This is a genomic window from Weissella sagaensis (genome assembly GCF_010306265.1).
Lineage (GTDB): Bacteria > Bacillota > Bacilli > Lactobacillales > Lactobacillaceae > Weissella > Weissella sagaensis.
This window is the reverse complement of the sequence record NZ_BLKA01000002.1, coordinates 230686-317434: the sequence shown is the minus strand read 5'-3', so window position 1 is coordinate 317434 and position 86749 is coordinate 230686. Positions and strand designations below refer to the sequence as shown.

Sequence of the window (86749 nt, the reverse complement as noted above, 5' to 3'; positions counted from 1 at the left end):
TTGAAGAGAGAGTTTGCCTTTCAAACAACTTTTTCCAATTTTGAGGACTTGGTAATCCGAACCTCAAATTACATCAGTTGGTTTAATTCCGACAGAATTAGAACGAGTGTTTAGAAAAAGATGTGCCATTTATTGACATAGGAGCAATCTGTATTCTATGTTTTGGCATCGCCATTTATATGTTGTCACTTACCGTTCATTATATTCCACTTTACATTGCTTACGCCATTTGGAGCGGCTTAGGCATTATTTTGGTGACCGTAGTTAGTGTCGTATTTTTTAAACAAAGTGTTGACATCCCCACATTAATTGGCATTTTCTTAATTGTTGCTGGTGTCGTTGTTGTTAACTTATTCGGCAAGTCGCATTAAAAAGTAAGGTTGCTTTTGATTTAGAAATAATATTTTTTAAGAATTTATAATAGTGTTATATTGCTAGTAGAGTTTTTGGATATCCTTAAGTAAAAAAATGGGAGATTGTGCAATGAATATCAATGTTTATGTAGCCAGTGCTTTCAGTAAAGATGGTGCGGGTGGTAATAAAGCAGGGGTTGTTTTTATGAATCAACCGATGATGTCTTCTCAAAAAAATAAGTTGCTAGGAAACTAGGGTATGCAGAAACTGCCTTTGTTTCTGAATCTAGAATAGCTGATTTTAAATTAGAATATTTTACCCCTAAAGAAGAGGTAGACTTGTGTGGGCATGCAACTATTGCAACTTTTGTTATATTAATGCACCTAAATAAGTTAACTAAAGAGCAATATCATATTGAAACTAATAGTGGTATTTTAGTGATTAATGTTAAAGATTCAGTGATTTTTATGCAACAGAATAAACCTGCCTTTTATGAAGAATTGTTGCCAGAAGAATTAGCCGAATGTTTTAACGTTGATTCTATTGATAGAAAATACCCGATTCAAATTGTTTCAACAGGATTGAAAGATATCTTAGTACCTATAAAATCAGAACAAACATTGCATAAATTACAACCAAACTTCGATAAAATTAAAGATATTAGTGAGAAATATGATGTCATTGGTATGCATTTGTATACAGTACAAGAGGATCGTATTGTATGCCGAAATTATGCACCATTATATGATATTGATGAAGAGTCAGCGACAGGAACATCAAGTTGTGCTGTAGCTGGTTACTTATATACGCATAATTATTTACAACAAGATATGTACGTGTTTAATCAAGGGTATTCTTTGCATTCACCTTCAGAAATATTCGTACAATTACACCATGACCAAGAAAGTAATATTACAGGTATCTTTGCTGGTGGTAGAGGTTATTATTGCGAAACAAAACAGTTACTTGTTTAGGATTGGTGAACTTGAACGTTAATCTTTAACACTAGCCAAAATAAGAAGTGGCGTTATGCCTTGTTTTTCATGGTTACCAAGGATTTTGAGGTTAGGAGAAAATTAATGAAAGCTGCTATTATAAAAGAATATGGTGATGCAACTCAATTTGAAGTTACTGAAATAGATAAACCTGTCCTAAAAAAGGATGAGGTATTAGTTAAAAATGTTGCAAGTAGTATAAATCCAATTGATTACAAAGCTCGTCAGGGTTTACTTCAATCAATGTTTCATTGGCAGTTTCCTGTAGTCTTAGGATGGGACGTTGCAGGGGAAATTGTTGCGGTAGGTGACAAAGTCACGGAGTTTAAAATTGGAGATAAAGTATTTGCCCGGCCAGATATTGATCCTATTGGGCGGAATGGCTCATATGCAGAATATACTGCTGTAAAAGATGATAAATTAGCGCTAAAGCCTGAAAATATTAGTTTTGAAGAAGCTGCTGCAGTTCCACTAGCAGGTTTAACAGCTTTACAAATGTTAAGACAACTTAATTTAGAAGCTGGCCAAAAAATACTTATCCAAGGTGGTGCAGGTGGCGTAGGCATTTTTGCAATACAACTAGCAAAAATTTTTGGTGCTTTTGTTGCTACTACTGCTAGTGAAAACAATACTGAATTTGTGAAGTCATTAGGAGCAGATTTAGTGATAGATTATCATAAAAATTCAATCACTGAGGTACTATCTGATTATGATGCTGTTTTAGACACAGTTAATGACATAGCGAATGGTATTAGTATTCTTAAAACTGGCGGTAGTTTCGTAACAATTTCTGGTACGTTGACTGAAGATCAAAAAGAAAGGTCAGATAAGCATATAATGACCGGCTGGTTACAGCCAAATGGCGAAGACTTAAATTTTTTGGGCACACAAATCAAAAATAATAATTTAAAGGTTGTAATTGATAGCATATATCCTCTTACAACTCAGGGAATACAATCTGCACAAAAGCGTAGTGAAACACATCATGCTCGCGGAAAAGTTATTGTTAAGATAAAATAATGCACCTAGGTCGTGGTGTAGGAGAAAAATTGATGATTGAAACTATTTTGGTGACTATTGTTGGCATTGAGGCAATAGGTATTATGTTTTTAGAGATTTTTGGGTCACCTAAACAACAGGCTAATGCGTTTGAATTAGATGAATCTTTTGTAAAAAAGCCTGAAGTCAAAACATTATTAGCCAATCAAGGAATATATAATGGCCTTTTTGGTGCATTGATTATTGGAACACGAGTACTTTTAAATGGCCCACAGCTAACACTAATGTTGGAATTAGAAATGTTGTTTGTGGTTTTAGTAGCAATTTATGGTAGTTTAACCGCTGCTAAAAAAATAATTTTTATACAAGGATTACCTGCTTTTTTAGCTCTTATTTTTTTGATTTTGTAGGCTGCGTTCAGATTAGAATCGAGTCTGTAGATAATGCCTCAAATTAGTAGTATGTCTGCATTTGTTATAGAAACGTTTGAGAAAATATAATGGTTACTAACTAAAATTAAGCCCGCTAGGTTATGTTTAATTGCATAATTTGGTGGGCTTGTTTTCATGTTTCAATAAGATAATAAATAAAAAGCAAGAAAACATCGCTATATCAACGATTTTCTTGCTTTTATGTGTTTGATAAAATTAGCTAAATACAATGTCTAAAATACTCAGTGTTGAATGACATTAAAAACTTTCAACGAGGATCATTATTACATGTATGTGTATGCAGGGGTCTTTTATTTTAATGACAGAGGATGCGATTGTCTTAATCTTTTGAATATGGTAATTAGAGTAGGGCGAACGACAAAGAAAAATACAGGAATGGCAACAAAAAAGGTTTTCATCCAATTGCCTAAATAGCCAGGTAAAAATTGTGGGTATAGTTGACGATGTATTTCTGTAAACCAAACCATCATAATTGAAACATTGAATGTAATGACAAGCGTAGGCACGCTAATATGTCTTGGAATACTATTGGTTATAATAGTTGGAAAATAGTTATGTACCTTCAAAACAAGTGGTAAAGTAACGTATGTACGTAAGGCATATATAAATATAACGATTAAAGGATATATAATGAAAACTTTTTCAAGCATTTGTTCCGAAAAGCCATAACGAATGATGGTGTTATAACTAGCCATTATTGCAACCATAATACTGATAAAAGCCCAAGACATAGTATTGGGGTGATGTAACATTCTTTTTAATAAAAATTTGATAGATTCCATTTATTGCTCCTATAGCTTTTAACGTGGTTCTTCTGCACGTATATGTATGCCACCAGTATGGTGGCTTTTATTTTGATTGATAACCATCAGTTTACAAAGCTAGTATTTTTAGCCTTCCAATCTTCAAGTTTTATGCCAACCCAGAAACTGTAAATTCCAAGTGTTATGATGATTAAGAATAGCCACTTAATCCAATTTCCAAATAAAGCGACAGCTGATCCACTGAATTGCATACGGTGTCCATCAATAACAGTATGATTAATTTTCCAGCCATAGACCATGACTAACGACCAAGGATACAAAATTCCAATGGATAGTGTAGTTACTAAGAAACCTAAAATTGTCCATCCAATTAAAGCTAGTAGACCGCCATCAAAAAATGATGCTCTACCAAATTTTCTTTCTGGTCCCATATTGATTCTCCTGACTAGCTTTTTACGTGGATCACTATTGCACGTTATATAATCATCAATAATAGATGCTATATATTATAGGTATAATGTTCTTTGATAACAGAATTAACAATGACCGGTTTTTATGGTTAGTAATTTTTATCAATAAATTATTTGATATCTGTAGATTTTAATAATATTTTTATTACTTTAGCAATTTTAGTCATAGCAACATTTTTTGTTGCCTCTGTAAATAACTATAAATTAGAAAATAAGATTCGCAAATGGATTGATAAGTATTCTGCTTCTGACCAGAACGTTTGGGATTTATTTTGGGAAGATGTTACAAATACTTATTTAGTATTGGCTTTTAGTGAAACAGGTCGTCAAACACTGTATATTTGACGAATCATTTCTGCATGGACCATGAGTTGATGTATTTATATATTCTGTTTTTCTACTCTTAGATTTTGTTCTGGATTTTTCATTTTTATTTCTTCTTCATGCCACTTTAACGGGTGGATTTTTACTTACTAATCTTCAGCTGGTTCGTCATCCAGGCTACTTTTATTAATAGCATTACCAGAATCGTCATATTGATCATCGTCAGAGTAATAATAATCATCATCTTCTTCTGAAGGGGATGACTGGTCTATATCATTATCTGATACCATGGAATCGTGAGTACCTTGCTTATAAGCCCATTCAGTTTGTAGCTCACCAGATGTTTCTTGTTCATCAGGCGTTGCATATAAAGCATCTTCAATTGACATACCTTTGTTTTGAACTAACCATTGAGCAGGGCTCACACCATATTTATTTAAAAATGCAGTTAATGCTGTGTTTGAAGTAGGCTGACCTTCAGCGAAACCAGAATCAGTTGTGTCATCAGTTATCACTGATGAGCTTGCTTGTGGTTGAGAAGAATTAGAATTGATAGAACTTGAATCAGTATTTTGGCTTGATGATTTTGAACTAGAATTTTTCTTCATATTATGTTTTTTAGTTTTATTTGATCTGGAACTAGATGATTTGACATTTTTATGAGTTTCAGTAACTTTTTCGTTATTATTATGATTAATAGCAATGCCCGTGCCCCCACCAATTAGCAATAATACTGCTAAACCAATTACATAATACTTCCCACGCTTCATTTTGCCCATACTCCTTAGCTTTTAACGTGAATCCTTTCTGCACGTATATGTATGATGCCACCAGCTAAACTGACAGTAACTAAAGAAATTACACCCATTTTGATTATTATTCCTAAAACTCCTACAACATTTAACATGGTTCAGGTTTGCACGTAAATAGAAGGTATTAGTGTCTAATTTTTATTAATTTCAGATGTAATCTCTGAAATATCTCACCATAAATGTCTTTCAACTGTTCTTTTATTTTCTAAAAAGTAGGGGATAGTGTACAAAACATGATGTCATAGTGATTTGGTGACCAACCATTAAAACAATGAGCGTTCAGAGTGCGACTGATAACTTTTTTATTTGCTTCAGCTCTTTATTAAAATTTCTTTCATCATACTGGTACCATGATATGCGACCAATATAATGTTTTTCTATTATGATTAATTTCATGTGTTAAGTCTAATACAGTGATTGTATCTTGGTTGATAATCAAAACATTTCAGTTTAAATATAAGCTCGCATGTAATAAGGGAACAGGCCTGATACTTTAACGCAGTCATATCCTAAATTTTTTTCTAATTAAGTTGCCTTGGATTTCTTCAATACTAAATTGACTATCAAACATCCATTATTGATCCTTTCGTGGGTACTTAGAAAGGACTGCCTTAATAATGGCCCAGTCTTCATCACTTATAGGGACACCACCAGCATTGATTGCTTCGTCACGTTTACTGTCATCAACAGCGTATTGTTGTAAGTCGATTGATTTTTTGGCGGATGTGTTACTTGATTCCTCTTCATTTTTAGTTACACTATCCTCACCAACTAACTGGCTTAAAGTAACCCCGTATATATTTGCTAATTGACGAGCAACATCCATTCGTGGTTTAGCAGCACCACGTTCCCATGTAGAAACTGTTGTTTTAGCTACCTTTAAAAGGTTTGCTAGCTCTTGTTGTGTATACCCTTGTTTTTTACGCAATTCTTTTAAATTTTTAGAAACATTTATTTCACTCATCCCTAATACCTCTTTTTAAAAGTGATATAAACGTTTACTTTTCACTTATTTTATACAATAATGTTACCGTTTAATGATAAAAACTACAACATAAACGTACAAAAATGTTAATTATACGCTTTAATCGTACTGCACTGTATATATAGCGTGGAAAAGATACATTGGCTTAACTTAGAGCAGGAATGCAGTTGTCGCAAAAGGAAACGACCATAGCACTAAATATCAGTACTGATTCCTGTCATAAGTGGGGAAATTGGGAGTTAATTTCTACCCAAGTGGTTTGAAACCAGCTCAAATGATTTTGGATCACAAGGACTAGATTATTGAGGAGATGAAGTCTAAAGTACTGTTTGCTGATGCAGTAAACACTGGAAAGCAATCAATTTTAGTTGGTGACTTAGCCAAGTTAATTTCACAAAGGATTAATTAATAAAATACTTATTAGCGGTCGACCTAAATTTGACCCGAAAGAGTTAGATAAGTTAATTGGGGGCTGGAAAGTCACAGGTAGAGTGATTTAGGAAGAATGAAATATGTATTGAGAAAACGTAAGATTGATGTTTCAATTTTTTTGTGTCGCTTTTGAGACTTTCTTATTACCATTTTTCGCAGTAATGTCTCATCTGTCGATTCTGATAGACCCGTTGATATTGATTTTATAAACAAGTCCGATGCTGATTTAATTCAAGAACATTTCTTAGACCGAGCAATTGATGCGATTTATACTAAGTCAAATGTTGCGAATTTTAATGATGATGTATTTGGTAATGCATCAGGTACAACATTAGAGTTTAAATTACAATCAATGAGCAATACAGCTAACATGAAAGAACGTAAGTTTAAGTTAGCCTTTGCGATTGGTGCAACATTGCCACTTGATATGACTGGTGAGCTTGCTAAGAATTTTAAAGTAACGTTTAAGATGAAGCTGCTACTGCAAAGACAATGTTAGATGTTGTTGATAATAAGACCGCTATTTCTGCGATTTCAACAGTTGATGACCCTGATGCCGTTATAAGGCACGAGATGAGGAGCAACGCAACAATGCGAACAACGTCTATAAGACTCTAGGGGATGTTAGTGAGAATGATTTTAAAGGTGGTGATAAGTAGTGAAAGCTGTTGACGAAAAGCGCCACATGTTAGAAACCTTGAAACAAGATTATGATATTAATGTCGGCCTTGAACGGGCAGCAGATAAGCATATTAAACGAATTAGCGCTGAATTAAGCGCTTTTTTTGTTGCCCATCAAAAAGATGATCATATCGACACATCAATCTTACGTAAATTGCCCACAATTCATGATTTAACGCAGTTAAGAAAGTTAGCTAAGGAATTATCCAAGATTAATGAAATCAACGTTAAAAAGCGAAAAATGATGTATTTGAGTATGGGTACAACTGATATGGAATTGTACATGCAAGCATTAATGGGGTTAATGATGTTACCAATGGCTAATAATGCTTTTCAACTCATGGAAAAGACATTGTTAAATGAGTTTCGCGACGAGTATCAACGCCAATCAGATGATTTGGGTATTGATAAGCCAGAGAATAATCCAATCACAGATGCAGAATTACAAGATGTATCAGAATGGTTTACATCAACAGGCGGACTTATTATAACTGATGATGAATCTGTCAGAATGTTGGATTATTTTGGTATTGAGGCATCTGCTCATGATGGGTACACTATTTCACTTCGTCCAAATACTAATAGAGCAGCAGTTTATGAGGAGCTTTATCACGCAAAGCAATATCGAGATGGTATAATTGTGGATACAGGAGAGTCTAGATTAAAAGCTGAAATAATGACTCAACATTATTTGTTAGATAATGCAAAAAAATTGAAACTTTCCGACTATGAAATAATGTCGACAGAAAAGGCACTTAAGGATTGGGAGGCAGATTTAAATGAGTTTTACAATAAAAACGGTATTTCCAATCGCTGGGAATACGATAATTGAGCTTAACGATATGCCAACTATTTCGTTGGGGCAATTTGTTACTATTGATGACATAAACGCTAAAGTTGTTGGCATACCGATGTTGCCATCTGGAAAATATGCAATTGAGGTTGATAAACCAATTAATATCGGACAAAAATTATACTTATAAAAATTACTAAAACGCTTAGTTATTGCAACTAGGCGTTTTTATTATGCCCAAAACGTGCTTATGGCTTAAAACTGTGCAAGGAAATATAGGCGACGGCCTTAAAACGGAGGTGAAAACATGGCTGATGAGAATACTGGCACACAAAATGCGAACGAAGGACAATCGCAAAACCAAAATAAGCCTGGAGATAATCGTGAAGTAACGTTTACTGAAGAGCAGCAAGCGCATATTGATTCATTAGTGGCTGATCGCTTATCTCGTGCAGATAAAGCTAATGATCAAAAATTGCAACAAGCCTTGGCAGATGCACGCACTAAGTGGGATGAAGAACAAAAAGAAGCAGCTGACATTGCCAATACGTCTGATAAGCAACGTAAGGAACATGAACAAGAAAAAGCCAATGACATAACACAAGCAGTGACTGATAAATAATTTTGAAAGATCTAACTAAACTTAAATAAAATTAAGCCCACTGAGCTATGCTAAATTGCATAACTTGGTGGGCTTTTTTTCATGTTTCAGATAAGATAGTATAATAGATATTAGAATAAAAAATGCAAGGTTAAACTTAATCAAGTTCTTTTATAAAAAAACTTAGTTAAGATTTTTGTTAAGATTAATTTTTAAAACGTTGATATAAAGGGGTTTACAAGAGATATGCCAGAGCTACCAGAAGTAGAAACTGTCCGTCGTGGACTTACAAATTTAGTTGCCGGACGAACTGTACAAAGCACAGAGGTTAGATGGGAAAAGACTGTTGGTGGTCTTACTGCAGCAGAATTTAATGATGCATTGCGTAATCAAAAAATCATAAAAATTGATCGACGTGGTAAATATTTATTATTCCGTTTTACAAATGATATCACAATGGTTTCACATTTAAGAATGGAAGGTTCTTACTATACGGTGCCAACCGGGACACAGCCTGGTAAGCATGATTTAGTCACTTTTCACTTAGATGAGGGCATAGATTTGTTTTATCGTGATACCCGTAAGTTTGGTCGTATGAATGTTGTACCGAATGATAAGGTAATGACTGTTGCTGGATTAGCAACAATCGGTCCTGAACCAACTGAAGAGACGTTAACTCTTGACTATATGATTAGTGAATTTGGTAAGTCAAAAATGCATGTAAAACCATTCTTACTAAATCAAAACCATATTGCTGGTTTAGGTAATATTTATGTTGATGAAACGCTTTGGCAATCAAAAATTCATCCCCTAACATCCGCTAATAAAATAACAACTGAAGAGTTAGCGATTTTACGGGAAAATATTATTCATGAACTAGCCCGGGCAACTGAACACCATGGAACAACTGTACATAGTTTTACTAATGTATTTGGTAATGCTGGTGAATTCCAAAATGAACTACAAGTATACGGTCGCGCTGGTCAACCTTGTTTACGTTGTGGCGAACCGTTGCTTAAAACAAAAGTAGCGCAACGTGGTACAACTTATTGTCCAGTTTGCCAGGTAGAAAGGTTAAAATAATGTTTAAGCTAGGGTTAACGGGTGGTATTGCAACTGGGAAATCAACAATTTCAGATTACTTAATTTCTAAAAATATCCCTGTATTGGATGCTGATAAGTTTGCCCGACTAGTGGTAGAACCAGGTACGCCAGGGCTATCTGAAGTTGTTGCATATTTTGGTGATGCCATTTTACAAGATGATCATACACTTAACCGTAAAGCACTCGGTCAAATTGTGTTTAGCGACGCACAAGCGCGAGAAAAATTAAATGCCATCACGCATCCACGTATTCAGAAAATGATGACAGATCAATTAGCACTACTAGCGGCACAAAACACGCCGTTAGTGGTGCTAGATATTCCATTATTGTTAGAAAATCATAATATTGCTGGCGCTGATGCAGTCATGCTAGTAACCATACCAAAACAAATTCAATTAGAACGGTTAATGGCGCGTAATCAATTAACACTAACCGAAGCAGAGGATCGTGTTGCTGCACAAATGCCATTATCCGAAAAGGAAAAACTAGCAGATTATATTATTGATAATTCAGGGTCAGTTGCTGATACATACAAACAAGTTGACCAGGTTATAGAACAAATCTTATTTTAATATTCAGAAAGGAGTAATAGATTCATGGCAGATTTTTCAAATCAACAACGCTATCGCTTAATTTATGATGACTTAATTGACATGACGTCTGTACGGTCATTGACTAAGGTATATTTACCCATTATTGGTCGAGATGCTTATACACTATATTTGGCATGGGCAACAATGGGGGAAACAGCACAACCCAAGCACCGCCATGTTGATATACTAGATCAACTTGCAATGAATCAACATTCTTTTCTTACTGCACGACAAAAATTAGAAGCAATGGGGTTAGTCAAAACCTTTAAACAGACGACAAATTTTGCGACACAGTGGGCTTATCAAATATTTCCACCTTTGACAACTCGTGCCTTCTTATCTGACGTATTACTATCGAGCTTATTAGCCCATTATTTGGGGGATGAATTATTTAATGATCTAGTTAGTGAAGAGAAAGTTAATAATACTAATATTCCTGGGGATGATGTTTCTACCACATTTTTTGATTTAGTTGGACAAGAAAGTTTTATTAAACGTAATCATGCGCCGTTAGCGGAAACGAATGAAAAAAATACTTTATCATCGAATATTCGAAAAGCGACGAAATCTTTAGACATTAATCTATTGAGTGATATGTTGCAGTCATATAATATTAAACAAAATGTACTCCAAAAAAATGAAGTTGACTTAATGATTTATAAATCATTATATGGATTAACTGATTTGGAACTTGTTCGCGTTATACAAGCGACAACAACGCCAACTCAGCAAATTAATTTGCCAGCTATTAAAAAATATTTAGAAAATAATTTTAAGCAGTCTCAAATTTCACAGGTTCGTACAGCTAAAATTGAGACGACTGAACCCGCAAAAGCGTCATCTTCAGTTAATAATGCTGATGATCCTGCAAGTAAAATCGTACAAATTGCACAAACAACTTCTCCTTTAAGTTTTTTGAAAAATTTACGCCAAAAGAAAAATGGCTTTGTCGCGGATAATGAAATTAAAGCCTTGTCTGATATTGTACAAATGAAGCTTGTCACACCAGAAGTATTAAATATTATTTTGTATGAACTAACAGTTATTGAGAAAAGAACAACCTTAAATAAAACGATTTTACAGACACTAGTCAATGATTGGCTACAAAACGGGGTTACAGATGCAGTAAGTGCACTTCAATACTTACAACGCCGTAATAAAAGGCAACAAACACGCACAACACAGTCGTCAAATAAGAAATGGTCAAACACTAATAAAAATTCAAAGCAAGAAACGCGTCCAGATTGGGAAAATCAACATGGAACATCTGTTTCACAATCAGATGCGAAATCAGCACGGGCGGCACTTGAAGCTATTAGAGCACGTCGTAACAAAAATAACCCAAAGGAGACATAAGAAACGATGAGTGATCAAAATTTTAAAAGTCATGACTCACAAACTTCTGATACACCGATGAATATGGGGCAAGCGCTACGTGATTTTATGGATAAAAAACAATTAAATGGTCGATTTCAAACTTTAAAGAGGGCTGTTTACCAAGATTCGGAAATCCGTCAATTTTTTAATGAATATAAAAATAGTCTGTCAAAGGATATTGTAGAACGCGATTTTGCTGTTTTGTACGAGTTTTATTCTCAGCAACATAAAGCTAAAAAGGGGCAAAAAATAGTTCATCAAGGTTATGTCCCTGCTTTAAAAGTTGTTGAAAATCGTATTGTGATTATTTATGAACCCGACGAAGCAACGCAACTAGCACAACGTATGAGTATGCAAGCCAATTTGGTCAAATCCATTGGGATGCCTAAACTAATTAAAAGGGCCCGTTTGGATGATTTTTCCGATGAAGATTCTGATCGTTTGGCTGCACTTACGGGAACATTAAGTTTCATTGATGCCTACATTAAAAGGCCAGACGATTTCCATCGTGGCATGTATCTTCACGGAGCGTATGGCATTGGCAAAACGCATTTAATGGGTGCCATGGCTAATGAATTAGCCCAAGAGGGTATTCCAGTTACACTTATTCATTTACCAAGTTTTGTGGTAGAAGTACGTAGTGCTATTGGAACTGATGAACAACCGCAAGACAAAATTAATGCGATTAAACAAGTACCAATTCTCGTTATTGATGATATTGGGGCAGAATCATTAACAGCATGGGTTCGTGATGATATTTTAGGTGTTATTTTGGAATATCGTATGCAAAATGAATTGACAACCTTTTTTACATCGAATTTCTCAATGAAACAATTAGAAAAAGAACATTTTACAATCACTAAAGACGGGGCTGAACCCGTAAAAGCAGAACGTTTAATGCAACGCATTAGATATTTATCAAAAGAAGTGCAAATGGCTGGCGATAATCGTCGGGAGCTTGATTAATGAACACAAAAAAAATTAACCACTTTTTTTTAAAGTTACTAGTTTTACTAATATTGATGCTTACCAGCTTTGTTGTCTTACGTCATAATGCAAGTTGGTATCAAGATAGTATCGGTGAAGTGACATCAGTCAAGCAAGTATCTTCTAAGACGCTTCAAGATCAATATGGCAATAAAGTAACGCAACATCACCAAAAAGTGTCTGTTAAACTGTTAAATACCCAAAATAAAGGTAAAACAGTTTCATTTATTAATAGTTATGACGATGCCCAAGCTATTACACAACCATTAAATAAACATGATCAGATTTTTTTAGCTAAATCCGAAAAAGCTTGGGGCCTTAAAAATTTTAAACGTGATAGTTTTTGGATTCCTATTTTAATTATGGTAATGGGGCTTTTGATTATATCAATGGGTAAAGCTGGTAGTTTCATGATATTGTCACTTATAATCAATGTCATCTTATTTATTGGAACAATTTATTTGAACTTCGTAACCAAAGAGGCAAATATTTTTTGGCTATTTATTCTATTTAGTATTGTTGCATCAATGTTAACGCTAATCTTTGTTATGGGCATCAAGAGTCGGTTAACCTGGACTGTTTTGTTAACCGTCATAACATCCACAACTGCTGCAATGTTAATTGGCTTATTGGTCTTTAATGTCACTAACGGGAAAGGCTTGCACTTTGAATTAATGTCTTTTATCACGCAATTGCCACAGCCAATGTTTCTATCAATGACATTAGTAGGTGTCTTAGGAGCTGTCATGGATGAAGCCACTGATATGATAGCAACTTTGTTTAGTTTGGAACGTGAGCACCCAGAAATTGGTATTAAAGAGCTTTTAATTACTGGTCGTCATGTTGGACAAGAAATTTTTGGAGCTTTAAGTAATACGCTGTTCTTAATTTTCATTGCTGAACAAATTCCAATGGCCATTTTATATTTAAGAAATGGTAATAATTGGGGGTTCACTTATACAATGAATTTATCGTTAGGCATGGTACAAACGTTGATTAGCGCAATTGGTATTGTGTTAACTGTGCCAGCTGGTATTTTTTGGGTATGGATTTTACATAAGTGGCGACAAAAGAAAATGGGGGCAAAAATATAAGCATGAGTGTTTTATTGATGTTATCAATTATTCTATTTGTCTTAATGTTAGTTGTAGGTGGTGTAAAAGGTATTGGTGCCTTTATTAGTTTATGGATTAGTTTTGCAATCTTGGTTGTCATGATGCTTTTAATCAGCTTTCAATTCAATCCTTTTTGGGTACTCTTAATTGGGGGAAGTTGCTTATTGACTGTCACTGTTTTAAGTGCTGGTGCTGATGAACGAACCACAACGATTGCACTATTAGCAAGTTTTTTAGTAATGATTATGTTATTAGTTGTTATTTTACCAACTGAACATCTTGTAATTGCCCAAGGGTTTGCTGAAGAAAATTCAGAAGATTTAGAAGGATTATCTTTAGCAATTAATATTGATTTTGGTACATTGGGGATTGTGGCAGCTTTATTAGCAACATTAGGCGCCATTGCAGAAGCATCTGTTGCCATTACAACAGGGGTCGGCGAATTATTAAATGAACGTCCAAATATTAGTAATAAGGATTTAATTGATGTCAGTCAAGTACTAGGAAAACAGATTATTGGAACGGCTGTTAATACTGTATTGTTTGGATTTTTAGCGGATTTTTTAAGTTTGGCCGTATTGTTTGGTAAGTTGCAATACACTTTTGGTGAGATTATTAATGCTAAACTATTTACATCTTCAATGTTGTCATTATTATATGCATTATTAGGTGTTTTACTAACATTACCCGTCACAATTGGCATTTTTTTACTTTATCAAAAACGGCAAAAACACCATACTAGTGGGGAAAAGCTATGATTTATGAGAAAGTCATGTTATGATAAAAGTAAATATGTCATTATCGGGATATGATTGTATCCTGTAAGAAAGTAACCAGAGGTATAGCGTATGAGTAGTGTGCTTGTGATTGAAGATGAAGAAAACTTAGCTCGTTTTGTTGAGCTAGAGTTACAGCATGAAGGGTATGAAACCCATGTTGAAGATAATGGACGTGGTGGTTTAGATGCCGCTTTAGCAAGTGATTATGATTTAATTTTACTTGATTTAATGTTACCAGAACTAAGTGGTTTAGAAGTTGCACGTCGTTTGCGTGAAGAAAAAAACACACCAATTATTATGATGACCGCTCGTGATTCCGTTATTGATCGTGTATCAGGTTTGGACTATGGTGCTGATGATTATGTTGTAAAACCTTTTGCAATCGAAGAATTATTAGCCCGTGTTCGAGCATTGTTACGTCGTATTGATATTGAAACAGAAGAACACAGCACGCATCAAAGTGTTGTGCGATATCGTGATTTGACTGTTGAAAAAGAAAATCGTATTGCTCGTCGTGGTAACGAAATTATCAACTTAACCAAGCGTGAATATGAATTACTTTTGATTTTGATGGAAAACATCAACGTTGTACAATCTCGTGAGGAACTACTAAAAAAGGTTTGGGGATACGATTCTGAAATTGAAACAAATGTTGTGGATGTTTATATTCGTTATCTTCGTAATAAGATTGATCAACCTGATTCACGAGCATCTTATATTCAAACGGTTCGCGGTACTGGATACGTTATGCGTCAGTAATTTGGAGGAAAATTAATGGGTAGATCATCATCCATTATTGAGAAAACACCACAACAAAAGGGGCTTTCCTTAAAATGGAAATGGGCCCTTGGTTCTGTTGTTGGTGTTTTTTTAATATTTATTATATTTACATGGTTTGTCATGCAAGCATTTGCAACGCAAATGATGTCAACAGAAAGACATCAGGTAACTAGTTCATTGAATGCCGTTACAAATCGTTTGCAAAATATTAATGCCTCACAATTGTTACCAACTAAAATTGATCAAGTATTACAACCGGATAGTAAAGATTTTAATGACGTGGTCAACGATCCGGTATTGCAACAAGTCGCTCGTAAAGACTATACGATTCGTGTGTATGATCAAAAGCATAACCAAGTTTATCCAGTTGGAGACCAACCAACCCCGTTCCATGAAACGAACAAACGAATTGTTCGTGTTGAACGAATAAAAGGTACTAAAATGTTAGTTGGTCATCAGGAGCTTCGTGATGCGAATCATAAAATTATTGGTCATGTTGTTATTGAGAATCATTTGACAGCCTATCATAAGACATTTAATCGTGTTTATTCAATTATTACAATTTTGATTATCTTAGGAATATTTTTAATTGCACTTTGGGGTTATTGGCTCGCTGGTTTCTTTCTACGGCCAATGGATAGCATTAAAAAAACAGTTGATACAATTAATCGTGACCCACAAGCCCAAGTCCGCGTTAGTACAGACGGCCGTAAACCAGATGAATTAACCGACTTATCTAATTTATTAAATGATATGCTTGATAAAATGCAACGGTTTATCCTACAACAACATCAATTCGTTGAAGATGTTTCTCACGAGCTTCGGACACCAGTTGCCATCGTAAAAGGACATATGGAATTGTTGAACCGTTGGGGAAAAGATGATCCAAAAATTTTAGATGAGTCAATTAGTGCATCCTTACAAGAAATTAGTCGTATGGAAGGTTTAGTTTCTGAAATGTTAGACTTAACCAGAGCTGATCAAGTTGAATTGACTTTCCGTGAAGGTGATACTGATGCTAAAGAATTAATAAACGGTATCTATACTAATTTTAAGATGATTCATCCAGATTTTACTTTTAGAATTGATGATGATTTAAAGGGTCCAACTATTGTTAATATGAATCGTGATCATTTAGAACAAATTTTAATCATTTTATCTGACAATGCTGTTAAATATAGTCAAGAACGTCGTGAAATTCATTTTGCTGCCTCACGTTCAGGTAAATTAGTTGAATTAGCAGTGCAAGATTTTGGTGAAGGAATTAGTCCTGAAGATGCGAGTCGGGTCTTTGATAGATTTTACCGTGTTGATAAAGCACGTTCTCGTAAACAAGGAGGCAATGGCTTAGGCCTAAGTATTGCTCAAAAGTTAGTTGAAGGTTATGGTGGTAAAATTCAATTAGAATCTGCTATCGGGCAGGGTTCTATTTTTAGAATTACGTTGCCTATTAAAAATCAAGATAAAAATAAGTAGAAGAGCAGGCGAGTTATTAACCTGCTTTTCTACTGTAAAGGAATAATATGATTATAAAACACGTTATTTTGCATGTACTAGATAAAAATAGTGGTAATTTAATTGCATCTCAGGATGAATTAGATCTTAATCAACCTAGTTTGCATGAATACATTGAAAAATTAATTGAAAAGTTTAAAAATAGTGATTATAAAACAGGACAATTAACGGATAATGATGACATTACCAATAAAATTTCTGATGTTAATAATCAATCGTTTGCCACAAAAGCAACGATTTTAGCAGAAGAATTATTCGACGTCATTGCGCCAAGTGAAACGATTCCAGCTGGTGACTTATTAGTTATAGAATTTTCAGAGGGTGCTGACGATTTTTTCAGCATTTTAAAATTAAATTTTACGCCACGCTACACACATGCAGTAGAATACCAAGATGAAAAGCTTGTTAATAACCTTGTGTTAAACCAAGCTGTCTTACCCGCAGCAACTCAAAAGGTTGATGAAGGAATCATCATTAATTTAATGAGTGGCATTTATATGTTAATCGAAAAAAAATATCTAATTGACGGTCATCGAACAAATTATTTTTCTGAAAACTTTTTAAAAATTCATCCTGAAAATTCAACTAAAGATAACATTCAAGTTATCAAACAAGCTGTCAAATCAGTTGCTAATAAATTCGATATGCCTGAACATGAAGTCTTAGCTGAAACACAAAATACTATTTTTGATACTGTTCAAGATGATGGCGAAATTAAAACTTCAGCAATAGCTGAATCCGTTTTTAAAGGCAATATATCTGCACAGCAAGCGTATCAACAAATTATGGATACCAAAAAATTAGAACCTGATATTAATGTTCCCAATACCGAACGCATTGAGAAAAAATATCGTTTACAACGATTTAAATTAGATTCAGGAATTGAAATTTCAATTCCAATGGATATCTATCAAGATAAAAGTAAAGTAGAATTTATTAATAAACCGGATGGCACGATGTCGCTCATTATTAAAGATATTGAGTCGATAATTAATAAATTTAATTCATAAAATAGATGTCGTTTTAATCACAATAAAAATTCTAAATATATCATACATTTCATGATATAATTGTTATTTGAAATAAGAGAATACGAAAATGAATAGGTAGGAAAAAATACTTCATGAAAATTAAAGGTTTAACCCCGATACTATTAATTGTATTAGTTGTTTTGTTTGTTACAGGACATGCTGACTTCTTAAAAGGGCCACTAACAGACTTTATGCACTGGTCTGAGACAGCAATTGGTGGTATCAATGCCGTTGGTTGGTCAATTATTATTTTGACATTGGTTGTCCGTTTGATTTTGTTACCAATGATGATACACCAGCAACGTAACGCAACAATTCAACAAGAAAAAATGCGTTTATTACAACCACAATTAAAAAAGGTTCAAGAAGCACAAAAAAGTGCACAATCTCAAGAAGAACAAATGTTAGCATCACAAGCAATGATGACAATATATCGTGAAAATAATGTATCATTGCTTGGTGGTATGAACTTTGCGACACTAATCATTCAATGGCCGATTTTCATGGGTCTGTACGCTGCTATTAAAAACTCAAATGAAATTGCGCACGCAACATTTTTTGGTATTAATTTAGCCTCACATGCGCCAATTTTAGCCATTGCTACGGCGATCGCTTATGGTATTCAGGCATATCTATCACTAATTGGTATTCCTGCTGAACAAAAGAAGCAAATGCAAATGATGATGTATGTTATGCCAATTATGATGCTATTTATGACATGGGTAACCAATGCTGGTATTGCATTGTACTTCTTTGCAGGTGCACTGGTTATGATTCTTCAAACACTAATTATAATTGTTTGGCGTCCACGCTTGAAGGCCCAAGTTAATGCTACTTTTGAAGTCAAAGATGTCGTTGATGATGCATTAGCTGGTAAAATTCAAGCAAAGCCTTCCGGTCGTTTTGCAGAAGCAATGCAGGCCGCTCAAGAACAACAACAGCAACAAAACGGTAGCCGTAAAGATATTACGACTACAACCCAAGAACATAATAGTTCAAAGGGTGGTCGTAATGCGGGTAAACAAAACCGTAAATAGGTATAATAAAAAAGGTATTGATAATCACAATCATTTACATGATTGGTTATCAATACCTTTTTTATTAGGTGCTAAATGCTAGCTTGATGTGCACTAGTCATATTATTAGCAATTTGAACCATTTGATCAATTGATTCATGTGCTCCAGTTGCAATCCATCGAATAGCTAAAGCCAGCATACCAGAAGCAATAAAGTCTGAAACGTAATCAATAGAGCGATTAACAGTTGCTGCATTTTGGATGCCTTTAGCGTATAACCCATGTAAGATATCACGTAAAGGTGGGTAGAATTGTTCGCGTAAGCCGGCATTTAGTAGAACAGCAATTGCAATACCATTTGCTTTAATAAAGCCAAAGAAGGCACGTGAAATAGCTTCTGCATTTAAGGGAAGTTCATCGGCTTCTTTTTCAAAGTCTTGCGTTAACTGCATAACAATAGCTTGGATGACAGCTTCTTTTGTACCAAAGTGGCGATAGAAAGCCATCCGTGACACGCCTGCCTTGCGAGTGATTTCAGTAACTGCAAGTTGGTCATAAGATTGGCTTTGCAACAAGGTCAGCGTTGCATCTATTATTTGATCATCAGTTTGTTGACGAATACTTTCTGTTAACATGTTTTTCATATTTTTATTTTACGACATTATCAAGAATGTAAGTAAAAAAAGCAGATAAAATGAAGGTTCAATTTACCTGCTTTAGAAAAACTTTTAAAACGCTAATAAAACGTTAATTTTATAAATGTCGTTGGTCCTTATAATTTAATAATTCTGAAGATAAAATATAGGGCACATTTGCTAAATCATCTGCTGATTTAGCACCAACTAATGCGTATAATTTTTTTAATTGTCGTTGCCAATTTAAAATTTCGTCAACCAATCCCTCAGGACCAGCTTGGAGGACAGTATGTAGAAAATGACCCGCCACACCGACTGCTTTTGCACCCATAATTTGGGCTTTTAAAATATCCAAGGGATCTTGAACACCCCCCGTAGCGAAAATAATAGGGGCTTTCGTTAAGGATTGTGCCTCTAATAAACTTTCCGCTGTTGTTTGGCCCCAATCATATAGAAAATCAAAACTTTTATGTTGTTCACGATTACGTCTATCTTCAATAACTGCAAAATTAGTGCCAGAACGGCCCCCGATATTAACGTATTCAGCACCCATATTATATAAAGTTTGAATGGTTTCAGCACTCATACCAAAACCAACTTCTTTAATGATGACAGGCACATTAACAGTTTGGATAATATCAGCAATATTATCTAACCAAATAAATTCTGCATCACCTTCAGGCATCACAATTTCTTGTGGGACATTTAAATGAACTTCTAAAGCATTAGCTCCAATCATATCAACAACTTGCTGTGCAGCTTTAGCATGATGTCCAGCACCAATATTTGCCATAATAAAGCCATCAGGGTTAGTTTGACGAGCGACTGTAAAACTTTCAATAGCATCACTATCTTTTAGTGCCACACTCTGCGAACCAACTGCCATGGCGATACCAGTTTGACGAGCAACCTGAGCAAGTTGCTGATTGATCTTACCTGTTCGATTACTACCACCAGTCATCGCTTCGATATAAAACGGTGTTGTAAAATTAAACTTTTCATCTCTCACAGCAAGAGAAACATCAGCAATGTTTATTTCAGGTAAACTATTATGAATGAGACGAACTTGTTTTAACGATGATACTGGTTGCTGTTGTCGATACTCAGCTTCAGATAATGCCAAGTGTTCATCTTTTCGATGTGCGTGTGCTGATTCCATATTGCTTATTCTCCTAAAGTTGCGATATGCAAGGGTAGTGGGATAATACCAGAGCGTTGCCAGGCCTTTTGTAATTTTTCTTTATTTTCATTATGAGTTGTAATTGCGATAACGTTATCACCACCACCAGCCCCTGAAATTTTTGCTGGTATATGTAAGGCATTGGCTATATTAAGGGCATTCGTTAAGCTGTCTGTTAAATAATTAATTGCCACTGCATTCGTGTAATTAGTAATGTTAATAGCATTTAAAAGGATACTTTGAGATACCATTTCAAAGTCGTTATTTTCAAGACCCGAAATAAATTTATCAATGAGCGGCTTTGTTGTTAGGACAAGTTCTTCTTTTGCGGTTGCTATTTTTTCAGATGACATAACATGATTCAATATCGCTTGTGTGTCAGCGGGTGTTTTTGTCCAACCAATTGCAATTTGCCAATCATCAGGCCATGGCAAAATTTTGATATCCAAACCAGGCCAATCACGTTGCATAATCGTTGCATAATCTGTGCCATTAGTTAATAGTTGTTTCACAAAGGCATCATCAAATTTACGATAAGACAAAACATCTCCATAAGTTGCCACAGCAACATCAGCCATTGATCCTTTAGAAAATTGCGGTAGGGTGAGCATAACAATGGCACCTAATTTAAATTGTTCTTGCTTTGACAATTTTAAATTAAATACTTTATTAAATGCTTTTATAAGCGCAATCACTACTGCGGCAGATGATCCTAATCCTAATTTTTTACCTTGAAAAGTTAAATCACTTGTAATATTAAGTTTTAATCCTTTATAAACAGCAATATTTTTAAAATAATATTGATATAAAACAGCTATCGTTCTTTTTACTAATTGCCAATTATCCATGGTAAGTGATTTTTGTAAGTGTTCAAAAGGTATTTTTAAGTTGCCGAGTTGGTCACTTGTGATATCTACCACTCGTGTATCATTTGCTTCAGCTGTTACGGTAACATACTTATCAACTGCAAAGGCGACTGCACTTTGGAAAGGGAATGTTATCGCATATTCACCAATTAAAAATAATTTACCAGGCGCTTGTGCCGTCACTAACATATGGAGTCTCCTGCATTGATTTGAATTCCCGGTCCTGGGTGCGCATTAATAACTTGATTATCTGAAACAATTGCTAACAGCGCTTCTTTAATGACCTCAGTATCAGCAGGATTAGAAATTAATTTGACATTTGGTCCGGCATCCATTGTGGCATAAACAGGAATTCCTTTTTGTCGTAATTCTTGAGCCATCAAAATAACTTCCCAACTTTTATCAGTTAAATAGTTAAATGGGGGAACGGCTGTCATATTAGTTGCATGCATTTGAAGCGCATTAGCTTCTGCTATTTGGCCAATAGTCATTAAATCATGCTCATGAATTGCAGTTATCATTTGATTGACTTGTTCATTAGCTGTTTTCACCCATAAATCGTAAAAAGGGGAAGTTGTCATAGCATGTTGCATGCCGGCACGAGAACCAACTTCTTTTTGTTGATCATTAATAACAACCGTCATCAACTGAATTGGCCAATCTGCATCAGCTAGTAATGGAGAACCTACTGATGTTAAATCATTGCCTGGTGTCCACTGCGCGAAGCCACCAAAAATTGATCGGGTTGCCGAACCCGATCCTTGACGGGCTAGACGCGAAAGTTCTGTTAAAGTTAAATCTAACCCAGCTGCTTTACTAGCAGCACCAGCTAAGGCTGCAAATGCTGAAGCTGATGATGCTAAGCCAGCTGCCGTTGGCACATGATTAGTTGAAATGACTGATGCATAACTAGCAATACCTGCTTGTTGTCGCACAATGTTAAGGAAACGACTAACTTTTTGCAGGGCATGTCCAGTTATAATTTCATTATCTAAGATAAATTTATCAGCTGTTAAACTTTCATCAAACCAAACAGTTGTATCTGTATAAAATTCATCAAGCGTCAAAGATATTGATGTCGTCGTAGGTGTTATGATAGCAGTATCTGCTTTACCCCAATATTTTAATAATGCGATATTTGTATGCGCACGTGCTGTAAAATGCATCTTAAAAACTCCTAATGCTAAAAATGATTAATGACTATACGTTTGTGTCCAAACCTCATGCGCACCGGCAGCTTCTAACGCGGTTAAAACATTAGTTGTTTGCTCGGCATTTTGAGTTAGTGCAATCATTGTGCCACCAACACCACCACCAGTAAGTTTAGCGCCTAACGCACCAGCATTGCGAGCTGCTGAAATTAACTCATCCAATTTAGGATGAGAAATACCCAAAGCTTCTAAATGCTTTTGTGCTTTATTCATAAATTGCCCTAATTTAAGGACGTTATTCTCCGAAATAGCAATACGAGTATTTTTAACAATTTCCCCAATTTTATCAATATGGTGCTGTGTCGTTTTAGGTTCATTAAAAAGATGTTCACGCACAACTGCCACGGCCATTCCTGTTTGTCCTTGAATACCTGTGTCGGCAATGATAAGTGTTGCATCTAGTGATACATTTATTTTTTGGGGTTGTTCGCCTTTAACAAACCAAATTGCTTGGTCATTAGCAACCGTTGCAGTGTCTAGACCTGAAGGTGACCCATGAGTAATTGATTCTTCAATACTTGCCCAACGTTGTAATTCTGATTTTGAAAGAGGCTTATTGAAAAAATCAAACAAACCACGAACAATTGCAATAGCTGTTGCTGCGGATGAACCCATACCACGTTCTTGTGGAATGTTAGAAGTAATGGTCATCGTAAAAGGCAAATCTGCTGCATCAAAGTACCGTAATAATCTGATGATCAGCTGACGAATACCTTCATAAACTTCTGCCATTGCTTCTAATGAACCGCGATAGGATTGAGACAAGATTACCTGTCCTGCTTCGCGTGGTTCTATTTTGACAGTCATTGCCAAATCCGGTAAGGGAAGTGCAATGGCTGGTTGGCCATAAACGACCGCATGTTCGCCAAGTAAAATAACTTTGGCATGGCTTACGCCGATTCCTGGTTTTTTCACTTTGAAATTACCAATCCATTCTATTTTTATTGTAGCTTTTTTAATCATATCAAATTCATAGGCTAATTACATCATATAATTATAAGCTTAAATATATGTATCCCTTTTAATTTTACACGATTCTTAACAAAGTATATTAGAATATGCTTTATATGATTGTGACATAATCCAATAGCAGATTACATAAATATAGCTGTATAAATATGCTATAATTTACCTAAGATTATAAGAGAAAGTCGTGGTGCGTTTCGATGCTAAATAAAGACATCTATGCAGTTGTTGATCTAGAAACAACTCGTACAACGAGCGAATCAGGTCGCATCATTCAAATTGCGATTGCGTTCGTACAAAACAAAAAAATTATTAATCAATTTTCAACTTTAATAAATCCAAGGGAAATTATTCCACGAAATATTGTGCAGTTGACAGGTATCACACAAAATATGGTAGAAGGGGCGCCATTGTTTTCAGATATTGCTGAATCAATTCATACCATGTTGTCAGGAACCATTTTTGTCGCGCACAATGTCAATTTTGATTTACCATTCTTAAATGCCGAATTTAAAAGAGCAGGGTTGCGTGAATTAGACTTGGTAGCTTTAGATACTGTTACCTTAAGTCAAATTGTGTGGCCAACAGCGCCAGGCTTTCGCTTAGTAGATTTGACAACTTATTTATCCTTAACTCATGGGCGGCCTCATCAAGCAGATAGTGACGCTTTAGCAACAGCTGCTTTATTAATTAAAATCATCACTCGGCTAGAATCATTACCGATAGTGACCTTACAATCTTTAGTAGATTTACCTTTGGTATTACCAAAGGATTCTAAAGAATTGTTTGAAAAAGCACTGTTAAAAGCAAAGTCATTACGTCAACCGTTATCAAAACACTTACAAGTAATAGATGGGCTAGCAATTCATCGTTTCAGTGATCCTGAGCCATTAAGTAACACAAAAAATATGTCTTATCCGGCTAAACGTGCAGCTAAACAACAACTGTATGGCGAAACTTTAACGTACCGTGAGCAACAAGCTAAATTGATGAATGCCATAAAGAAACACTATACAAAGCCAACGTTTTCAACAGTGCCAGGAGAATCTGCTTTTGTTGCAGAAGCACCAACTGGTATGGGCAAAACACTCGGCTTTTTGTTACCTTTTGCTTATTTAGCTAATGATTCAGACAAACAAGTTATTATTACGGAACCAACTATTACCTTGCAAACACAGGTTACTGAAACGATTAATACGACATTACATGATATTTTACCTTTTGAAGTTCGGGCAGTTAGTCTAAAAGGACGGCGTCAATATTTGAATTTGCAAAGTTTTAAACGCTCATTGCAAATTGATGAAGGGACTACATCATTACAGTTTATTAAAGCACAAATTTTAGTGTGGTTAACCGAAACAGTTCGTGGTGATTTTGATGAGTTGCATTTAATGAATGCACAACAAAAATTTATCGCAAAGCTATCACAAAATGCTAATAATCCGACAGGCTCACCATTCTATGGTTACGAATTTTTTGAAAGACAACATGTTTTAGCAAAACAAGCGCAATTTTTAGTCGTTAACCATAATTATTTAGCAGAATATGCAAGTGAATTAGGTGATCAAAAAAATAAGCCTTATTTAGTAATTGATGAAGCGCAAAACTTACCTTCAGCTGTTTTAGATCAAAGTCGCCATCAGCTACCAATTCAAACATGGCTAGCTCGAGTGCAAACAGCAATCAATTTAATTCTACAAGACACTAAACCAGCTATTGGTGATATTTTGCACCGTATTATTGGTGGTGAACGATTAAAAAATCATTTATTGCAATCTTTAGAAATCATCTCAAATGAAATTCCGCAATTACAAGTTGCTTTATACCGACGTTTTTTATTAAATAAAAAAATGCCAGCAACACAGGGCCAATACGAAATTGCTTTGGCCAATAATGATTTTGCTCAGTTTTGGGTTGATCAAGCAAATCATGTCACTAGTATCCATAAAGAAGTATTGCATTTAGAAGATTCATTACAAATTTTATTAGGACAATTTAGTGATTCTAAAATTGCATTTTCACTAGGAGAAAGACAACAATTAGCTGATTTTAGGCGTTTATTAGATAGTATTAGTCAATATGAAAAACAATTGACAATTTTCCAACAAGACTTGGTTGATTTTCCGAAGGCCAGTATTTTTTGGTTAACTGATGCGCCAAATCATGATAGTAGTAATTTAAAGTTAAGTGGTGGATTATTACATACATTAAATTATTTTGAAGAAAAAGTTTATCCTCATTTCATGCCACCAACAATTATCGGTGCAACTTTATTTACATCAACGAAATCAGGTTATTTATATGATCGATTAAATATAGATAAAGAAACAGCAACGGTACGTCATTATCCTGATATTTTTGATTTTGAAAAGCAGGCTAGACTTTTGATGGTTAAAAATGCACCAGCACCAACAGATAAGCATTTTGTAAACTATTTAGCAAATCAATTAGTCAACGTCACAACAGCTGTAAATAAAAATACACTAGTTTTGTTTAATTCTTTGGAAATGATTCAACAAGTGTACAATCAAATGCAAGCTAACCCAAAACTACAGCAAAGTAAGTTAACAATTTTGGCGCAAGGCGTAACTGGGACGCGTGGTAAAATTAGGAAACGTATGCAGTCCGAAAAAAATATTGTGGTGTTAGGCGCTGCCAGTTTCTGGGAAGGCATTGACTTACCAGGTGACCAATTACGATTACTTGTTATTGCACGATTACCATTTGACCGTCCAGATACAGTGCTACAAAAAGCAGAGGAAGCGGTTTTAACTGCTCAAGGTAAGCAACCATTTTACCAAAGTACCTTACCTAAAGCAGTTCTTAGATTAAGGCAAGGTATTGGTCGTTTAATAAGAACACCAGAAGATTATGGTGCCATTATTATTTATGATGTTCGTATTTTAACGAAGGCATATGGTAAAACATTACGCAAAATGTTACCAACAAATCTACCGCAAAAAGAACTAACTGATGATAAAATCGTCCCAACTTTACAGAATTTTTTTGCAGAAGAACATAAACATCTTTAATAAGGAACAAAAATTTGGTAAAGTAATAAGTGGTTTGTTTTTATAGTGGGTAAAGAGTATTTATTATAAAGGAGCTTAGTGACATGGAGATGCGTATGCGATCAACAATTCACGGATATCGTGGTAAGCGGCTTCGACACTGGTTACTTGGTATCTTAATATTTTTAGTCATCATTTTGATTGGTATATCAATTTTAGAAAAAGCGCAAAGCCCTATTGATACTGCCAAAGAGCGCATAACAAAAGTTGCTAAGCAATCGAATAAGTTATCCTCTGTATCAAAATTTTATCGTATTTCACGGCAAAACACATATTATAGTGCAATCGGTGAAAATAAAAAGCACGAACAAGTTGGTGTTATTGCTCGTGGAAAATCAAATAAACTAACAACTATAAATATGGCCGATGGTTTGTCAGAAAAAGACGTTCGAAAATTAGTAGATAAACAATTTAATCCACAAAAAGTAACTAGTATTGGTTTAGCAATATACGAAAAAGTGCCAGTTTGGCAAGTTACTTTTATTGACAAAGATGACAATTTAAACTTTATCACATACCAATTTTCAAATGGTAAACAAGTACAGACTATTCGTCATTTATAAAATATTTATTAACCATAAAGGAGCTCAAAATAATGGAAACAATTCGCATTGAAGACGCGAAAAATTATGTTGGCCAAGAAGTCCGTTTAGGTGCATGGCTAAGAAATAAACGTGGATCAGGTAAGATGCAATTCTTGCAATTACGTGATGGTACGGCTTTCTTCCAAGGTGTTGTTGTTAAAGCTAATGTTGGTGAAGATATTTTTTCTAAAGCAAAGGCTCTTACACAAGAAACAAGCATGTATTTAATTGGGACAATTGTTGCTGATGAGCGCTCACCATTTGGTTACGAGATGCAAATCAAAGATTTAACAGTTGTTGGTGAATCAGAGGGATACCCAATTACACCAAAAGAACATGGAACAGAGTTCTTAATGGATCATCGTCATTTATATTTACGTCACATTCAGCCATTTGCTGTACTACGTATCCGTAATACTTTGATTGCTGCGACATACGAATTCTTTAATAAAGAAGGGTTTATTAAAATTGATTCACCATTAATGACAGGTTCAGCACCTGAAGGAACAACCGAATTGTTCCACACTGAATATTTTGACGAAGATGCATACCTTTCACAAACAGGTCAATTATATGCCGAAGCTGGTGCCATGGCTTTCGGACGGGTTTTCACTTTTGGGCCAACTTTCCGTGCCGAAAAGTCAAAGACACGTCGTCACCTAACAGAATTTTGGATGATTGAACCTGAAATGGCTTGGATGACTCAAGAAGATTCATTAAAAGTTCAAGAACGTTACATTGCTTACTTAATTCAAGCTGTCTTGGACCGTAATGAATATGAATTGGATCTATTAGGTCGTGATAAAGATCTATTAAAGTCATATACACAATTACCATATCCACGTGTCTCATATGATGATGCTATTAAGTTATTGCAAGATAATGACTTTGATGTGCAATGGGGGGTTGATTTTGGTTCACCTGAGGAAACTTTCTTAGCAAACCATTTTGCAAAGCCGGTATTTATTACTAATTTCCCTAAGGCCATTAAAGCCTTTTATATGAAACGCCATCCTGATCGTGATGACGTTGTTATTTCTGCTGACTTGTTAGCACCTGAGGGTTATGGTGAAATCATTGGTGGCTCTGAGCGTGATACTGATTATGATTATCTAGAGAAGCGCATTAAAGAGCAAGGTCTTGATCTTAATGAATACTCATGGTACCTAGATTTACGTAAGTATGGTTCTGTACCTCATTCTGGATTTGGACTTGGACTAGAACGTGCTGTAACTTGGATCACTGGCGAAGAGCATATTCGTGAAGCAATACCGTTTCCACGCACAATGAACAGACTATGGCCATAAGCTGAATACAAATACTATTAAACCGCTACAAACTCTGTTATGGCAATGTTTGTAGCGGTTTTTATTTGTTCTGTAATGTACGATAATATTCGACAAAATACGCTAAAATTCCCACAATTTTCCCACAAAAAAGTAACCAAGTTTTTACTATATTTTATCTAAAAATTTAGTTGGTTGATAACTTTATTATGCCTAACAACCAAATTAGTGATTTTTATTTTAGGTATAATAACAAGGGAACATGTAGAAGACTTTAGTAATTATTTTATACAATGGGACTTAAAATAAAAAATTATCAAAAGTCCATCATAAATTCAATATCTATAGTTGTTTAACTAAAAATAACGTGTGTTACTAGTATGAGCTATAACTCATCATTCGAATCACCATTTCTTAACATAATGATATATGGTATGCTAGATGGTATTATTTTAATAAGGGTTGTTAATCAACAAACTATTCATTTACCAATATTAGTCGGTATTAATTGTTACTACTATTGGTAATTTATTTAAAAATACGTAATGAAAATTAACAAATCAAGGTTTTCCATTTGGATAATCTTATTATTTTATGAACAAATTTAAGTATTATATTGAAAAGGTGTCAAAAAATGGAAATTGATCAAAACAATTTGATGTCGTTTTTAAAGTCAGGTCAAACAACGTTGAATAATTTTTTATTACAACATTATCGTGAAATCGGCCTGAACAATGATGAATTATTAGTATATATTCAAACCAAAATGGGCGCTGATCATGGTGATTTAGAACCTAGCACAGAACAAATTGGTCAAGTATTAGGTTGGTCAGCTAAAAAGGTATTTTCTCATTTAGAAGAAATGCGCAAGAAAGGCTTAGTTAAATTTAATAGTCGTCATGCTAATGATGGTAGGGTTACTACTGAACTAGATTTTATGCCCCTTTACGTTGCCTTATTTAAGATTAAAGTGAATCAAGAAAGTACAAACGATCGTATTGATAAACAGGGATTACCCGCAACTGAAGAGGGTCAAATTAAGCGGGCAGACATTTATAATTTAATTGAGCAAGAATTTGGACGTCCATTAAGCCAAATTGAAATGGAGACAATTAAAAACTGGTTTGATATTGACCATTTTAAGCCACTATTTATTAAAGCTGCTGTCCAAGAAGCTGTTTTGAATGGTGCCTTAAACCTAAGATATATTGAAACTATTTTGGTATCATGGCAGAAAAAAAATTATCATTCATTAAATGATATTACGAATGAAAAAAATAAACATCAGCAGTACAAACAATTACAGTCAGACGAAGCAATTGATATCCCGCTTGACATCGATATATTTAATGTTGATTGGAATAAATTCAAATAAAAAACGAGACAACCAAATTTTTAGTTGTCTCGTTTTTATTAACTATTGTGATACTGACTCACTTGGCTGCTCGTTTTCACCTGAACTTGATGAAGGCGTGCTGTCACTTGAGGTTGTTTCTGAATTCTCATCACTGCTAGTTGATGAGGAGGTTGGTTCACTAGATTCTGATGAACTCTCCGGTTGTTCTGAGGTTGATGATGAGGCTGGTTCTTCAGCCTCAGATGAACTACTTGATGGTTCTTGAACGACTGATGAAGATGAACTACTGCTTCTTCTAGGCGTTGTAGGTGTTCGTCTTACAGGTTGACTAATTACCTTCTCTGCTGAAGTATTAGCACCAACGACTGAATACTCTTTAATACCATTAATCGTTGTACTCTTAACACTATTTGGCATTTCCCAATCAGTGCCATCGGCATTAGCATTTGACATAATATAATCCATCAGCGCCTTGTATACACGTAATGGGATAAATTGTTGTTCACCTGCAGCTAGAGAATGACCGGGTTCATTAGGTTGATCGTAACCAGTCCAAACAGAGATTGCTGCTTGCTTTGTATACCCAGTAAACCAAGCATCCGATGCAGACCCATCCGGCATATTTAATTTATCATCATAGGCTGTCACACCAGTTTTACCAGCTTGTGCATAATCAGAAGTATTAATTATCTTAGCATATGAATCAGTAATAACTGACTTCATCATGTTAGTTAGCATAAATGCTGTTGAGCCTTTCATTGCCTGTTTACCAGAATCTTTAAATTCCTTAACGGCGCCACTTTGATCTGTAATTTTAGAAATATACTGTGGCTCATAATAAGTCCCACCATTATCAAAGGCTGAAAAAGCTGCTGCTTCCTGTTCACTAGATACATTGATACCAATTGCACTAGAAGCAACTAGTTCGTCACTTTTAATGGGAATTCCCAAGCCATTTAAGAATTTAGCCGAATTATCATAGCCGACTTCTTGTAATGTTTTAATTGCCGGAATATTTCGTGATAGAGCAAGTGCTTTACGCATCGTAATATTACCTTGATATTGACGATCAGCATTATAAACCGGTATGTTTGAACCTGGATACACGTATGGTGCATCATTTAATGAATGATTAGTTGACCAATCTAAGTTTTCAACTGCTGGACCATAATCAACTAATGGTTTAGCAGTTGAACCAGAAGAACGACCAGTATTTGTTGCACGATTAGTTCCTTGCAAAGAACTTTGCTTACGACCACCAATTTGTGCAATAACTTGTCCGTTATTAGGGTCAGTAACCGTCAAACCAACTTGCATCATATCATCAGTCCATTGTACATAATCATTAGTATTCGTTACATCATATGCACGTTGTTGTACCTTAGAATCCAAATTAGTTTGTACAACTAAACCATCTTTATTCAAATCATAACCAAGATCTGTTAATTTATTACGAACCGAAGTGATATAAGCATCATCCACTTTATTATCTTCAGTATCTAATGAAGCGTGTTCTTTAGCTAAACCATCTGTGATAGGTGTATTGCGATATTCTTTCGCTTCAGTTTGAGAAATCACACCATTATTTGCCATAGCCGTTAATACTTCATTGCGGCGATTAGTTGCACCCTTTGGATTAGAATAGGGATCATATCCAGAAGGGGACTGTGGCAAACCAGCTAAGAAAGCTATTTGTGGTACGGTTAAGTCAGAAAGATCTTTATTAAAGTAATAATCAGCAGCAGTCTTCATACCATAAACACCGTTACCCATATAAACTTTATTCATATATAAGGTTAAAATTTGATTCTTTGAATATTGCTTTTCAAGTTTTAGAGCTAGCCACGCTTCTTGCGCTTTACGCTTCAATGTTTGATCACTAGACTTCGTTGAAAAAGCCGTCAACTTAATCAATTGTTGGGTTAGGGTAGACCCACCTTGTAATCCCAAAGATGAACCAGTGACGTTCGCAAAAGCGGCACCAAGAATTCGACGAGGATCTACACCATGGTGCTTATAGAAACGTCGGTCTTCAATTGAAACGATTGCCATACGCATCTGTTTAGGAATCTCACTTTGACGCGCACTTTCACGTTTTGAACCAGTCGAATAAAAAACATTACCATCACGATCTAAAAACTTAGTTTGTGATGTACCCACTAACGCCGCATTCGTAACTTTTGGGGCAGATGATGCATAATAAGCAAATAATCCAGCACCACTCAAACCACCAACAACAGCTAAAATGATTAAACCTAAAATGGTGTACTTTGCAATACGTTTAAATTTAGAATTAGTCTTCTCATTATTTGTTTTCTTAGGTTGAGACGGCCGTTTATTATTATTCGTGTTCTGCTGTCCTCGCGAAACACGTGACATTTTCTCTGTCATATTAAATTATCTCCTTCTTTTTTACATTCTATGAGTAATTTATCAACTGCTTGTAAATAGGGAGTAGTTGGATTATATTGTTGTTCAACTAATGCACCAAATTTAGCAATCTCTTCATAGGGAATAGATTTCCGACCGGTTTCTCTATTATCCCAATATTCAAAAATTAATTTTGCCCATACAACGTAAGTTTCTTGCAAAACGGTAAATCTAATAATCATAAAAGCTAATCCATTTTGTTTAACAATTGCCTTTAGATGTTTAACTTGGTGCTCATGAATATTATTTAAAGGAAACGATCGTTTGTGGGTTGTCTCCTTAGCATCAAAGTCAATATAATAGCCTTTATAGATACCATTATAATCTGTTGTTGAAGCTTGCCGAAAATAAGCTTCGGTAATTTTCGCTGCTGCACGAGCAGGGTAGCTAACATTTACTATTTGGACTGGTGTTGGTTTTTTATGAATAACCGCCTGACCCATTGCCAAATAATATTTATTCGCTTCATTAATATCATGTTCTAATGACATTCCCCGATTGCTCTGTGAAGCACCATAGCTTACAATTGGTTTTTGAAATGCTTTTTGATTAAAAGAATGTCCATTCGGATAATTGAAAGCCATTATGAACTCCTATAATTAAACTTTATCTTTGTTATTATACCAAATGTAGCAGGATAGTAACAGGTTCAATGAATTTAATAGCCATCGTCAGATAAAAGGAGGCAAGAGATGAATCGTATATGGATAACTGGATTTCGTGACTACGAATTAGGAATATTTAATAACAAAGATTCAAAATTAACTGTCATCAATTATGCATTAAATAAGATTTTGACTAACGCTATCAATGACGGTTGTGAGTGGCTAATTACAGGTGGCCAGCTTGGCATTGAGCAATGGGCGGTTGAACAAGCTCTACAATTAAAAGAAACAACCTTTCCTGAATTTAAAATTGCGATGATGACACCCTTTATTGATTTTGGGAAAAATTGGAAAGAAACTAAGCAATTAAAGTTGAATGCTTTAAAAGAGGGCGTTGATTTTAATAGTTCTGTATTTAATACCCCTTATAAAAACCCGCAACAACTCAAAGACTATCAAAATTTTATGCTAGCACATACTGAACATTCTGTTATTTTTTATGATACGGAAGTGCCTAATTCACGGGCGAAATTTGAATATAATGCAATGCAAAATCATGCAAACAATCATGAATATCCTGTTCGTTTAATTGATTTTGAGCGTTTACAAGAATATGCTGATGAATATCAATTAGAAAATTATGACTATTAATCATCACAAAAATCATTTATTTATACAAGTAATTTTGTCATCTAGTTGAAAAGCTGTTAAACTAGTATTAGAAGAAAACTAAGGAGTGCAAGTGATGGAAAACGTGCAACATACTCGGGAAGAAATTCTAAACAAGGATTTTAAAAAGACACGCATTGGTACTGGTTATGATATTACAGATGTTGATGCTTATTTAGATGAAATTATTTCTGATTACCAAGCTTTTCAGAATAATATTGGTGAATTGACGAATCAAAATCAAAAGTTAAAGGATCAAGTTGCCGAATTAACAAAGCAAGTTTCAGCAACACCAACTTCTGAACCGAAAGCATCGCCTGCACCTGCTGTGAATACTAATATGGATATTTTGAAGCGACTATCTAACTTAGAACGTCGTGTATTTGGTAAAGCTTCATCTGAGCAATTTAAAAAGCCACAAGAAAAAGCTGATGATCAACCAGATGAACAAGCACATGATATTGAAGATGTAATTATTTCAGAAAGCACTACACAATCTACAGATTAAGTGTATAATGGATATTTGTGATGTATTGGTGGGTAATTGCGTGCAGCTTATGTTGCATGAGGAAAGTCCATGCTCGCACTAACTGTGATGTTAGTAGTGTTCGTGCTAGCTGAAAAAATAAGGCTAGGCAATTCTTGTAATTGACGGCCAGTGAAATTATCTACGGGCACTGCCTATGATTTTAGTAGCTGTTAAGGTGCCACAGTGACGAACCATCAAAGAAATGCGATGGGTGGAACGCGGTAAACCCCACGAGCGGGCAACCCAAACTTTGGTAGGGGCGTTTGATCTAGCGAAACGAAGCGATGGTCGAGGAAACAGAAATGTTTGAGATAGATGATTACCACCAAATAGATTTTGCCAATTTTTATTTGGAACAAAACATGGCTTACAGCCAATACATTAGGTAGCCGGCGTCCTTGTGGCGTCGGTTTTATTTTGCCCAAAATTTCAAACTACTTTATAATAAAACGTATAAACTTAGAAAGAGAACTAAACATGAAAAATTTTAAATTAATGGCAACAATGGGTGCCGGTATGGAAGCTTTAGTCGCTCGTGAATTAAAAGAAATGGGATATGCTACCCAAACAGAAAATGGTCGTGTATTTTTTGACGGCACTGTTGAAGATATTTATCGTGCTAACTTATGGTTGCGTGTAGCTGACCGTATTAAAATAGTTGTACAAGAGTTTGATGCCAAAACCTTTGACCAATTATTTGAACAAACTAAAGCTTTCCCTTGGGAAGATTTACTACCTTATGATGCTGTTTTCCCAGTTAACGGGCGCTCAAAGAATTCTATTTTACACTCTGTTCCAACGGTACAGGCAATTACTAAAAAAGCAATCGTGAAACGCTTATCTGAAGCATATCATACACATAGTTATCTACCTGAGACTGGTCAACGCTACGTTTTAGAAACTGCTATTGATAAGAACCACGTTATGATTACTTTAGATACAACTGGTGATTCTTTATTTAAACGTGGTTATCGTACTGAAAAAGGGGGCGCACCATTAAAGGAAACAATGGCTGCAGCCCTAGTTAAATTAGCACACTGGTTTACTGATAATCCTTTCGTTGATCCAACAACTGGTTCAGGAACTATTGCAATTGAAGCTGCACTAATTGGTCGAAATATTGCACCTGGATTAAATCGTGAATTCGACATTACTGATTGGGATTGGTTTGACAAAAATATTGGCCAAACGTTAAAGGCACAAGCTCGCAGTATGATCAATTTTGAGGAATCATTAGATATTACTGGTTATGATATTGATGAAAACATGATTGAAATTGCTAAAAATAATGCCCAGGCTGCTGGTGTTGGTGACGATATTACCTTTAAGCAATTAGCCGCTGCTGACTGGTCCACTGACAAAATTAATGGTGTCTTGATTGCTAATCCTCCATATGGAGAACGTCTAGGTGATGAGACCGCTGCCCGTCAGTTATATAGTCAAATGGGTTATATTTATAATAATATGCCAACTTGGTCAAAGTATATTTTGACCTCAGATGAAGAATTTGAAACTGCATTTGGTAAAAAAGCCACTAAGAAACGTAAATTATATAACGGTGCACTAAAAGTTGACTTATATCAATACTGGGGTAAAAAAATTCGTCATTAATTATTACACGTAGATTAAGAGGAGATATGATATGAATCCGTTACTTTCGGGTATGAATGATAAACAAGCTGAAGCAGTTATTACAACAGAAGGCCCACTTCTAATAATGGCTGGTGCGGGTTCAGGAAAAACACGTGTGTTAACCCATCGCGTTGCGCACTTGATTAAGGACCTAAATGTTATGCCATGGCGAATTTTGGCAATTACATTTACTAATAAAGCTGCCCGTGAAATGAAAGAACGTATCAGCCAATTAATTGACGAAAATGAAGCTGATGCTGTTTGGGTATCTACATTTCATGCTTTAGCTGTTAGAATTCTTCGTCGTGATATTGATAAATTGGGTTACAAAAAAGATTTTTCAATCATTGATGCCAGCGCCCAACGCACATTAGTAAAAAGAATTTTAAAAGATCAAAATGTTGATATTGAAAAATTTACACCACGTTCAGTATTAGGTGCTATTTCCAATGCGAAAAATGCTATGGAAAGGCCCGAAAATTATTTAAAACGTGCATCAGGTCCTTTTGAGGAAATTGTTGGTAAAACATATAAAGAATATCAACATCGCTTAGCACTTGCACAATCTCTTGATTTTGATGATTTGATTATGTTAACAATTGAATTGCTACATAAAGATCAAGAAGTTTTATCTTATTACCAAGAAAAATTCCTTTATGTTCACGTTGACGAATATCAAGACACTAACGATGCGCAATATGAATTAGTGACCTTACTTTCAGCAAAACATCGTAATTTAGCAGTTGTTGGTGATTCAGATCAATCAATTTATGGTTGGCGTGGTGCTAATATGCAGATTATTTTGAACTTTAGTAAAGAATATCCTGATGCAAAAACCGTTATGCTTGAGCAAAATTATCGTTCAACACAAACTATTTTAGATGCTGCTAATAGCGTTATTCGAAATAATGATGAGCGTATCGTTAAAAAATTATGGACTGATAATGGTGACGGTGATAAAATCACTTATTATCGTGGCCAATCTGATCGTGCTGAAGCACTTTTTGTAATTAAAGAGATTAAAAAAGCATGTCATGATAATAAATTTGATTATCGTGATTTTGCTATTCTATACCGAACCAATGCACAATCACGTGGTGTTGAAGAGGCTTTAGTTAAAGCTAATATGCCCTATACAGTAGTTGGTGGTTCAAAATTTTATGATCGTAAAGAAATCCGCGATGTACTTGCTTATTTAGCGTTGGTTACAAATTCTGCAGATAATGAAAACTTTTTACGTATTGTTAATGAGCCTAAACGTGGCATCGGCCAAACTTCATTAGAAAAGTTACGTCGTTTTGCATTAGAAAAGGATTGGACATTATTGGATAGTGCTGCTAACGCATTGCTGATTCCAGGACTACCGGCACGTGCTGCAAATAAATTAGTTGCGTTTGCCAATATGATTGAAACCTTTAGAAAGCAAATGCAATTTGATTTAAGCATTACAGATTTGACCAAGGCTATTCTAGATAAATCTGGTTATGAAGAACAGTTAAAAAAGGTTGCAACGCCAGAAAATGAAGGCCGTCTAGAAAATCTAGCGGAATTTTTATCAGTTACTGCAGAATTTGATAAAAACTATCAACCAACTGAAGAAAGCATTTCTAAATATGTTGATTTCTTAGGTGAGTTAGCCTTAGTATCTGATTTAGACAGTGTTGATGAAAACACTAATAATCAAGTTACATTAATGACATTACATGCTGCTAAGGGGCTAGAATTCCCAGTTGTCTTTTTGATTGGTATGGAAGAAAATATTTTCCCATTATCAAGAGCAGCAGCTGACGATGATCAATTAGAAGAGGAACGACGTTTAGCTTATGTTGGTATTACGCGTGCTAAAGAAAGGCTCTATCTAACAAACGCTTATTCTCGTTTACTATATGGACGCACAACTAATAATCCAGCATCAAGATTTATTGATGAAATTGACGGCAAGCTTATTAATGAAGTATCCAGTGGTACTGGGTTACAAATAAATGAGCATGATTTCCCATTTAATCACCGTGTCACACCTGCACAAGGGGTAACATTTAGTGGACGTAGTCGTCAAACAGCAGCCCATACAGTCAGTCAAGCAAAACCAAGTACTATTAGTACTGGTGCTGAAAAAAAAGATTGGGTTATTGGTGACGCTGTAGCGCATAAAAAATGGGGCATTGGCCATGTTGTCAAAATAAGTGGTGATGGTGAAGATAAAGAATTAGATATTGCGTTTCCTAATCAAGGAATTAAACGTTTATTAGCGGCATTTGCACCCATTAATAAAGTTGAAAAATAGATAGGAGATTGGGTTGTGACAGAGGTAACATTGACAGACGTAAATGAAGCAGCTAAGCAAATTGATACACTACAAAATCAGTTGCAACAATGGGCTAAAGAGTATTATGAAAATGATGCACCTACTGTTGAAGATGCTGAGTATGATCAAGCCTATAAACGTTTAGAAGACTTAGAAGCTGCTTTCCCAGAATTAATTCTGGCAGACTCTATTACCCAACAAGTTGGTGGACAACAAGTAAAGTCGGAATTACCAAAAGTAGCACATGAAGTGCCAATGTTGTCATTGGGTGATGTTTTTTCCTTCGATGAATTAAATAATTGGATGACGAACACCCAAAAATCATTTACTGAAGCTTTATCCTATAATGCTGAATTGAAAATTGACGGTCTTGCAATTAGTTTGATTTATGAGAATGGTAAATTAGTACAAGCTTCTACTCGTGGCGATGGTAATGTTGGGGAAGATGTTACCAAAAACATTAAACAAATTAATGGCATTCCAAGTCAATTAAATGAGCCCATTTCTATTGAAGTTCGAGGCGAAGTTTACATGCCTAAAGCAGCATTTGTTTCTTTAAATGACAGTCGTGAGCGTGATGGGTTGCCAACATTTGCCAATCCAAGAAATGCTGCTGCTGGTTCATTACGACAATTAAATCCTAAAATTACAAAACAAAGAGGCTTATCAGCATTCTTTTATCAAGCAGTAGATGCGACCAGCATTTTGGACGTGACAAGTCAATCCGCTTTATTAGAACGATTAAATGGACTGGGATTACCAACTAATTCAACTAACACTGTCATAACCACCTTGGCTGACGTTGAATCATATATTATTTCGCAGACTAACAATCGTGATAGTTTATCATATGGCATTGACGGTATCGTAATTAAAGTAAATAACTTGCATTATCATGAAGAACTAGGAAATACTGTTAAAGTACCAAAATGGGCAATTGCGTATAAGTTCCCGCCTGAAGAGGCGCAAACAACTATTTTAAATATTGAATGGACAGTTGGTCGTACTGGTGCAGTTACACCAACAGCAGTTATGACACCGGTGCAGTTAGCAGGCACAACAGTCGCACGAGCTTCCTTACATAATGCTGATTATTTAAAATCTAAGGACATTCGCATTGGTGACACTGTGACTTTGCATAAAGCAGGCGACATCATTCCTGAAGTTGGTAAAGTACTTTTAGACAAACGTCCTGCTGATAGTGTTGATTATGAGCTGCCAACAACATGCCCAGCCTGTCAACAAGAACTTGTGCATGTTGATGGTGAAGTTGCAATGCGTTGTATTAATCCAGCGTGCCCAGCACAAGTAAAAGAATCCTTAACACATTTTGCTTCACGTAATGCAATGAATATTGATGGGCTAGGTCCTAAGATTATTACGCAGTTATTATCACGTGATTTAGTTACAGCGGTTACCGATTTATATCGTTTAACTTATGATGATTTGATTGTATTAGATAAATTTGGTGATACAGCAACAAATAATTTATTAAATGCTATTAATACATCCAAAACAAACTCTGTTGAACGCTTATTATTTGGTTTAGGTATTCGTAATGTGGGGGCTAAAGCTGCTAAAACAATTGCTGCTAAATTTGGTGATCTTAAATCGATTGCACAAACCACAGCAGAAGAAATTGCTGAAATTCCAGGTATTGGATTGACAATTGGTGATAGTATTACGCAATATTTTGCTACCAAACAAGCACAACGCTTAATAAATGATTTGTCGGAGTTAGGTGTTAATTTGACATATACTTCTCAAGTGCTTGCGGTTGAAAATCCACAGTTTTCAAGTAAAAAAATTGTGCTAACTGGCTCATTATCTTTATTTTCACGACGTGAGGCAACTGCATGGTTAGAATCACAAGGTGCAGTAGTTGCCAGTTCAGTATCTAAAAAAACTGACTTATTAATAGCTGGTGAAAACGCCGGTTCCAAATTATCAAAAGCACAAGACTTAGGCATTGAAATTTGGTCAGAAAAACAATTACGTGATACTATGGATGATAGTGGTAATGAACAAAATGTGCTAAACTAATAGGCAGTTTAGACGATTAAAGGAGAACACGTATGCGTGCAGTAAAATGGATTTCCTCAGTTGTTGCTGTTATTGTGCTGATTTCGGCATTAGTTTTCTTTGGGAATTTCTTCTCTAAGAATTCTTCTTCTGTTTCAAACACACATAATAATAAAACAGCGCCTGCAACAACGAAGTCAAATTCAAAAAAAGGGATTCAAGTAACTAGTAAAAATGACAACTCATCTTATCAAACAGTAATTAAGAATGGTCGTTACCTAACTAGTAAAGCGCGTGGTGTTACAGCATCACAAGAAAGCAATACTTTTAATCAAGTTAGTTTTGAAAATGGCTTACTAAATTTTTCAAAGGAACACTTTAGTACATCAAAGTATATTTTCCAAGAAGGACAATTTTTGATAGCTAATCAAGCTAATGAATGGTTAGGTCGTCAATCTGATGATAATAAAGACGGACTAAACCCTCGTGATAATGGTAAATTTAACAACGAACGTAACCCAATTTATCTACAAACTATTGAAGAACAAGACTTCATGACTAAAGAGGGTAACAATCTTAAACTCCATGGTATTGTTCTTGGTCTAGCAATGAATACACAAGATACCTATCAAAAAGAACAATACGGTGCTAATTTTACCCAAGACATTAGTAAGGATGATCGTATTAAACAAGGTCAAAATATGGCTAATGAAATTGTTAAGCGTTACCGTAATATAAATGGTATTAGTAATGACACACCAATTTATGTTGCAATGTACGCACAAGCAAAAGATGATTCATTGGCAGGTGGTAATTTTTATAGTTGGAATGTTTCAAAGTCAGGTGATAGCTTAAGTAATTGGACAAATATTGATAATCAAACTGTTGTTTTACCAATGCAAGAAAGTACAGCTGATGATAAGTCTGTTAGTGCCAAGCTTAATTCAAGCTTTGTTAACTTCTCAAATAACATTGAAGGTTTCTTCCCTAACTTGTCTTCTGTTACGGGACAAGCCTCATACGATGGTAATAATTTAGAAGGTCTAATTGTTTCAATTTCAACACAGTTCTATTCAGCAACTGAAATTGAAAGTTTCGCTAATTATATTGCACAAAGCGCACCAAATTACTTACCTAGTGGTGTACCAATTAAAATTAAAATTGAAGCATCGACAGGTATGCAAGCATACTTAACTAAGAGCGCTGATAGTGATAAATATAAAGTTACTATTTTAGGTTCATACTAATGCAAGAAAAAGTCACAGAAATGTGGCTTTTTTTCTTGCATTTCTATACTGAGACACGTAATATGATTAAAATGTTTATTTTATTAGGAGGAATAAATCAATGGGAATGCATCAATATTTATCTGGCCTAAATGAGTTAGAAATGATTTCACGTGCACCTGGATATTTTAAATATCAACCACACTCGGTTGCTGCCCATTCGTGGAAAGTTACTCAAGCAGCTCAGTTTCTTGGGGACATTGAAGAAGCTAGTGGGAATGAGGTTGATTGGCGTATGTTATATGAAAAGGCGCTAAATCATGATATTACAGAACGCTTTATTGGTGATATCCGAACTCCTGTTAAATATGCATCAGCTACATTGCGTCATATGTTAGCTGACGTTGAAGATACGTTGTCTGATAACTTTATTCGCACAGAAATACCCAAAGAGCTCCAAGCTGTGTATACGCGTCGTTTACACGAAGGAAAAGATGATACCTTAGAAGGGCGTATTTTATCTGTTGCTGACAAAGTTGACTTATTATACGAAGCATTCGGTGAACTACAAAAAGGTAATCCAGAACCTGTATTCACTGAAATATACAAGGAAAGCTTGGAAACAATTTTTGCTTTCCGTGACTTGCCTAGTGTCGCTTACTTTATTAAGGAAGTCTTGCCTGAACTGTTAAATGAACAATTCCCAGGATCCGAAAAATTACAACGTATTTATATTGGTATTTTTAATGCTGATTAATAGCTATTTTGTTATATAATAACGTTAGCGTACACAATTCATAATAAAAAGGCAGCTGAAACATCATTTACCGCCTCAGCTGCTCTTTTTATTTTTAAGGGGGGATAAGTTTAATGATTACTCGTCATGAAGATAATAAATATGAACTAGCGTCTAGGTATCAGCCTACTGGTGATCAGCCCAAGGCAATTACAAAATTAATTAACGGTTTAAGTAATGGCGTAAAAGAACAAATTTTGCTTGGTGCTACCGGGACAGGAAAAACGTTTACTATTTCCAATGTTATCGCTCAAGCAAATAAACCTGTTTTAGTTTTATCACATAATAAAACCTTAGCAGGTCAATTATATGGTGAGTTCAAAGAATTTTTTCCAAACAATGCAGTTGAATATTTTGTTTCATATTATGACTATTATCAGCCTGAAGCTTATGTACCTTCATCTGATACATATATTGAAAAGGATTCTTCTATTAATGATGAAATTGATAAGTTACGTAATTCAGCAACAGCATCTTTATTGGCTCGTAATGATACTATTGTTGTTGCATCAGTATCATCTATTTTTGGATTAGGTAGTCCAGAACAATATCATGACCACGTAATCAATGTAAGAGTGGGTGATATACTAGAACGAAATGATTTAATGCATCGATTAATTGATATTCAATTTCAGCGTAATGATATTGATTTTCAACGTGGCCGTTTTCGGGCACGTGGTGATGTGTTAGAAATATTCCCAGCTTCCTCTGACGCGAAAGCTTTACGCATTGAATTCTTTGGTGATGAAGTTGATCGTATTAGAGAAATTGATTCATTAACTGGTGAAGTGACAGCAGAATTAGATTTGGCGACAATTTTCCCGGCAACACATTTTATGACCAACGAAGATATCCGCGCACGTGCTCTAAAAACAATTCAAGCCGAACTTGATGATCAATTAAAGCATCTTGAAGGCGAAGGTAAATTACTTGAGGCACAACGTCTAAAACAACGTACTGAGTACGATATTGAAATGATTCGTGAGATGGGATTTACGACTGGTATTGAAAATTATTCACGTCATATGGATGGGCGCGCACCTGGCGAGCCACCGTTCACATTACTAGACTTTTTCCCTGATGATTTTATTATTATTGTAGATGAATCACATGTCACAATGCCTCAAGTACGTGGCATGTACAAGGGGGACCGTGCGCGCAAAGAAACTTTGATTAATTATGGATTCCGTCTACCATCAGCGTTAGATAATCGACCTTTGCGTTTAGAAGAATTTGAAAAACATGTCAATCAAATTATTTATATGTCTGCCACCCCGGGTGATTATGAGAATGAACGTGTTGCAGAAGATAATGTGGCACAACAAATCATTCGACCAACTGGCTTGTTAGATCCTGATATTGAGGTACGACCAGTAATGGGCCAAATTGATGATTTAATTGGTGAAATCAATCAACGTGTTGAACAACAAGAACGAGTTTTCATAACGACATTAACTAAAAAAATGGCTGAAGATTTGACAGATTATTTAGAAGATGTAGGTATTAAAGTTAAATACCTACATTCAGATATCAAAACACTAGAACGAACAGAAATCATTCGTGATTTACGAATTGGTAAATTTGATGTACTAATTGGTATTAATTTGTTACGTGAAGGAATTGACGTACCTGAGGTATCATTAATCGCAATTCTTGATGCTGATAAGGAAGGCTTTTTACGTAATACACGTTCATTAATTCAAACAATTGGTCGTGCAGCTCGAAACGAACATGGGCATGTCATTATGTATGCAGATAATGTCACGGCATCTATGCAAGCAGCGATGGACGAAACAGCTCGTCGTCGCCGTATTCAAATGCAATATAATAAAGATCACAATATTGTGCCACATACTATAAAGAAAGATATTCGTGATTTAATTGCAATTAGTCATGGTGTAGAAAATAAAGATGACGAACAGGGAAGCTTTACTGAAGTTGCCTTTAAAGATATGGCTCGAGATGACCAAGAAGCAATGCTTGCTAATTTAGAGGACCAAATGCGTGCTGCTGCTAAACGTCTTGATTTTGAAGATGCTGCTAATTTACGCGACACCGTTATGGAATTAAAATTGCAAATAGGTAAATAAAAAAGAAGTATTGTCATTTGTAAATGCGCCATGCCTATCAAATAATAGTTGATAAGCATGGCGTCTTTTTACTAATGACAATACTTCTAGTTGATGTGTTACTTTTTCTTTTTTGGAAAATTTTCTAATGTTTTTTGAATATGTTCTTGTGCATCACTGATTCTATCTAAATGTGGTTTGTTTTTAAAATTTAATTTATTAACTTGAATTTGTAAGTCATCGACAAGTTTATTGATATTAACCATCGAATCTTGAATATCTGAAATTGATTCTTTGAGATTATCAACAGCCTCTTTTTCAGATTGAATGGCATCTTTCACACTATGAAAACGATTCTTTGCTCTTTCAAACATAATTAATCCTTTTTAAATTGATCAGCAATTTTTTGCGCACGGGCTTGATAAATTTGTTCTGTCATATCATCTGTATGGTCTAATACGGGAATATCAAAGCCATCATCTTCATAACGGGGTAACAAATGGAAATGCGAATGAAATACTGATTGACCAGCGTACTCACCATTATTATTAATAATATTTAATCCTACGATGCGCTCATCACTAGCTTTAATAGCTTGTGCAATTTTTGGTAAAACACCCAAAACTTGTGCTGCTAATTCATCATCATATTCGAAAATATCAGCAACATGTTTTTTAGGAACAACTAGTGTATGTCCAGGTGTTGCTTGAGTTAAATCTAGGAATGCTAGTACATTATCATCTTCATATACTTTGTATGAGGGTATGCTACCATCAATAATTTTATCAAATATATCTGACATATTTATATTCCTCCTCTAATTAACTTCATTATACATTTAATTAGAGTTTCTGTCTGGTATAAATATGTGGTTATTTTTTGTTAAAATAGAGTAAACGATAAGAAATACAGGTAATTATTATGAGTTTAAAAATTAAAAATTTATCAGGTGGATATGGTCAATTAACCGTCTTAAAAGATGTTAGTTTTACAGTACCAGATGGTACGCTAACTGCCTTAGTTGGGCTTAATGGATCTGGAAAATCAACAACCATTAACCATATTATCGGGTTATTAAATCCTAAACAAGGGGACATTACGTTAAACGACTACTTATTGACGCAAAAACCAATCACCTACAAGGCACAAATTGCGTACATTCCCGAACAACCCGTTGTTTATGAAGAGTTAACGCTTAAAGAACATTTATCATTAACAATGGCTGCTTATCATCTTGATGAAAAAGTTGCTTGGCAACGCGCTGATAAACTGCTTAAAATGTTTCGCTTAGAGGATAAACTAAACTGGTTTCCAACACATTTTTCAAAAGGTATGCGCCAAAAAGTAATGATTGTGATGGCTTTTATTACTGACGCAAAACTATTTATTATTGATGAACCTTTTTTGGGACTTGATGTCATCGCTGTCAATGATTTACTTGCTCTAATTGATGAACGCAAACAACAGGGGGTAACATTCTTACTTACTACGCATGTTTTACATACAATTGAAAAACATGCCGATCAATTTGTTTATTTAAAAGACGGTCAGGTAGCTGCACAAGGGGCAATGACAGATTTTGCAACTCTTGTACCAGAACTAACTGTAGATGAGGGCTAGGCATTATGAAACTAACCCACTTATTTAAATACCGTTACAATAACCGTTGGCAAGCATATTTTAAATATCTCCGCTATGTCTTTAACGATCATGCAGTATTAGCATTATTTTTCTTGCTTGGTGCAGCTGGTCTAGCTTATCAATCATTATGGCAAACAACTGTCATTAATTTATGGACACAAACAATATTAATCATTGTTATTTTATTAACCCTGACAATTTTTAAAGAACCTGCTAATTTCACAAAACCCGCTGATGCAACAACCCTTTTAGGTGATGAAAAGGCATTAAGACATATGCTCAAGCAAGCCACTTATTATAGTATGATTATTAATGGTGTTGTAGAGGGGGGGCTTATTTTAATCCTTTGGCCTATGATTTTTAGATTGTTTACACATTCAATTTTAATAATGACTTGTTTGACATTTTTATTAATTCTATTAAAAATGCTGTTAACATATCGGATTGCTCGACGGAACATGCAATTTGAAAATCAAAGTAATACTAAATTGATTAATTGGCGCCGGTTGATTACTGCTGAAGAAGCCCACCAATTTATTGTGTTATCATTTTATAATTTATTTATTGATGTACCTGGTATTACACCAAGGGTTAAACGTCAAAAATGGGCTGACATACTGATTAAGTATTGGCCAGAAAACAAGAACCTACAATTAACAAAGCTTTTTGTCACAGCATTTATACGACGAACACAATACATTAAGTTATGGTTACGTCTAACATTAATTGGCGTTGGTGTTGCTTGGTTTACAACTGGATGGCTACAAACTATTTTGTTAATGATTTTATTGTATTTACTAGTCCTTCAATTAATACCATTATACGATGTTCATCAGCACATAGTCTTTAATTTTTTATATCCAATTACACAGAAACAACGACTAAGAGCATTCCAGCTTGCTATCTTGCCTTGGATTGTGACAACACTAATTATCTGGTTAATGGTTGTATTTATAACGACGTTTAATCTTAATTTGTTAATACAAAATATTTTAAGCCTTGTCCTATTAGGGTGCATTTTGGTATTCTGGTATACGGAACAAAAAACTACTAGAAACACACAAAGGAGACACACTCGTGCGTTTACGAAATAAAAAATGGGCTCAGCCTTGGTTAGAGAACCATACTGATCTTGTTATTGATCAAGAACATGCTGTTGCCCTTAAAGGTAATTGGCAAAACATCTTTGCAAAAAAGCAACCTTTACAAATTGAAATTGGCACTGGAAAAGGTCAATTTATTATTGGCATGGCTAAAAAGTATCCTGAAATTAATTTTATCGGTATGGAAATTCAAGAAGCTGCTATCGCTGTTGCAGCTCGAAAAGCTGATGAAGATGAAGCATCATTACCAAACTTAAAATTCATTTATGGTGATGGTGCTGGTGTGGATACTTATTTTGCAAAGGGGGAAGTAAGTAAACTATTCCTTAATTTTTCTGATCCATGGCCTAAAAATCGTCATGAAACTCGTCGGTTAACTTATAAAAGTTTCCTAAAAAGCTATCAAGCTGTCTTACCAGCAGGTGGTGAAATCGAATTTAAAACGGATAACCGTGGCCTTTTTGAATATTCACTATATTCATTTGCAAATTATGGCATCAAATTTGATCCAACTGGTATTTCATTGAATCTACATGAAGATACCGATAAAATGGTCAACAATGTCGAAACTGAATATGAAGAAAAATTCTCATCTAGAGGTTTCCCCATTTATAAATTTATTGGGTCATTTAATTAACTAATCACCGTAAAATAAAAAACACCAGCTTAATACTGGGCATTGAGGTGTTCCCCGAAAGTTAAATTTTTACTTTCGGGGAACACCTCACATCAAGCCCTAATATTAAGCTGGTGTTTTTTATAACATCATTATTATTCAGGTAGGGTTACTGGCACTTCAGTAACAACGCGAATCGTAACGGTTGTTTTCGTTTTTGACCATTGCGCTTCAGTACCACATTCGCTTAACTGTTGTATTTGTTGTGCTAAAAATCCTGTTTCCAATGAGAAACTTGCATCTAAATTATTTTCTAAACGTTCTTTGATAACAGGTCCATCTAATATCCAAGTTTGTTCAATTGATTTTTGATCGGTTTTAGTTAAATTGCCGAAACCAGCTGAGATAAAGAAACGTTGTATGTCATCAATACTAGTTAGTTTAAATTTCATTGCCAATGATTTACCAGCCCAATAAATAATTTCAGATTCATCATTTTGTAATAATTCAGGTAACAAATAATCACGCAATAAGATCAAAGAAAAGTTATCAAACTCTTGGTTTTGTATGGATTCTGTCATGATTTACTCCTTTTTACATTCACAGATAATTATAGTGTATTCATAGGTTATTTGCCAATAGTTTACATGAGTGTTACAATAAAAATCTTGAAAGGATGGCACGTTACATGGTTTTACCGTATAATCCCTTAAATAATAGTACACTTGGTTTAGTTACTGGTGATTTGATGGCACAACAAGTTGATGGTCATGACACATCTTGGAGTGGCGACTCTGCGCTAACATTAGCAACAATTAGTAGCTTGTCACATGGTTACAGTTTAACCGATTTGATGGATCGATATTTAAACTGGTATCAATCTGGTGAATATAATAATCAAAATAAACGACCAAAAAAAGTTGGTGAAACAACGTTTTTTGCCTTAAATAAATATGCACATACCAAAGATCCGTTTAATTCAGGTGGTCGTGACATATCTGACAATGGTAATGGCGCTTTAATGCATATTACACCCGTAATTTTATATCTTCGCGCCAAGTATGGTGAAGATTTTATTTTACATGATCCGGCTATGTTAGTTTTGCATCAAGTTACTGGGTTGACTCATAATCATCCCCAATCATTGATTGCTAGTGGCATTTATGCCTTAATCATTAATAACTTATTACAAAATATTCCACCTGTAGAAGCAGTTGATTTAGCCGTCAGCAGCTCTTATGAGTATTATGCGCAACACAAAATTTTTGTAGATCACTTATCCGCATTTCAAGGTTTAAATAAACCTGATTTAAAAAGTGTGGCTGAAAATTCATTACGAACATCAGGCTACGTAGTAGATACGTTAGAAGCCGCAATTTGGGTTATCCTGAATAGTAACAGTTTTAAAGAGGCATTAGACCTGGCTAAATCATTACCAGGTGAGCCTCAATGTGTTATGCCATTAGTTGGCGCATTAGCAGGCGTTTTATATCATCAAGAACTTATTGAAGGTATTGATGATCCTATATTTGAACCCGTTCTGAAAGTACTTAAAATAGCTGAGCAAAGTCATAATTTTAATTAAGTATTAAAGTAAAGTTGGCTTATAACCATCTTTTTTTAAATTTATATTGTTAGGAAAGAAGGTATCAACAATCTAATGGACGCATTAGTTAGTAGTATTACCGGCGTTTTAATGATCTTAGGTTTGGTTGCCCTAGGATTTTTTTTGGTCAAAGGAGGAATATTTAACGATGATGATGGGCGCATCAGCAATTTTTTATCTGGTTTCATTACCAAAGTTGCAATGCCAGCGTACTTAATCGTACATATTCCACAAGACTTTACACCTAAAACATTAATAGCGATGGGCGGAAATCTATTTTTTCCCATTGCTAGTATGCTGTTATTACTAGTCTTATCATTTTTTATCGTCAAGTTAATCCATGTAGATCCTAAACATAGGGGGCTTTTTCAGTCATTATTGTTTAATTCCAATACAATTACAGTTGGACTACCAGTCAATATGGCCTTATTTGGTACAAAAAGTCTGCCATACATTTTAATTTATTATATGGCGAATACCACTATTTTTTGGACTATTGGTGTTTATATGATTTCTATCGATGGTAATCACAGCAAACACTTCAATTGGCGTGAAACTTTATCAGGTATCTTTAATCCACCAATGGTTGCGCTAGTCATTTCATTGGCATTTGTATTCTTAAACATTAAATTACCACCTTTTTTAGTGACAGATTTAACTGAATTAGGTAATACTAATGTGCCATTAGCGCTTATCTTTATTGGTTTTGCGATTGCCAAAACACCACGTAAAGACTTGTTACCTAACCTAGAAACAATAACCTTATCTTTAAGTCGATTTGTTTTAGCTCCCATAACAATGGCATTGATTATGCTGCCTTTTGATTTACCTGTCTTGCTAAAACAAGTATTCATCGTACAAGCAGCCATGCCTGCGATGACCAATGCTGCTATTATGGCATTACATTATAATGCTGACTATAAGTTTGCCTCTATTACCATTACTCAGACAACTTTATTAATGTTAATCGTTATTCCAATAATTATGTTCATTATTACGTAATTTATAAGTACAGACTGTGGTTGTTCTCTCATGAACAACCACTTTTTTTATACAAAATAACATTCAATATACAATTTATATGTATATTTTCTCTTTTTTAATCTTTTTTATTGTCATATATTGCATATTTTTACATTTATTGTTAGTATGATGATAACATTATCAAATATTTTTTTGGGGACTATTATGATGAATACAATACAAACACAGCTTTACTATGCAGACTGGTTAAAAGACTTAAAAAATTTACTAGCAATTCCCTCCGTTCGTGATGATGCGTTAGCCACTATAGATGCACCTTATGGTCCAGGACCAAAAGCTGCATTAGATTTCATGATGGCTATTGCTGAGCGTGATGGCTTTGAAAATATTGGCACTGTGGGGAACAGAGCTGGTTTTATCTATGTTGGACCAGAAAATGATACACAACCTATTGGTGTCATCGTCCATGTTGATGTGGTTCCCGTTAATGATCTTGATCAATGGCAAACAGATCCATTTACGCCAACAGTTAAAACAGATAATCACTTATATGCACGCGGTGCTGATGATATGAAGTCAACTGTTATGTTAACTTATTATGCAATTAAGGCCATTCAAGATGCAAAAATACCATTGAAACATCAAATCCGTTTTATCATTGGTACCGATGAAGAAAGTGAATGGGCTGATATGCACCAATATTTTGCAGAAGAGGGTCCTTTGCATTACGGATTTTCTCCTGATGGTTCAGCCAATTTATCATATGGGGAAAAGGGGATTAGTCAATTAGATTTATACTTTGATTCTTCAAATAATGCTGATAATCCGGTACAACTTTTGAATTTTCATAGCGGTACTGCAACCAATGTGCTTCCTGGGTTTGCAACTGCAACGGTAGCTGGTATTGAGGTTGATACATTACAACCACTGTATAATCATTATCTTAAAACGGTAAACTTATCTGGAAATATTAGTGCTGTAGATGATTTTGTGAAACTTAACTTACAAGGTGTTGCAACCCATGCTGCTCGACCTGAAACTGGTAAAAATGCTGCAACCTACTTAGCTCATTTTTTAAATAACTTTGATTTTAGTAGCAATGCAACTAAATTTTTACAATTTATTGGTCAGACTCTACATGAAGATCCATTTGGTGAGAAGTCAGGATATGGTAAAGCAGAACCGAAATTAGGTAAAACTAGTCAAAATATTGGTATTACGGATTTTGTTGCGACTAAAACAGGGCACATCAACCTAAACTTCCGTTATTCATTAGCCTTTAATGAACCCAAAACTGTTAAACAAATATTACAAGATGAACCATGGTTATCTAAAATCACGCGTGATCCAGCAGGTTTAACACCACATTATGTTAGTCAGGATAATAAATTGGTTACTTTATTAGCGCAAGCATATCAATCAATTACAGGTGAGTTACCAAAACAAGGAATTAATGGTGGCGCTTCATTTGGTCGTTTAATGCCTAACGGTGTCGGCTTTGGTATTATTCCAACATCTGAACCTTCTCTAGCCCATCAAGCTAATGAATCATTTAACTTAGACAACTATGATACAGGTATGCATCTTTTAATTGCAGAAATCTTAGCACTAGCCGATAACTTATAATTAATATTGACCCGCATTAAAACCCATGTCATAATTAAATAACAATTAAATAATTTACTAGGGGAGCATTCTGCTGAGACGATTTACTATCGGACCCTTTGAACCTGTTTAGTTAGTGCTAACGAAGGAAAGTAATGGTAAAATGCGATTTAGAACACAGAGACCAGATATTTCCTGGTAGCTGTGTTTTTTTATTGTCATATTTGGGAGGAAATCATGTTAGAAGTACCACAAGTTATTACAATTGCATCAACTGATTCAAGTGGCGGTGCCGGCATTAATGCTGATTTAAAAACTTTTCACAATCAACAAGTTTATGCCGCAACGATTGTCGTAGGTTTAACTGCTCAAAACACATATGGTGTCCAAAACCAGTATGCAATTCCAACAGATTTTATTAGTGAACAGTTTAAAAGTATTGCTGATGATTTAAACATCAAAGCTGCCAAAACAGGTGCATTATTAGATGCAAATCGTGTTCATATCGTTGCGAAAGAGTGGCGACATTATGAGCTAGGAAAACTAGTGATTGATCCTGTTATGGTAGCTAAAGGTGGGGCGCAATTATTAAGCGATGAGGCAATTTCGACGATGATTAACGAATTAATTCCCCAAGCATATTTAATCACACCTAATTTACCTGAAGCCCAAGTTCTTGTTAATCAAACTATCATAACAGATGATGATGTTAAGCAAGCTGCCAAAAAAATTCAAAAAATGGGCGCTAAAAACGTCTTAATTAAAGGCGGTCATCGCAGTAATTCTGAAAACAACTATGCAGATTATATTTTATATGAAGATGGTTCTTTTGAATGGCTCGTCATGCCTGGTGTTAATACAAACCGTACACATGGTACAGGTGATACCTTATCAGCCTTTATTACGGCCAATTTAGCCAAAGGATATGACCTTAAAATAATTATGCCAAAAGCTAAAAAGTTTACTTATGAAGCCATTCGACAAACAATTAATGTTGGTCATGGACACGGACCATTAAATCATTGGGTTAAAACAACCATGGAGAGTGAATAATGAAATTTCACAATTATTTATTAAAACAAGCTGAACCAATATTAAATGACATTTATCAATCATCATTTGTAAAGGGCATTGGTTTTAATAATTTATCACAGCAACAACGCGATTATTATGTTGCACAAGATAGTTATTATACAGATGAATTTAGTCATTTATTTGATTTGACGATTACTAAATTAACAACAGAGCAACAAAGTACACAACCACAAACTTTAGACGAAACAGTAGCGCATGATGCTCTATTAGCTAGTCCAAATATGCTTAATATCCCACCAGATGATCATAATTTAGCTTATTTAGACCATATGAAAACAGAAATTATGTCTGGTGACGCAACTAATGCAATGTTGGCTCTATTACCATGTACTGAATCATATCATCTCATTGGTAAGCGTTATTTAAATACGACCGCTCATAACACTTATTCACCTTGGTTAGAGTACTACACGAGCTCAGCATACCAAGATTTTACACAGTGGAGTTGGCAAGTTATTGATGCTCAGATACCTGATTGGCAAAAATTACCAGTAAATGACCAAAAACGTTATTTAAATACTTATTTAACTTCGTATCAGTTTGAATTATCATTTTGGGAACATGCTGCCCAACAATAAACTATGCAATGAATGCTATAATAAAAATATGTTGATTACAGAAAAGGAGAAAATTTAAATGAATACATTAATTTCAGTCGCAATCGCACCATTTGGTGTTGGTGATGAACTAAGTAGTTATGTTGATGAAATCATTGGTGTCATTGAAACCTCTGGTCTAACATACAAAACAACAGCTATGGGCACGGAAATTGAAGGTGAATGGACTGATGTGATGAATACAGTTCAAAAAGCAATTGAAACATTAACTGATAAGGGTATTCGTGCTTATGTTTCTTTAAACGCTGATATTCGTCCAGGACATACAAATACTATTGAAACCAAATTGCAAAAGATTAATCATAAATTAGAAGGTTAAAAATAGCGCTACTAATCTGCCAAATTAGTAGCGCTATTTTTATAGTAAAAGCATTTTTTTCTTTTAATTATATATACATCATGTATATTATTTTACAATAATATTAAAATTCCGCTTTTTTATGCTTTTTTTATAGACAAATCCTAAATTTGGCACTATATTAGTAAAGGTAAACGCTTACACACAAGCGTTCGCAATTATTTTAAGGGTTTAGGAGATTTTTTTATTATGCAAACTACAATGTCGTCATCAAAGGGGCAGCCAAAAGTTGTTAATCGTTGGCTAGTCATCTTTGGTACTATTCTTGTGCAATTGGGTGTGGGAACTTTTTATGCATGGAGCATTTTTAATACCCCAATATTACAAATGTTTGATCAATTAGTTATTGACGTTAAAACAGGTAATCCTGCTGCCGTTCAACCTCATCTGGGTTCAATTTCACTTATTTTTTCAATTGGGGCATTATCATTATCATTATCAACTATTTTTGTGGGTACGCTAGTTAAAAAATTTGGTGTTCGTAAGGTGACGATTACGGCAGGAATTATATTTGGATTAGCAACAATTATTGCATCAAGAGTTAATTCGGCAGATCAACTATGGCTATACTACGCTTCTGTTGGCGTTATGCTAGGGGCAGCTGATGGAATTGCTTATATGGCAACTCTTTCAAATGCTATTAAGTGGTTCCCTGAAAAAACAGGATTAATTTCAGGTATTTCTGTTGCTTTCTATGGTTTGGGTTCATTTATTTTTAAATACATTGATTCAGCTATTTTAGGCGATAACATTGTCCATAACTTACCATATGCTTTAATTGGTTGGGGTGTGTTATCAATGCTACTAATTGTTGGTGGTGCAATGCTTATTCATGATGCACCTGAAATCAAGACGACAAATGCCACAGACGATCCAACTCATCACGAATTTACAACTCGTGAGATGCTTCGCACACCGCAAGCTTATCTATTATTCATTACCTTGTTAACAATTTCTTTGTCAGTTTACCTAACTGGAATTGCAGCTAATTTGGGAACCAACTTAGCTGGATTAGACATTGCACAAGCTACGAATATTGTTGCTTTAGTTGCAATTGCTAATACTGTTGGTCGTTTCGTAATTGGATCATTATCTGATAAATTTGGTCGTAAGCCAATGTTTATTCTTTCATACGCTGTTACATTTATTGCAGTTGCAACATTAGCATTTAGTAGTCATTTGAGCGTTCCAGTATTCTATACAGCCATGATGGCAGTTGGTTTCTTCTTCGGTGGAACAATTACAGTTTATCCTACAATGGCCGGTGATTACTTTGGGCTAAAGAATCATAGTCAAAATTATTCTTTGATTTATCAAGGATTTGGTTTTGGAAGTTTAGCTGGTGCTGTTATTCTTTCATTAGCTGGCGGAAATCTATCTGTTGTCTTTAATGTTTATCTTGTGATGTTGGTTATTTCATTACTAATTTGGTTATTCATTAAAAAGCCAGTTTATCGTGGTTAATTAATTTATATAATATAAAACTTCTACGTCAAATAGCGTGAAAAATCGCAAAATTGTCCAGAAGAAATAAAGCTTATGAATTTAACAATTTTGTTAGATTCATAAGCTTTTTTAGTTAGTAAATCCATAAAGTTAGCATTTAATAATCCTATTCGTTGCTTGCCATCTTCTGACCATATTTTATTAGGCGGCCTATCTCCAAGTAGTAATCTAATAATGCGTAACGGCTTTGTAATTAACGTTGTGTAATTTACCTAAGTGTAGGGGGGTATCATATATCTATAGTTGCCATATTAAAACTATCCTCATTGCTACGACCATTTGAAGCAAAAGTTTACCGTTATACACAATTATAAAAAGCTATTTTTATGAAAAAAAGTAGCTTTTTATATGTTATTTCTTGTATAATATCATTTGTGATAAGCTTTGATTCAAAATAATTATTTTAGATGATATTTCAATAGGAGATTTTTTATGTCAACACAAACAAAAAAAGGACATTTGTTCCAGTTAACAACCTTTGATATTAAAGTTATTGGTTTAATTTTAATGGTCATTGACCATTTTCATCAAACTTTTGCGCCACTAGGTGCACCTAATTGGTTAGATTGGTTTGGTCGTCCTGTCGCAACATTATTCTTTTTCACAACCGTTCTTGGCTATTCATACACGCATAGTAAAAAGGGGTATATGCTTCGCCTATATATTAGCATGGTTGTAATGGCAATTTTAATGAATCTAACACAACATATTATTGGTTTTGAACAAGTACAACTAATTAATAATATTTTCCGTGATTTATTTATTGGAACGATTTTTATGGCTGGTATTGATCAATTCGAAAAAGTAAAACAAGGACAGGCAGCTAAACATATTGCACTTGGTATTGCACTATTCTTAATACCATTTTTGTTATCAGTCATTATGTTACCTCTCATGTCATCAGCCGGTTCAACTGGTCAAATGTTACTTATGCAAGTCTTGCTTGCATTAAACCCAGCCATTCTACTAGCAGAAAACAGTATTATGGTACTCCTAATTCCTGTACTGTACATTTTTCGTAATGTTCGTTGGGCACAATTATTAAGCATTGCTGTTGTGGCGCTTATTTACGGTTTGCTAGGATTGTCACAATGGATAATGATTTTTGCTATTATCCCGATTGCATTATACAGTGGGGCAAAGGGACGCGGTATGAAGTACTTCTTCTATATTTTCTATCCAGCCCATATCATTATTCTATACGCACTTGCCGCATGGCTTTATTAATTAATTGCAAAAAAGTAAGCAATACACGACATTTTGTCATGTATTGCTTACTTTTATTTATATATAACTATTTTGTATAACGGTAAACTTTTGCTTCAAATGGTCGTAGTACTGAACCTTGATCGTCCTTATAATTACTGATCAATACTTCTGCATTTTCAGGAACTTCATACTCACGTGTTTGTTCGTTCTCAGTAAAGTTATTAATAACTAATAACTCTTCATTATCACCGACACGCTTATAAGCGTAGACTTCAGCATCTTCTGGATCTAATAATTGGTAGTGACCTGTTGTGATAATTGGTAAGTCATGACGCAATTGAATCAACTTTTGATAGTAATAGAATACTGAATCCTCATCAGACAATGCAGCTTCTACGTTAATTTCATCGAAATTATTATTCATCTTTAGCCAAGGCGTACCATCGGTAAAGCCAGCATTCTTACCATCAGTCCATTGCATTGGGGTACGTGCGTTATCACGACCTTTATAATGAACATACTGTAGCAAAGTATCATCGTCAATCAAGTGTTCTTTATTAACCAGATATTCACGAGCATTTAAGATTTCAATGTCATTAAAGTCATCCCAGCCTAAGTTATAAGCATTTGTCATCCCAATTTCTTCACCTTGATAAATATAAGGAGTTCCTTGCATAAAGTGTAGGAGGGTAGCTGCCATTTTAGCTGATACAACACGGAATTCAGGCTTATCACTTCCATAACGGCTAACCGCACGTGGTTGATCATGATTATTCCAGTATAGTGAATTCCATGCTTTGCCATCCAATTCATATTGCCATTTGCTTAAGTTTTCCTTTAGCTTAGGTAATGAAACACGTTCATCATACCACTTACCTAAGGCATCATTTGGATTACCATCTAATTCAACGTGCTCGAATTGGAATACCATGTTTAGTTCTGAACCATCATTAGTAGCATATTGCTTGGCATTCTCAATATCAACACCAGATGCTTCACCAACCGTCATCATATCAGCATTATTCAATACCTTATCACGCATTTCTTGCAAGTATTGGTGAACGCGAGGACCGTTAGCAACAGCATGATTTGAGTTACCATATACATCACCTTCAGGCACTTTTCCATCAGGGTAACCATCAGGCTTTGAAATCAAAGAGATAACATCCATACGGAAACCGTCAATTCCCTTATCAACCCACCAATTCATCATATCCCAAATAGTATCACGCAACTTTGGGTTTTCCCAATTCAAATCAGGTTGTCCCTCAGCAAAGAGGTGAAGGTAGTATTGCCCGGTTTCTTCATCAAACTTCCATGCAGAACCTGAGAAGAATGATCCCCAGTTATTTGGTTCATGACCATCAACAGGGTCACGCCAAATATAGAAATCACGTTTATCATTATCTTTGCTTGAACGACTCTCAATAAACCATTGATGTTGGTCAGAAGAGTGGTTAACAACCAAATCCATTACAATTTTCAAGCCACGATCATGTGCTGCTGCCAGCAAGCGATCAAATTCTGCCATGTCACCGAACTCAGGGTTAATACTTTGGTAATCAGAAATATCATAACCATTATCCTTGTTTGGTGATTCATAAACAGGGTTTAGCCAGATAACATCAGCACCTAACTTCTTAACATAGTCTAGATGTTGTTCAACACCCTTCAAATCACCAATACCATCATTATTAGTATCTTGGAATGAACGAGGGTAGATTTGATAAACAACGGCCTTTTGCCACCACTTAATATTTTCTTCTGTCATTATGACCTCCTATAAAATCATTGTATTAATAAACTATTTTTACACTATATAATATAACACTGCTTAAACATCATCACGAACTAACCAAATTGCCAAACCACCAATAAAGAAGGCAATTGCGGCGATAATAAACATCTTAGCCATTGAACCACCAAGTGCTGGCAAAATCAAGAAACTAACTGAAGATGCCACAATTTGAGGAATACAAATAAAGCAGTTAAACAACCCTAGAACAATACCATCATGTTTACCATCTAATGCATTTGTCAAAATTGTAAATGGAATTGTAATTAAAGCAATCCAAGCAATTCCAAACAATGCGAAGGCAATGATAGAAGATAGCTTAGTTGTTCCAAATGCTATCATCAAAAATCCGATACCACCTAAAATCAAACTAACTGTATATGCAGGACGCCGTGTTTTCTTAGTAAGACGTGCAAAGAATAGACCAACAATAATAGCAACAACTGAATAAACTGCTTGTACAATTCCAAACCAGTTACCAGCTTCTTGGTAACCTGCTGAAGCAGGATCAGTTACGTGCCAAATATTTTCAGCTAAAGCACCCGTTGAATATGTCCACATATAAGGAATAGCAAACCAAACAAAGAATTCAACAATACCTAGTAACCAAAATACCTTTGGTGCACTACGCAAAACATTCATAATTGATGCTTTTTCATTTTGTTCTTCTTCAGAAATGTTGTGGTACTTAGCCATTTCTTCAGGGGTGTACTCTTTAACATTCTTAATTGTAAAGATAGCTGATAATGCCAAGATAATTGCTGAAGCATAGAATGAAATTTTAACAGACATTGGTACTTCACCACGTGGCGCAGTATTAGCAATACCTGAAACAGTTAAGATAAATGGGAATACAAAGGCAACCAAACTACCTAAACTACCCCAAACATTTTGCATCGACCATAACGAATTTGATTGCTTCTCATTAGCCATATCAGGAATAATCATCTTAAATGGTTGTTGAGAAACGTTTGATGCCAAATCCATAAACAACACTGTAACAGCACCAAACCAAAGTGCTGCAGCTGATCCAAATCCAAATCCAAATGAACCAGCATTAGGCAATAGTAACATCACAATAAATGATACTAATGTACCACCAATTAGATAAGGCATACGACGACCAAATTTTGGCAACCAAGTCTTATCAGAAAAGTACCCAACTAACGGTTGCATAATCATTCCTGCCAAAGGTGGTAGGATGAAAAAGAACCCTAAATTATTTGGATCTGCACCAATTGTTTGAAAAATACGACCCATACTTCCAGTCTGCATTGAAAAGGCAATCTGAGTTCCAAAGTATCCAAATGTCATCATAAACATTTGTAATTTTGATAGGTCAGGTAACCGATGTTTAACAGTCTGTGACACAGTGTCTTGTGCCACATTTACATCTTTAGTTTGATTATCCATTCGAAAATCCCCTCATATTATAAAAATCCATCAAATCTCCAAACGTTTTATGCAAACGTTTACGCAATTTATTGTAAGCGTTTGCATAAAAAATGTCAACTAGTGATTTAAAATAAAAAATAGCAGCACTTAAACGACTTTTGCTATCAAGTCAGTGTATAATAATACCAATAGCATAGTTAATATAGGAGTTATATATGGTAGTTACATTAAAAGACGTCGCCCAGGCGGCAAATTTATCAGTTGCATCTGTATCAAGAATTCTCACTAATCGTGGGCGTTACAGTGAAACTACTGCAAAGCGAGTTCGGGAAATTGCCCGAGAAATGGGATATTTTAAAAATCAAAGTGCAGCTGACTTGGCTAGTAAAAAAAGTCGAGCTGTTGGCGTTGTTGTACCATTAATTCATACAAATTTCGCAGATGAAATTATTAAAGGATTATATGAAGCAACTGTTGCATCCGGATATGAATTATTAATAACATATCTGGATGATAACGAAGCGCATCAAACGCAAGTTTTTAACACATTATTAACTCGGCAAGTGGGGGCTGTATTCTTATTATCACTAGATATTCCGGCATGGATGATGGCGCAATTAACGACACAAAGTATTCCAATCATTTCATTGACCACAATATTAAATGAACATATTTCTGCAGTTACTTCAAATGAATTTATTATGATGGATACACTAGTAGATCATTTAGTTTCAAAGGGGCACACTAATATTGCACTAATTGGGGATACAAAATTAACAACAAATATTTCAAGTGTTCGTCGACGCAATTTTATTGAATCTATGAAACAACACCAATTAACAACTGAAAATGCTTTTTTCTATGGTAATGACCACAGTTATGAAACGGGGTATCAAAGTGTGACAGAGGGGTATGATATTAATGCATTACCATTTACTGCAGCAATAGCAACGGCCGATCTTGTTGGTGTCGGCATTGTAAATGCAATGAATGATGCAAATAAAAGTATTCCAAATAGTTTATCAGTTGTGACAATTGATGGTCTCCAACTAACTGAAATGAGTCGACCACAACTAACGACCATTCAACAAAATTTTGCGGAAATTGGTCGCATTGCTATGAATCTTTTTATTGAAAATAGTATCGACCAGCAGCAACAAATTATTTATGTTCCTACTAAATTAATTGAACGTGATAGTGTCTTAGACATTAAGTAATAAACAAAAGGGGGCGTTAATGTTTTCAATACTACTACCAATTATCTATATCGCCTTTATCAGTCTTGGATTACCTGATTCACTGATTGGATCAGCTTGGCCAGCGATGCATGAAACTTTAAATGTGCCAGTTTCATACGCCGGTATTATTACAATGACAATTTCAGTGGGGACTGTCATATCTAGTTTGGCTGCTGGTTTTTTAAGTAAAAAGTTTCGTGCGAGTACCATTACAGCTGCCAGCATTCTTTTAACAGCCATTGCATTACTGGGGTTCTCTATATTTAATTCATTTACAATCATCTGGTTATTAGCATTACCTTATGGTTTAGGTGCTGGTGCAATTGATGCAACTTTGAATAATTATGTTGCCATCCATTATGCATCTAAGCATATGAGTTGGTTGCACGCTTTTTGGGGAATCGGAGCTTCATTAAGTCCATACATCATGGGATTTGCACTTACTAATCAACATAATTGGCAACTGGGATACAAAATAATTGGCATTATTCAACTTATCATTACACTTATTATTGTGATTAGTTTTCCGCAATGGCGTAAAGTAGAACATACGCAATCAGAAACCACCTTAACGGACAATTTAAAAGAGCCCATGACAATCACAACAAAAAAACCTATTCGTACAATTAAAGGTATCATACCAGCATTATTAACATTTATTGCATATGCTGCAGTCGAACAAACTAGTGGACTATGGGCTAGTACCTTTTTTGTATCATCACGACATATTAGCATCGATATCGCAGCAATGTTTGCATCTTTATTTTATATAGGTATTACCGTCGGTCGTTTAATATCAGGCTTTGTTGCCGATTATTTTACGGATAGACAACTTATTCATATTGGTATGTTTAGTGCTTTACTGGGTACAATATTATTGTTTATACCTTATCAGATTACAGCATTATTTGGATTATTGGTAATCGGCCTAGGCTGTGCACCAGTTTTCCCATCGTTAATCCATGCGACACCAACAACATTTGGTAAGAAAAACTCCCAATCGATTATGGGATTCCAAATGGCTAGTAGCTACTTAGGTACAACGTTTTTGCCACCATTATTTGGCATTATCAGTAGTCAGTTATCTACGAGTTATTTTCCGTTATATATTTTCATATTTGTGATCATTATGATTATTACCAGCTATAAAATTCCATTTAGTCAATTTTCAAATAAATAGGATATAAAAGTAAAAAATGATTATACTAGACTACGTATAATCATTTTTTATTGATAATTAATAATAAAAGAAAAGTTTTTTATTAAAAATATACTAGTTTTTAAATTGCTATAAACCGCAATAAATCGGGATACATAAAAGGGGTTATTGGTTAAAATCAATAACAAAATATTCGTCTATAAAAACACGTTTATTCTAGTTTACATAATATATATTATCGAAAGTTAACACTTCATAATTTTGACGTTTTTTTGTCACTTACAAAGTGTTTTTTGTCAGTATTTAGCCATGTTTTTAACAATTTAATGACATTTTACACTTCATTAGACTGAATTTGTACTTTTTACGATAATTTTGTAACTATTTTAGTTCTAATGTAATTAAACTCGTAAAAATCAAACTTTTATTTTAAGCACACAAAAATCAACCTCATCATGCTATTTTTTACACATAGCTATCAGGCCGCTTATAAACAATATTTTTTAATAATTCTATGATACTGATACTTTATACCGTCGTTGTTCTAATTCTTAAACGTCTTGTGGCACGTTTAAATAGATAATTTGGTGACCGTTGACTTTTAACGGCATGTGTCAATGGTTTACTGTTAATCTCATCGATTACTTGGTTAACTTGTTGTTGTGTGATATTACTAAACACTGGCGCGTAAGTTACGATTAGTGCGTTCATTGGTAGCACGTTCATAGGGTGCATAAGTATTGGCAACATATAAATCACCTAAGTAACACAAAATAAACTTCACCACACGGCTATTCACAAATTCATGACCATTATCACATGTGATTAATTTCACATATTACCCATACTGCCGTTCAAATTGACTAAGCACTCTAACGATTTCCAAAGCGCTTTTGGATTTCGCTTTAATGGCCACTTGATAACGTGCTTTACGTTCAACAAAAGTAATTAATAAGGATCCCTGATGATTACACCATCCATTTCCCAATGCCCAAAAGCGCGACGTTTATTAATTGACGTTGGTCGTTCATTGATACTTCTTCGTTGTCCAATAATCAGATTAGTTGGATATTTCAAATTATCCGATTTATGTCGGCTGTCCCCCGCCAGACTTCTCGGATAATTGTTGAACGAGACCTTTTTAATCTTTCAGCTATTTTACTTAAAGTATAACCTTTTTTAAGAGTAATTCGATTTTAATTCGTTCTTCATATGAAATTAGTTGATGCATAGTTGACACCCCTTCATCTTTTTAAATTTGATTAGTATTTTCCTTGTTCAATATCCCATTATAAAGTGTTGCTTTAACGACGTTGTCGGATAAAAACTCAAGACTCATCTAACCGTATAAAAATGGACATAGAATACCTTTCACAGCAATGATACATATGTCAACAAGGAGGCCCCTGATGCCCTACTTCATTTTAATTATCTTCTTTGCAATCTTTTAGGTGTTGTTTGGCTGGGCTATCAAAATCGTCGCCTATATATTTGGTATTATTTTAGACATTGCTAAGTTAGTATTAGGCCTGTTAGGAAAGTTGTTCATGATTTTATTAACATGGTTACTTTGTGGCATTGCCTTCTGTCTTGGTTGGTCATGGCGTTACGTGCGCAAAAAATGGCAATAACATCCACCAAATAATATATAAGTATCATTTTCTTTACTAACCATGTTATTTTTGATACTTTATGTAGTGTATATTATTTATCCGAATTGAAAAAAGAGGAGGTATACAAAATGAATAAAGTATCAACAATAGTCATAACTACTGCAACTACAGTTATTGGTGGAAGCTTATTATTTCATGATCCAGTATCTGCGGATACCACTAAAGTAAGTGGACAAGATTCAATCAAACAAAATTCCAATGAAATAATTCCAAGTTATTTGGAAAAAATTGCTAACCCGTATGTTTCATTTAATACAACCAATAATCAGTTTGTTCTTAACACAAATATCAAGAATGTTGTTACCGATAGTGAATTTAAATCTACAGAAGCACAAATAACTGCTACAAATAACGCAATTAGAAAATCTCTTCAAAGTAGTGATAACGTTATCGTTGAAGATCCTAAGGACAATGCATTTACTATTACCGACAGCAATAATAATTTGGTTAAAGCTGCTGGTAAAACAGATATAAAATTTCATTGGAACTATGCATGTATTTATTTGAGTAAACCCACACTTAAAACTGCTGTCGCTGTAGTTGGCGGTGTATATGCCCCTGCTAAAATTATTCAGGCAGCTTGTGGAATTGTTGGTTTGAACGTTAATAAAATTACGTCAGGAATTTGGTTTGACTATAATTATGCTGTAGGTGCTTTAGTAGGAAATGCAGGTATTCAATAACATGAAAAAAGTTTTAACTGATAGCGTTGAGGTTATGGGATGGATTTTTATCTTATTAATTATTGGCTCATTTTTCTTCCATAGCTTATTAACCCTAACTTTAGCCAACAAAATATATTTGCTTATCTTTTGGATAGCTGTGTTAATAGGTAATACGATTAGATTTGTCAAATCTCATTAATACCTAGTCTGAATATAAGTATTGGTCTAGATTGTGAAATTTTCTGCTTGTGAACTTGGCTGCCAGCGTAAAAATAAGTTTGTGAATTGACGTAACTGCACAAACCATTGACAAGCCCGTCAAATCAACAACTAACTATAACCATGGTTATGTCAACTTAAATTGGTCTAGGTATTATCAAACTAAAGGCTAGTACAATTTATTCGTATACAAAAAACCTCGTGCTTCCAACACGAGGTACAAATTGTTTCAAAATTATCACTATATTTTATTAATCAGCTTTCCTTTGAATCTTAAATAGCAAGTTCTCGAATAGATTAATAAACCTACCAACTAACAGAACTGCCATAATCGTGCCAATACCAATAGCAGCTATTCTCCTAATAAATATGAGACTTAGTACAATAGAAATAACAATCATTGTTAGATCAAAATACAATTTAATTTTTCCAAATTGTCTATTTAATTTCAAACTAATAACATTAACCACACCATCAGGCGGAATCAAGATAAAATTGGCTTGTACCATCATAAAAATCCCCAGTGCAGTAAAAATAATCGCAATAGACGTAACTATTATTTGAAGCAATAACGTATTTAAAGTTATTTTTTCTAGTCCAACTTGTAGGCCATAAAAGTCTACTATCCAACCGAATATAAATGATAAGACAAATTGTGCAATTACTTGCCACTTTAATTCTTTTAGCAAAATAAGTTCAAAAACAACTAATACTAAAAATATAAATGTCGTTGCCTGGCCTAGTGTAATAGGTAAAAACAAAGATAGTACCTGTGGGACTGAAACTAATGCACTAACACCTAACTTACCACAAGCAAATAGTACTGTACCCAATGCTAATATATTTAACCCTAGTATATAGATTAAGCTGCGCTTTAAATTAGCATGTACAACTTTACTCATTTATTGCACACCTCCATTCATAAATAAAAATAAACAATATATATTGTTACACTATATATTGTATAAAACAACTTATTAATTATAATAGCCAGCAAACGTGCAAAAATAACCAAATATTAGGTTCTACAATATTTGGTTATTTTTCGTAGCTATGCCATAATTTATATGTAAACAAAAAGCCCCGTGCTATCAACACGAGGCCACGTTTAATTCAGCAATAACAACCTTAATATATATTTATTAAAACTGCCTGATTCGTTAAAAAATAAGGCAGTTTTTAATTTATCTTACTTCTTTGGCTTGTCAAAGTTACTTACTATATTACTTATTTAACACTTTGAAACGTCTTGTTACTAATCAGCACGATGATCATAATAATCTTTTTCTTGCTGTTCCCAATTTATTTTATCTTCTTCAGTAATTTGTCGTAGCACACGAGCTGGGTTACCGACAGCTACTGTATTTGCTGGAATATCTTTGACCACCACAGCACCACCACCAATAACTACATTATCACCAATTGTAACGCCCGGGCCGACAAATACATTTGCCCCAATCCAAACATTATTACCAATTGTAATTGGTTTACCAAATTCTAAACCACGGACACGGACGCTAGCATCAATCGGATGACCAGCTGTAATCAAGCTCACTCGGGGACCAATCATAACATTATTACCAATGTGAACTTCACAAGTGTCTAATATTGTTAACCCCGTATTACCATAAAAAGTGTCACCAATATGTATATTCTTACCATAATCGATATAAAGGTTAGGTTCAATGTAACTATTTTTACCAATAGTGCCCATCATATCTTCTAACAGTTCTTGTACTTGATTCTCATCTTCATGCGCAACTTGATTATATAATGCTGCGCGGCGTTTTCCTGCCTTACGCCCTGCTATTAAATCTTTATCATCAGATTTATAAAGACTTCCTGATAACATTATTTCTCGTTCTGTTTTCATTATACTATCCCCCATTGTACAAATAGTTAAAGATGCCGTAATGTACACATTCCCATTACTAACAACAATAAATTGTAAACGCTTACGCACAAAAAAGCAACTGCATATTTTATAGTCATAGATTGCTTTTAGTTTCGTTTGTTTTGAAATTTTTAGTCATAAAAATACTCCAAAAGTTAAATTTTTACTTTAACTTTTGGAGTACCCCTCAGAGAACGAAGGTTTATTTTTGTGATCTGTGTGTTGGTATTAATATGCAACACGTTATTCTTAAAATTATATGTGCAACACTATTTATTTACGATTTTCCAATTATTTGGAATTTCCACAGTATGTGTAATCTTGACTAAATGGTCCTCTTCCTTAAATTTAAATAGCCATGACATTAGTTCAGAATTATACTGCCACTTTGTTGTTTTCGTAACTACTTGTGCAGTATTACTATTTATTTTTTATAATTAGCTGATTTTTTCAAGCTAGCTAAGACATTATTTTTATCCGGAACAAAATGTACTCTAGCTGTCTGATCATCTGCTGAATCTTTAAACATCATAATATAATGATTATTTTCAATTTTTTTCGTTATTAACATACCTACCGGAACATTTGCAGGTGCTGCCGAATAAATTTGCTTATGTTGTACTGTTGTCTCTTTTGACATACCATAATGATTATACATATTAGCTGACAAAGCAATGACAAATCCCATAAACACAAACATAAATAATCCACCAAAACTATAACGTAATATACGATTATTTATCAGTAGCAAGCTAACAATCATCAAAATCATTGCAATAACAATTATCCACAGAATCATATTAAGCCTCCTTCTCATTTTCATAAAGATAACAAATAACAGTCCAATCACTGCAAAAGCAAGACTGATAATGAATGCCCATTGAAAGCCATCCAATGAAGCATCCAATGATTTTTTAGCATATTGTAAAGGTGCTGTTTTTTTCATCGCATCATTTGGCGTATTATTATTGATAACATTTTGAACAACAGAAGTCATTAAGGCCACCACAACAGAACTTGAAACTTGCCGTAATGTATTATTTGCTGCTGTTGCATCTGCAGCTTTTTCATCAGGCAACGCCCCCATTGCAGCCGTTGTTAATGGCATCATTAGCAAGGCAATACCAATCATTCGCAACGCATACAAAACAGTGATGATAGTGGTTGGTGTTTGTTCGGTCAAGAACACAAAAGGTAGTGTTCCTAATAGCAAAACGAAAAAACCAACAAATGACAATATTTTGATTCCTACCTTGTTATATAAAACACCTGCAATCGGGCTTACAAATCCCATAAATAGTGCACCCCACAACAAGGTTAATCCCGAATCTAATGGGGTCAAACCACGTACATTCTGCAAATACGTCGGTAGCATCATCTCAACCCCGTACATTGCCATAGTAACTAGTAATAATCCGATAGTTGGAATAGTAAAGTTTTTATTTAAAAATACCCGAATATCTAAAAATGGTACTGGTAGCTTTAACTGACGCCATCCAAAAATAATCAAAATAATAATACCAATTACAATAGGTGAAACAACAGTTGCTAAATCACCCCAACCATCGGAACTAACATTTGTAAAGCCCCATAAGAATAAACCAAACCCTACTGTTGAAGTAATAATTGAAATCAAATCTAGCTTAACTGGTCTGTTCTTTAGCACATCCTTTATAAAAAATGGTGAAAGTACAGTCGCAATCACAATTAAAATAAGCGGCAAAATAAAAATTGATCGCCAATCATTCGAAAGGGTTATGCCAAATAAAGTATGATCTTTATTTAAAATAAATCCTGTCAGGGTCGGTCCAAATGCAGGTGCCATTCCAACAACCAATCCCATTAATCCCATGGCAACACCACGTTCTTTTGGCGCATACATATTTACAATAACTACCTGTAGTAACGGTAACATAACACCAACGGCAATGGCTGCGATAATACGACCCGCAACAAACATCCACCAATAATTACCATTTTCTGGTGTCAGCATACTCATCAAAACACCAATTGTTAATAGTCCATATGATATAATATGCAAATATTTTGTTGAAAAACGGTTTGCAAAATATGCTGATAATGGCACCATAATACCATTCATTAACAAAAACCATGTGGTTGCTTGCTGTGCAGTTGCTAAATTAATATCAAACGCTGTCATTAATGTTGGTAATGCTGTTCCCAACGATGTTTGCATCAAACCACCCGACATCGCAGCAATCATCATTACAGACAAAACAACCGTGCGATTATAATTTTTACCGTGTTGGTCTACTTTCATCTCTCTTCTCGCCTCACTCTTTTTATTCTCTCAATGAATTAAAATGTTTCATTGAATTTCAAAAGTTTACCACTAAAAAAAGTATGATACAATATGTATCAGTGAGTCAATATCTACAATACTGTATCAGGAGAATTTATATGAATCATAGTCTGCAAGAAAATTTGCGCGTAAAAAATCAAATTGTCAATGGCCTATTTAAATTGTTAAAAGTAAAATCTTTTTCAAGTATAAAAATAACTGAACTAATTAAAGTTTCTAATGTCGCACGTGCAAGTTATTATCGAAATTTTGATACAATCGAGGATATATTAGTCTTCTATTTTAAACAAATCCAACTTAATCGACGCTATCCATTTAAGAAAAATCATCTCCTGAATGCGCAAAACAATTTACAAGGTGTTCAAGAAAGTTTCGAAATAATTTACTCAGAAAAAGAACGAATCGAGTTATTACTACAAAATGGCTTATCCGATTATTTTTATCAGTTACTTTCTGATCAAATTATTGATCAAGTTGGTGATATGCCAGCAAATTCAATTGAAAGATATCGTTTATATGTTATTATTGGCATAATTTTTAGTATTATTTCAGAATGGATTACATCTGGTACGCAAGAATCGCCCAAAGAAATGGCTGCACTAACAATACATTATTTAAATAAAAGTATATTGTAATTGCATATAATTACCTACTCAGTTCGGTACCGTTGCTGATCCACTATTAGGCGCACTAACTTAATTGAACCGTCTGAAGTGTCAAAGTAACGGGCGGTTTTTATTTGTCTTACTTCTTTGATGGTCGATATACGTTAACACAAAAATGACACGAACAATGGCATTAAAGGCATTACATCGTGAACAGCCATTTCTAGCCAATCCTTCTTTTTATGCTATGCATGATATTTTCAAATTTCTTCCTGGAACTTTAAGTCTGATTTAATAGCTTTATCTAAGTAAGGCATACTAACACTCATGATAGATAACCAAATTATTCCGGCTATTAAATAAACGATTGACCCATTAGTGGTTTTTTGAAAAATAAATGTAAATATTAATGTTCCAATCGGCATAATAATTGTACAAGCAGTTGTCATAATTGTGGTTACGCGCCCTAAAATTTTTGTTGGAGTTGTCTTTTGTATATTAACTTGTGTTGTTATATTTAACATTGCAACGCCAAACCCACCGAAAAACATAATTGCTCCACCAATTATACTGATCAAATGAACATTTTTTGTAATCAATAATAATATTCCCAACAATATAAAATAAAAACTACAAATAAATAAAGGTGCAATAATTTTGAATTTTTCACCTTTATTATCAGGCCAAAAATTCAATAGTAAAGCGGCAACTAACCCTCCTAACGCATTAAAAGTATCTAAAATACCAATTAATGCGTTATTTAAACTTAATTGGGTATTAATAATATATGGTAGCCCAATATTGATAGCAGCAAAAATAAAATTTAAAAACACGGCAACAAAAATTAACATTTTAATTAATGGTCGTTTAGATACATAAATTAACCCTACTTGAAAATTTTTCAATGAAGATTTTTCTTCAAGGACATTATCAACGTTAGATGATACTTCATTATAGTAAAATCTCATCGTCGTCACGATTAAGGCTGATAATAATAAAGCACCCATAGCTATCCAAACGAAAACACGAAATCCAAAAGCAGCATATACCCCAATACCTAACATAGGTGCCAAAATATTTGACAAGGAGTTGGCACCGCTTGTCAATGAGCTTAGCTGGTGTATTTTTTGATTATTTACTAGTTCATGAACGGAAGCAGTATATGCGGTACTTGCAAAAACAGAAGCAATAGTGTTCATAGTAACAAAAATACTAATTGGAATAAATTTAAACATACCCGTAAAATAATCAATCGTCAGTAATAAAATTAGTAATAGTAGTATCCGCATTAGCATACTCATAATAATGATTCTTTTATGTGGTAATCGATCAGTTAAGTTTCCTATTGGAACCATAAATAACAAACTAATAATTGGACCAATGGCTAATTCAACACCAAAACTTAATGCTGAATGTGTCTGATTTAAAAGCATTAATCCAAGACCATATGTAAACATATTGCTACTTAATGAACTTATTAAATTAGTCAATACATCCTTAAAAATTTGTTTATTTGATGCTTTTGTATCAATTGTCATCGTTTTATCCCCCTGATAAAATTTAATAATTTAACTTTATCAATATATTGAGAGATAATAATATGAGTTAGGTTGCAAATATGCGACATCCTAAACTTAATAGGAGAAATATATGAATAAATTAGGTCCTACTATAAAAAAAATACGTATTATTAAAGGTTTGTCTCAAAAACAGGTATATACAAATATTATTTCACGATCGTTTGCTAATCGATTTGAAAGTGGCACCAATGATATTCAGTCTGAAAAGTTTTTAATGATTCTTGATAATTTAGGTATTTCACCTTCTGAATTTCAATATATAAATAATAATTATGAGCTACCAATGGCGGAACAGTTACTAGCCAAAATAAATTATTTATATGAAACACATGCATTTAAAACATTATCAAATTGGTTAAAGCAGCACAAAGAATCACATAATGTTCAAATACAGATTGTTAGTGGTTACGCTGAAGTGTTATTATCTTCTTATAGTTATCATCGGTTTCCTTTATCAAAAAATATTCAAATGCTCATGCTTCATCTACTAAACGAAAAAAGTTGGACACTCCAAGAAATCAGGATGGTTAAAATTCTAATCCCCATCATTGCGACTCATGAAGAATTTAATATTAATATTGAAACAATAACAAATCGTATTGAAGAAAATTACAAACATTACTTAACAAAATATGCTGATCCCTTTCAAATTTCTAATGAGTTAATCAATTACTATGGTGTTGTCTTACAGAATTATTTAAATACTAAAAATTATCAAGCAGCGTATGGATTACGGAATAAATTTAATTTAGATGGACTTTTCTTAGATTGGAATGGTCAGATTTCTAAACAACTGTGGTTAGCTGTATGGGAATTGTACTTTGGTAATTATGAGCTTGGACGAGATACCCTTATTAAAATAATTGATTTTAAGTCAATGTTTCAAATAAGTTTTTCACTAAATATTGATGCGATATTTAAAATTCGTGTGGCAGATTCCAAAGCTTATCGATTTACAAAAAAGATTAAATAACTGTATTATTATATTTATTAAGGAGCTATTTATGGACTATCAAGATTACGTTAATATGGCACTAGTCGACAATAAAGGAATTAAGCTTATTCTTAAGGGAGAAATTCTAGGTGAAAACGATTAAAAAATTGGTGTGGTTTCGGTAGTTTTTATCACTAAAAATTCCCACACAGCTGAATTAAAATTAAATGAACTTAACAAAAATAAAAATACTGACGATTATTACATGTTATATAGTTGTCCGATAGATATAGACTTAACTGAACTTTCTCATTACCCTTCTATTGAAATTAAGCAAGCGGATTTTATGTAGTAATATACTGATAAGTATTTGGGGATTTTCCAAAGCTATGCTATAATTTAGTCGTAAACAAAAAGCCCCGTGCTACCAACACGAGGCCCAGGTTGTCTTGACGATGGCTTGAATTTAAATAGTTAAAAACCGCCTTGCTCGTCAAAGTTTTAGCGGTTTTTTTGTTTGCCCTACTTCTTGTGATGATTGTCGATATACGTCAACAACATCAACAAGAAGTTTCCAAATAGTATCATCAATGATACTGCTTGGAAAACAGACATGTTTAGCTAACCCGCCTTTCTTTAGATTTTGAAGTCTACGAACATTCGTTCATAGGCACCAACTCCTTTCGAATAGGATTAGCCACCGCCTTTAAACCTGTACAGTTATTATAACATATAAAAATGCCACAAGTGCTGTCATAATAGCATTTGTGGCATTTTTTGTATTGAGTAATTTATGCTTACCATTAACCATTTTTAATCATTTCAGGCATATCAGCCTCGGTTACTTTTTATCTAGGTAACGCTCTAATTGCGCTTTCTATGCTTCATCTATTTCATCACGTTGTTTCTCCGTGATGTCTTCTTTTGGATTATTTATTATTTTATGGTATGACAGACTAAAAAAGTACCGAATGAAAATAAAAATAGGCCAGCAAAATCGCTAGCCGTGGTTGAATTATAAATTAATTATTACACTATTGTTTTTTAATTGTTGTCACAAATTTATCAAAAAGAGCACGTTCATGTAGATTACGATTACATTGTAAACTATCAACACAAATATAGTTACCTTTTTTTGTATATCTACCATCCCCATGGCGTTTATTTAATGCTAAAAACATTGTTACGTTTTCTTCATGCTGACAAATTGAACAATATCCCCGTATAACTGGACTTGAAACATCACCAACTAGCCCTAAAAGCTGGTCTTGTTCATAATACAATATATATTTACGTCGTGTCGCAATATCATTCCAAGCAAAAAAAGTATAATCACGCCAGTCCACTACCGTTAAATCAGGTAGCGTCAATTTCTTAGTCTTGCGGAATGTTTGTTGTATTTGTTTTTTGTCTGGTGCTACAAAAGGCACGACAAACTCTTGTAATGTTTTGACCATTGTTTCAGTCGCACGGTGTCGCAATCGTCAATCCATGATATTAGAAATTAACTGCGTAATGGCAGGGTCATTACCAGGAACTGTATCGTGGATTTCCTCGGCAGCTAAATCTTGAAGGACGCCAATTGTCCGTAAATCATTGACTGATTGGTATTGATGTACCAAGTTATAGACAATGTCATTAATCTTCATATACTGATAGGGTTGTATTGTTAGTGTCATAAATTTTTCCTTTCATTTCTCATAATTAGAATCATTAGAAAGAAAGTTTTTTTCTAGTGATTCGATTAATAGTTATTAACCTTGTCACTAGCAGATACTATACGTACCATCTGATCACCTCCTAGAGCTACCCTAGTTTATCAAACCTTTTAAAAAAAAACAAATAAACCTTATATTGCTTACTGATACCCTAGAAAACAGGATAGCACGGTAACTAGCTACCACTAATCATAACCTTTATATGCTATAAGTTAGTATTGTTTAAATTATAGAAATAAACTTTTTTATCTGCCCATTCACCAAATTCAAACATAAATTTTTCACGAGTTGTTTCAAATGAAAAGCCTAATTTTTTTAGTAATTCCTGAGATGGTGTATTTGGGATACTAACATGTGCTTCAATTCTATGAAATCCTAATTCATTAGATGCTAACTTCAAAATAGCTGTTAATGCTTCAAAAGCATACCCTTTTCGCCATAATTGATTATGAATAAAATAACCAATTTCACCCCAATTCATATTCGCTCTGGCAAGTGTTGCAATATCAATCATACCAATATGATGTTGCGTTTTTTTATCAAAAATAGCAAAAATATAAGTGTCGTCTGCATGCCTTAATGCATCATGCTTTTGAACCAGCTCATTAAACCATTCTTGCGTACAAATACTCATATCTAATAAACCTTCATCAAAGGGATTTTGTGACGGTTGCCGTTGCGAAAACCCCTTGAACCAACTCTCATAGTCGGTTGTTTTTAATGGCCTAATAATCAATCTATCTGTAGAAATTTCTATCATTATTTATAATATTCTCTTTTCTTTCAAGTAATTAAATTCATTATAATTAATGCAATATTAAATGTGTATATTCTTTATGATATCTTAGAAAAGACTGTTTTTGGAAAGCTTCATATGCTATACATCTTACTATTAAATCACATAAAAGCAGCCAAATTTTTATGAATTTGGCTGCTTATTTATTTCATTCCTTCTCTTAAATAATATAGGATTACTTTTTAATTTAAATCACGAAATCCAATATCTTTTCGATAATAAAAATTAGTCAAATCCAAATTGGCTAGTGTCGTATTAACAATTGTTTGTGCCTTTTTAAGTGTTGATGCATGCGCAATCAGTGTAAAAATACGACCTCCCGAGCTATATAATGTTTTATTTTTTGCAACAACGCCACCATAAAAAATATTATCCGGCAAATCAGGTAATGCAATATGCTGTTTAGGATTATCTGGATATCCTGGTGCAGCAACAACTGTACCTATATAATATTCTTGATTTTGCCAAATCATTTTGGGCGTTTTCCCCATAATTAAGTTGCTTATTACTGTATAGAAATCACTTTCTAGCTGTGGCAGTAAAATCTGCGTCTCAGGATCGCCTAAACGAACATTGAACTCAATCACTTTAGTGCCTTCAGGTGTTAAGATGCAGCCAATATATAAGGTACCAGCATACATTAAATTTTCTTGCCGTAATCCATCCATGATTGGTAAAATAATTGATTTTTTGAGTTGCGCAATGATTTCCTCCGTAATATGTGGCACGGGTGAGTACGCTCCCATACCGCCAGTATTAGGTCCTTCATCGCCCGCAAATAACTTCTTATGATCCTGTGATATTGGCAAAATAACCGGCTCAGGTCCACCAACAAATACCATCAATGAAAATTCTTCACCCGTTAAATATTCTTCTATTAGAATTTGATCCGATTTTTGTATACCTTCACGCAAAGCTGGCACCAATTCATCCGCTTTTGTCACAATTTTAACACCTTTACCACTTGCTAAGCCGTTCTCTTTAATAACGATTGGTAAAGATAATCGCTGAGTATACTCTAAGGCCTGATTAACATCGGTAAATACATTAAAATCCGCAGTCGGTACGTGATGACGCCTCATAAAATCTTTTGCAAATTGTTTATTGCTTTCTAATTTTGCAGCATTTTGATTAGGCCCAAAAACTTTTAATCCTTTAGCTGTTAAAAAATTTACAATTCCCTCAGCTAATGGTGCCTCTGGTCCGACAAACACCAAGTCTATCTGTTGTTTAGCAGCAAACGTGGCTAATTGTCCAAAATCATTTTCTAAAATAGCAACCGTTTGAATACCACTTGCTTGCATACCCGGATTTCCTGGTGCACAAAAAACTGTTGCAACCTGTTTACTCTTCAAAAAAGTTGTCGCAATTGCGTGTTCACGCGCACCAGATCCAATTACAAGAACATTAAACATTAAAATATCCCTCCTAATGTCTAAAGTGACGCACGCCAGTTGTCACCATTGCGATACCATACTTATCGGCCATAGCAATGGAATCCTTATCATGAATACTACCACCTGGCTGCACAATAGCCTTAATATTATGTTGTGCAGCATACTCTACACAATCATCCATTGGGAAAAAGGCATCTGATGCTAAAATAGCCGCTTCATAACCTTCCTTTGGCATCGCTTTTTGTATGGCAATCTTTGTTGCATCAATGCGATTAGGTTGCCCCATACCAACACCTAATGTTTTTGTCGCAGTTGTCACAACAACCGCATTACTTTTTACAAATTTTACAACATGCTGTCCAAATTGTAATGCCTTCAATTGTTCAGCTGTAGGTTGCTGCTTTGTTACTACTGTGAACGTTTCAGCCTCTTCAACCTGGCGATCGGTTTCTTGTATAAGTAATCCACCACTAACTGCAATGGTTTCAAAACGATCTGCTGCATCGGCATGGCTCAAATCAGCTTGTAATAAACGAATATTCTTTTTTCGACCCAAAATTTCTAAAGCTTCTTTGCTAAATGATGGCGCAATCACAATTTCCAAGAAAATTTTATGCATTTTTTGGGCAGTTGCTACATCAATTTCACGATTAACTGCTACAATACCACCAAAAATAGACATTGGATCTGATTCATACGCTTCATTCCAGGCTTGTTCAATATTATCAGCAATCCCAACTCCACATGGATTCATATGTTTCATCGCAACCACACATGGTTCTAAAAATTCACTAACCATGTTTAAAGCGGCATTGGCATCTTTCAAATTATTAAATGATAGTTCCTTGCCATGCAATTGTTTTGTGATAATTGAAAGTTTTGCAGGAATAGGATGACGATAAAATGCAGCCGTTTGATGACTATTTTCACCATAACGTAAACTTTGCTGTTTTTCATACGTTAATGTTAACTTCTCTGGAAACGCGTCATCGGTTAAGTAATTAGCAATTAATGCATCATATGCCGCAGTGTGTTGGAATACCTTTGTTGCTAATTCTTTTTTAAATGCCAAATCATTTTGTTCAGCTTCTAAAAACGATACGACTGATGCATAATCAGCAGGATCTACAATTGTCAAAACATCCGCAAAATTTTTAGCAGCAGCACGTAACATTGAAGGACCACCAATATCAATTTGTTCGATTGCTTCGGCTTGAGTAGTTTCAGATTTTTCAATCGTTTCTTTGAAAGGATACAAATTAACAACTACTAAATCAATTGGTGAAATGTCTGCTTCACGTAATTGTGCCATATGATCCGGATTATCACGTTTTGCTAATAAGCCACCGTGAATTTTAGGATGTAAAGTTTTAACACGGCCATCTAGCATTTCAGGGAATCCTGTAACGTCTTCAACACCCGTCACGGTTAAACCACCTTTTTCAAGCGCCTTTTTTGTACCACCTGTTGAAATAACTTCAAAATCTAAGTCAATTAATTGACGTGCAAATTCAAGCAACCCGGTTTTATCTGAAACGCTTAATAATGCTTTTTTAGTCATTTTTAGAATTCCCCTTTTTCTAATAGATCTTTGACAATCGATGGATAAAATATATGTTCAGTTTGATGCACTCTTCGCTCAAGATCTGCTAATTTATCTGTTTTATAAATTGGTACTTCACACTGCGCAATAATTTTACCAGAGTCAATACCTTCATCAACCCAGTGAATGGTTACGCCAGTTTGTGAAATACCAGCTTGATAAGCATCTTCAATACCATGACGACCCGGAAAATTAGGTAATAATGCTGGATGAATATTAATTATTTTCCCAGCATATTTTGCTAATAAAGTCGGCCCCACAATCCGCATATAGCCAGCTAGTAAAATAAAATCAATTTGTTCAGCAACTAATTTTTTTATGATAGCTGATTCTGCTGCTGCCTTATTTGTATAGTCTTTAAAGTTAATGACTATACTTGGCACTTTTTCTTGCCTTGCCCGTTGTAAGACATTAACATTTTGATGATCACATACTAACAAGCTAACTTGAACTGGTATTTTTTCCTGAACAAAAGCCTGGCACAGTGCTGTAAAATTTGTGCCCTCACCTGAAGCAAAAATCGCAATTTTTTTGATCGTTGACATCACTGCAACTCACCTTTCAAATTTACTTGCTGGGTTCCTGGTATAAGCTTACCAATTTGATAAGCCTGTTCACCTGCTTGCTGTAAGGCATTTATGACGTATTTCACATGTTTGGCATCAACTGCTAACACCATACCAATACCTAAATTAAAAGTGTTAGTCATATCTGAAAATGTAAGTTGCCCAAGCGTTTGTAACGATTGCATAATTTGTGGTAATGGCCAAGCATCAACATTAATTTCAGCATCTAATTTCCCGTTCAAAATACGACCAACATTTTCAATTAATCCACCACCCGTAATATGTGCAATCGCATGTATTTGATTTTGTTGTACTAATGGATAAACTGAATCAACATAAATGCGTGTTGGTTTTAATAATTCTGTTTGCAAATCTTGTTGGTGACCAGGTAATGTATCAGTCAAGGTATAATCATGTTGTTTAAATAAGATATTCCGTACTAAACTAAAGCCATTTGAATGTAAGCCATTGGATGCTATACCAATCAATACATCACCAACCTGTGTGTTGTCAGCTAGTAATAATTGTTTCTTATCAGCAATACCAACTGCAAAACCAGCTAAATCGTAATGCTGATCATGATACATATCTGGCATTTCTGCTGTTTCACCACCTAATAGTACGGTACCAGCTTGTTTTACTCCCGCAACTACCCCCGTCAAAATATCCTTGGTTTGTATTGCATCTAAATGACCTGTACCAATATAATCTAGAAAAAATAATGGTTTCGCCCCTTGTGCCAACACATCATTGACACACATTGCCACCAAATCAATACCAACTTGTGTGTTTTGATTAGCCTGAATAGCAACCAACAACTTTGTACCAACACCGTCCGTACCTGCAACCAAAACTGGATTTTGAAATGGGCCAATATCTAACGGAAATAAACCGCCAAATGAACCTAATGCTTCGTTTTGTGTTAAATTCTTAATTTGGCTAACCAGTTGATATCCTGCATTAATATCGACACCCGCCTTCTTATAAGCATCCATTTTATAATCCTTCCTGTTAGCTTAATTTACGACATTGTAACGCCATTTATTACATCACGATGATGTAATTTGTTTTGCTCTTCGTCATATTGTTTTTGATAATCATATAGTGGTGTTGGATAATTGCCATCAAAATAAGCAACACACAAACTACCATTCGGTGCGCCAGCTTCTAATCCTACTGCTTGTATCAAACTTGGCACACTTAAAAATCCCAATGAATCTGAACTAAACGTTTGGCACATTTCTGTCAAAGTCTGGTTTGCTGCAATCAATTCGCTAGCATGTTGAATATCAATACCATAAAAGCATGGATATTTTAGCTCTGGCGAAGCAATGCGTAAGTGAACCTCAGCTGCCCCGGCATCTTTTAACAATTTCACAATCCTTCGACTAGTGGTGCCTCGTACAATAGAATCATCAACTAAAACTACCCGTTTACCTGCTACAACCCCTCTCACTGCCGAAAGCTTCATATTGACACCTTGTTCACGTAACTTTTTGGTTGGTTGGATGAAGGTACGACCAGAATACTGATTTTTAACTAATCCCATTTCATAAGGTAGTCCTGATTCTTGTGCATAGCCCATGGCTGCTGATAATGAAGAATTAGGCACGCCTATCACCATATCTGCTTTTACAGGATGTTCCTTGGCCAATAAAGCGCCCATTCGCTTACGAGCAGAATGAACATTGACACCATAAATATCTGAATCCGGGCGCGCAAAGTAAATAAATTCCATAGAGCAAATTGCTAATTGTGTGTCTGTTGTGTAAGTTGAGATGACTAACCCATTATTATCAATTTTTAATAATTGACCAGGTTGTACATCACATAAAAAAGTTGCACCAACTGCACTTAATGCACAAGTTTCACTACAAATAACAAAACCCCCATTTGATAATTTACCGACAACAAGTGGCCGGAAACCATTTGGGTCAAGTGCTGCATAAAGACTATCTTTGGTCAAAAGTAAATAGGCAAAACCACCTTTAATTTGTCTCAGAGCATCTTTAATTTGCTCATCCAAAGTTGTTTCTTTACTCAAACGAATAAGATGCATCAAATTTTCAGAGTCTGAACTTGATTGATAAATAGCACCTCTGCTTTCCAGAGTTTGACGAATTGTTTGTGCGTTGGTCAAATTACCATTATGAGCAAGTGCGAATTGTGTATCACTAAAATTAAAAGGCAACGGTTGAATATTTTCTAATAAATTACTACCTGCAGTTGAATACCGAACATGACCAATGGCTGCTTGACCCTGTAATTTTTCAAGTTCCACTGCATTAAACACATCATTTAATAAACCTAAATCACGTTTTGTTCTAAGTTGGCCATTATTATTAATTGTAATACCGGCGCCTTCTTGACCACGATGCTGTAAGGAAAATAAACCTGTATAGGTTAGAAATGCTGCATCAGGTGTCCCCCAGACACCGAAAACGCCACACTCTTCATTTAAATGACTTACTTCAAGCTGCATGGTAAAGCCCCTTCCCAAATATTCAATGCCTGTGAAACTGATAACTTAAACTCACCGTCTTGTGCCATTACGTGTAAAAAGTCGTTATCGGTGACTTGTCCTAAACAAGTGGCATGTTCACCTAATAAACGCTCAAATGCTAGTTGATCTTGAGGACTGACTGATACAACAAAACGCGATTGTGTCTCAGCAAAAAACTGACGAACCGTCAATTCACTAACTAAGTTAACGCCTAAATGATTACCAAATGTGGCTTCAGCAATAGCAACAATTAACCCACCTTCTGATACATCATGAGCACTTTGTAAAAGATTATTTTCAATTGCCTGCATCACAAAATTTTGCATTTTAAATTCATTTTCTAAATCAAAATCAAATAATTGACCTGAAATTTTACCTGTTTGCATTTTTTGGATTTCTGAACCATTGAAATCATTATGCGTTTGACCAATAACATAGACAAAGTCACCAGCTTGTTTAAAATCTTGTGTGGTAATATGCTCTAATCCTTGAATTAAACCAACCATCCCAACCATTGGTGTTGGATAAATTGGGACATCATTAAATTCATTGTGCAAAGAAACATTTCCTGATATAACTGGTGTTGCAAAGGTTTCACATGCTTCGCTCATTCCCTGCACAGCTTGATCTAATTCATAAAATTGTTCTGGCTTTTCTGGATTTCCAAAATTCAAACAATCAGTGATACCAAGTGGTAATCCTCCTGAAGCAACAATATTTCTAGCTGCTTCAGCAACAGCAATTTGACCACCAATTCGTGGATTTAAATATAAATAACGGCCGTTAACATCTGTTGTCATCGCTAATGCTTTATCATAATGACGGACCCGTACAACCGCTGCATCCGAACCAGGCTTCACAAGCGTATTTGTTTGAACTTGTGAATCATAAGTCTCATATAGACTTTTTTTAGATGCGATGGTTAATTGTGCTAACATCTGTCGTAATACTCTGGTGGGTGAAGCAATATTTGGAACAAATTGTCTCGTGCTTGCTTGTTCAATCCGAGCAGGCACTTTACTTTGACGATAATAAACAGGTGCTTGTGATGCTAATGCATCAACTGGGACATCGGCAACAATATTACCATGGTGAAGTAATTGGTAATGGTCATCATCAGTTACGTGACCAATAGTAATAGCCTCAACACCATATTCAGCAAACACTGACAAAATTTCATCTTCATAACCTTTTTTGACACACAACAACATACGTTCCTGTGATTCAGACAACATCATTTCGAAAGGCGTCATGTTAGCTTCTCGTTGTGGTACTAAATCCAAATTCAAAATCATTCCATTTCCACCAGCTTTTGAACCCATCTCCGCTGAAGAAGAAACTAATCCTGCAGCCCCCATATCTTGCATCCCAATCAAAGCATCTGCATGATTAGTACTAATCTCTAAACACGCTTCCATCACTAATTTTTCTGTAAAAGGGTCGCCAACCTGTACTGCAGAGCGTTGATTTTCATGTTCAGAATCAAATTGTGCCGATGCAAATGATGCGCCATTAATACCATCACGACCGGTTTTAGCACCGATATAAATAATACTATTACCAACACCAGCTGCAGCACCAACTTGAATGTTATCTAACGCCATCAAACCGACACACATGACGTTCACCAATGGGTTTTGTGAATAAGCATCATCAAAGGCAATATCACCACCTACTGTTGGCACTCCAATACTATTACCGTATGCACCAATGCCGGCAACCACTTGGGAAATTAAATATCGATCAGCTGCTGTACGTGGTGTTCCAAAGCGTAAACTATCTAAACTAGCAATTGGACGCGCACCCATTGAGAAAATATCACGTAAAATACCTCCCACACCAGTTGTCGCTCCTTGAAATGGCTCCACGGCTGATGGATGATTATGGCTTTCAGCTTTGAAAACAACGCCTTGACCATCACCAATATCAATGATTCCGGCTCCTTCACCAGGTCCTTTTACAACACGAGGACCTTTTGAGAAGAATTTTTTCAAAACTGGTTTTGAATTTTTATATGAGCAATGCTCACTCCACATACCTGAAAAAAGACCGATTTCAGTATAATTAGGTAAACGACCAAGGACCTCGTTTTTAATTAATTGATACTCATCATCTGAAAGTCCTAATGATTGGTAAAGTTTTTACTCTTCAATTATCGTTGGTGAAATTTCTGTAGCTTGAACATCGATATTACTCATGAAAAGCCACCTCACCTGTCTTAATAAAATTAATGATTGACGTGAATAATTGCCTACCATCATCTGATCCTAAAATTTTTTCAACTGCACGTTATGGATGTGGCATCATACCAAGTACATTACCTTTTTGGTTTGTAATACCAGCAATATCCGATACGCTACCATTGGGATTGTTATGATATCTAAAAATAATTTGATTATTTGCTTCTAAACTTTTAAGCGTTTGTGTATCACAATAGTAATTACCATCACCATGTGCAATGGGCAGTGTAATGAGGGCTCCTTCATCATACAAATTAGAAAATGGACTTTGATTATTTGTCACAATTAACTGTTGATCACGACATATAAATTGTGCAACTGTATTCTTTTGTAGTGCTCCTGGTAACAGACCAGCTTCGGTTAAAATTTGGAACCCATTACAAATACCAATGACTGGCTTACCACTATTAGCAAACTCACGTAGCGCAGGAATAATTGGCGCAAAACGTGCAATAGCGCCACTACGTAGATAGTCACCGTACGAAAACCCACCCGGCACAATCACTGCATCAAAATCAATTAATGAATCTGAATCATAAGATACTAACGCTGCTTCTTCACAAAGAATATCGGTAATGGCATAATAAGCATCCAACTCACAGTTAGATGCCGGAAATGCTAAAATCGCAAATTTCATGATATACCCTCCGATTCAATAATTTCGTAGGTATAGTTCTCCATATTGTAATTTGCTAGCATGCGATCACTAATTTCATTAACTTCTTGTACAATTTCTGCCCGAGTTAACTCATCTGAAAAAGTTAATTCAAATGTTTTACCAACTTTTAATTGCGTAATATTTTCATAGCCCAGGCGTCCTAGTGCCTGTTGAATGGCTTGTGCTTCTGGATTTAGAATAGACTCTTTGTAATTCACAAAAACTTTAACGATTGTCATGATTTGTTAGGCCTCCTCTGATTGTTGTAAACGTTGCAAAACTTTTTCATAAACCGGCACCATTTCACCCAGCCCTTGACGGAAAATATCTTTATCCAGTGACTGTTTCGTTTGAACATCAACTAGACGACAATTATCAGGTGATAATTCATCTGCTAAAATAACGGTACCCATTTTTGTTACCCCAAATTCAAGTTTAAAGTCGACCAGTTGAACATTTATTTTTTCAAAAATTTGTATCAAATGTTGATTAACTTGCAAAGCAATCTGACGAATTTCTGATATTTGATCATTTGTTGCAAGTCCCAAAGCCAAAGCATCATCATCATTTAAAAAGGGATCATCTAATACATCGTTTTTATAAAAAAATTCGATGACGGGTTGTGAAAACTTTTGTAAATATTCTGTCTGGTATCGCTTCACAAAGCTACCAGATGCATAATTGCGAATAACTGTTTCTAAAGGAATAATTTGCACACGCTGCACTAATTGATCCGTTAAATCCAACTGTTTAATAAAGTGATTCTCAATACCTTGATGACGTAAATCGGTAAATAGTTGTGATGAAATAGCACAATTTGTCTTACCTTTATCCGTCATTTGAACCTTACGTTTACCATTTAGTGCTGTTACCTGATCTAGATAGTGTACCCACAGAATATCGGGATGATTAGTCGTATACATTTCCTTTGCTTTTCCCCGATATAACAACCCTTGTTTTTTAATTTCTGCCAATTCAGCCATTGTTAATTATCTCCCCTTAGCATATCTGTTGTTGCCAATAGTTCATTAACATCAGTACCCACAACTGTAATATGACCTAACTTTCTTTGAGGTCTAATGTCGCTTTTACCATAATCATGAAAATGCCACTCTGGATGATCATGTAACATTTCACGCGCTAATGTTAAGTCATTTCCTAATAAATTGCGCATCACAGCTGGATATGCTTGTTTTATATCTGGTATTGGTAAGCCACAAATACTACGAATATGCGCTTCAAATTGTGAAATATTACATGCTTCAATCGTATAATGCCCAGAATTATGTGGTCGTGGTGCAAGTTCATTAACTACCAATTCGTGGTCATTAATAACAAAGAACTCAATACCTAGAACACCGTAAAGGTTAAGATTATTTGCAATTTTTTCAGCATAAATTTGTGCGTTGTGCTGCAATGTATCAGAAAATTGATTAGCTGCAACCGTCGTATGTAAAATATGATTCTTATGCTGATTTGCTACTAAAGGAAAAGTAAAAACATGTTGATTAAAGTCGCGCGTTACCATCATTGACCCTTCAGCTTGAAACTCCTGACGAGCTTCTAAAATACATGGTGTTCGCTTATATAATTGTTCAGCCCTGATAATATCGCTTGGCTTATCAATATCTAACTGACCATGACCGTCATAACCACCACTAACTGTTTTCAAAAGCGCCGGATAACCTATTTTTTCAATGGCTATTTCTAATGAGGATGCATCAGTAACCGAGGCAAAATTGGTTACTGGAATTTGTATATTTTTTAAAAAATTTTTTTCTCTTAACCGTTGTCCACTAACATGTAATAAATTAACCCCTTGCGGTAAAGATGTATATGCCGTTACTTTCTGTAATGTTTCTTCTGCGACATTTTCAAATTCATAGGTTAATACTGCGCTACGATGGGCAAGTTCTAATAAAGCGACTTCATTATCATAGCTAGCTATGATTTGAAAATCAGCGACTTGTGCTGCTGGTGCATATGGTGTGGGATCTAAAATGCCAACTTTATACCCCATACTTTTAGCACTCAAAGCCATCATTTGCCCTAATTGTCCACCACCTACAATGCCAATTGTTGCTGGTGGCAAAATTGTTTTAATCAAAGCGCGCCTCACTTTCAATAGCTTCTTGACGTTGTGTTTCTTTTAAATCAATTAACTTGTCTTGGACGCTTGCTTGTGTGATACCCAACATTTGTGCTGCTAAAATAGCTGCATTTTTAGCACCAGCATCACCTATACTAACAGTTGCAACTGGTGCTCCTGTGGGCATTTGCACAATTGATAGCAATGAATCTATACCGTTCAATGTTCGTGTTTTAATTGGAACACCAATCACAGGTAACGTCGTATTAGCAGCAATCATACCTGGTAAGTGAGCTGCACCACCTGCACCTGCAATGATAACTTTTATCCCTTTAGTCCGTGCATTTTCCCCAAACTCCTGTAATTCATTAGGCATTCGATGTGCTGATATGACCCTCTTTTCAAATGATATATCTAGCTTTTTAAGTAGTTCACACGCCAATTTCATTGTTGACCAATCCGAAATTGATCCCATCAATACTGCAACTTCATTTGCCACCATTTATTCCTCACTTTTGACTTTCACCATGACAACGTCTGTTTTTCACCTTCATAATACTGAACTTTAAAAAGCAAGTCAACGCGTTTAGTTCGTATTTGTTAATAAAAAATACTAAAAAATAAAATTAAGTTCGTTTTTAGGCGAAACATTCTAATCTCCATAAAAAAAGCCCCGTGCTTTTAAACACGGTGGCTAATTTCACAAATACTGTTGCAACAGCGTTCGTTTACATTAATTATTTAACATATAAAATATCAGGTAATGGAAATACTTGTATATTATCTGAAAGCACGACATTATTATCTTGAAAACCTAATACTTTCCCATGATACAAAGGACTAACAATCCCCTGATCATTATGATTCCTTAATTGAATGGTTACTTTAAATTGTTGGTCAAAAGCTTTCATTAAATATTGACTAATTGCTTTCTCAGACATTTCTTCATAATCTTGACGCT

General features: G+C 34.8%; 82 protein-coding genes, 1 other RNA gene, 6 pseudogenes and 1 riboswitch (1 of these 90 cut by a window edge). Of the genes and pseudogenes, 50 read left to right on the top strand and 39 right to left on the bottom strand.

The window, feature by feature from the left end; all coding sequences use genetic code 11:
- The 5 genes and pseudogenes from G7Y65_RS04095 to G7Y65_RS04075 all read left to right on the top strand — a co-directional run.
- Nucleotides 1-114 (top strand): IS3 family transposase (locus G7Y65_RS04095; protein ID WP_153109727.1); only part of this gene is annotated, 114 nt, incomplete at its 5' end.
- 8 nt (nt 115-122) lie between these two features.
- Nucleotides 123-371 carry a DMT family transporter gene (locus G7Y65_RS04090; RefSeq protein ID WP_240006072.1) on the top strand — a complete coding sequence of 83 codons (249 nt, stop codon included), beginning with the start codon at nt 123-125 and terminating at the stop codon, nt 369-371.
- A gap of 112 nt (nt 372-483) precedes the next feature.
- A pseudogene (locus G7Y65_RS04085) lies at nt 484-1328 on the top strand (PhzF family phenazine biosynthesis protein).
- Nucleotides 1329-1433: 105 nt separating this feature from the next.
- A complete protein-coding gene (locus G7Y65_RS04080; RefSeq protein WP_042494146.1) occupies nt 1434-2369 on the top strand; it encodes an NADP-dependent oxidoreductase in 936 nt (311 codons plus the stop codon).
- A 32-nt stretch (nt 2370-2401) separates the two neighbouring features.
- Entirely contained in the window at nt 2402-2758 is a 357-nt protein-coding gene (locus G7Y65_RS04075; RefSeq protein WP_042494143.1) for a DUF1304 domain-containing protein, read from the top strand.
- 332 nt (nt 2759-3090) lie between these two features.
- On the opposite strand, the gene G7Y65_RS04070 is transcribed toward G7Y65_RS04075, so the two are convergent.
- The 4 genes from G7Y65_RS04070 to G7Y65_RS04055 form a co-directional block, all read right to left on the bottom strand.
- Nucleotides 3091-3582 carry a hypothetical protein gene (locus G7Y65_RS04070; protein WP_042494140.1) on the bottom strand — a complete coding sequence of 164 codons (492 nt, stop codon included), beginning with the start codon at nt 3580-3582 and terminating at the stop codon, nt 3091-3093.
- An 86-nt stretch (nt 3583-3668) separates the two neighbouring features.
- Complete coding sequence (locus G7Y65_RS04065) at nt 3669-3995, bottom strand: DUF898 family protein (protein ID WP_042494135.1); 327 nt, start codon at nt 3993-3995, stop codon at nt 3669-3671.
- Nucleotides 3996-4507: 512 nt separating this feature from the next.
- Nucleotides 4508-5128, bottom strand: coding sequence for a hypothetical protein (locus tag G7Y65_RS04060; RefSeq protein WP_042494127.1), 621 nt, complete (start codon nt 5126-5128; stop codon nt 4508-4510).
- A gap of 616 nt (nt 5129-5744) precedes the next feature.
- Nucleotides 5745-6134, bottom strand: a complete 390-nt coding sequence (locus G7Y65_RS04055; RefSeq protein WP_052348450.1) for a helix-turn-helix domain-containing protein — start codon at nt 6132-6134, stop codon at nt 5745-5747.
- Nucleotides 6135-6456: 322 nt separating this feature from the next.
- On the opposite strand from G7Y65_RS04055, the pseudogene G7Y65_RS09310 reads away from it, so the two are divergent.
- The 15 genes and pseudogenes from G7Y65_RS09310 to yidC all read left to right on the top strand — a co-directional run.
- Nucleotides 6457-6552, top strand: a pseudogene (locus tag G7Y65_RS09310) (phage repressor protein/antirepressor Ant); the annotation flags it as partial.
- A 177-nt stretch (nt 6553-6729) separates the two neighbouring features.
- Nucleotides 6730-7086 (top strand): phage portal protein, encoded by a 357-nt coding sequence (locus tag G7Y65_RS09430; RefSeq protein WP_137600518.1) that lies wholly within the window; start codon nt 6730-6732, stop codon nt 7084-7086.
- A gap of 159 nt (nt 7087-7245) precedes the next feature.
- Entirely contained in the window at nt 7246-8100 is an 855-nt protein-coding gene (locus G7Y65_RS04045) for a hypothetical protein (RefSeq protein WP_165314654.1), read from the top strand.
- Nucleotides 8048-8251 (top strand): hypothetical protein, encoded by a 204-nt coding sequence (locus G7Y65_RS04040; protein ID WP_141926791.1) that lies wholly within the window; start codon nt 8048-8050, stop codon nt 8249-8251. Before G7Y65_RS04045 ends, G7Y65_RS04040 begins: the two co-directional genes overlap by 53 nt.
- A gap of 117 nt (nt 8252-8368) precedes the next feature.
- A complete protein-coding gene (locus G7Y65_RS04035) occupies nt 8369-8683 on the top strand; it encodes a hypothetical protein (RefSeq protein ID WP_042494121.1) in 315 nt (104 codons plus the stop codon).
- 225 nt (nt 8684-8908) lie between these two features.
- Complete coding sequence (gene mutM, locus G7Y65_RS04030) at nt 8909-9745, top strand: DNA-formamidopyrimidine glycosylase (protein ID WP_042494119.1); 837 nt, start codon at nt 8909-8911, stop codon at nt 9743-9745.
- The gene (gene coaE / locus G7Y65_RS04025) at nt 9745-10338 is read left to right on the top strand and encodes a dephospho-CoA kinase (RefSeq protein ID WP_165314653.1); all 594 of its coding nucleotides are present in this window, start codon (nt 9745-9747) and stop codon (nt 10336-10338) included. Before mutM ends, coaE begins: the two co-directional genes overlap by 1 nt.
- A gap of 24 nt (nt 10339-10362) precedes the next feature.
- Nucleotides 10363-11715: a replication initiation and membrane attachment family protein gene (locus tag G7Y65_RS04020; RefSeq protein ID WP_165314652.1), complete on the top strand. Its 1353-nt coding sequence runs from the start codon at nt 10363-10365 to the stop codon at nt 11713-11715.
- Between the two features lie 6 nt (nt 11716-11721).
- Nucleotides 11722-12702 carry a primosomal protein DnaI gene (gene dnaI, locus G7Y65_RS04015; RefSeq protein WP_081839331.1) on the top strand — a complete coding sequence of 327 codons (981 nt, stop codon included), beginning with the start codon at nt 11722-11724 and terminating at the stop codon, nt 12700-12702.
- Nucleotides 12702-13817 (top strand): YibE/F family protein, encoded by a 1116-nt coding sequence (locus G7Y65_RS04010; protein WP_042494112.1) that lies wholly within the window; start codon nt 12702-12704, stop codon nt 13815-13817. Before dnaI ends, G7Y65_RS04010 begins: the two co-directional genes overlap by 1 nt.
- Nucleotides 13818-13819: 2 nt before the next feature.
- Nucleotides 13820-14596 carry a YibE/F family protein gene (locus G7Y65_RS04005; RefSeq protein ID WP_165314651.1) on the top strand — a complete coding sequence of 259 codons (777 nt, stop codon included), beginning with the start codon at nt 13820-13822 and terminating at the stop codon, nt 14594-14596.
- Between the two features lie 90 nt (nt 14597-14686).
- Nucleotides 14687-15376, top strand: coding sequence for a response regulator transcription factor (locus G7Y65_RS04000; protein WP_042494106.1), 690 nt, complete (start codon nt 14687-14689; stop codon nt 15374-15376).
- A gap of 15 nt (nt 15377-15391) precedes the next feature.
- Nucleotides 15392-16873, top strand: a complete 1482-nt coding sequence (locus G7Y65_RS03995; protein WP_042494103.1) for a HAMP domain-containing sensor histidine kinase — start codon at nt 15392-15394, stop codon at nt 16871-16873.
- 47 nt (nt 16874-16920) lie between these two features.
- The gene (locus tag G7Y65_RS03990) at nt 16921-17922 is read left to right on the top strand and encodes a nucleoid-associated protein (protein ID WP_042494100.1); all 1002 of its coding nucleotides are present in this window, start codon (nt 16921-16923) and stop codon (nt 17920-17922) included.
- Between the two features lie 113 nt (nt 17923-18035).
- Nucleotides 18036-18980, top strand: coding sequence for a membrane protein insertase YidC (gene yidC / locus G7Y65_RS03985; protein WP_042494099.1), 945 nt, complete (start codon nt 18036-18038; stop codon nt 18978-18980).
- A gap of 71 nt (nt 18981-19051) precedes the next feature.
- Here yidC and G7Y65_RS03980 read toward each other — a convergent pair whose 3' ends face one another.
- The 5 genes from G7Y65_RS03980 to mvk all read right to left on the bottom strand — a co-directional run bounded on the left by G7Y65_RS03980 (nt 19052) and on the right by mvk (nt 23814).
- Nucleotides 19052-19594: a TetR/AcrR family transcriptional regulator gene (locus G7Y65_RS03980; protein ID WP_141926978.1), complete on the bottom strand. Its 543-nt coding sequence runs from the start codon at nt 19592-19594 to the stop codon at nt 19052-19054.
- Nucleotides 19595-19712: 118 nt separating this feature from the next.
- Entirely contained in the window at nt 19713-20753 is a 1041-nt protein-coding gene (fni, locus tag G7Y65_RS03975; protein WP_042494092.1) for a type 2 isopentenyl-diphosphate Delta-isomerase, read from the bottom strand.
- 5 nt (nt 20754-20758) lie between these two features.
- A complete protein-coding gene (locus tag G7Y65_RS03970) occupies nt 20759-21829 on the bottom strand; it encodes a phosphomevalonate kinase (protein WP_042494089.1) in 1071 nt (356 codons plus the stop codon).
- Nucleotides 21823-22806: a diphosphomevalonate decarboxylase gene (gene mvaD, locus G7Y65_RS03965; RefSeq protein ID WP_042494086.1), complete on the bottom strand. Its 984-nt coding sequence runs from the start codon at nt 22804-22806 to the stop codon at nt 21823-21825. Before mvaD ends, G7Y65_RS03970 begins: the two co-directional genes overlap by 7 nt.
- Nucleotides 22807-22833: 27 nt before the next feature.
- Nucleotides 22834-23814 (bottom strand): mevalonate kinase, encoded by a 981-nt coding sequence (gene mvk / locus G7Y65_RS03960; protein WP_042494084.1) that lies wholly within the window; start codon nt 23812-23814, stop codon nt 22834-22836.
- 203 nt (nt 23815-24017) lie between these two features.
- Between mvk and G7Y65_RS03955 the strand changes: the two genes are divergently transcribed.
- The 4 genes from G7Y65_RS03955 to G7Y65_RS03940 all read left to right on the top strand — a co-directional run bounded on the left by G7Y65_RS03955 (nt 24018) and on the right by G7Y65_RS03940 (nt 30133).
- Nucleotides 24018-26849 carry a helicase C-terminal domain-containing protein gene (locus G7Y65_RS03955; protein WP_042494083.1) on the top strand — a complete coding sequence of 944 codons (2832 nt, stop codon included), beginning with the start codon at nt 24018-24020 and terminating at the stop codon, nt 26847-26849.
- Between the two features lie 83 nt (nt 26850-26932).
- Nucleotides 26933-27451 (top strand): cell wall elongation regulator TseB-like domain-containing protein, encoded by a 519-nt coding sequence (locus G7Y65_RS03950; protein WP_042494081.1) that lies wholly within the window; start codon nt 26933-26935, stop codon nt 27449-27451.
- 32 nt (nt 27452-27483) lie between these two features.
- Nucleotides 27484-28779: an asparagine--tRNA ligase gene (asnS, locus tag G7Y65_RS03945; RefSeq protein ID WP_042494078.1), complete on the top strand. Its 1296-nt coding sequence runs from the start codon at nt 27484-27486 to the stop codon at nt 28777-28779.
- Between the two features lie 613 nt (nt 28780-29392).
- The gene (locus G7Y65_RS03940) at nt 29393-30133 is read left to right on the top strand and encodes a DnaD domain-containing protein (RefSeq protein ID WP_042494076.1); all 741 of its coding nucleotides are present in this window, start codon (nt 29393-29395) and stop codon (nt 30131-30133) included.
- Between the two features lie 42 nt (nt 30134-30175).
- Here G7Y65_RS03940 and G7Y65_RS03935 read toward each other — a convergent pair whose 3' ends face one another.
- Both G7Y65_RS03935 and recU read right to left on the bottom strand, forming a co-directional pair.
- Nucleotides 30176-32506, bottom strand: coding sequence for a PBP1A family penicillin-binding protein (locus G7Y65_RS03935; RefSeq protein ID WP_042494071.1), 2331 nt, complete (start codon nt 32504-32506; stop codon nt 30176-30178).
- Nucleotides 32503-33129, bottom strand: coding sequence for a Holliday junction resolvase RecU (gene recU / locus G7Y65_RS03930; RefSeq protein WP_042494069.1), 627 nt, complete (start codon nt 33127-33129; stop codon nt 32503-32505). The genes G7Y65_RS03935 and recU overlap by 4 nt, the downstream gene beginning before the upstream one ends.
- A gap of 108 nt (nt 33130-33237) precedes the next feature.
- Here recU and G7Y65_RS03925 point away from each other — a divergent pair, with 108 nt between their 5' ends.
- The 9 genes from G7Y65_RS03925 (at nt 33238) to uvrB (ending at nt 44419) form a co-directional block, all read left to right on the top strand.
- Nucleotides 33238-33801 (top strand): SLOG family protein, encoded by a 564-nt coding sequence (locus G7Y65_RS03925; protein ID WP_042494067.1) that lies wholly within the window; start codon nt 33238-33240, stop codon nt 33799-33801.
- 94 nt (nt 33802-33895) lie between these two features.
- Nucleotides 33896-34327, top strand: coding sequence for a cell division regulator GpsB (gene gpsB / locus G7Y65_RS03920; protein ID WP_042494065.1), 432 nt, complete (start codon nt 33896-33898; stop codon nt 34325-34327).
- A 24-nt stretch (nt 34328-34351) separates the two neighbouring features.
- Nucleotides 34352-34723, top strand: an RNA gene (rnpB, locus tag G7Y65_RS03915) — RNase P RNA component class B.
- A gap of 102 nt (nt 34724-34825) precedes the next feature.
- Nucleotides 34826-35959 carry a THUMP domain-containing class I SAM-dependent RNA methyltransferase gene (locus G7Y65_RS03910; RefSeq protein WP_042494061.1) on the top strand — a complete coding sequence of 378 codons (1134 nt, stop codon included), beginning with the start codon at nt 34826-34828 and terminating at the stop codon, nt 35957-35959.
- 31 nt (nt 35960-35990) lie between these two features.
- Nucleotides 35991-38264, top strand: a complete 2274-nt coding sequence (gene pcrA / locus G7Y65_RS03905) for a DNA helicase PcrA (protein WP_042494059.1) — start codon at nt 35991-35993, stop codon at nt 38262-38264.
- A gap of 15 nt (nt 38265-38279) precedes the next feature.
- Nucleotides 38280-40328, top strand: a complete 2049-nt coding sequence (gene ligA, locus G7Y65_RS03900) for an NAD-dependent DNA ligase LigA (RefSeq protein WP_042494056.1) — start codon at nt 38280-38282, stop codon at nt 40326-40328.
- Between the two features lie 32 nt (nt 40329-40360).
- On the top strand, nt 40361-41554 hold the full coding sequence (locus G7Y65_RS03895) for a CamS family sex pheromone protein (protein ID WP_165314650.1): 1194 nt from the start codon (nt 40361-40363) through the stop codon (nt 41552-41554).
- 100 nt (nt 41555-41654) lie between these two features.
- The gene (locus G7Y65_RS03890; RefSeq protein ID WP_042494052.1) at nt 41655-42290 is read left to right on the top strand and encodes a YfbR-like 5'-deoxynucleotidase; all 636 of its coding nucleotides are present in this window, start codon (nt 41655-41657) and stop codon (nt 42288-42290) included.
- Nucleotides 42291-42403: 113 nt separating this feature from the next.
- Entirely contained in the window at nt 42404-44419 is a 2016-nt protein-coding gene (uvrB, locus tag G7Y65_RS03885) for an excinuclease ABC subunit UvrB (protein ID WP_042494051.1), read from the top strand.
- Between the two features lie 98 nt (nt 44420-44517).
- On the opposite strand, the gene G7Y65_RS03880 is transcribed toward uvrB, so the two are convergent.
- Nucleotides 44518-44772 (bottom strand): hypothetical protein, encoded by a 255-nt coding sequence (locus G7Y65_RS03880; protein WP_165314649.1) that lies wholly within the window; start codon nt 44770-44772, stop codon nt 44518-44520.
- Between the two features lie 2 nt (nt 44773-44774).
- Nucleotides 44775-45200, bottom strand: coding sequence for an HIT family protein (locus G7Y65_RS03875; protein ID WP_042494049.1), 426 nt, complete (start codon nt 45198-45200; stop codon nt 44775-44777).
- Between the two features lie 119 nt (nt 45201-45319).
- Between G7Y65_RS03875 and G7Y65_RS03870 the strand changes: the two genes are divergently transcribed.
- From G7Y65_RS03870 to trmB, 3 genes are read left to right on the top strand one after another with little or no spacing between them, the layout of a single operon-like run.
- Nucleotides 45320-46018 (top strand): ABC transporter ATP-binding protein, encoded by a 699-nt coding sequence (locus G7Y65_RS03870; protein WP_042494047.1) that lies wholly within the window; start codon nt 45320-45322, stop codon nt 46016-46018.
- A gap of 5 nt (nt 46019-46023) precedes the next feature.
- Complete coding sequence (locus tag G7Y65_RS03865) at nt 46024-47133, top strand: ABC transporter permease (RefSeq protein WP_042494043.1); 1110 nt, start codon at nt 46024-46026, stop codon at nt 47131-47133.
- Nucleotides 47117-47779 carry a tRNA (guanosine(46)-N7)-methyltransferase TrmB gene (trmB, locus tag G7Y65_RS03860; RefSeq protein WP_042494040.1) on the top strand — a complete coding sequence of 221 codons (663 nt, stop codon included), beginning with the start codon at nt 47117-47119 and terminating at the stop codon, nt 47777-47779. The genes G7Y65_RS03865 and trmB overlap by 17 nt, the downstream gene beginning before the upstream one ends.
- 134 nt (nt 47780-47913) lie before the next feature.
- Here trmB and G7Y65_RS03855 read toward each other — a convergent pair whose 3' ends face one another.
- A complete protein-coding gene (locus tag G7Y65_RS03855; RefSeq protein ID WP_052348448.1) occupies nt 47914-48339 on the bottom strand; it encodes a DUF2507 domain-containing protein in 426 nt (141 codons plus the stop codon).
- A 107-nt stretch (nt 48340-48446) separates the two neighbouring features.
- Between G7Y65_RS03855 and G7Y65_RS03850 the strand changes: the two genes are divergently transcribed.
- The 8 genes from G7Y65_RS03850 to G7Y65_RS03815 all read left to right on the top strand — a co-directional run bounded on the left by G7Y65_RS03850 (nt 48447) and on the right by G7Y65_RS03815 (nt 56756).
- Nucleotides 48447-49343, top strand: coding sequence for an ADP-ribosylglycohydrolase family protein (locus G7Y65_RS03850; RefSeq protein ID WP_042494039.1), 897 nt, complete (start codon nt 48447-48449; stop codon nt 49341-49343).
- Nucleotides 49344-49418: 75 nt separating this feature from the next.
- Complete coding sequence (locus G7Y65_RS03845; protein ID WP_165314648.1) at nt 49419-50366, top strand: AEC family transporter; 948 nt, start codon at nt 49419-49421, stop codon at nt 50364-50366.
- Between the two features lie 186 nt (nt 50367-50552).
- Entirely contained in the window at nt 50553-51974 is a 1422-nt protein-coding gene (locus G7Y65_RS03840; protein ID WP_042494032.1) for a Sapep family Mn(2+)-dependent dipeptidase, read from the top strand.
- Nucleotides 51975-52023: 49 nt separating this feature from the next.
- Nucleotides 52024-52121, top strand: a riboswitch (TPP riboswitch).
- Between the two features lie 69 nt (nt 52122-52190).
- Complete coding sequence (thiD, locus tag G7Y65_RS03835; RefSeq protein ID WP_042494029.1) at nt 52191-53006, top strand: bifunctional hydroxymethylpyrimidine kinase/phosphomethylpyrimidine kinase; 816 nt, start codon at nt 52191-52193, stop codon at nt 53004-53006.
- Nucleotides 53006-53626, top strand: coding sequence for a TenA family protein (locus tag G7Y65_RS03830; protein WP_052348446.1), 621 nt, complete (start codon nt 53006-53008; stop codon nt 53624-53626). The genes thiD and G7Y65_RS03830 overlap by 1 nt, the downstream gene beginning before the upstream one ends.
- Nucleotides 53627-53684: 58 nt before the next feature.
- Nucleotides 53685-53984 carry an MTH1187 family thiamine-binding protein gene (locus G7Y65_RS03825; protein ID WP_042494026.1) on the top strand — a complete coding sequence of 100 codons (300 nt, stop codon included), beginning with the start codon at nt 53685-53687 and terminating at the stop codon, nt 53982-53984.
- A gap of 228 nt (nt 53985-54212) precedes the next feature.
- On the top strand, nt 54213-55487 hold the full coding sequence (locus tag G7Y65_RS03820; RefSeq protein WP_042494024.1) for an OFA family MFS transporter: 1275 nt from the start codon (nt 54213-54215) through the stop codon (nt 55485-55487).
- A 474-nt stretch (nt 55488-55961) separates the two neighbouring features.
- A complete protein-coding gene (locus G7Y65_RS03815) occupies nt 55962-56756 on the top strand; it encodes a TraX family protein (RefSeq protein WP_042494022.1) in 795 nt (264 codons plus the stop codon).
- Nucleotides 56757-56823: 67 nt separating this feature from the next.
- Here G7Y65_RS03815 and G7Y65_RS03810 read toward each other — a convergent pair whose 3' ends face one another.
- Together G7Y65_RS03810 and G7Y65_RS03805 are read right to left on the bottom strand one after the other, a co-directional pair.
- Nucleotides 56824-58509: a glycoside hydrolase family 13 protein gene (locus G7Y65_RS03810; protein WP_042494020.1), complete on the bottom strand. Its 1686-nt coding sequence runs from the start codon at nt 58507-58509 to the stop codon at nt 56824-56826.
- 63 nt (nt 58510-58572) lie between these two features.
- The gene (locus tag G7Y65_RS03805) at nt 58573-59946 is read right to left on the bottom strand and encodes an SLC45 family MFS transporter (RefSeq protein ID WP_042494019.1); all 1374 of its coding nucleotides are present in this window, start codon (nt 59944-59946) and stop codon (nt 58573-58575) included.
- A gap of 197 nt (nt 59947-60143) precedes the next feature.
- Here G7Y65_RS03805 and G7Y65_RS03800 point away from each other — a divergent pair, with 197 nt between their 5' ends.
- Together G7Y65_RS03800 and G7Y65_RS03795 are read left to right on the top strand one after the other, a co-directional pair.
- Nucleotides 60144-61145, top strand: a complete 1002-nt coding sequence (locus G7Y65_RS03800; protein WP_042494017.1) for a LacI family DNA-binding transcriptional regulator — start codon at nt 60144-60146, stop codon at nt 61143-61145.
- 19 nt (nt 61146-61164) lie between these two features.
- Nucleotides 61165-62346 (top strand): MFS transporter, encoded by a 1182-nt coding sequence (locus G7Y65_RS03795; RefSeq protein WP_137600529.1) that lies wholly within the window; start codon nt 61165-61167, stop codon nt 62344-62346.
- A 507-nt stretch (nt 62347-62853) separates the two neighbouring features.
- Here the strand turns inward: G7Y65_RS03795 and G7Y65_RS09580 are convergent.
- Nucleotides 62854-63556: pseudogene (locus G7Y65_RS09580) on the bottom strand (IS30 family transposase).
- 220 nt (nt 63557-63776) lie between these two features.
- Between G7Y65_RS09580 and G7Y65_RS03780 the strand changes: the two are divergent.
- Both G7Y65_RS03780 and G7Y65_RS03775 read left to right on the top strand, forming a co-directional pair.
- Nucleotides 63777-63956: a hypothetical protein gene (locus G7Y65_RS03780; protein WP_141926751.1), complete on the top strand. Its 180-nt coding sequence runs from the start codon at nt 63777-63779 to the stop codon at nt 63954-63956.
- Between the two features lie 110 nt (nt 63957-64066).
- Nucleotides 64067-64681 carry a hypothetical protein gene (locus G7Y65_RS03775; RefSeq protein ID WP_165314647.1) on the top strand — a complete coding sequence of 205 codons (615 nt, stop codon included), beginning with the start codon at nt 64067-64069 and terminating at the stop codon, nt 64679-64681.
- 452 nt (nt 64682-65133) lie between these two features.
- Here G7Y65_RS03775 and G7Y65_RS03770 read toward each other — a convergent pair whose 3' ends face one another.
- The 5 genes and pseudogenes from G7Y65_RS03770 to G7Y65_RS03755 form a co-directional block, all read right to left on the bottom strand.
- Nucleotides 65134-65784 carry a YczE/YyaS/YitT family protein gene (locus G7Y65_RS03770; RefSeq protein WP_165314646.1) on the bottom strand — a complete coding sequence of 217 codons (651 nt, stop codon included), beginning with the start codon at nt 65782-65784 and terminating at the stop codon, nt 65134-65136.
- Nucleotides 65785-66137: 353 nt separating this feature from the next.
- Nucleotides 66138-66755, bottom strand: coding sequence for a sugar O-acetyltransferase (locus G7Y65_RS03765; RefSeq protein ID WP_150189764.1), 618 nt, complete (start codon nt 66753-66755; stop codon nt 66138-66140).
- Between the two features lie 290 nt (nt 66756-67045).
- Nucleotides 67046-67204, bottom strand: coding sequence for a DUF4811 domain-containing protein (locus G7Y65_RS09530; protein WP_165314658.1), 159 nt, complete (start codon nt 67202-67204; stop codon nt 67046-67048).
- Nucleotides 67201-67539, bottom strand: a complete 339-nt coding sequence (locus G7Y65_RS09525; protein ID WP_275669039.1) for a DUF4811 domain-containing protein — start codon at nt 67537-67539, stop codon at nt 67201-67203. Before G7Y65_RS09525 ends, G7Y65_RS09530 begins: the two co-directional genes overlap by 4 nt.
- Nucleotides 67540-67593: 54 nt before the next feature.
- A pseudogene (locus G7Y65_RS03755) lies at nt 67594-69057 on the bottom strand (DHA2 family efflux MFS transporter permease subunit); the annotation flags it as partial.
- A 140-nt stretch (nt 69058-69197) separates the two neighbouring features.
- On the opposite strand from G7Y65_RS03755, the gene G7Y65_RS03750 reads away from it, so the two are divergent.
- Nucleotides 69198-69734, top strand: a complete 537-nt coding sequence (locus G7Y65_RS03750; protein WP_165314644.1) for a TetR/AcrR family transcriptional regulator C-terminal domain-containing protein — start codon at nt 69198-69200, stop codon at nt 69732-69734.
- Nucleotides 69735-69964: 230 nt separating this feature from the next.
- Here G7Y65_RS03750 and G7Y65_RS03745 read toward each other — a convergent pair whose 3' ends face one another.
- Entirely contained in the window at nt 69965-71242 is a 1278-nt protein-coding gene (locus tag G7Y65_RS03745) for an MFS transporter (RefSeq protein ID WP_150189768.1), read from the bottom strand.
- A 112-nt stretch (nt 71243-71354) separates the two neighbouring features.
- Between G7Y65_RS03745 and G7Y65_RS03740 the strand changes: the two genes are divergently transcribed.
- Entirely contained in the window at nt 71355-72257 is a 903-nt protein-coding gene (locus G7Y65_RS03740) for a helix-turn-helix domain-containing protein (RefSeq protein ID WP_150189769.1), read from the top strand.
- Between the two features lie 483 nt (nt 72258-72740).
- On the opposite strand, the gene G7Y65_RS09300 is transcribed toward G7Y65_RS03740, so the two are convergent.
- From G7Y65_RS09300 to G7Y65_RS03665, 16 genes and pseudogenes are all read right to left on the bottom strand, one after another.
- Entirely contained in the window at nt 72741-72833 is a 93-nt protein-coding gene (locus tag G7Y65_RS09300) for a putative holin-like toxin (RefSeq protein WP_228179811.1), read from the bottom strand.
- 419 nt (nt 72834-73252) lie between these two features.
- Nucleotides 73253-73699 (bottom strand): FusB/FusC family EF-G-binding protein, encoded by a 447-nt coding sequence (locus G7Y65_RS03735; protein ID WP_165314643.1) that lies wholly within the window; start codon nt 73697-73699, stop codon nt 73253-73255.
- A gap of 3 nt (nt 73700-73702) precedes the next feature.
- Nucleotides 73703-73897: a hypothetical protein gene (locus G7Y65_RS03730; protein ID WP_165314642.1), complete on the bottom strand. Its 195-nt coding sequence runs from the start codon at nt 73895-73897 to the stop codon at nt 73703-73705.
- Nucleotides 73898-74141: 244 nt separating this feature from the next.
- On the bottom strand, nt 74142-74696 hold the full coding sequence (locus tag G7Y65_RS03725; RefSeq protein ID WP_165314641.1) for a GNAT family N-acetyltransferase: 555 nt from the start codon (nt 74694-74696) through the stop codon (nt 74142-74144).
- Between the two features lie 218 nt (nt 74697-74914).
- Nucleotides 74915-76147, bottom strand: coding sequence for a phosphoribosylamine--glycine ligase (gene purD / locus G7Y65_RS03720; protein WP_165314639.1), 1233 nt, complete (start codon nt 76145-76147; stop codon nt 74915-74917).
- A gap of 13 nt (nt 76148-76160) precedes the next feature.
- Nucleotides 76161-77690, bottom strand: a complete 1530-nt coding sequence (purH, locus tag G7Y65_RS03715; protein ID WP_165206923.1) for a bifunctional phosphoribosylaminoimidazolecarboxamide formyltransferase/IMP cyclohydrolase — start codon at nt 77688-77690, stop codon at nt 76161-76163.
- 2 nt (nt 77691-77692) lie between these two features.
- The gene (purN, locus tag G7Y65_RS03710; RefSeq protein ID WP_206221232.1) at nt 77693-78277 is read right to left on the bottom strand and encodes a phosphoribosylglycinamide formyltransferase; all 585 of its coding nucleotides are present in this window, start codon (nt 78275-78277) and stop codon (nt 77693-77695) included.
- The gene (gene purM / locus G7Y65_RS03705; protein ID WP_150189775.1) at nt 78277-79293 is read right to left on the bottom strand and encodes a phosphoribosylformylglycinamidine cyclo-ligase; all 1017 of its coding nucleotides are present in this window, start codon (nt 79291-79293) and stop codon (nt 78277-78279) included. The genes purN and purM overlap by 1 nt, the downstream gene beginning before the upstream one ends.
- 26 nt (nt 79294-79319) lie before the next feature.
- Nucleotides 79320-80780: an amidophosphoribosyltransferase gene (gene purF, locus G7Y65_RS03700; RefSeq protein ID WP_150189776.1), complete on the bottom strand. Its 1461-nt coding sequence runs from the start codon at nt 80778-80780 to the stop codon at nt 79320-79322.
- Nucleotides 80765-82999, bottom strand: a pseudogene (purL, locus tag G7Y65_RS03695) (phosphoribosylformylglycinamidine synthase subunit PurL). Before purL ends, purF begins: the two are co-directional and overlap by 16 nt.
- Nucleotides 82992-83678, bottom strand: a pseudogene (purQ, locus tag G7Y65_RS03690) (phosphoribosylformylglycinamidine synthase subunit PurQ). The pseudogenes purL and purQ overlap by 8 nt, the downstream one beginning before the upstream one ends.
- The gene (gene purS, locus G7Y65_RS03685; RefSeq protein ID WP_150189779.1) at nt 83675-83938 is read right to left on the bottom strand and encodes a phosphoribosylformylglycinamidine synthase subunit PurS; all 264 of its coding nucleotides are present in this window, start codon (nt 83936-83938) and stop codon (nt 83675-83677) included. Before purS ends, purQ begins: the two are co-directional and overlap by 4 nt.
- 6 nt (nt 83939-83944) lie before the next feature.
- Nucleotides 83945-84682 carry a phosphoribosylaminoimidazolesuccinocarboxamide synthase gene (gene purC / locus G7Y65_RS03680; RefSeq protein ID WP_150189780.1) on the bottom strand — a complete coding sequence of 246 codons (738 nt, stop codon included), beginning with the start codon at nt 84680-84682 and terminating at the stop codon, nt 83945-83947.
- A gap of 2 nt (nt 84683-84684) precedes the next feature.
- Nucleotides 84685-85818 carry a 5-(carboxyamino)imidazole ribonucleotide synthase gene (gene purK, locus G7Y65_RS03675; RefSeq protein WP_165314637.1) on the bottom strand — a complete coding sequence of 378 codons (1134 nt, stop codon included), beginning with the start codon at nt 85816-85818 and terminating at the stop codon, nt 84685-84687.
- Entirely contained in the window at nt 85799-86290 is a 492-nt protein-coding gene (purE, locus tag G7Y65_RS03670; protein ID WP_042493988.1) for a 5-(carboxyamino)imidazole ribonucleotide mutase, read from the bottom strand. The genes purK and purE overlap by 20 nt, the downstream gene beginning before the upstream one ends.
- Before the next feature lie 235 nt (nt 86291-86525).
- A protein-coding gene (locus G7Y65_RS03665; RefSeq protein WP_165206895.1) for a hypothetical protein crosses the window boundary here: on the bottom strand, nt 86526-86749 show its 3' portion. The gene runs 160 nt beyond the window's last position; 224 of the gene's 384 nt are visible here — the last part of the coding sequence; the start codon falls outside the window, past its right edge; it ends in the stop codon at nt 86526-86528.

Excerpts from the sequence above, each read along its gene's own strand:
- G7Y65_RS04080 (WP_042494146.1), top strand. The coding sequence starts at position 1,434 with ATGAAAGCTGCTATTATAAAAGAATATGGTGATGCAACTCAATTTGAA.
- G7Y65_RS04075 (WP_042494143.1), top strand. The coding sequence starts at position 2,402 with ATGATTGAAACTATTTTGGTGACTATTGTTGGCATTGAGGCAATAGGT.
- G7Y65_RS04070 (WP_042494140.1), bottom strand. The coding sequence starts at position 3,582 with ATGGAATCTATCAAATTTTTATTAAAAAGAATGTTACATCACCCCAAT.
- G7Y65_RS04065 (WP_042494135.1), bottom strand. The coding sequence starts at position 3,995 with ATGGGACCAGAAAGAAAATTTGGTAGAGCATCATTTTTTGATGGCGGT.
- G7Y65_RS04060 (WP_042494127.1), bottom strand. The coding sequence starts at position 5,128 with ATGAAGCGTGGGAAGTATTATGTAATTGGTTTAGCAGTATTATTGCTA.
- G7Y65_RS04055 (WP_052348450.1), bottom strand. The coding sequence starts at position 6,134 with ATGAGTGAAATAAATGTTTCTAAAAATTTAAAAGAATTGCGTAAAAAA.
- G7Y65_RS04040 (WP_141926791.1), top strand. The coding sequence starts at position 8,048 with ATGAGTTTTACAATAAAAACGGTATTTCCAATCGCTGGGAATACGATA.
- G7Y65_RS04035 (WP_042494121.1), top strand. The coding sequence starts at position 8,369 with ATGGCTGATGAGAATACTGGCACACAAAATGCGAACGAAGGACAATCG.
- mutM (WP_042494119.1), top strand. The coding sequence starts at position 8,909 with ATGCCAGAGCTACCAGAAGTAGAAACTGTCCGTCGTGGACTTACAAAT.
- coaE (WP_165314653.1), top strand. The coding sequence starts at position 9,745 with ATGTTTAAGCTAGGGTTAACGGGTGGTATTGCAACTGGGAAATCAACA.
- G7Y65_RS04020 (WP_165314652.1), top strand. The coding sequence starts at position 10,363 with ATGGCAGATTTTTCAAATCAACAACGCTATCGCTTAATTTATGATGAC.
- dnaI (WP_081839331.1), top strand. The coding sequence starts at position 11,722 with ATGAGTGATCAAAATTTTAAAAGTCATGACTCACAAACTTCTGATACA.
- G7Y65_RS04010 (WP_042494112.1), top strand. The coding sequence starts at position 12,702 with ATGAACACAAAAAAAATTAACCACTTTTTTTTAAAGTTACTAGTTTTA.
- G7Y65_RS04005 (WP_165314651.1), top strand. The coding sequence starts at position 13,820 with ATGAGTGTTTTATTGATGTTATCAATTATTCTATTTGTCTTAATGTTA.
- G7Y65_RS04000 (WP_042494106.1), top strand. The coding sequence starts at position 14,687 with ATGAGTAGTGTGCTTGTGATTGAAGATGAAGAAAACTTAGCTCGTTTT.
- G7Y65_RS03995 (WP_042494103.1), top strand. The coding sequence starts at position 15,392 with ATGGGTAGATCATCATCCATTATTGAGAAAACACCACAACAAAAGGGG.
- G7Y65_RS03990 (WP_042494100.1), top strand. The coding sequence starts at position 16,921 with ATGATTATAAAACACGTTATTTTGCATGTACTAGATAAAAATAGTGGT.
- yidC (WP_042494099.1), top strand. The coding sequence starts at position 18,036 with ATGAAAATTAAAGGTTTAACCCCGATACTATTAATTGTATTAGTTGTT.
- G7Y65_RS03980 (WP_141926978.1), bottom strand. The coding sequence starts at position 19,594 with ATGTTAACAGAAAGTATTCGTCAACAAACTGATGATCAAATAATAGAT.
- fni (WP_042494092.1), bottom strand. The coding sequence starts at position 20,753 with ATGGAATCAGCACACGCACATCGAAAAGATGAACACTTGGCATTATCT.
- G7Y65_RS03970 (WP_042494089.1), bottom strand. The coding sequence starts at position 21,829 with ATGTTAGTGACGGCACAAGCGCCTGGTAAATTATTTTTAATTGGTGAA.
- mvaD (WP_042494086.1), bottom strand. The coding sequence starts at position 22,806 with ATGCATTTTACAGCACGTGCGCATACAAATATCGCATTATTAAAATAT.
- mvk (WP_042494084.1), bottom strand. The coding sequence starts at position 23,814 with ATGATTAAAAAAGCTACAATAAAAATAGAATGGATTGGTAATTTCAAA.
- G7Y65_RS03955 (WP_042494083.1), top strand. The coding sequence starts at position 24,018 with ATGCTAAATAAAGACATCTATGCAGTTGTTGATCTAGAAACAACTCGT.
- G7Y65_RS03950 (WP_042494081.1), top strand. The coding sequence starts at position 26,933 with ATGGAGATGCGTATGCGATCAACAATTCACGGATATCGTGGTAAGCGG.
- asnS (WP_042494078.1), top strand. The coding sequence starts at position 27,484 with ATGGAAACAATTCGCATTGAAGACGCGAAAAATTATGTTGGCCAAGAA.
- G7Y65_RS03940 (WP_042494076.1), top strand. The coding sequence starts at position 29,393 with ATGGAAATTGATCAAAACAATTTGATGTCGTTTTTAAAGTCAGGTCAA.
- G7Y65_RS03935 (WP_042494071.1), bottom strand. The coding sequence starts at position 32,506 with ATGACAGAGAAAATGTCACGTGTTTCGCGAGGACAGCAGAACACGAAT.
- recU (WP_042494069.1), bottom strand. The coding sequence starts at position 33,129 with ATGGCTTTCAATTATCCGAATGGACATTCTTTTAATCAAAAAGCATTT.
- G7Y65_RS03925 (WP_042494067.1), top strand. The coding sequence starts at position 33,238 with ATGAATCGTATATGGATAACTGGATTTCGTGACTACGAATTAGGAATA.
- gpsB (WP_042494065.1), top strand. The coding sequence starts at position 33,896 with ATGGAAAACGTGCAACATACTCGGGAAGAAATTCTAAACAAGGATTTT.
- G7Y65_RS03910 (WP_042494061.1), top strand. The coding sequence starts at position 34,826 with ATGAAAAATTTTAAATTAATGGCAACAATGGGTGCCGGTATGGAAGCT.
- pcrA (WP_042494059.1), top strand. The coding sequence starts at position 35,991 with ATGAATCCGTTACTTTCGGGTATGAATGATAAACAAGCTGAAGCAGTT.
- G7Y65_RS03895 (WP_165314650.1), top strand. The coding sequence starts at position 40,361 with ATGCGTGCAGTAAAATGGATTTCCTCAGTTGTTGCTGTTATTGTGCTG.
- G7Y65_RS03890 (WP_042494052.1), top strand. The coding sequence starts at position 41,655 with ATGGGAATGCATCAATATTTATCTGGCCTAAATGAGTTAGAAATGATT.
- uvrB (WP_042494051.1), top strand. The coding sequence starts at position 42,404 with ATGATTACTCGTCATGAAGATAATAAATATGAACTAGCGTCTAGGTAT.
- G7Y65_RS03880 (WP_165314649.1), bottom strand. The coding sequence starts at position 44,772 with ATGTTTGAAAGAGCAAAGAATCGTTTTCATAGTGTGAAAGATGCCATT.
- G7Y65_RS03875 (WP_042494049.1), bottom strand. The coding sequence starts at position 45,200 with ATGTCAGATATATTTGATAAAATTATTGATGGTAGCATACCCTCATAC.
- G7Y65_RS03870 (WP_042494047.1), top strand. The coding sequence starts at position 45,320 with ATGAGTTTAAAAATTAAAAATTTATCAGGTGGATATGGTCAATTAACC.
- G7Y65_RS03865 (WP_042494043.1), top strand. The coding sequence starts at position 46,024 with ATGAAACTAACCCACTTATTTAAATACCGTTACAATAACCGTTGGCAA.
- G7Y65_RS03855 (WP_052348448.1), bottom strand. The coding sequence starts at position 48,339 with ATGACAGAATCCATACAAAACCAAGAGTTTGATAACTTTTCTTTGATC.
- G7Y65_RS03850 (WP_042494039.1), top strand. The coding sequence starts at position 48,447 with ATGGTTTTACCGTATAATCCCTTAAATAATAGTACACTTGGTTTAGTT.
- G7Y65_RS03845 (WP_165314648.1), top strand. The coding sequence starts at position 49,419 with ATGGACGCATTAGTTAGTAGTATTACCGGCGTTTTAATGATCTTAGGT.
- G7Y65_RS03840 (WP_042494032.1), top strand. The coding sequence starts at position 50,553 with ATGATGAATACAATACAAACACAGCTTTACTATGCAGACTGGTTAAAA.
- thiD (WP_042494029.1), top strand. The coding sequence starts at position 52,191 with ATGTTAGAAGTACCACAAGTTATTACAATTGCATCAACTGATTCAAGT.
- G7Y65_RS03830 (WP_052348446.1), top strand. The coding sequence starts at position 53,006 with ATGAAATTTCACAATTATTTATTAAAACAAGCTGAACCAATATTAAAT.
- G7Y65_RS03825 (WP_042494026.1), top strand. The coding sequence starts at position 53,685 with ATGAATACATTAATTTCAGTCGCAATCGCACCATTTGGTGTTGGTGAT.
- G7Y65_RS03820 (WP_042494024.1), top strand. The coding sequence starts at position 54,213 with ATGCAAACTACAATGTCGTCATCAAAGGGGCAGCCAAAAGTTGTTAAT.
- G7Y65_RS03815 (WP_042494022.1), top strand. The coding sequence starts at position 55,962 with ATGTCAACACAAACAAAAAAAGGACATTTGTTCCAGTTAACAACCTTT.
- G7Y65_RS03810 (WP_042494020.1), bottom strand. The coding sequence starts at position 58,509 with ATGACAGAAGAAAATATTAAGTGGTGGCAAAAGGCCGTTGTTTATCAA.
- G7Y65_RS03805 (WP_042494019.1), bottom strand. The coding sequence starts at position 59,946 with ATGGATAATCAAACTAAAGATGTAAATGTGGCACAAGACACTGTGTCA.
- G7Y65_RS03800 (WP_042494017.1), top strand. The coding sequence starts at position 60,144 with ATGGTAGTTACATTAAAAGACGTCGCCCAGGCGGCAAATTTATCAGTT.
- G7Y65_RS03795 (WP_137600529.1), top strand. The coding sequence starts at position 61,165 with ATGTTTTCAATACTACTACCAATTATCTATATCGCCTTTATCAGTCTT.
- G7Y65_RS03775 (WP_165314647.1), top strand. The coding sequence starts at position 64,067 with ATGAATAAAGTATCAACAATAGTCATAACTACTGCAACTACAGTTATT.
- G7Y65_RS03770 (WP_165314646.1), bottom strand. The coding sequence starts at position 65,784 with ATGAGTAAAGTTGTACATGCTAATTTAAAGCGCAGCTTAATCTATATA.
- G7Y65_RS03765 (WP_150189764.1), bottom strand. The coding sequence starts at position 66,755 with ATGAAAACAGAACGAGAAATAATGTTATCAGGAAGTCTTTATAAATCT.
- G7Y65_RS09525 (WP_275669039.1), bottom strand. The coding sequence starts at position 67,539 with ATGATTGTTAGCTTGCTACTGATAAATAATCGTATATTACGTTATAGT.
- G7Y65_RS03750 (WP_165314644.1), top strand. The coding sequence starts at position 69,198 with ATGAATCATAGTCTGCAAGAAAATTTGCGCGTAAAAAATCAAATTGTC.
- G7Y65_RS03745 (WP_150189768.1), bottom strand. The coding sequence starts at position 71,242 with ATGACAATTGATACAAAAGCATCAAATAAACAAATTTTTAAGGATGTA.
- G7Y65_RS03740 (WP_150189769.1), top strand. The coding sequence starts at position 71,355 with ATGAATAAATTAGGTCCTACTATAAAAAAAATACGTATTATTAAAGGT.
- G7Y65_RS09300 (WP_228179811.1), bottom strand. The coding sequence starts at position 72,833 with ATGTCTGTTTTCCAAGCAGTATCATTGATGATACTATTTGGAAACTTC.
- G7Y65_RS03730 (WP_165314642.1), bottom strand. The coding sequence starts at position 73,897 with ATGACACTAACAATACAACCCTATCAGTATATGAAGATTAATGACATT.
- G7Y65_RS03725 (WP_165314641.1), bottom strand. The coding sequence starts at position 74,696 with ATGATAGAAATTTCTACAGATAGATTGATTATTAGGCCATTAAAAACA.
- purD (WP_165314639.1), bottom strand. The coding sequence starts at position 76,147 with ATGTTTAATGTTCTTGTAATTGGATCTGGTGCGCGTGAACACGCAATT.
- purH (WP_165206923.1), bottom strand. The coding sequence starts at position 77,690 with ATGACTAAAAAAGCATTATTAAGCGTTTCAGATAAAACCGGGTTGCTT.
- purN (WP_206221232.1), bottom strand. The coding sequence starts at position 78,277 with ATGTCAACGATCAAAAAAATTGCGATTTTTGCTTCAGGTGAGGGCACA.
- purM (WP_150189775.1), bottom strand. The coding sequence starts at position 79,293 with ATGGATGCTTATAAGAAGGCGGGTGTCGATATTAATGCAGGATATCAA.
- purF (WP_150189776.1), bottom strand. The coding sequence starts at position 80,780 with ATGCAGCTTGAAGTAAGTCATTTAAATGAAGAGTGTGGCGTTTTCGGT.
- purS (WP_150189779.1), bottom strand. The coding sequence starts at position 83,938 with ATGACAATCGTTAAAGTTTTTGTGAATTACAAAGAGTCTATTCTAAAT.
- purC (WP_150189780.1), bottom strand. The coding sequence starts at position 84,682 with ATGGCTGAATTGGCAGAAATTAAAAAACAAGGGTTGTTATATCGGGGA.
- purE (WP_042493988.1), bottom strand. The coding sequence starts at position 86,290 with ATGGTGGCAAATGAAGTTGCAGTATTGATGGGATCAATTTCGGATTGG.